Origin of the sequence: Streptomyces sp. NPDC002680 (genome assembly GCF_042889145.1) — a bacterium.
GTDB classification, from domain to species: domain Bacteria; phylum Actinomycetota; class Actinomycetes; order Streptomycetales; family Streptomycetaceae; genus Streptomyces; species Streptomyces adonidis.
Map to the genome: position 1 here is coordinate 115,344 of NZ_JBIAQP010000020.1, position 115,343 is coordinate 230,686.

The 115,343-nt window shown below is 70.4% G+C and carries 94 protein-coding genes and 3 pseudogenes (2 of these 97 cut by a window edge); 49 read left to right on the plus strand and 48 right to left on the minus strand.

Annotation, left to right across the window (positions count from 1 at the left end; translation table 11 throughout):
- On the minus strand, positions 1-933 hold the 5' portion of the coding sequence (locus tag ACFYXF_RS40555; protein WP_389357205.1) for a hypothetical protein. Its footprint begins 597 nt before the window's first position; the window shows 933 of its 1,530 coding nt (coding positions 1-933); the start codon lies at positions 931-933; the stop codon falls past the left edge of the window.
- Between the two features lie 275 nt (positions 934-1,208).
- Here ACFYXF_RS40555 and ACFYXF_RS40560 point away from each other — a divergent pair.
- Both ACFYXF_RS40560 and ACFYXF_RS40565 read left to right on the plus strand, forming a co-directional pair.
- A pseudogene (locus ACFYXF_RS40560) lies at positions 1,209-1,406 on the plus strand (multicopper oxidase domain-containing protein); the annotation flags it as partial.
- A gap of 112 nt (positions 1,407-1,518) precedes the next feature.
- Positions 1,519-2,193 carry a PDZ domain-containing protein gene (locus tag ACFYXF_RS40565; RefSeq protein WP_389357207.1) on the plus strand — a complete coding sequence of 225 codons (675 nt, stop codon included), beginning with the start codon at positions 1,519-1,521 and terminating at the stop codon, positions 2,191-2,193.
- Positions 2,194-2,219: 26 nt separating this feature from the next.
- On the opposite strand, the gene ACFYXF_RS40570 is transcribed toward ACFYXF_RS40565, so the two are convergent.
- Positions 2,220-2,975: a metallophosphoesterase gene (locus ACFYXF_RS40570; protein WP_389357209.1), complete on the minus strand. Its 756-nt coding sequence runs from the start codon at positions 2,973-2,975 to the stop codon at positions 2,220-2,222.
- 213 nt (positions 2,976-3,188) lie between these two features.
- Here ACFYXF_RS40570 and ACFYXF_RS40575 point away from each other — a divergent pair, with 213 nt between their 5' ends.
- Entirely contained in the window at positions 3,189-4,316 is a 1,128-nt protein-coding gene (locus tag ACFYXF_RS40575; RefSeq protein WP_389357211.1) for an aminopeptidase P family protein, read from the plus strand.
- Positions 4,317-4,376: 60 nt separating this feature from the next.
- Positions 4,377-5,327 carry an aminoglycoside phosphotransferase family protein gene (locus tag ACFYXF_RS40580; protein ID WP_389357213.1) on the plus strand — a complete coding sequence of 317 codons (951 nt, stop codon included), beginning with the start codon at positions 4,377-4,379 and terminating at the stop codon, positions 5,325-5,327.
- Between the two features lie 11 nt (positions 5,328-5,338).
- Here ACFYXF_RS40580 and treZ read toward each other — a convergent pair whose 3' ends face one another.
- Complete coding sequence (treZ, locus tag ACFYXF_RS40585; RefSeq protein WP_389357215.1) at positions 5,339-7,084, minus strand: malto-oligosyltrehalose trehalohydrolase; 1,746 nt, start codon at positions 7,082-7,084, stop codon at positions 5,339-5,341.
- Positions 7,085-7,268: 184 nt separating this feature from the next.
- Between treZ and ACFYXF_RS40590 the strand changes: the two genes are divergently transcribed.
- The 3 genes from ACFYXF_RS40590 (at position 7,269) to ACFYXF_RS40600 (ending at position 9,758) form a co-directional block, all read left to right on the plus strand.
- On the plus strand, positions 7,269-7,820 hold the full coding sequence (locus ACFYXF_RS40590; protein ID WP_389357217.1) for an FHA domain-containing protein: 552 nt from the start codon (positions 7,269-7,271) through the stop codon (positions 7,818-7,820).
- Between the two features lie 166 nt (positions 7,821-7,986).
- On the plus strand, positions 7,987-9,312 hold the full coding sequence (locus tag ACFYXF_RS40595; RefSeq protein ID WP_389357219.1) for a M14 family zinc carboxypeptidase: 1,326 nt from the start codon (positions 7,987-7,989) through the stop codon (positions 9,310-9,312).
- Complete coding sequence (locus tag ACFYXF_RS40600; protein WP_389357221.1) at positions 9,309-9,758, plus strand: SSI family serine proteinase inhibitor; 450 nt, start codon at positions 9,309-9,311, stop codon at positions 9,756-9,758. The genes ACFYXF_RS40595 and ACFYXF_RS40600 overlap by 4 nt, the downstream gene beginning before the upstream one ends.
- Positions 9,759-9,920: 162 nt before the next feature.
- On the opposite strand, the gene ACFYXF_RS40605 is transcribed toward ACFYXF_RS40600, so the two are convergent.
- The 3 genes from ACFYXF_RS40605 to glgX all read right to left on the minus strand — a co-directional run bounded on the left by ACFYXF_RS40605 (position 9,921) and on the right by glgX (position 16,108).
- Positions 9,921-11,180, minus strand: a complete 1,260-nt coding sequence (locus tag ACFYXF_RS40605; protein ID WP_389357223.1) for a M14 family zinc carboxypeptidase — start codon at positions 11,178-11,180, stop codon at positions 9,921-9,923.
- Positions 11,181-11,526: 346 nt separating this feature from the next.
- Positions 11,527-13,923 (minus strand): malto-oligosyltrehalose synthase, encoded by a 2,397-nt coding sequence (treY, locus tag ACFYXF_RS40610; protein ID WP_389357225.1) that lies wholly within the window; start codon positions 13,921-13,923, stop codon positions 11,527-11,529.
- Between the two features lie 46 nt (positions 13,924-13,969).
- Positions 13,970-16,108, minus strand: coding sequence for a glycogen debranching protein GlgX (glgX, locus tag ACFYXF_RS40615; RefSeq protein ID WP_389357227.1), 2,139 nt, complete (start codon positions 16,106-16,108; stop codon positions 13,970-13,972).
- Positions 16,109-16,298: 190 nt separating this feature from the next.
- Between glgX and ACFYXF_RS40620 the strand changes: the two genes are divergently transcribed.
- The 4 genes from ACFYXF_RS40620 to ACFYXF_RS40635 all read left to right on the plus strand — a co-directional run bounded on the left by ACFYXF_RS40620 (position 16,299) and on the right by ACFYXF_RS40635 (position 20,686).
- On the plus strand, positions 16,299-17,120 hold the full coding sequence (locus tag ACFYXF_RS40620; RefSeq protein ID WP_389357229.1) for a Tat pathway signal sequence domain protein: 822 nt from the start codon (positions 16,299-16,301) through the stop codon (positions 17,118-17,120).
- Between the two features lie 76 nt (positions 17,121-17,196).
- Entirely contained in the window at positions 17,197-18,492 is a 1,296-nt protein-coding gene (locus ACFYXF_RS40625; RefSeq protein ID WP_389357231.1) for a copper amine oxidase, read from the plus strand.
- Positions 18,493-18,606: 114 nt separating this feature from the next.
- On the plus strand, positions 18,607-19,845 hold the full coding sequence (locus ACFYXF_RS40630) for an SAV2148 family HEPN domain-containing protein (RefSeq protein ID WP_389357443.1): 1,239 nt from the start codon (positions 18,607-18,609) through the stop codon (positions 19,843-19,845).
- Between the two features lie 121 nt (positions 19,846-19,966).
- Complete coding sequence (locus ACFYXF_RS40635) at positions 19,967-20,686, plus strand: 3'-5' exonuclease (protein WP_389357233.1); 720 nt, start codon at positions 19,967-19,969, stop codon at positions 20,684-20,686.
- A gap of 91 nt (positions 20,687-20,777) precedes the next feature.
- On the opposite strand, the gene ACFYXF_RS40640 is transcribed toward ACFYXF_RS40635, so the two are convergent.
- Entirely contained in the window at positions 20,778-21,830 is a 1,053-nt protein-coding gene (locus ACFYXF_RS40640; RefSeq protein WP_389357235.1) for a DMT family transporter, read from the minus strand.
- 94 nt (positions 21,831-21,924) lie between these two features.
- On the opposite strand from ACFYXF_RS40640, the gene ACFYXF_RS40645 reads away from it, so the two are divergent.
- Positions 21,925-22,827 (plus strand): LysR family transcriptional regulator, encoded by a 903-nt coding sequence (locus tag ACFYXF_RS40645; protein WP_389357237.1) that lies wholly within the window; start codon positions 21,925-21,927, stop codon positions 22,825-22,827.
- 89 nt (positions 22,828-22,916) lie between these two features.
- Here the strand turns inward: ACFYXF_RS40645 and ACFYXF_RS40650 are convergent, their stop codons facing one another.
- A complete protein-coding gene (locus tag ACFYXF_RS40650; RefSeq protein ID WP_389357239.1) occupies positions 22,917-23,783 on the minus strand; it encodes a phosphotransferase enzyme family protein in 867 nt (288 codons plus the stop codon).
- Between the two features lie 196 nt (positions 23,784-23,979).
- Between ACFYXF_RS40650 and ACFYXF_RS40655 the strand changes: the two genes are divergently transcribed.
- The 4 genes and pseudogenes from ACFYXF_RS40655 to mgt all read left to right on the plus strand — a co-directional run bounded on the left by ACFYXF_RS40655 (position 23,980) and on the right by mgt (position 28,333).
- Positions 23,980-24,921, plus strand: coding sequence for a carbohydrate ABC transporter permease (locus ACFYXF_RS40655; protein ID WP_389357241.1), 942 nt, complete (start codon positions 23,980-23,982; stop codon positions 24,919-24,921).
- Complete coding sequence (locus tag ACFYXF_RS40660) at positions 24,918-25,754, plus strand: carbohydrate ABC transporter permease (RefSeq protein ID WP_389357243.1); 837 nt, start codon at positions 24,918-24,920, stop codon at positions 25,752-25,754. The genes ACFYXF_RS40655 and ACFYXF_RS40660 overlap by 4 nt, the downstream gene beginning before the upstream one ends.
- The gene (locus ACFYXF_RS40665; RefSeq protein WP_389357246.1) at positions 25,754-27,034 is read left to right on the plus strand and encodes an ABC transporter substrate-binding protein; all 1,281 of its coding nucleotides are present in this window, start codon (positions 25,754-25,756) and stop codon (positions 27,032-27,034) included. Before ACFYXF_RS40660 ends, ACFYXF_RS40665 begins: the two co-directional genes overlap by 1 nt.
- Positions 27,035-27,057: 23 nt before the next feature.
- A pseudogene (gene mgt, locus ACFYXF_RS40670) lies at positions 27,058-28,333 on the plus strand (macrolide-inactivating glycosyltransferase).
- A gap of 66 nt (positions 28,334-28,399) precedes the next feature.
- Here the strand turns inward: mgt and ACFYXF_RS40675 are convergent.
- Positions 28,400-30,658 (minus strand): MMPL family transporter, encoded by a 2,259-nt coding sequence (locus ACFYXF_RS40675; protein ID WP_389357248.1) that lies wholly within the window; start codon positions 30,656-30,658, stop codon positions 28,400-28,402.
- Between the two features lie 249 nt (positions 30,659-30,907).
- Between ACFYXF_RS40675 and ACFYXF_RS40680 the strand changes: the two genes are divergently transcribed.
- From ACFYXF_RS40680 to ACFYXF_RS40690, 3 genes are all read left to right on the plus strand, one after another.
- Positions 30,908-31,477 carry a DUF1697 domain-containing protein gene (locus ACFYXF_RS40680; RefSeq protein WP_389357250.1) on the plus strand — a complete coding sequence of 190 codons (570 nt, stop codon included), beginning with the start codon at positions 30,908-30,910 and terminating at the stop codon, positions 31,475-31,477.
- 30 nt (positions 31,478-31,507) lie between these two features.
- Positions 31,508-32,545 (plus strand): ketopantoate reductase family protein, encoded by a 1,038-nt coding sequence (locus tag ACFYXF_RS40685; RefSeq protein WP_389357252.1) that lies wholly within the window; start codon positions 31,508-31,510, stop codon positions 32,543-32,545.
- An 88-nt stretch (positions 32,546-32,633) separates the two neighbouring features.
- Positions 32,634-34,505 (plus strand): leucine-rich repeat domain-containing protein, encoded by a 1,872-nt coding sequence (locus ACFYXF_RS40690; protein ID WP_389357254.1) that lies wholly within the window; start codon positions 32,634-32,636, stop codon positions 34,503-34,505.
- An 88-nt stretch (positions 34,506-34,593) separates the two neighbouring features.
- On the opposite strand, the gene ACFYXF_RS40695 is transcribed toward ACFYXF_RS40690, so the two are convergent.
- From ACFYXF_RS40695 to ACFYXF_RS40795, 21 genes are all read right to left on the minus strand, one after another.
- Positions 34,594-35,346 carry a sirohydrochlorin chelatase gene (locus ACFYXF_RS40695; protein WP_389357256.1) on the minus strand — a complete coding sequence of 251 codons (753 nt, stop codon included), beginning with the start codon at positions 35,344-35,346 and terminating at the stop codon, positions 34,594-34,596.
- Between the two features lie 4 nt (positions 35,347-35,350).
- A complete protein-coding gene (locus ACFYXF_RS40700) occupies positions 35,351-36,271 on the minus strand; it encodes an ABC transporter permease (protein WP_389357258.1) in 921 nt (306 codons plus the stop codon).
- Complete coding sequence (locus ACFYXF_RS40705; RefSeq protein WP_389357260.1) at positions 36,258-37,043, minus strand: ABC transporter ATP-binding protein; 786 nt, start codon at positions 37,041-37,043, stop codon at positions 36,258-36,260. Before ACFYXF_RS40705 ends, ACFYXF_RS40700 begins: the two co-directional genes overlap by 14 nt.
- A gap of 35 nt (positions 37,044-37,078) precedes the next feature.
- On the minus strand, positions 37,079-38,191 hold the full coding sequence (locus tag ACFYXF_RS40710; RefSeq protein WP_389357262.1) for an ABC transporter substrate-binding protein: 1,113 nt from the start codon (positions 38,189-38,191) through the stop codon (positions 37,079-37,081).
- Positions 38,192-38,422: 231 nt separating this feature from the next.
- Positions 38,423-39,760, minus strand: a complete 1,338-nt coding sequence (locus ACFYXF_RS40715; protein WP_389357264.1) for a sulfate adenylyltransferase subunit 1 — start codon at positions 39,758-39,760, stop codon at positions 38,423-38,425.
- 2 nt (positions 39,761-39,762) lie between these two features.
- Entirely contained in the window at positions 39,763-40,701 is a 939-nt protein-coding gene (cysD, locus tag ACFYXF_RS40720) for a sulfate adenylyltransferase subunit CysD (protein ID WP_389357266.1), read from the minus strand.
- On the minus strand, positions 40,698-41,303 hold the full coding sequence (gene cysC, locus ACFYXF_RS40725; RefSeq protein WP_389357268.1) for an adenylyl-sulfate kinase: 606 nt from the start codon (positions 41,301-41,303) through the stop codon (positions 40,698-40,700). The genes cysD and cysC overlap by 4 nt, the downstream gene beginning before the upstream one ends.
- A complete protein-coding gene (locus tag ACFYXF_RS40730) occupies positions 41,303-42,013 on the minus strand; it encodes a phosphoadenylyl-sulfate reductase (protein ID WP_389357270.1) in 711 nt (236 codons plus the stop codon). The genes cysC and ACFYXF_RS40730 overlap by 1 nt, the downstream gene beginning before the upstream one ends.
- Positions 42,010-42,189, minus strand: coding sequence for a hypothetical protein (locus ACFYXF_RS40735; RefSeq protein WP_235474113.1), 180 nt, complete (start codon positions 42,187-42,189; stop codon positions 42,010-42,012). The genes ACFYXF_RS40730 and ACFYXF_RS40735 overlap by 4 nt, the downstream gene beginning before the upstream one ends.
- Positions 42,186-43,880: a nitrite/sulfite reductase gene (locus tag ACFYXF_RS40740; RefSeq protein ID WP_389357272.1), complete on the minus strand. Its 1,695-nt coding sequence runs from the start codon at positions 43,878-43,880 to the stop codon at positions 42,186-42,188. The genes ACFYXF_RS40735 and ACFYXF_RS40740 overlap by 4 nt, the downstream gene beginning before the upstream one ends.
- 126 nt (positions 43,881-44,006) lie before the next feature.
- Entirely contained in the window at positions 44,007-44,090 is an 84-nt protein-coding gene (locus tag ACFYXF_RS40745; RefSeq protein ID WP_309486338.1) for a putative leader peptide, read from the minus strand.
- Positions 44,091-44,240: 150 nt separating this feature from the next.
- On the minus strand, positions 44,241-44,813 hold the full coding sequence (locus ACFYXF_RS40750) for a GNAT family N-acetyltransferase (RefSeq protein WP_389357274.1): 573 nt from the start codon (positions 44,811-44,813) through the stop codon (positions 44,241-44,243).
- A gap of 233 nt (positions 44,814-45,046) precedes the next feature.
- Complete coding sequence (locus tag ACFYXF_RS40755) at positions 45,047-46,453, minus strand: hypothetical protein (protein WP_389357276.1); 1,407 nt, start codon at positions 46,451-46,453, stop codon at positions 45,047-45,049.
- A 208-nt stretch (positions 46,454-46,661) separates the two neighbouring features.
- On the minus strand, positions 46,662-47,936 hold the full coding sequence (locus tag ACFYXF_RS40760; protein WP_389357445.1) for a GAF domain-containing protein: 1,275 nt from the start codon (positions 47,934-47,936) through the stop codon (positions 46,662-46,664).
- A 465-nt stretch (positions 47,937-48,401) separates the two neighbouring features.
- On the minus strand, positions 48,402-50,036 hold the full coding sequence (locus ACFYXF_RS40765; RefSeq protein ID WP_389357278.1) for an acyl-CoA dehydrogenase family protein: 1,635 nt from the start codon (positions 50,034-50,036) through the stop codon (positions 48,402-48,404).
- Positions 50,037-50,120: 84 nt separating this feature from the next.
- On the minus strand, positions 50,121-51,116 hold the full coding sequence (gene sbnA / locus ACFYXF_RS40770) for a 2,3-diaminopropionate biosynthesis protein SbnA (RefSeq protein ID WP_389357280.1): 996 nt from the start codon (positions 51,114-51,116) through the stop codon (positions 50,121-50,123).
- 95 nt (positions 51,117-51,211) lie between these two features.
- The gene (gene sbnB, locus ACFYXF_RS40775; RefSeq protein WP_389357282.1) at positions 51,212-52,249 is read right to left on the minus strand and encodes a 2,3-diaminopropionate biosynthesis protein SbnB; all 1,038 of its coding nucleotides are present in this window, start codon (positions 52,247-52,249) and stop codon (positions 51,212-51,214) included.
- On the minus strand, positions 52,246-53,268 hold the full coding sequence (locus tag ACFYXF_RS40780) for a TauD/TfdA family dioxygenase (RefSeq protein WP_389357284.1): 1,023 nt from the start codon (positions 53,266-53,268) through the stop codon (positions 52,246-52,248). Before ACFYXF_RS40780 ends, sbnB begins: the two co-directional genes overlap by 4 nt.
- Positions 53,269-53,297: 29 nt before the next feature.
- Entirely contained in the window at positions 53,298-55,631 is a 2,334-nt protein-coding gene (locus ACFYXF_RS40785; RefSeq protein WP_389357286.1) for an amino acid adenylation domain-containing protein, read from the minus strand.
- Entirely contained in the window at positions 55,628-58,144 is a 2,517-nt protein-coding gene (locus ACFYXF_RS40790; protein WP_389357447.1) for a Pls/PosA family non-ribosomal peptide synthetase, read from the minus strand. The genes ACFYXF_RS40785 and ACFYXF_RS40790 overlap by 4 nt, the downstream gene beginning before the upstream one ends.
- Positions 58,145-58,239: 95 nt before the next feature.
- The gene (locus ACFYXF_RS40795; RefSeq protein ID WP_389357288.1) at positions 58,240-59,475 is read right to left on the minus strand and encodes a heparan-alpha-glucosaminide N-acetyltransferase domain-containing protein; all 1,236 of its coding nucleotides are present in this window, start codon (positions 59,473-59,475) and stop codon (positions 58,240-58,242) included.
- Positions 59,476-60,139: 664 nt separating this feature from the next.
- Between ACFYXF_RS40795 and ACFYXF_RS40800 the strand changes: the two genes are divergently transcribed.
- Both ACFYXF_RS40800 and ACFYXF_RS40805 read left to right on the plus strand, forming a co-directional pair.
- Positions 60,140-61,297, plus strand: coding sequence for a YihY/virulence factor BrkB family protein (locus tag ACFYXF_RS40800; protein ID WP_389357290.1), 1,158 nt, complete (start codon positions 60,140-60,142; stop codon positions 61,295-61,297).
- A 285-nt stretch (positions 61,298-61,582) separates the two neighbouring features.
- Entirely contained in the window at positions 61,583-62,272 is a 690-nt protein-coding gene (locus tag ACFYXF_RS40805; RefSeq protein WP_389357292.1) for a helix-turn-helix domain-containing protein, read from the plus strand.
- A gap of 104 nt (positions 62,273-62,376) precedes the next feature.
- On the opposite strand, the gene ACFYXF_RS40810 is transcribed toward ACFYXF_RS40805, so the two are convergent.
- Positions 62,377-62,778 (minus strand): VOC family protein, encoded by a 402-nt coding sequence (locus ACFYXF_RS40810; RefSeq protein ID WP_389357294.1) that lies wholly within the window; start codon positions 62,776-62,778, stop codon positions 62,377-62,379.
- Positions 62,779-62,925: 147 nt separating this feature from the next.
- On the opposite strand from ACFYXF_RS40810, the gene ACFYXF_RS40815 reads away from it, so the two are divergent.
- The 4 genes from ACFYXF_RS40815 to ACFYXF_RS40830 are packed head-to-tail and all read left to right on the plus strand — an operon-like array spanning position 62,926 to position 67,019.
- Complete coding sequence (locus ACFYXF_RS40815) at positions 62,926-63,483, plus strand: RICIN domain-containing protein (protein WP_389357296.1); 558 nt, start codon at positions 62,926-62,928, stop codon at positions 63,481-63,483.
- 2 nt (positions 63,484-63,485) lie between these two features.
- A complete protein-coding gene (locus tag ACFYXF_RS40820) occupies positions 63,486-64,124 on the plus strand; it encodes a DUF4389 domain-containing protein (protein ID WP_389357298.1) in 639 nt (212 codons plus the stop codon).
- A 52-nt stretch (positions 64,125-64,176) separates the two neighbouring features.
- Complete coding sequence (gene ligA / locus ACFYXF_RS40825; RefSeq protein WP_389357300.1) at positions 64,177-66,294, plus strand: NAD-dependent DNA ligase LigA; 2,118 nt, start codon at positions 64,177-64,179, stop codon at positions 66,292-66,294.
- A gap of 11 nt (positions 66,295-66,305) precedes the next feature.
- Positions 66,306-67,019, plus strand: a complete 714-nt coding sequence (locus tag ACFYXF_RS40830; protein WP_389357302.1) for a ThuA domain-containing protein — start codon at positions 66,306-66,308, stop codon at positions 67,017-67,019.
- Between the two features lie 63 nt (positions 67,020-67,082).
- On the opposite strand, the gene ACFYXF_RS40835 is transcribed toward ACFYXF_RS40830, so the two are convergent.
- A complete protein-coding gene (locus ACFYXF_RS40835) occupies positions 67,083-67,460 on the minus strand; it encodes a MerR family transcriptional regulator (protein WP_389357304.1) in 378 nt (125 codons plus the stop codon).
- Between the two features lie 76 nt (positions 67,461-67,536).
- Here ACFYXF_RS40835 and ACFYXF_RS40840 point away from each other — a divergent pair, with 76 nt between their 5' ends.
- Positions 67,537-68,265 (plus strand): SDR family oxidoreductase, encoded by a 729-nt coding sequence (locus tag ACFYXF_RS40840; protein ID WP_389357306.1) that lies wholly within the window; start codon positions 67,537-67,539, stop codon positions 68,263-68,265.
- 279 nt (positions 68,266-68,544) lie between these two features.
- Here the strand turns inward: ACFYXF_RS40840 and ACFYXF_RS40845 are convergent, their stop codons facing one another.
- Complete coding sequence (locus tag ACFYXF_RS40845) at positions 68,545-69,039, minus strand: hypothetical protein (protein ID WP_389357308.1); 495 nt, start codon at positions 69,037-69,039, stop codon at positions 68,545-68,547.
- Positions 69,040-69,185: 146 nt separating this feature from the next.
- Positions 69,186-69,773, minus strand: a pseudogene (locus ACFYXF_RS40850) (IS701 family transposase); the annotation flags it as partial.
- Between the two features lie 301 nt (positions 69,774-70,074).
- On the opposite strand from ACFYXF_RS40850, the gene ACFYXF_RS40855 reads away from it, so the two are divergent.
- From ACFYXF_RS40855 to ACFYXF_RS40865, 3 genes are all read left to right on the plus strand, one after another.
- Positions 70,075-70,407 carry a type II toxin-antitoxin system PemK/MazF family toxin gene (locus ACFYXF_RS40855; protein ID WP_389357310.1) on the plus strand — a complete coding sequence of 111 codons (333 nt, stop codon included), beginning with the start codon at positions 70,075-70,077 and terminating at the stop codon, positions 70,405-70,407.
- 10 nt (positions 70,408-70,417) lie between these two features.
- Positions 70,418-70,588: a hypothetical protein gene (locus ACFYXF_RS40860; RefSeq protein WP_389357312.1), complete on the plus strand. Its 171-nt coding sequence runs from the start codon at positions 70,418-70,420 to the stop codon at positions 70,586-70,588.
- Positions 70,589-70,739: 151 nt separating this feature from the next.
- A complete protein-coding gene (locus ACFYXF_RS40865) occupies positions 70,740-70,895 on the plus strand; it encodes a hypothetical protein (protein ID WP_389357314.1) in 156 nt (51 codons plus the stop codon).
- Positions 70,896-71,046: 151 nt separating this feature from the next.
- Here the strand turns inward: ACFYXF_RS40865 and ACFYXF_RS40870 are convergent, their stop codons facing one another.
- Positions 71,047-72,099, minus strand: a complete 1,053-nt coding sequence (locus ACFYXF_RS40870) for a LacI family DNA-binding transcriptional regulator (protein WP_389357316.1) — start codon at positions 72,097-72,099, stop codon at positions 71,047-71,049.
- 190 nt (positions 72,100-72,289) lie between these two features.
- Between ACFYXF_RS40870 and ACFYXF_RS40875 the strand changes: the two genes are divergently transcribed.
- The 14 genes from ACFYXF_RS40875 (at position 72,290) to ACFYXF_RS40940 (ending at position 92,202) form a co-directional block, all read left to right on the plus strand.
- Positions 72,290-73,936 carry a glycoside hydrolase family 43 protein gene (locus ACFYXF_RS40875; RefSeq protein WP_389357318.1) on the plus strand — a complete coding sequence of 549 codons (1,647 nt, stop codon included), beginning with the start codon at positions 72,290-72,292 and terminating at the stop codon, positions 73,934-73,936.
- Positions 73,937-74,107: 171 nt separating this feature from the next.
- Entirely contained in the window at positions 74,108-75,463 is a 1,356-nt protein-coding gene (locus ACFYXF_RS40880; RefSeq protein WP_389357320.1) for an extracellular solute-binding protein, read from the plus strand.
- Positions 75,460-76,374, plus strand: a complete 915-nt coding sequence (locus ACFYXF_RS40885; RefSeq protein WP_389357322.1) for a carbohydrate ABC transporter permease — start codon at positions 75,460-75,462, stop codon at positions 76,372-76,374. Before ACFYXF_RS40880 ends, ACFYXF_RS40885 begins: the two co-directional genes overlap by 4 nt.
- Positions 76,371-77,267 carry a carbohydrate ABC transporter permease gene (locus ACFYXF_RS40890; protein ID WP_389357324.1) on the plus strand — a complete coding sequence of 299 codons (897 nt, stop codon included), beginning with the start codon at positions 76,371-76,373 and terminating at the stop codon, positions 77,265-77,267. The genes ACFYXF_RS40885 and ACFYXF_RS40890 overlap by 4 nt, the downstream gene beginning before the upstream one ends.
- Positions 77,268-77,336: 69 nt before the next feature.
- Positions 77,337-78,887, plus strand: a complete 1,551-nt coding sequence (locus ACFYXF_RS40895) for a glycosyl hydrolase family 28 protein (RefSeq protein WP_389357326.1) — start codon at positions 77,337-77,339, stop codon at positions 78,885-78,887.
- Entirely contained in the window at positions 78,884-82,252 is a 3,369-nt protein-coding gene (locus ACFYXF_RS40900) for a putative Ig domain-containing protein (RefSeq protein WP_389357328.1), read from the plus strand. Before ACFYXF_RS40895 ends, ACFYXF_RS40900 begins: the two co-directional genes overlap by 4 nt.
- A 28-nt stretch (positions 82,253-82,280) precedes the next feature.
- Positions 82,281-83,528, plus strand: a complete 1,248-nt coding sequence (locus ACFYXF_RS40905) for an alginate lyase family protein (RefSeq protein WP_389357330.1) — start codon at positions 82,281-82,283, stop codon at positions 83,526-83,528.
- 105 nt (positions 83,529-83,633) lie between these two features.
- The gene (locus ACFYXF_RS40910; RefSeq protein ID WP_389357332.1) at positions 83,634-85,232 is read left to right on the plus strand and encodes a carboxylesterase/lipase family protein; all 1,599 of its coding nucleotides are present in this window, start codon (positions 83,634-83,636) and stop codon (positions 85,230-85,232) included.
- A gap of 168 nt (positions 85,233-85,400) precedes the next feature.
- Entirely contained in the window at positions 85,401-86,171 is a 771-nt protein-coding gene (locus tag ACFYXF_RS40915) for a GntR family transcriptional regulator (protein WP_389357334.1), read from the plus strand.
- 52 nt (positions 86,172-86,223) lie between these two features.
- Positions 86,224-86,451, plus strand: coding sequence for a ferredoxin family protein (locus tag ACFYXF_RS40920; protein WP_006376935.1), 228 nt, complete (start codon positions 86,224-86,226; stop codon positions 86,449-86,451).
- Between the two features lie 14 nt (positions 86,452-86,465).
- Positions 86,466-87,848: an ABC transporter substrate-binding protein gene (locus tag ACFYXF_RS40925; RefSeq protein WP_389357337.1), complete on the plus strand. Its 1,383-nt coding sequence runs from the start codon at positions 86,466-86,468 to the stop codon at positions 87,846-87,848.
- The gene (locus tag ACFYXF_RS40930) at positions 87,845-88,702 is read left to right on the plus strand and encodes an ABC transporter permease (protein ID WP_389357339.1); all 858 of its coding nucleotides are present in this window, start codon (positions 87,845-87,847) and stop codon (positions 88,700-88,702) included. The genes ACFYXF_RS40925 and ACFYXF_RS40930 overlap by 4 nt, the downstream gene beginning before the upstream one ends.
- Positions 88,699-89,466 carry an ABC transporter ATP-binding protein gene (locus ACFYXF_RS40935; protein WP_389357341.1) on the plus strand — a complete coding sequence of 256 codons (768 nt, stop codon included), beginning with the start codon at positions 88,699-88,701 and terminating at the stop codon, positions 89,464-89,466. Before ACFYXF_RS40930 ends, ACFYXF_RS40935 begins: the two co-directional genes overlap by 4 nt.
- A gap of 15 nt (positions 89,467-89,481) precedes the next feature.
- Entirely contained in the window at positions 89,482-92,202 is a 2,721-nt protein-coding gene (locus ACFYXF_RS40940) for a fumarate reductase/succinate dehydrogenase flavoprotein subunit (RefSeq protein WP_389357343.1), read from the plus strand.
- Between the two features lie 8 nt (positions 92,203-92,210).
- Here the strand turns inward: ACFYXF_RS40940 and ACFYXF_RS40945 are convergent, their stop codons facing one another.
- From ACFYXF_RS40945 to mmuM, 4 genes are all read right to left on the minus strand, one after another.
- Positions 92,211-93,275 (minus strand): LacI family DNA-binding transcriptional regulator, encoded by a 1,065-nt coding sequence (locus tag ACFYXF_RS40945; protein ID WP_389357345.1) that lies wholly within the window; start codon positions 93,273-93,275, stop codon positions 92,211-92,213.
- A gap of 150 nt (positions 93,276-93,425) precedes the next feature.
- Positions 93,426-95,021 (minus strand): amidase, encoded by a 1,596-nt coding sequence (locus ACFYXF_RS40950; RefSeq protein ID WP_389357347.1) that lies wholly within the window; start codon positions 95,019-95,021, stop codon positions 93,426-93,428.
- Positions 95,018-95,308, minus strand: coding sequence for a hypothetical protein (locus ACFYXF_RS40955; RefSeq protein WP_389357349.1), 291 nt, complete (start codon positions 95,306-95,308; stop codon positions 95,018-95,020). The genes ACFYXF_RS40950 and ACFYXF_RS40955 overlap by 4 nt, the downstream gene beginning before the upstream one ends.
- 109 nt (positions 95,309-95,417) lie before the next feature.
- Complete coding sequence (mmuM, locus tag ACFYXF_RS40960; protein ID WP_389357351.1) at positions 95,418-96,341, minus strand: homocysteine S-methyltransferase; 924 nt, start codon at positions 96,339-96,341, stop codon at positions 95,418-95,420.
- Between the two features lie 150 nt (positions 96,342-96,491).
- Here mmuM and ACFYXF_RS40965 point away from each other — a divergent pair, with 150 nt between their 5' ends.
- Positions 96,492-97,940 carry an amino acid permease gene (locus tag ACFYXF_RS40965; protein ID WP_389357353.1) on the plus strand — a complete coding sequence of 483 codons (1,449 nt, stop codon included), beginning with the start codon at positions 96,492-96,494 and terminating at the stop codon, positions 97,938-97,940.
- 24 nt (positions 97,941-97,964) lie between these two features.
- Here ACFYXF_RS40965 and ACFYXF_RS40970 read toward each other — a convergent pair whose 3' ends face one another.
- Entirely contained in the window at positions 97,965-98,576 is a 612-nt protein-coding gene (locus ACFYXF_RS40970; RefSeq protein ID WP_389357355.1) for a hypothetical protein, read from the minus strand.
- A 143-nt stretch (positions 98,577-98,719) separates the two neighbouring features.
- On the opposite strand from ACFYXF_RS40970, the gene ACFYXF_RS40975 reads away from it, so the two are divergent.
- Positions 98,720-99,850 (plus strand): aminoglycoside phosphotransferase, encoded by a 1,131-nt coding sequence (locus ACFYXF_RS40975; RefSeq protein ID WP_389357357.1) that lies wholly within the window; start codon positions 98,720-98,722, stop codon positions 99,848-99,850.
- A gap of 46 nt (positions 99,851-99,896) precedes the next feature.
- Here the strand turns inward: ACFYXF_RS40975 and ACFYXF_RS40980 are convergent, their stop codons facing one another.
- Together ACFYXF_RS40980 and ACFYXF_RS40985 are read right to left on the minus strand one after the other, a co-directional pair.
- On the minus strand, positions 99,897-100,337 hold the full coding sequence (locus tag ACFYXF_RS40980) for a hypothetical protein (protein WP_389357359.1): 441 nt from the start codon (positions 100,335-100,337) through the stop codon (positions 99,897-99,899).
- Between the two features lie 195 nt (positions 100,338-100,532).
- Positions 100,533-102,692, minus strand: a complete 2,160-nt coding sequence (locus tag ACFYXF_RS40985; protein WP_389357449.1) for an autotransporter — start codon at positions 102,690-102,692, stop codon at positions 100,533-100,535.
- A gap of 243 nt (positions 102,693-102,935) precedes the next feature.
- Between ACFYXF_RS40985 and ACFYXF_RS40990 the strand changes: the two genes are divergently transcribed.
- Positions 102,936-104,072 (plus strand): family 43 glycosylhydrolase, encoded by a 1,137-nt coding sequence (locus tag ACFYXF_RS40990; protein WP_389357361.1) that lies wholly within the window; start codon positions 102,936-102,938, stop codon positions 104,070-104,072.
- Positions 104,072-105,484 (plus strand): RICIN domain-containing protein, encoded by a 1,413-nt coding sequence (locus ACFYXF_RS40995; protein ID WP_389357363.1) that lies wholly within the window; start codon positions 104,072-104,074, stop codon positions 105,482-105,484. Before ACFYXF_RS40990 ends, ACFYXF_RS40995 begins: the two co-directional genes overlap by 1 nt.
- Before the next feature lie 88 nt (positions 105,485-105,572).
- Here the strand turns inward: ACFYXF_RS40995 and ACFYXF_RS41000 are convergent, their stop codons facing one another.
- Entirely contained in the window at positions 105,573-107,252 is a 1,680-nt protein-coding gene (locus ACFYXF_RS41000) for a rhamnogalacturonan lyase B N-terminal domain-containing protein (protein WP_389357365.1), read from the minus strand.
- Positions 107,253-107,476: 224 nt separating this feature from the next.
- On the opposite strand from ACFYXF_RS41000, the gene ACFYXF_RS41005 reads away from it, so the two are divergent.
- Positions 107,477-108,526: a rhamnogalacturonan acetylesterase gene (locus tag ACFYXF_RS41005; RefSeq protein ID WP_389357367.1), complete on the plus strand. Its 1,050-nt coding sequence runs from the start codon at positions 107,477-107,479 to the stop codon at positions 108,524-108,526.
- Between the two features lie 177 nt (positions 108,527-108,703).
- Here the strand turns inward: ACFYXF_RS41005 and ACFYXF_RS41010 are convergent, their stop codons facing one another.
- From ACFYXF_RS41010 to ACFYXF_RS41020, 3 genes are all read right to left on the minus strand, one after another.
- Complete coding sequence (locus tag ACFYXF_RS41010; protein ID WP_389357369.1) at positions 108,704-110,098, minus strand: hypothetical protein; 1,395 nt, start codon at positions 110,096-110,098, stop codon at positions 108,704-108,706.
- A gap of 273 nt (positions 110,099-110,371) precedes the next feature.
- Positions 110,372-111,214 carry an alpha/beta hydrolase gene (locus ACFYXF_RS41015; protein ID WP_389357371.1) on the minus strand — a complete coding sequence of 281 codons (843 nt, stop codon included), beginning with the start codon at positions 111,212-111,214 and terminating at the stop codon, positions 110,372-110,374.
- A gap of 211 nt (positions 111,215-111,425) precedes the next feature.
- Positions 111,426-112,400, minus strand: a complete 975-nt coding sequence (locus tag ACFYXF_RS41020) for a helix-turn-helix domain-containing protein (RefSeq protein ID WP_389357373.1) — start codon at positions 112,398-112,400, stop codon at positions 111,426-111,428.
- A 159-nt stretch (positions 112,401-112,559) separates the two neighbouring features.
- Here ACFYXF_RS41020 and ACFYXF_RS41025 point away from each other — a divergent pair, with 159 nt between their 5' ends.
- A complete protein-coding gene (locus ACFYXF_RS41025) occupies positions 112,560-113,444 on the plus strand; it encodes an isocitrate lyase/phosphoenolpyruvate mutase family protein (RefSeq protein WP_389357375.1) in 885 nt (294 codons plus the stop codon).
- Here ACFYXF_RS41025 and ACFYXF_RS41030 read toward each other — a convergent pair.
- Entirely contained in the window at positions 113,416-114,213 is a 798-nt protein-coding gene (locus ACFYXF_RS41030) for an alpha/beta fold hydrolase (protein WP_389357377.1), read from the minus strand. The two genes, ACFYXF_RS41025 and ACFYXF_RS41030, sit on opposite strands and share 29 nt — an antisense overlap.
- A 121-nt stretch (positions 114,214-114,334) precedes the next feature.
- Positions 114,335-115,343, minus strand: partial view of a jacalin-like lectin gene (locus tag ACFYXF_RS41035; RefSeq protein WP_389357379.1) — the 3' portion only. Its footprint extends 311 nt past the window's final position; 1,009 of the gene's 1,320 nt are visible here — the last part of the coding sequence; its start codon lies beyond the right edge, outside the window; the stop codon is at positions 114,335-114,337.

Genomic DNA, 115,343 nt, shown 5'->3' on the forward strand with positions numbered 1-115,343 from the left:
GCCGAACATCGAGGCGTCCATGTCCAGTGCCCACTGCCGCAGTTCGGCACCCGGGGCCCCGGACCCGGGCAGCTCGCTCAGACCGCACGCGGTGTCGAAGTCCGTGTCCCGGACCTCGTGCAGCAGCGGCAGATCCTCGGCCAGTCCGTGCAGACCCACCAGGACGGCCCCGAGGCGCAGTTCGTCCGTCATCGACGACTCCGCCTCGTACCGCACCAGATGCCGCAGCAGGTCCAGATCGCTCTCCGCGCGGTCGAACTGCGCGGCCCGCAGGGCGAGTCGGCGGCGCAGCGGGTCCCGGGCCACCGCGTCCCACGCCGCCGGGCCGTCGCCCGCCCGCAGCACGGCGAGGTCGGCCCGGCCACGGGCGAGCACCGGCTCCCACAGGGGTGGGCGCGGATGCCGGTCGAGCAGCTCGTACGCTCCGCCCTCCTCCGCGTTGAGCAGCAGGAAGTCGGGCTCGGTGCGCAGCAGCGCCTTGTGCAGCATGCCGATCAGCTCCACGGGGGAGCGCTCGGGCAGCCCCAGGGCGCCGCGCAGTGCGGCGCGTTCGGCGTCTACGTCGAAGTCCTCGCGCATCTCCTGCTCGGTCTCCGCCATCCGCGCGAGGATCTTCTCCGTACCGTCGGCGGGCGACAGGTCCAGATAGTCGCGCCAGCCGGGCAGACCGATCACGGTCTCCAGCGCCTCGTCGACACTGGAACCGATGATCCCGGCCGAGCCCTCCGAATCGGCGTACAGCACGGACCCGTCCGCGCACACGAAGAACGTGCCTCCCGTGCCGTCGCCGGCCACCGGGGTCAGCTCTCCGCCCGAGGCGAGGCCGACCTCCTCGCCGTGCTCGGCGCGGTCGAGGTCGAAGTCGAAGGGGAACGCGGCCAGTTCGGCGGCGGAACGGCTCTGTCGCAGCAGCCGCAGGGCGTGATCGGTCATGCCGCAGAAAGTAACAGCCCCCACTGACAACGGGAATATCGCCGTCCACTACCAATTTCCGAACTTTCTCGTACAGAACGTCATATTCAGGGAACTTCGGCAATTCGCGAGGAGTCATATGGGGTGAGTGGAACGGAATGACTGACCACCAGAACACGGGGGAGTTGACGCCGTACCTGGCGCCGCTGCCCGTCCTGCCGGTCCTGCGGCCCGCGTCCGAGGACGTGCTGAAGGAGACCGAGATCGCCCTGCGCCCGGCCTGGGTACGCCTGCACCTCCTCCGGGTCCCCGGGAACCAGATCCTGCGCGTCATGGGCAGGTTCGACGGCGCGTACGGCCGGTTCATGTACCACTGCCACCTCCTCGAACACGAGGACATGGGCATGATGCGGCCCTTCGTGGTGATGCCGAAGGAGGCACTCAAGTTCGACCATGGCGCGGGACACGGCGGCCACGACGGTCACACGGCCTGAGGGGACCGGGCGGACGCCTATGGCTGCCCATTTCTGACCCTGTGTCAGTCTCACTCGTTCGTGGCTCGTTGTGCGCCGGTGCGCCGGGTAGAGCACCTGCCGGAGGCTATCCATGGAACAGACCGCACTGCGTCCCAAGCCCATGCCCGGTCAGGAACCGGCCGGCGGCACCACATCCCGTCCGGCCCGGCGCCCGCATGCCGCGCCCCGGCGCGGCCGACGGCTGACGACCCTGCTGTTCGGCCTGTTCGTCGGGACCGTCCTGGTCCTCGCGGGCGTCGGGCTCGGCACGCTCGGCGCCACGGTGATCGGCATGAGCAAGCTCGCCGACCTGCAGCGGCACGCGGGGCAGGACGGGCGCACAGGGCAACAGGGGCAGGGCCCTGACTCGGTGGGCGCGCGAAGTGGTGCGCCCGCCGAGTCAGGGTCCGGGGCCAAGTCCAAGTCCGGGCCGGGATCCGGTGCGGGCCCTTCCAGCCGGCCCTCGGGCGGCGCTAGCCCGGCCTCCTCGGCGTCTGCCGTGACCGCGACGCTCGGTGTCGAGGCCGTGGACGCCGAGAAAGTGGGAGCCCTGGTCGTCGGCGTCCACATCCCGGGTCCGGGTTACACCGCGGGCCTCGTCCGAGGCGACGTACTCCTGACCTTCGGCGGGGCCCGGGTCGACTCGGCGGCCGATCTCGCCCGCGTGGTCGCCCGCGCCCGCCCCGGCGCGGAGATCACCCTCACGGTCCGTCACCGCAGCGGCGGCTACCAGCAGTTGGTGGCGATCCCGGGCGTCGTCACCTGACCGCCTCCGGCGTCTGGCGGCCTTAGTTACACGACCACCCTGAAGTGGCTGGTCAGCCGCCCGTCGTCGGCCAGCACATGGAAGGCGAGGCCGACCGGTGCGTCCCGGTCCGCGACCTCCTCGCCCTCCCAGGGCAGCCGGAGGGTCCACGTCACCCCCGGACCGACGACCAGCGGCCGGCCCGCGAAGGTCGTGGCGGCCGGGGTGTGCGCGTGACCGGTGATGAGCCCGGCGATCTGCGGCCTGCGCTCCATCAGCGCCACCAGTCGGTCGGGCCGGCCCAGCTGGTAGGAGTCCGGCAGGGGATGGTGCAGGGCGACGGGCGGATGGTGGAAGGCGAGCAGCGCCGGGACGCCCTCGTCCAGTTCGTCGAGCGTCGCGTCGATCCAGTCGTACGTCTCGTCGTCGAGGGCGCCTTCGTCGCGGCCCGGCACGCTGGAGTCGCACATCAGGACGGCGGCGTCGTCGAAGACGTGCGCGCTGTTCACCGGCCCCTCGGCGGCGGGCAGCCCGAGCAGCGCCTTGCGGTAGGGCGCGCGGCTGTCGTGGTTGCCCGGGCAGGTGAGTACGGGGAAGGGCGCGTCGCCGGTGCGCAGCCCGAGGATGTGTGCGGCCTCCTCGTACTCGGCCTCCGTGCCGTGGTCCGCGATGTCCCCGGTCACCAGCAGGGCGTCCACATGCCCCGGCAGCTCCCACAGCCGGTCGCGCACCCGTTCGGCGCGCGCCGTGGACCGCGCGGTTCCGTCGAGGTGCAGATCGCTGATGTGGGCCAGTACGAGCATGGACTTCCGCCTCCCTTAATGGTTCAGGCAGATCTAAGCATTAGATCTAATGGTTACTCAACTCCTATGCGTTAGGTGAACTGGGTCGGGGTGCAGGGAGCGGGTGGGAAATGGGCGGGAGACCAGGGATGAGAGCTGCAAACCGGCTCGCGCCGTCCCGCGCATCCGGGCAGGATGCTGCCCGTAGCCCCTCGCCCTTCCACGGAGGCCCGGATGACCGGCAGCAGGCCCGCGCCCTTCACCGCCGACGACTACCGGGCCCGGATGCGGCGCGCCGCACGAGCGGCCGAGGACGCGGGCCTCGCCGGGCTCCTGGTGGCGCCGGGACCCGACCTCGTCTGGCTCACCGGCTACGCGCCCACCGCGGTCACCGAACGCCTCACCCTGCTGGTCCTGGCCGCCGGACAGGACCCGGTCCTCGTCGTCCCCGCCCTGGAGGCCCCGGACGCGGCCCACGCGGCGGGCGCACCCGCCCTGACCCTGCGCGACTGGACCGACGGCAAGGACCCGTACGCGGCCACCGCACCCCTCCTCGACGCGGCGGGCCGCTTCGGGGTCAGCGACAACGCCTGGGCACTGCATCTGCTGGCACTCCAGAAGGCGCTGCCCGGCACCTCGTACGTCTCCCTCACCGAGGGACTGCCGATGCTGCGCGCCGTGAAGGACGAGGCGGAACTGGCACGCCTGGCAGCCGCGGGAGCGGCTGCTGACGCAACGTACGAGGAGATCCGGAAGGTTCCCTTCGGGGGCCGCCGCGAGAAGGACGTAGCGGGCGATCTCGCCGGTCTGCTGCGGCGGTTCGGGCACTCCGAGGTCGACTTCACGATCGTCGCCTCCGGCCCCAACGGCGCCAATCCGCACCACGAGGCGGGCGACCGGGTCATCGAGCGGGGCGACATGGTCGTCCTCGACTTCGGCGGCCTCATGCACGGCTACGGCTCCGACACCTCCCGCACGGTCCACGTCGGCGAACCGGACGCCGAGCGGCGCAGGGTCCACGACATCGTGCGCGAGGCCCAGGAGGCGGGCTTCCGCGCCGTACGGCCCGGCGCCGCCTGCCAGGACGTCGACCGGGCGGCCCGTGCGGTCATCACCGAGGCCGGGTACGGCGAGTACTTCATCCACCGCACCGGCCACGGCATCGGCGTCACCACGCACGAGCCGCCGTACATGATCGAGGGCGAGGAACGGCCCCTCGTCCCCGGTATGTGCTTCTCCGTGGAGCCCGGCATCTACCTGCCCGGCCGCTTCGGCGTACGCATCGAGGACATCGTCACCGTGACCGAGGACGGCGGCCGGCGCCTCAACAACACGACTCGCGAGCTGGTCACAGTGGACTGACCGTCCCCTCACCAGGAGTTCCGCCCCGCCAGCACCCCTCCGGACGACAACGGCGCGACCATGACACAGGCACCGACACCCACCGCGGACACGGTCCGCCGACTGGTCCGCTCGCTGCTCGCGGACAGCGCCCTCGGCGCGTCGTCCGCCACGGCGGGACCTGACGTCCGGCCCGTCGGCGCGGGCGGCGAGGGGTCCACCTGGTGGGTCGGCGCCCGGCACGTCCTGCGCCTGGCCCCCGACCGGGAGGCGTCCGCGCGGCTGCGCCGTGAACTGCGCCTGCGCGACCTCGTACGCCCGCACCTCGGCGTCGCCGTCCCCGTCGGCGTGGCGCACGGCGAGTGGGCCGGCGGACTGGCCTACACGCTGGACACCAGGCTGCCCGGCGGCTCGGCCGAGGAGCACGACGTCTCCGCCGTCGGCGAGGCCGACCTGGCCGGGCTGCTCACGGGCCTGCGCGAGGTGCCCGTACGGCAGGCCGAGACGCTCGGGGTGCCGCGGGTCGCGCCACGCTCCCTGGAGGCCCTGCGCCGGGCCGCCGAGCGAGCGGCCGAACGTCTCGCCACGGCCGACGAGTTCGACCCCGCACGGCTGCACCAGCTGACCCCGGCCGCCGCGACGCAGCTCGCCGCGCAGGCCGGTACGGCGGTCCTCGTCCACCACGGTCTCCGGGGCGAGCGCCTCGTGGTGAGCGCCGACGGACGGGTGCGTGGTGTCCTCGACTGGACCGACGCGGTCGTCGGTGACCCGGCCGAGGACATCGCCGGGCTCGCCCTCGCGGTCGGCTCGCCCGCCGCCGTACGCGCCGCCACCCTCGCCGGTTACGCGGCCCGCCCCTGTCTGCGCGGCCTGTGGCTCGCCCGCTGCGACACGGTCGTCCGGCTGGCCGAGAGCCTCACCGGCCGCGACGCCGGCCCGAGACCGCTGCTGCGGGTCCAGCTGCGGCGCGCGTGGGAGGCGATTCTGCTGGAACGGGTGACGGAGCTGCGGGAGCAGGACGAGGAAGAGTAAGCCCCCTGCGCTCACCCTTGCTCCAGCACCACGCAGGACTCCCCGGGGATGTGCAACAGTCCGTCCGTGCCCGGCAGTTCGACCGGTTCCCAGGCGGCAAGCACCGTTGCCCGTCGCGGGCCCAGGGGGATCGCCGCCGACGTCTTGGCGAGGTTCGCCACCACGCGTACGTCCCCGCGCCGGAACGCGAGCCAGCGGGCATCCTCGTCGTACGCGACCTTGATGTCCGACAGGTCGGGGTCCGTGAGGTCGGGCTGGGCGTGACGCAGGGCGATCAGTTCCCGGTACCAGGCCAGCACGCGCGCGTGGGGCTCGCGTCCGGGCTCGGACCAGTCGAGGCAGGAGCGGTCACGGGTCGCCGGGTCCTGCGGGTCGGGAACGTCCTCCTCGGCCCAGCCGTGCGCCGTGAACTCCCGCCGCCTGCCCCGCCGTACGGCCTCCGCGAGGTCCGCGTCCGTGTGGTCGGTGAAGAACTGCCACGGAGTGCCCGCCGCCCACTCCTCACCCATGAACAGCATCGGCGTGAACGGGCCGGTGAGCATCAGCGCGGCGGCGCAGGCGAGCAGCCCGGGGGAGAGGGAGGCCGAAAGGCGGTCCCCCTGGGCGCGGTTGCCGATCTGGTCGTGGGTCTGCGTGAAGCCGAGCAGCCGGTGTGCGGCGACCCGGGTGCGGTCGAGCGGGCGGCCGTGCAGCCGGCCCCGGAAGGTCGAGTACGTGCCGTCGTGGAAGTAGCCGCCCGTGAGCGTCTTGGCCAGCGCCGCGAACGGGGCCCGCGCGAAGTCCTCGTAGTAGCCCTGCGACTCACCGGTCAGCGCCGTGTGCAGGGCGTGGTGGAAGTCGTCGCTCCATTGGGCGTGCAGTCCGAGACCGCCGCCCGCGCGCGGGGTGACGAGTCGTGGGTCGTTGAGGTCGGACTCGGCGATCAGGGACAGCGGCCGGCCCAGCTCGGCGGCGAGGGCGTCCACGGCCCTCGACAGCTCCTCCAGGAAGTGGCACGCGCGCGTGTCCCGCAGCGCGTGCACCGCGTCCAGCCGCAGCCCGTCGATCCGGTAGTCGCGCAGCCAGGCCAGGGCGCTGCCCAGCAGATACGCGCGCACCTCGTCCGACCCGGGCGCGTCCAGGTTCACGGCGGAGCCCCACGGCGTCTGGTGCGTGTCCGTGAAGTACGGGCCGAAGGCGGGCAGATAGTTGCCGGAAGGGCCCAAGTGGTTGTGCACGACGTCCAGGACCACGCCGAGGCCGAGCGCGTGTGCCTCGTCGACAAAGCGCTTCAGCGCCTCAGGGCCGCCGTACGGCTCGTGCACCGCCCACAGCGACACCCCCTCGTACCCCCAGCCGTGCCGCCCCGGGAACGGGCACAGCGGCATCAACTCGACGTGCGTGACGCCCAGTTCCACCAGGTGGCCGAGGCGCCCGGCCGCCGCGTCCAGCGTGCCCTCGGGCGTGTACGTGCCGATGTGCAGCTCGTACAGGACCGCGCCCGGCAGCGCGCGGCCCGCCCACTCGGTGCGCCAGGTGTGGAGCCCGTGGTCGACGACGGCGCTCAGCCCGTCCGGGCCGTCCGGCTGGCGGCGCGAGCGCGGATCGGGCAGTACGGGGCCGTCGTCCACGGCGAAGCCGTAACGCGACCCGTCCCGGGCCTCCACCTCGCCGGACCACCAGCCCGTGCGCTCCGGATCGCGCTCCAACGCGCGCGTGCCCGCGTCGCACCGGAGCGTCACACGACTGGCCTGCGGTGCCCACACCTCGAAGTGCACGGACGGTTCCCCTTCGTCTGCCGGGTGGTGCCCACCGGGAGGTAGCCCGTCCCATCGTGCTTCAAACGCCGACGCTCCGCGCTTGAATCTTCACGTTTGCCCGGGGTGTCGTCAGGTCGGACCAACAGGCCGCCGTTTCCGCGTTTTCTGGACACCCCGCGCGCGCTGCCCGACAATCACGAACGTGACGTCGTCCTTCGAGTTCCACACGTATCCGGCTCGTCTCTCCGACGCGGAGCGCGACCGGGCGCTGAAGGTGCTGCGGGACGGGGTCGCCCTGGGCCGGCTCTCGCACGACACGTTCGTCCGGCGCATGGAACTCGCGCTCATCGCCCGCCGGTCCGACGAACTGGCCGTCCTCACCGCGGATCTGCCCACCGAGAGCCGTCTGTCCCGACTGGTGTTCGGGACGGTCGAGGCGGTCTCCGGCTTCACGGTACGGCTGCGCAGGGCCTGGCAGTCCGAGCGGCTTCCCAAGCTGCTGCTGCCCCACCCCGGCAGCGGCCACCCGTTGCGCATCGGGCGCGACCCCGCCAACGGTCTGCGGCTCACCCACGAGACGGTCTCGCGCGTCCACGCCGAACTCCGGCACCAGGGCGGCCTGTGGGTGCTGAGGGACCTCGGTTCGACCAATGGCACGACGGTCAACGGCCGCCGTGTGATCGGCGCGGCCGTCGTCCGCGACGGCGACCAGATCGGCTTCGGGCACATGGCGTTCAGGCTCGCCGCCGAGTGACACCGCGCCTGCGGGAACCGTCCCCGCAGGGCGATTCACTTTGCCTGCCGCGGTGTTGACGTACCCCCGGAGTCGTGACTGACTGTGCGTGCACCATGTACACCAGGTGAATCGACGGTCCCGCTTGTGGAGGTGTGTCCTGTCGCCGCTCCTCCGCTACCCGTCCGTGGACGAGCTGGCAGACCGGGCCGCCGCACTCGTCGCCCGGCACCCCGCCGACGCCCGGCTGCGCACGGTCGGCACCTCACGCGGCGGTACGCCCCTGTGGCTGCTCTCCGTGGGGCACGGCGACCGCCAGGCCCTCGTCGTCGCCGGACCGCACGCCAACGAGCCCGTGGGCGGCGCGACCGCCCTACGGCTGGCCGAGCGGGCGCTCGCCGACCCCGGACCGACCCTCCGCGCGGACGCCACCTGGAACCTGCTGCTGTGCCTCGACCCCGACGGCTCGCGCCGCAACGAGGGCTGGCTCGGCGGCCCGTACACGCTCGGGCACTACTTCCGGAACTTCTTCCGGCCCGGCTTCATGGAACAGCCCGAATGGCTGCCCGACGGCGCGGACGGCGCGGCCCTGCCGGAGACCCGCGCGCTGCTCGCCCTCCAGGACGAACTGCGGCCGTTCTTCCAGTGCTCGCTGCACGGCGTCGACGTCGGCGGCGCCTTCGTGGAACTCACCCGCGATCTGCCGGGCCTTCCGCAGCGGGTCGCCCAGACCGCGGCCCGGCTCGGCATACCGCGCGAACTCGGCTCGTTCGACACCCTGTACTGGCCCCGGCTGGGACCCGCCGTGCACCGGATACCGCCGCCGAGGCAGGGCGACCGGGCCGCCGCCATCACCGAGGCCGCCGTCGAGTCGACCTGGTTCCATCCGCACCGGCACGGCACCGTGACCGCGATCGTCGAGTCGCCCATGTGGGGCGTCGCCGCCGTGGAGGACGACAGCCGGCCCACCGACGCCGACGCGGTGCTGCGCACCGTCAGCCACACGCTGCGGCACGACACGCGGTACCTGGAGGTGGTCCTCGAACGTCTGAGACCCCACCTCGCGCGCGTGCCGGACGCGGACCGTCTCCTCGCCCCCGTGGACGACTACCTCCTGGTCGGCCCCGGCCTCGCCGACACCTGGGACCCCGACACGGACGACGGCACCGCACGCCCCCTGCCACCACTCAGCACCGCCCACCTGGCCACCCTGCGCATCGCCGGGCGGAAGCTGGCACTGCGTACGGCGGGGCTGCTGCACCAGTTGGCGTGTGGGGCCGGTCCGGGGGCCGCCGACGTCCGGTGCGCGCTCGACCGGCTGATCGACGAGTGGTGCGCCGACTACCGCGACGGCTGCGGGGCGCGCTGGATACCGGTCGCCCGTCAGGTGGAGTACCAGTCGCGGGTGGTGCTCGCGGCGTTCGAACTGGCGGGCCGTCACGCGCGCGTGGGGTCCCGTTCGAGTGACTCGGGCTGGGGCGCGGGGTCCGCGGTGCCGATGCACAGGGAATGACCCACACGATCACCACCGGCAACACCATCGAGCCCGTCCGGACCAACGCGACCGTGCGAGCGGTACGCGGTGCCCTGCTGGCCGTCGGTCTCCTCGTCGCGGGCTCCGCCCCCGCCCAGGCGGTCCCCCAGGAGAGCGCCGGCGACAACTGGCTCTACGTCACCGTCACCCGGGGCGAGTCGGGCTCCGGCGACACCCGCGGCACCCTGGTGCTGTGCGACCCGCCCCAGGGGCACGCGCAGGCGGCCAGGGCCTGTGCGGACCTCGCCGCGGCGGACGGCGACATCGGCGGCATCCCGCCGAAGAAGGTCATCTGCCCGATGCTGTACTCCCCGGTCACCGTGCACGCGCACGGGGAATGGAACGGCAGCCCGCGGGAGTACGACAGGACCTTCTCCAACGGATGCGAACTGGGCGCCCGGACCGGGGCCGTGTTCGCGCTGTAGGGGGTCCATCGGGGTGAACGGTTTCGCCTGGCTCCTCCAAGCGGACCCGGTGAAGTCGACTGCGGTCCGGCGACGCCGCCAAGGGGCGCGGGGAACCGCGCGACCAGCCGCGACGGCGCCGCAGCCGAAGGACAACCCGGCACGGCACATCCGGCGGAGCGCCTAGCTCCTCGGGGCGGTCCCCTCGCGCGCGTGCCGTGCCGTGGCCAGCACCGTGCGGGCCTGGTGCTCGACCTGATGCTCCAGGGGCACCCAGCGGGCGCGGAAACGGTCCATGAAGGCCTCGCTCCAGACCGTGACCAGGTGTTCGAGGCGCGGTGCCGCGCGGTCGTCGGTCTCCCGCAGGACCCGCAGCAGCATCGCGGCGGCCCGCAGCGGCAGCCGGCGGCCGAACGCGTCCACGCTGCCGACGTACGCCATCGTCGTGTCGGCGGGCGGTGTGTGCGTCCAGTCGGCGGCCAGCCCCGGCACCAGCTCCAGCGCCCACTGCGCGGCCCGCAGCAGCGGACCCTCGGCGCCCTTGAGTCGGGGCAGCGCGTCCGCGAGGACCCGTTCGACCTCCAGCCCGTCCCGCAGCAGCCGGCCCGCGAGCCGCCGGATCGCCGCCGCAGGCGCGGGATGCGGTGCCGGGTCGTCCACCAGGTCGCTCGCCCACATCGGCACCTCCACGACCGCGGTCAGACCGCCGTACCGGTGGGCGTGGTACCAGGTGCTGTGCCGGGCGTCGTCCGGCATGCTCGGGTACGCCGCGTCCGAGCCCGGCGCCGGCATCACATGCACACCGGGCCCCGACGCGGGCCAGCCCGCCGCGTCCGAGGCGCCCGTCTCCACCGGGATGTGCAGCTCCGCCGCCGACTTGGCGAACGGCTCGGCGAGCCCGGGGACGTCCTTCGTCAGCTGCACCCAGCTGCCGCCCACGTCGGTGCCGTGCAGGGTGACCTGGAGGTAGGGCCGCACTTCGTCGATGACCCGGAGCAGGGCGCGGGTCTCCGGCGGCAGCCGGTCGGGCGGCAGTATGGAGGGCGACCACTCCGGCTGCTCGGCCCCGGCGGGCCGGTAGAAGCCGAGGTGGTAGTCGAGCAGACTGCGCGGCGCCGGTGTGACGTGCAGGCTGGCGCCGTCCGGGTCCGCGCACAGCAGGAAGTGCCAGGAGGCCGCCGTCCGCAGCTCGTGGTCGTACAGGGCCCGTTCGGCGAGGGCGAGGAGCGTGGAGCCGCCCGTGGGTTCGTTGGCGTGGGCACCCGCGACGACGAGCACGGCGCGTCGTGCGTGGCCCACGGACAGCAGATGCAGGGGCCGTCCCGCGCGGGAGGAGCCCACCTGCCTGAGGGCGCACAGGCCGGGCCGGTGAGCCGCCAGCGCCCGGGCGGACGAGACGAGTTCGTTCACACTGGGGTAGCGCAGCTCCGGCAGGAGACTCACCCCCGTCTGGTCCACCCGGCGTCGCAATCCGCAGTACCCCATGGCGTCCAGGAACTGTCAAGGAGATGACGGGGGCGGCGCCAGGGGGCGCCAAGGGGTACTCACCGCCGGCGGTGCGGAGGGAGACGACCGGGGGAACGCCCGACGGGGACATCCGCCGCGCGGAACGGCACGTGCGGGCCCCGCCGAGGGCGCGTACACGTGCCACCGACCGGGCGCGAAGCGGGCGATCGCGTTCACCACCAAGCGCCGGTCGCCCACTTCGTGCTCCGGAAGTGCGCGCGGCCGTGAGCCGGGCGCCAGGTAGCTCAAATGGGCGCGCGCAACGAGCCCGCGCCCCCTGCTGTCACTCCTCGCCGACCCGCTCCAGCAGCGCCACCGGCAGCCGCGCGAAAAGCTCCGCCACGCGCGCGTGCCCCGTGAACTCCCGCTCCGGAGTCAGCAGATCGGCCCACCGGCCCGGCGGCAACGGCAGCCGCGTGTCCTGCCAGCCGCCCGTGTCCGCCAGCCGCAGCGACAGCCGGGTGACCGCCGTGACCACCTCCCCGGAGCGCGCGAACGCCGCACAGTGCGCCGCCGCCTGCCCCTCCGCGACGAGCGGCGTGTACGTCGCCGTGTCGCCGAACACCGCCGGCCGCCGCGCGCGCAGCCGCAACGCAGCCGCCGTCAACTCCGCCTTCTCGCCCGGCGCCTCCGGAGGAAACCGGACGGGGCGCCGGTTGTCCGGGTCCACCAGCGCCCGGTACTCGCTCTCCGTGCCCTGGTAGAGGTCCGGCACGCCCGGCATCGTCAGATGGACCAGGGCCGCGCCCAGGACGTTCGCCCGGACGTACGGCTCCAGGGCGCTCCGCAGGGCGGCCACGGCCTCGCCAGGAGCCCCGCAGGGGCCCGCCGCCACGAACGCCGCCACGGCCTCCTCGTACGCCGGTTCCTGCTCCGTCCAGGCGGTGTGCAGGCCCGCCTCCCGGACGTGCTTCAGCAGGGCGCCCTGGAGCCGCTCAGGGTCCGCCGGGCCCAGCCCGAAGGCCGTCTGCCAGGCCGCCCACGCCAGCTGGGCGTCGGGCACCCCCTCGCCGGTGCGTGTGACCTCCGCCAGGACGTCGGCCCAGCGCTGCGGGCACTCGGTGAGCACGGCCAGCGCCGCGCGGACGTCGGCGCTGCGCTTCGTGTCGTGCGTCGACAGCACCGTCCCCGTGGCCGGCCAGTCGCGCTGCACGCGCGCGCAGTAGGCGTGGAAGTCCTCCGGCGACACCGCGGGGCTGCCCGGACTACCGCCGACCTCGGTCGCCGACAGCAGCGGCACATAGCGGTAGAACGCCGTGTCCTCCACGGACTTGGCCCGCAGCGCCGACGCCGTCTGCGCGAACCGGTCCCGGAACTCGACGTGGTCGGGCCCATCGGCTTCCTTGCCGTCTGCCCGCCCCAGCAGCAGATTCCGTACGACGTCCACGGCCCCGCCCTCCTCCGGGACCGTGAACGCCCGCCGGGCCTCCTCGGCGGCCTCCTCGGTGACCAGGGAGGCCGCGTCCCCGGGGGTGTAGGGGCGGTAGACCTCCAGGCGGACCAGCAGCTCGCGCAGCGCGGTACGCAGGGCCCAGGGGGCGCGGTCGCGCAGGGCGAGATCCGGGGACGCGGCGCAGATACGGTTCGCCACGCGGGTCAGCCGGTCCACCTCGGTGGCCAGCTCGTGTGTCACCACCTTGTACGCGGCCCGCCGTACCGTCGCCTCCCAGTGCCCGCCCCGATCGGCCTGAGGGGCCGCGAACCGCCGGTACTGGCCGAGGAGTTCGCCCACGCCCGCCGGGTCCGTGAACAGGCCGTCCACGTGCCGCAGGGCGTCGTACCCGGTGGTCCCCGCGACCGGCCAGCCGGCCGGCAGACGCTCCCCGTCGGCCAGGATCTTCTCGACCACCGTCCAGCGGCCCGCGCTCGCCTCGTGCAGCCGGCGCAGATACCCGCCCGGGTCCGCGAGACCGTCCGGGTGGTCGACCCGCAGCCCCTCCACCACGCCGTCGTCGAGCAGCTCCAGCAGCTTCCCGTGGGTCGCCGCGAACACCTCGGGGTCCTCGACCCGCACCCCGATCAGCTCCGAGATGCTGAAGAAGCGCCGGTAGTTGAGTTCGGTGCGGGCCAGCCGCCACCACACCGGGCGGTACCACTGCGCGTCGACGAGCTGCGGCAGTGGCAGCTTCTCGGTGCCCTCGCGCAGGGGGAGAACATGGTCGTAGTAGCGCAGGACAGGGCCGTCGTACCCCAGGTGCGAGTCCTGCCACCGCTCGACCTTCAACTGGTCGCTCACCGCGCCGAGCGGCCCCCCGAGCACCGGCAGCAGCATCCGGCCGCCCTGCGCCTCCCAGTCGATGTCGAACCACCGCGCGTACGGCGAATCGGGGCCCTCCCGGAGCACCTCCCACAGGGGGCGGTTGTGGCGAGGGGACATGGCCATGTGGTTGGGCACGATGTCGGCGACCAGCCCGAGACCGTGCTCCCGCGCGGTGCGCGCCAGTGCGCGCAGCCCCTCCTCGCCGCCGAGTTCCCCGCGTACGCGCGCGGGGTCCACGATGTCGTAGCCGTGCGTCGACCCCGGGACGGCCTCCAGGAACGGCGACAGATGCAGATGCGAGACGCCGAGCGAGGCCAGGTAGGGCACGGCGGCCGCCGCGGCACCGAACGGGAACGCGGGCTGGAGTTGCAGCCGGTAGGTGGCCGTGGGCACGACCGGGTCAGGGCGCTCAGGTGTCATGGGAACCTACGTACCCGCCCCGGGGCCTTTCGTGTCATCGCCACGACTACGCGGGGCGTTGCAGCACCGTCAGGCTGCGGTCCGTCAGGGTGAGCCGGTCGCCCGCCTCCACCTTCGCGCCCGTGCCAGGGGGTACGCCCTCGGGGCGGGCCGTGTCGATCACGACCTGCCAGCGGCGGCCGTGGTTGACCGGCACCACGAACTCCAGCGTCTTCGGCGAGGCGTTGAACATCAGCAGGAACGAGTCGTCGGCGATGCGCTCACCGCGCGCACCCGGTTCGGAGATCGCGTTGCCGTTGAGGAACACGCTCATCGCGCCCGCCTGCGACGAGTCCCAGTCGCGCTGGACCATCTCCTCGCCCGCCGGAGTGAACCAGGCGATGTCCGACAGGTCGTCGTGGGTGCCCTCCACGGGGCGCCCGTGGAAGAAGCGGCGCCTGCGGAAGACCGGGTGGTCCTTGCGCAGCCACACCATCGCGCGCGTGAAGTCCAGCAGATCGCCGGTGCCGGGCTCGCCGTCCCCGTCGGCATCGTCCTCGGCCGGCCACGGCACCCAGGAGACCTCGTTGTCCTGGCAGTACGCGTTGTTGTTGCCGCCCTGGGTGCGGGCGAACTCGTCGCCGTGGCTGATCATGGGCACGCCCTGGGACAGCATCAGGGTCGCGATGAAGTTGCGCAGCTGGCGTCCCCGGAGAGCGAGGACGTCGGGGTCGTCGGTCTCGCCCTCCGCGCCGCAGTTCCAGGACCGGTTGTGGCTCTCGCCGTCCCGGTTGTCCTCGCCGTTGGCCAGGTTCCGCTTCTCGTTGTACGACACCAGGTCGTTGAGGGTGAAACCGTCGTGGCAGGTCACGAAGTTGATCGAGGCCAGCGGACGGCGGCCGTCGTCCTGGTAGAGGTCCGAGGAGCCCGTCAGCCGGGACGCGAACTCCGCGAGCGTGCGCGGCTCGCCCCGCCACATGTCCCGCACGGTGTCGCGGTACATGCCGTTCCACTCGGTCCACAGCGGCGGGAAGTTGCCCACCTGGTAGCCGCCCTCGCCCACGTCCCACGGCTCGGCGATCAGCTTCACCTGGGACACCACCGGGTCCTGCTGGACCAGGTCGAAGAACGACGACAGCCGGTCCACCTCGTGGAACTGCCGGGCGAGCGTGGCCGCGAGGTCGAAGCGGAAGCCGTCGACGTGCATCTCGGTGACCCAGTAGCGCAGCGAGTCCATGATCATCTGGAGTACGTGCGGGGACCGCATGAGCAGCGAGTTCCCGGTGCCCGTGGTGTCCGTGTAGTAGCGCTGGTCCTCGGCGAGCCGGTAGTACTGCGCGTTGTCGATGCCCCGGAAGGACAGCGTCGGGCCCAGGTGGTTGCCCTCCGCGGTGTGGTTGTAGACCACGTCCAGGATGACCTCGATACCGGCCTCGTGCAGCGCCCGTACCGCCGACTTGAACTCCAGGACCTGCTGGCCGCGGTCGCCCCAGGAGGCGTACGCGTTGTGCGGGGCGAAGAAGCCGATCGTGTTGTAGCCCCAGTAGTTGTTCAGGCCCATGTCCACCAGCCGGTGGTCGTTCACGAACTGGTGTACCGGCATCAGTTCCAGGGCCGTGACGCCGAGTTTGGTCAGGTGTTCGATGATCGCGGGGTGGGCGAGCGCCGCGTACGTCCCGCGCAGCTCCTCCGGCAGCGCCGGATGGCGCATCGTCAGGCCCTTCACATGGGCCTCGTAGATCACCGTGTGGTGGTACTCGGTGCGCGGGCGCCGGTCGTCGCCCCAGTCGAAGTACGGGTTGACCACGACCGACGACATCGTGTGGGGCGCCGAGTCGAGGTCGTTGCGCCGCTCGGGTGAGCCGAAGTGGTAGCCGTAGACCTCCTCGCCCCAGGTGACCGCCCCGCTGATCGCCTTCGCGTACGGGTCGAGCAGCAGCTTCGCCGAGTTGGTCCGCTGGCCGCGCTCGGGCGCGTACGGGCCGTGCATACGGAGGCCGTACCGCTGACCCGGCATCACGCCGGGCAGATACGCGTGCCGGACGAACGCGTCGCTCTCCCGGAGTTCCACCGCCGTCTCCGAGCCGTCGTCGTGCAGCAGACACAACTCGACCCGGTCGGCGGCCTCCGAGAAGACCGCGAAGTTGGTGCCGGCGCCGTCGTACGTGGCACCGAGTGGGTACGCCTCTCCTGGCCAGACCTGCATGCACCCGACTCTTTCAGTTGTGGCTCGCCGCTGGGTCGACTCCGCTCCGAGTCTCCCCGAAAGTGATGGAACCACCTACGACTTACGTCCCTCTTACCGGTCGACCAGTGCGTACCCGCACAAACGGGTATGTCAAAACTTTTCGTTCTTTACATACTCCCGGGGCTGTGAGGGGGAGTAAGGGGACTACGTGCGCAAGATCGTGCGTCGCCACCTGGGCAAGGTGGTGGCGGGTACGGGGATCGCGGTGGCCGGTACGGCCCTGATGGTCGCGGTGACACTGCCGGGATCGGCGGGGGCCGACGAGTCGGGAGGTACGGGCACCGCGGGGAGTACGACGAGTACGGGCGGGAGTGCGGGAGAGTCCGAGCAGCAGTCCGCGGTGCCGCCCGCTGTCGTGGAACAGGCGCCCGCCGAGGGCGAGAAGGGCAAGGGCCGCGATCCGCTGACCGACGGCGAGATGGCGCGGGTCGAGCAGATCGCCCTGAACCGCCAGCTGCGCGACTCCAGCGAGAACGTCGAGGGACAGCGCGGCCCGCAGCGGATCGGCATCGACCTCGCCGACCCCGAGGCCGCCGAGGTTGACGACCCGAACGCACCCCGGCGCGCGGACGTGTCGTACTACGACTACAAGGACGACACCCTGGTCACCAGGACCGTCAACCTCGACACGGGCAAGGTCGAGCGGACCGGCACCCAGCACGGCGTACAGCCGCCGCTGAGCCGCGCCGAGACCGCCGAGGCGACGCAGCTGCTGATAGCCGACGCGCTGGGCGCGGGCCTGAAGGCCGACTACCAGGACGCCACCGGCAAGGAACTCACCTCGCCGGACCAGCTGCTCGTCAGCAGCATGATCTACCGGGCCGTTCCGGGCGCCCAGCCCGCCGTCCTCGACTCCTGCGGCGACCACCGCTGTGTGCGGCTCTTCCCGAAGGTGAAGAACGGGCCGTGGATCGACGCCCGTTCGCTCGTCGTCGACCTGAGCGCCCGCAAGGTGGCCAAGCTCGGCTGACCCGGGGCTCTTCTTTCCCTCCCCTCTCCCTTCTCTCACCCTTTTCAGCTCTCTCCTCCTTGGGAGTTTCTTCGTCATGCGCGAAAAGTCGTTGCTCGTAGGCCTCTCCGTGGTCGCGCTGGCCGCCGGCCTCACCACGGCGGCGGGGCCGGCCGCCGCCCAGCCGAAGGCCGCGGCCGTGCCGCCCGCCGAGTGCAGTGCGCCGTACCGGATCGAGCAGAAGCTCGCCACCGGCACCACCTGGCGGATGTGCTGGCGCTACGAGAGCGAGGCCGGGCTCGTCCTGGAGAACGTCTCGTACCAGCCGCCGGGCGAGTCCCCGATCAAGGTCCTCAACTCGGCGAAGCTCGCCCAGATACACGTCCCCTACGACGACGGAAAGGCCGAGTACAGCGACCTCACCCAGGCGGGCTTCGGCCAGGGCCTGATGAACATGGCGCCCGGTGAGTGCCCCGGCGGCACCATCAAGACGGTCAAGGTGCCCGAGCCCTGGTTCCCGGACCAGGCGAACGTCAAGGGCCTGTGCACCACGACCCGTTCACGCGGCCACGCCTACCGGATGCAGGGCGACACCGCGAACAAGGTCTGGCAGACCCAGGGCAAGGACCTGCTCGTCTACACCGTCAACCAGGTCGGCTGGTACGAATACATCACCGAGTGGCGCTTCCAGGACGACGGCACCGTCAACATGAACGTCGGCGCCACCGGCAGCCTCGCGCCCGACGACTACGACGCGGGCGACGGACGCGGCTGGCCCATCGGCAAGGGCGCCAAGGCGTACGCCACCAGCCACAGCCACAACGTCTTCTGGCGGCTCGACTTCGGCCTCGACGGCTCCTCCAAGGGCAAGGTCGAGCAGTACGACTCCGTGGTCAGCCCGCCCGCGAACGGCCAGGAGGGACCCACGAACAAAACGACCCGCACCCAGGTCAAGAAGGAACTCGCGGGCGACGCCAAGAACATGCGCTGGTGGCGGGTCGTCAGCGCGACCGGCAAGAACAAGGACGGCCACGCGCGGTCGTACGAGATCGTCCCCGCCGCCACCACCAAGTACCCGGGCCGCAGCTTCACCCGGCACGACATCTACTTCACCGAGTACAACAAGTGCGAGCAGTTCGCCAGCGACAACCTGCCCAACTGCGGTGCCGGCGCCAAGAAGTCCGTCGACGGATGGGTCAACGGACAGACCCTCACACACCCGTTGGTCTGGGTGAACGTGGGCTTCCACCACATAGCCCGCGACGAGGACCAGCAGCCCATGCCCGTCCACTGGCAGGGCTTCTCCATCGCCCCGCGCGATGTCACGGCTATGAATCCGCTCACTCCCGCCGCCCTCGCCGACCAGAACGGGCATGTCGAAAGCGGTAGTTGAGAAACGACCTGTCCATCGGGCTGCACCGTCGACCGCTCCCGGAGTACCCTTCCTTGATCGTTGGCCCAGACCGGCCACGGGGAGAAGCTCGGGGGAGCGGAAGGCGGTGCGCGGGTGGGCTCGGGAGGGCTGGAGCTGCCCCCTGGTGACGAGGGTCACGAGGGGAACTCCACAGAGGTCCCGCCCGGCGCGGTGTCCCTGGCACGGCCGATGGAGACGGGTTCCATTGGACCGGAACTGGACTGGGACGCCGACGCCTGGCGTGAGGTGCGTACGCGCGCCCAGCGGGCCGGCCGGGCCTACATCTGGCTGAACCTGGTCGAACAGCGGCTGCGCGCCGTCGTGGCCGCCGTCCTGCGCCCCATCTACGAACCCGTCCACGGCGACGAGTGGGTGGTCGCCGCCGCCGGCCCGGCCGGCCAGGAATGGGTGCAGCGGGCGGTCGCGGTACGGGAAGTCAGCCGCCGCAAGGGCTACTTGCTGGACCCGGCCGACGACAACGTCCTGAGCTTCCTGACCCTCCCCCAGCTGCGCGAGCTGATGGTGCAGCACTGGCCGTGCTTCGAGCCGTACGTCGACGAGCGTCGCGACGTCGAACTCGCCCTGGACGAGCTGGAGGTCACCCGCAACGTCGTCTCCCGCAACCGGGCCCTGTCCGAAGCGGTCCTCAACCAGGCCGAACGGGCCTCCGGCAAGCTCCTGGAGACCCTCGGCGCGGGCGGCGACGTACCCTCCGCGCGCAGGCTGCCGGTGGACGCGGTCGAGGACCTGGTGGGCGACCGGTACGGGGACGTGGTCGCGGTGCACACCGACCGGGTACGGCTGATGCGCCAGTTCCCGGCCGAGGACATCTTCGGCGGTGCGCGCCGCCTGGACGCCATCGGGATCGGCCTCAACCTGCTCGTGCAGAACTTCTCCGGGCGGCGGCTGGTACGGCTGGCGGAGTCGGGCTGCCGCACGAGACTGCTGTTCCTGAACCCCGCGTCCAGCGCGGTGAAGCGGCGCGAGCGGGAACTCGGTCTCAAGCGGGGCGAGTTGAGCCGCGCGGTGGAGATGAACATCCTGCACATGCGCCGGGTGCGGTCGAAGCTGCGCGACCCCGGCGCCTTCGAGATCCAGGTCTTCGACGAGACACCCCGCTTCACGGCCTACCTCGTCGACGGGGACGGCTCGGACGGGGTCGGGATCGTGCAGACGTATCTGCGCCGGACGCGGGGGATGGAGGCGCCGGTGCTGGTGCTGCGGGGCGGCAGCAGGGTGGTCAAGTCGGACGAGTCGGAGGAGATCGGCATCTTCCCGACGTACCGCGAGGAGTTCGAGGTGGCCTGGGCGGATTCGCGGCCGGTGTCCTGACCTGGTCGGCCTGCCTGACCTGCGCGGCTTCCATAAACGGAATGCGGTCCTCGGATTGTCAGTGGCTCATGGGATCGTGGAGACCACTGGGGGAAAGCACCACCAAGAAGGGGGGCCAGGCATGGGCTGGCACCATGAGCTGCTGATCGGCTTCGACCTGGAGACGACCGGGACGGATCCGACCGAGGCGCGCATCGTCACCGGCGCGGTGATCGAGGTGAGGGGCGGTGAGCCGCTCGGCCGCCGTGAATGGCTGGCGGATCCGGGCATGGAGATTCCCGCGGACGCGGTGGCCGTGCACGGCATCACCAATGAGCGCGCGACCAGTGAGGGGCGGCCCGCCGACCAGGTCGCGGACGCGATCGCGGATGTGCTGACCGGGTACTGGAAGACGGGCGTACCGGTGGTCGCCTACAACGCGAACTTCGACCTCACCCTGCTCTCCGCGGAGCTGCGGCGGCACGGTCTGCCGTCCCTGCGGGAGCGGTTGGGCGGGCTGGATCCGGCTCCGGTGATCGACCCGTACACGATCGACCGTTCCGTGGACCGCTATCGGCGGGGCAAGCGGAACCTCGAAGCGGTGTGTACGGAGTACGGGGTTGCGCTTGACGCGGCCCACGACGCGTCTGCGGATGCGTTGGCGGCGGCGCGGTTGGCGTGTGCGATAGCCGAGCGGCATCCCAAGGTGGGTGGGCTGGGGGCGGTGGAGCTGCATCGGCGTCAGATCGAGTGGTATGCGGAGTGGGCGGCGGATTTTCAGGGGTTTCTGCGGCGTAAGGGGGAGGCGGACGCCGTGGTGGATGGGAGTTGGCCTGTGCGGGAGGTTGGGGCCGGGGTCTGAGGGGGTGGCGCAGGGCGTGTTTTCCTCGCCCCCGCCGCCCCTACCCGTCCCATCCTTCTGGGGGCTGCGCCCCCAGCCCCCCCCTTTGTCCTCAAACGCCGGACGGGCTGGAGATGTCGGCCGGGGTTTGATCTTTTAGCCCGTCCGGCGTTTGAGGACGAGCGCGTTCAGCGCGACAAGGGGGGTCTGGGGGCGCAGCCCCCAGGGATGGGACGGGTAGGGGCGGCGGGGGCGAGACTTTCTGGGGTGCTCGGCGGGCGCGGTGGGCCCGTTCCACCGACTGGCCCCAGTACGTGCCCGTCACCATCAGCGTCGCCCCCAACGCCGTCAGCACCGTCAGGTGTTCGCCGCCCAGCGCGATACCGATCGCCGCCGCCCAGATCGGCTCCGTACCCAGCAACAGGCTGGCCCGGCTCGCCGACGTCCGCTGCACGGCCCACGCCTGGGCCAGGAACGCGAACACACTGCAGAACAGGGCGAGATAGAGCAGTTGCGCCCAGGTCCCGGCGTCGGCGTGGGTGAGCGTCGGCAGGGAAGGGACGGCTGCCGGGAGGAACACGACCGTGCCGACGACGGTCTGGAACGTCGTCAGATGGAGGGGGCGGATCGGCCGGCCTGTCGTGAGGCGTCCGACCAACGCCACATGGACCGCCCGTACCAGCGCCGCGCCCAGCATCAGCAGATCCCCGAGCCGCGGCGCGTGAAAGCCGTTGCCGGACATGAGCAGACCGACGGCCAGGACACACACGCCGGCGGCGGCGTAGAAGGCCGGGGGCAGTCCGCCCGGGTGTCCGGCGCGGTCGAGGAGAGGGGTGAGCACAATGGTCAGGCTGATGATCAGGCCCGCGTTGGCGGCGGTGGTGTGGGCGACTCCGTACGTCTCCACGACCAGGACGGCGGCCTGCGTGAGCCCCAGCGGCAGCCCGGCCCGCACCTCCTCCCGGGTCCACAGCCGAAACCCCCGGCCCTGTTCCCGCCCCGCGGCGACCAGACCGAGACAGGCGAGCGCGGAGAGGGCGTACCGGGCGAACAGGACGACAAGAACGGGCAGGGCGGAGGTGGCCGTCTGGGCGGACAGATAGCTGGAGCCCCAGACGAGCGCGACAAGGAGGAGTACCGCATCGGTACGGCGGGAGTCGGACACGCGACTACGGTGCACTGTCAGTGACCCTGAAGCCCAGAGCCACCTTCTTCAACGATCTTTTAGCTTCCCTACACAGTCCGCCTACACTGGTCCCGTGGACGAACGACAGCTGCGGATCCTGCGCGAACTCGGTGAGCTGGGCAGCGTCACCGCGGTCGCCGACGCGCTCCTCGTCACGCCCTCGGCGATCTCCCAGCAACTGCGACTGCTCCAGCGAGCCATCCCGGTCCCGCTCACCGAGCGACAGGGACGCCGACTGGTGCTGACCGACGCCGGGCAGGCGCTGGCGGGCGCGGCGACCGAGGTGGAGTCGGCGCTGGCGCGGGCCCGGCACACCGTCGAGGAGTTCCTGGACCGGCCGGACGGGGAGGTGTCCGTGGCGGCGTTCCACAGCGCGGGCGCCGCGTTCTTCCCGCTGCTGCTGCGAGCCCTCGCGGGACCGGACGGGCCCGTGCTGTCACTGGCCGACGAGGACGTGACGCAGGACGACTTCCCGCCGCTGACCAGGGAGTACGACATCGTCCTCGCCCACCGCCTCGACCACGCCCCGCCCTGGCCGCGCACGGTCGCGGCGACCCCGCTGCTGCGCGAACCCCTCGACGTGGCCATGCCCGCCGACCACCCGCTCGCCGCCAAACGACGCTTGACCCCGACCGATGTCGCCGACCAGCCCTGGATCGCCGTACACGACGGCTTCCCGATCATGGCGACGATCGAGGCCATCGCCACAGCAGCGGGCCGCCGCCCCCACCTCGCCCACCGCATCAACGAGTTCGCGGTGGCCGCAGAGGCGGTAGCCGCCGGCGGAGGCCTGGCCCTGATGCCCCGCTGGACCTCCCGCCCCCACCCCGCCCTGATCCTCAAACCCCTCAGCGGAGTCGAGTCCAGACGCAGAATCGACGCCCTGCACCGCCCAGAACGAACGGCCAGAAAGGCCGTACGAACAGTCCTGAAGGAACTGAGCAAGGCAGCACAAACGATCAGGGCCGAGGAGTAACGCGCCCCAAAGGGGCGCGGGGAACTGCGCGACCAGCCACCAACAACCCGCACTCGCCCGACAACAACAACCCCCTACCCCCTAGGCGCTCAAAACGGATACCACCGCACAGTCGAATCCCCTTCCCTCAACGACCCCACCCGCCGCACAAACTCCCCCAACGCCCGAGGATTGACAGGCGCATGCTGCGCCACCCACGCACAACTCGCCGTCTCCCGAGCCCCCCGCAACACCCCACACCCCTCCCACTCCCGCACATCCCACCCGTACGCCTCCGTGAACGCCTCGTACGACGAGGTCGCCAGGCCGTACCGGTCGTGCGAGAGCGCCATGACCACCAGGTCGTGTTCGCGCAGATCGGCGGAGAACGTCTCCAGGTCGACCAGCACCGGCCCGTCGGGCCCGATGTGCACATTGCGAGGCAGCGCGTCGCCGTGGATCGGGCCGCGCGGAAGCCGCGGAGCCAGCGCGGCGGCGGCCGTCGCGAAACCGTCGCGCCGCTCACGCAGATACGCCGCGTCGGCCGGATCGATCGCGTCGCCCGCGAGCCGCAGCCAGCGTTCGACGCCGCCGAGGAGGTCCCGGGGCGGGAGGGTGAAGGAGGTGGGGAGCGGCAGGGCGTGCACGATCCGTAGGAGTTCGGCCAAATCCGCCGGTTCGGCGGGACGTACGGGATCGGGCAGCCGGTGCCACACCGTCACCGGGTGACCCTCGACGAGGAGGGCCTTGGGGTCGGCCGCGCGGACCGCCGGGACGTCCGCCTCGGCGAGCCAGAGCGCGATGTCCAGCTCCCGCCGGGCGCGGTCGAGGAGTTCGGCGTCGCGGCCCACCTTGACGACCAGGTCACCGGCGGCGAACACCGCGTTCTCGCCCAGCGCGAGAAGCCGTACGTCCGGTGCCGTGGCGGGCAGTACGCCTGCCGTGGCCAGTACGTCCCGGGCCTCTGCCTCGTCCATCGTCCGCCTCCCGCGCAATGTCCCGACCACGCCTGTGTACGTATGTGAACGGCGTCAGGTTCACGCCATCCGTCGGTCAGTGTCGCATTCGCACTGGTGAGGGCGTGTGCGCAGTGCCTTGACTGTGTACATCGGCTTCACGACCATGACGGAGCCCACTTCGGGGCCACCTCGGGCGACCAAAGGAGCCGACCACGTGACACTGGTGACCGGGGTGAGGCGGCCGGCCAGGCGCACGACCAGGGCCGGACCGGGCGGCGGCGGGCGGATCACCGGCCACGGTGCCTGGTTCCTCGTCCTGCCCGCGCTGATCCCGATTCTGGTGCTCAGCGTGGGACCGCTGCTGTACGGGATCCTGCTCGCGTTCACCGACGCCCAGTCCGGCCGGACCACGTCCACCCAGTGGATCGGCACGCTCAACTTCCAGGATCTGCTGCACGACACACTCTTCTGGGAGTCGTTCCGGATCGGGCTGGTCTGGGCGGTCGGGGTGACCGTGCCGCAGTTCCTGCTCGCCCTCGGCCTCGCCCTCCTCCTCAACCAGGAGTTACGGCTGCGCTGGCTGGCCCGCGCCCTCGCGATCATCCCGTGGGCGATGCCCGAGGTCGTCGTCGGCATCATGTGGCGACTTGTCTACAACCCGGACGCCGGTGTCCTCAACGAGACGCTGCGCGACCTGGGCCTGGGCGACGGCCGCGACTGGCTCAGCGGCCTCGGGACCGCCCTGCCCGCCGTCATCGTCGTCGGTGTCTGGGCGGGGATGCCACAGACGACGGTCGCCCTGCTCGCCGGGTTGCAGAACACCCCGCGCGAACTGCACGAGGCGGCGGCGATGGACGGCGCGGGCGCCTGGCGCCGCTTCCGGACGGTCACCTGGCCCGCGCTGCGACCGATCGCGCTCGCCATCACCGCCCTCAACCTCATCTGGAACTTCAACTCCTTCGCCCTGGTCTACGTCCTGACGAACGGCGGCCCCGGCGGACGCACCCGCCTCCCGATGCTCTTCGCCTACGAAGAGGCCTTCCGCTACGGCCAGTTCGGCTACGCGGCGGCCATGGGCTGTGTGATGGTCGCGCTGATCTCCGTCCTGCTGGCCGTGTTCCTCGTCGGCCGACTGCGGGGAGGCGAGGAGAGGTGAGGACGAGCAAGAGGAGCGCCCGCGCCGGCCAGTACGCGGCCCTCCTCGCGTATCTCGCCTTTCTGGCCCTCCCGTTCCTCTGGCTTCTGTCCACCGCCTTCAAGTCCCCACGAGAACTGGGCAGTCTGCACCCCCGCTGGATCCCGGAGCACCCCACCCTCGACAACTTCCGCCAGGCCTTCGACGAACAGCCCCTGCTGCACGCCGCGTTGAACTCCCTGCTCGCCGCGGCCTCGGCCGCGCTGATCGCCGTACTGATCGCGACCCCGATGGCGTACGTCATGGCCAGGCACCGCACGCTGCTCGGACGGGCGGCGACCGGGTGGGTGGTGGTCAGCCAGGCGTTCCCGTTCGTGCTGGTGATCATCCCGCTGTTCCTGGTGCTGAAGAACCTGCGGCTGATCGACTCCGTCTTCGGGCTGGTGATGGTGTACGTCGTGTGGTCGCTGCCGTTCGCGCTGTGGATGCTCGTCGGGTATGTACGGGCCGTGCCCGCCGAGTTGGAGGAGGCGGCGGCCGTCGACGGCGCCGGACGGCTGCGTACGCTCGTCTCCGTCACGGCGCCGCTGCTCGCGCCGGGGATCGTGGCCACGGCACTGTTCGCGTTCATCACGGCGTGGAACGAGTTCTTCTTCGCGCTCGTCCTCCTCAAGACCCCGGAGAAACAGACCCTGCCGGTCGTCCTCACGCACTTCATCGGAGCGGAGGGCGTCGCGGACCTCGGCCCGCTGGCCGCCGCCGCGTTCCTGGCGACGCTGCCCTCACTGGTCGTCTTCGCGATCATCCAGCGCCGGATCACGGGCGGTATGACGGCCGGGGCGGTGAAGGCCTGATGCGCGCGCGATGGCTCCTCGTCGTCCTCGGCCTGCTGCTCGCCGGTTGCACCGGCGGCGGTGGTACGGCCACCGACGGCACGATCACCCTCCGCTTCCAGTCCCTCGCCTGGCAGGACGAGTCCGTCGCCGCCAACAAGGCGCTGGTGAAGGAGTGGAACGCGACTCATCCGGACGTCAAGGTCGAGTACGTACAGGGGAGTTGGGACAGCGTCCACGACCAGCTGCTCACCTCCTTCGAGGGCGGCGAGGCCCCCGACGTCATCCACGACGCCTCGGACGACCTCGCGGACTTCGCGTACGGCGGCTACCTCGCCGATCTCCGCGAACTGCTGCCCGAGCGGCTCAAGTCCGACATCCCGCAGCGCAGTTGGGACACGACGACCTTCGGGGACGGCGTCTACGGCGTGCCGTTCCTCCAGGAGCCGCGCGTGCTGATCGCCAACGCGAAGTGGCTGAAGGAGGCGGGCGTACGGATCCCGACCCCTGAACAGCCCTGGAGCTGGCCGGAGTTCAAGCGGATCACTCGACAACTCGGCGACAGTGACGGCAAGTACGGTGTCGCCTGGCCGCTCAAGGAGCCCGTCTCCGCGACCCTCAACCTGTCACTGTCGGCGGGCGGACAGCTCTTCCACCGGGGCGCCGACGGCAAGGTGACGATCCGGTTCGAAGCGGCGGACCAGACCGTGCCGCGCACCATCCACGACCAGGCCAACACCGACCACAGCGCCTCGCCGACCACCCTCGGCAGCGGCGGCTCCGACACCCTGCCCGGGTTCTTCGGCGGCCGGTACGCGATGGTCCCGCTCGGCTTCTCCTACCGCCAGCAGATCGCGCAGCAGGCCCCGAAGGGCTTCGAGTGGCAGGTGCTGCCCGCACCGGCGGGCGCCGACGGACTCACCCAGGGCGTCAGCCCGCAGACCCTCTCCATCGCCGAGGACAGCCAACACCCGCGCGAGGCAGCCGAGTTCATCGACTTCATGCTGCGCCCCGAGAACATGGTCCGTCTTGCTTTGGGCGACTGGATGCTCCCCACCGGCACCGAGGCCCTGAAGTCCCCGTCCCTGCGGACGGAGAAGGACGGCTGGGCCACGGGGACCGCCCTCGCCGGTCACCTCCGCTCGGCTCCCGCCCAGTCCGTACGGGGTTACCCGGAGTGGAAGGACAAGGTGGCGACGCCCGCGTTCCAGGAGTACTACAGCGGGGCGATCGACCTCGCCGAACTGCGGAAACGGCTGGAGAAGGACGGGAATCTGGTGCTGGCTCGCTATCAGCGGTGAGTGGCCATCGGCGGGGACTTCCAATCAAGTTGCACGAGACGTATCGTCTTGCTTACGGTCGAGAACATGACCACCTCCCACACGGCTGCCTCCCACACGCCCACCGCCCACATCGCCATGTTCTCCATCGCCGCCCACGGCCACGTGAACCCCAGCATCGAGGTCATCCGCGAACTGGTGGCCAGAGGGCACCGCGTCACGTACGCGATTCCGCCCGCGTTCGCCGACAAGGTGGCCGAGACCGGCGCGGAGCCCGTGCTCTACACCTCGACGCTGCCGGGTCCAGACGACGACCCGGAGGCCTGGGGCACCACCCTCCTCGACAACGTCGAACCCTTCCTCGCCGACGCCGTCCAGGCGCTGCCGCAGCTCATCGAGGCGTACGAGGGAGGGGAGGGGGATACGCCTGACCTCGTGCTGCACGACATCACCTCCTACCCGGCCCGCGTCCTCGCCCACCGCTGGGGCGTGCCCGCCATCTCCCTCTCGCCGAATCTCGTCGCCTGGGACGGGTACGAGGAGGAGGTCGCCGAGCCGATGTGGGCGGAGCCGAGGCAGACCGAGCGCGGCCAGGCCTACTACGCGCGCTTCGAGGGCTGGCTGAAGGAGAACGGGATCACCCAGCACCCCGACCCCTTCGCCGGCCGCCCCGCCCGCTCCCTCGTCCTGATCCCCAAGGTGTTGCAGCCCAACGCCGACCGGGTCGACGAGCGCGTCCACACCTTCGTAGGCGCGTGTCAGGGCGACCGCTCCGCGCAGGGGGACTGGCAGCGGCCCGCCGACGCCGAGAAGGTGGTCCTCGTGTCCCTCGGGTCGGCCTTCACCAAGCAGCCGGAGTTCTACCGGGAGTGCGTGCGGGCCTTCGCCGACCTGCCGGGGTGGCACCTCGTCCTCCAGGTCGGCAGACATGTCGACGCGGGCGAGCTGGGCCCCGTACCGGCCAACGTCGAAGTGCGGTCCTGGGTACCGCAGTTGGCGGTCCTGCGGCAGGCTGATCTGTTCGTCACGCATGCCGGGGCCGGTGGCAGTCAGGAGGGGCTCGCCACCGCCACGCCGATGATCGCCGTACCGCAGGCCGTCGACCAGTTCGGCAACGCCCACATGCTGCAGGGGCTCGGGGTCGCCCAGCATCTGCCGATGGAGGAGGCGACCGCCCAGGCGCTGCGCACGGCAGCCCTCGCCCTCGTGGACGACCCCGAAGTCACCCGGCGGCTCAAGGAGGTTCAGGCCGGGATGGCGGAGGAGGGCGGCACCCGGCGGGCCGCCGACCTGATCGAGGCCGAGCTGCCCGGCGTATGACGTGAAGAGGGCCCGTTGGCTCCCCGGTGGCCAACGGGCCCTCTCTGGAAGGGAACTGGCGATGGATCAGACGCTGATCCGCTCGCCGCCCTCCACCCTCGGCGTGACCGCCTCGGGAGACTCGTCGTGCGTCAGGTCGGGCAGCCGGTTCAGCCACTTCGGGAAGTACCAGTTGCGCTCGCCGAGCAGTGCCATCACCGCGGGCAGCAGCACACCCCGGATGATCGTCGCGTCGATGAGCACCGCAGCCGCGAGGCCCACCCCCATCTGCTTCATGGACTGCATGGACAGGGTGCCGAAGATGGCGAAGACGGCGACCATGATGACGGCGGCGCTGGTGACGACACCGGCCGTGGTGACCACGCCGTGCTGGATCGCGTCCTTCGTCGTACGGCCCCGCAGCCGGGCCTCGCGGATACGGGAGACGACGAACACGTGGTAGTCCATCGACAGGCCGAACAGGATCACGAAGAGGAACAGCGGCAGCCAGGTGATGATGGCGCCCACGCCCTCCGCGCCCACCAGCGACGCGCCCCAGCCGTGCTGGAAGACGGCGACGAGGATGCCGTAAGCCGCCGCGACCGAGAGGAGGTTGAGCGCGATCGAGGTGATCGCGATCGTCACGGAGCGGAAGGAGAGGAGCATCAGCAGGAAGGCGAACACGACCACGAAGGCGAAGACCGGGACGACCGCGCCCGCCAGTTGGTCGTTGAAGTCCTTGGAACCCGCGACCTGTCCGGTGATCGGCGCCTGGACGCCGTCGACCTTGCCGAGTGTGGCCGGGCGTACCTCGTCGCGCAGCTTGTCCAGGCTCTCGCCGGCCTTGTCGAGGTCGGAGCCGCCGACCAGCGGGACGTACACGAAGGCGATGTTCTCGGCGTCGTGCAGCTTGATGTCCACCGGGCCGCGTGAGGCACCCGAACTGATCGCCTGCTCACGGAAGTCGGCGAGCGCGGACTTCACGTCGGCCGCGTTGATGTCCTTCGCCTTGACGATCACCTCGGCGGGGTCGGAGCCGCCGGGGAACGCGTCGTTGACGCGGTTGTAGGTGCCGACGATCGGCAGCGAGTCGCCGAACTCCTGGTCCAGGGTGAGGTTCTGGGTCTTCATGCCGAGCGCGGGAGCGGCGATGGCGAGCAGCGCACCGGCCGCCACCACCAGCGCGATGGCGGGCTTGGCGAGGACGACCTTCAGCACGGCCGTCCAGAACCGGCTCTCCCCGCCACCCTTGCCGTTCCCGTTCTTGCGCCGCTTGTCCGGGTGCAGGAACGGGATCCTGCCCTTCTCGACCCGCCCGCCGAGCAGCGACAGCAGCGCCGGAAGGACCGTCACCGAACCGACCATGGCGACCGCCACGACCATCAGGGAGGCCAGGCCCATCGCCTCGAACGTGGCGAGCCCGGTGAACAGCATGCCCGCCATGGCCACGCACACCGTGACACCGGAGACGATGATCGCGCGGCCACTGGTCGCCGCGGCGACCTGGAGCGCGACCTCCGGGGTACGGCCCGCCGCCCGCTCCTCGCGCTCCCGGCGCAGATAGAACAGGCAGTAGTCGACACCGACGGCGAGACCCACGAGCAGCATCACGGAGCTTGCCGTGTCGTCCATGGGCTGGAGGTGGCTGACGAGGCCCATCAGACCCATCGTCGCGACGATCGCGGTGATCGCCAGCGCCACCGGCAGCAGCGCCGCGACCACCGCGCCGAACGCGATCAGCAGAATGCCGAGGGCCACCGGCACGGCGGAGTACTCGGCCTTCTTGAAGTCGTCACCGAAGGCGTCGTCGAACGTCTTGTTCATACTGGCGCCGCCGATCTCCTCGATCCGCAGCTCCGAGTGGTCCTTCTGGACGTCCGCGACGGCGTTCAGCACCGGCTCGACCCGGTCGCCCGCCGTCTCGGCGTCGCCCCGCATGTCGAACTGGACGAGCGCGCTGCGTCCGTCCTTCGAGAGGGTGTCCGTGTCGTACGGCGACTGCACGTCCGTGACCCGGCCGGTCCCGTCGACCGCCTTCATGACGTCGGCGACGGCGGCCCGGAACGCGGGGTCCGTGGCCTTGAGGGTCCCGCCCTTCGCCTGGATGAGGACGGTCTCACTGGACGGCTCGTCGATCCCGGCATCCTCGACGATCTTGGCAGCGGTGTGGGTCTCGCCCCCCAGCTGGTCGCTCTCCTTGACCTCGACACTGCCGGCCGCCGAGCCGAGCCCCATCGCCAGGACGACGAACAGCACCCAGATCCCGACGGCCGCCCAGCGATGCTTGGCGCTCCAGCCGCCGGCCCGGGCGGCTATGCCCCGTACCCGCGTTTCTCCGTTCCCCATGACGGGCTTGCCCCCTCGTAAGCGGCGACAGCCCCCTGCCATCACCTTTAGTTCGAAGGTATGGGCCGGATAAGAGCGTCTCGTCGTGCTCCCCGGTGAGGTACGCCCGGCGAAAGTCCTCCCGTCGGATGCCGGTGTCTCCCCACTGGGTAGGACACCGGTCCCCTACATCTAAAAGACGATCTCGGGGTGGTTCGTCAGGGGCACGGTCACCGGGCGACTGTCAGTGGGCCGCCCTATGGTGAGCGAATGACGACAGGTGAGCAGACGACGAAGACCTACGCGGCGCTGCTGCGCGGCATCAACGTGGGCGGAAACAAGAAGGTCCCGATGGCCGAGCTGCGCACCCTCCTGGAGGGCCTCGGATACGACGGCGTGGGCACCTACCTCCAGAGTGGCAACGCCGTGTTCGCCGCCGGTCACGGCGACGAGGAGTCCCTCGCCGGGGAGATCTCGCGGGCCATCGAGAAGCACTTCGGATTCACCGTCGACGTGATCGTGCGCGACCACGCCCACCTGCGGTCGATCAGGGACAACTGCCCCTTCCCGGCAGCCGAGTTGGAGGCCAGGCAACTCCACGTCACCTACTTCTCCACCCCCGTCGACGGGACCCGCTTCGCGGACATCGACCAACCCGCCCACCTCCCCGAGGAGTTCCGCCTCGGCGACCGCGTGCTGTACCTGTACGCCCCCGACGGCCTCGGCCGCTCCAAGCTCGCCGAGCAGCTCGCCAAGCCCCGGTTCCTGAAGGGCCTGATCGCGACGACCCGCAACTGGAACACCGTGGTCAAGCTGGTGGAACTGACCGAGGGCGACTGACCCGGATCCACTGCTGGCAAGCTGATCGGTATGCGCTACATCATCATCGGGACAGGGGCGGTCGGCGGAGCCATCGGCGGGCGGCTGGCCGGGGCGGGGCACGAGGTGGTCCTCGTCGCCCGGGGCGCGCAGTACGAGGCGCTGCGTGCGCACGGGCTGCGGCTGGTGACCCCGGACGGGCAGCACACGTACCGCCTGCCGACCGTCGACGGACCCGCCGGACTCGGGGAGTTGCGCGCCGACGACGTACTCGTCCTCGCCGTGAAGACGCAGGACAGCGAGGGCGCCCTCGCGGCCTGGGGGCCGGCGCCCGTCGCGGGCGGCGGTACGGCGGCCGAGCGGCTGCCGCTGCTCTGCGCACAGAACGGTGTGGAGGGCCCGCGCCTCGCGCTGCGCCGCTTCCGGCACGTCTACGGGGTCTGCGTCTGGCTCCCCGCGACCTACGTGGAACCCGGCGTCGTCTCCGCCGCCGGTGCCCCGCTCACCGGCATCCTGCACCTCGGCCGGTACCCGCACGGCACGGACGACACCCTCCGCCGGATCGCCGCCGACCTGGAGAAGACGGCGTTCGAGGCGCCGGTCGTCCCGGACGTCACCCGGTGGCTGTACGCCAAGCTCCTCACCAACCTCGGCAACGCCGTCCGGGCGCTCAGCGGCGCCGCGGACAGCGAGGAGAGCGCACGGCTGCGCCAACGGGTGCATGCCGAGGGCGAGTCGGTGCTCGCGGCGGCCGGGATCCCGTACACGAGCGCCGAGGAGGAGAAGGCGCGGCGGGGCGACAGGATCACCCTGCACCCGTTGCCCGGCGTCGAGCCCGGCGGCGGGTCCACCTGGCAGTCCCTCAGCCGGGGCACCGGCACGATCGAGACCGACTATCTCAACGGCGAGATCGTGTTCCTGGGCCGGCTGCACGGCGTACCGACTCCGCTGAACGAGCTGCTGCAACGGCTGGCCGACACGTTCGCCCGGGAACGGCGGGCTGCGGGTTCGCTGCCGTCGGCGGAACTCGTACGGCTGGCGGACGAGGCCGTCGCGTCCGTGCGAGAGCCCGCAGCCGGTCGTCCCTAGCGCGAGACCGGGTGTCGGTGGCCGGGAGAGGGGCCACTCCGACCCAGCTCCAACCCCGTTGTCGTACCCCACCCCTAGGCTCCACGCCATGACATCCCAGAACCCCGTCTCCACCGCCGCGGACGGCGTCCACCCTCTGGTCGGCGAGCTGCGTGGCCTGCTCGCCACCGCCACGCCCGCACGCGCGCGCAAGGCGATACGTGAACTGCTCACCGTTCACGACGACGGGGCCGCCCTCGAACTCGCCGCCCGGTTCGCGCCCACCGCCGCCTACTCCGGCGACCTCCTGCTGCGTGAACTGCCCCGCGCCGCCGATCCGGACCGCTTCTGCGAACTCCTCCTCGCACCCGCTCTCGCCCGTGAGGGCCGCACCGAGTTACGGCTGCGCCGGATCACGTCGCTGCGCGGCCTGCGCCACCTGACCATGCTCCGCACACTCCACCTGGACCGGTGCAAGGAGGTCACCGACCTCGGCGACCTCGCCGCGCTCACCGGCCTCACCGACCTGGACCTCAACGGCTGCGCCGGGATATCCGACCTGGCCCCGCTGAGCACCCTGACCGCGCTCACCCGGCTCAACCTGCACCGTTGCCGTCAGGTCACCGACATCCGCCCGCTGCTCACCCTGAGCCGTCTGCGCGAGCTGGACCTCAGCATGACCAAGGTGCGCGACGTCACCGGACTGCCCGCGGCCCTGCCGGACCTGCGCACCCTCACCATGCGCGGCTGCCGTTCCTTCCGCGATGCCGGTCAGCTCGCCGGACTGACCCGGCTGACCACGCTGGACCTCGGCTGGACCGGGCTGCGCGACCTCCGAGGCCTCACGTCGCTGCCCGCCCTCACCGAACTCGACCTCAGCAGCTGTGCCTCGTTGACCACCCTGGAGGGCATTCGCGCGCTGACCGGCCTGACCGGGCTGCGGATCACCGACTGCCGCAAGCTGGCCACCCTCACCGACCTGGGAGCCCACCCGGGCCTGGCCGAACTGACGGTGGACGGCTGCTCCGCCCTGCGCGACCTACGCGGCCTGGGGGCGCTGACCGGCCTCACCTACGTCTGTGTCAAGGACTGCGAACAGCTCACCACCCTCGAAGGCATCCAGGGCTCGCCCATCGAGCGGTTCCGCGCGGAGGGCTGCCCGGCCCTGGCCGACTTCTCCGCCCTGGAGCACATCCCCGGGCTCCGTGAACTCGACGCGCTCGGTCTGGACGCGCTCACCGACCTCTCGCAGCTGCCCGTTATGGCCCTGGTGGACCACATGCGGTTCATCGAGTGCCGGTCCCTGCGCACCCTGGACGGAATCCGTGTCCACCCCTCGCTGCGGAAGCTGATGATCTGGCGCTGCCACGCCCTGAAGTCGGTGCACGGCATCGGACACCTGCCTGCCCTGAGCGAACTGACACTGTGGGAAGTGCCCCTGGTCACGACGCTGGGGGAGCGGGGCGGGCTGCCGGACGCCGACCGGCTGGTGCTGAACGACTTTCCGCTGCTGACCGACATCGACGCGCTCGCCGGATCGCACATCTCCCGGCTGGAGCTGATGGGCATGCCCCTCCTGCGGAGCCTGGCGGCGCTGGAGGCGAAGCCCGAGCTGACGAGGCTGAGACTGTTCGGCTGCCCCCAGGTCACGGAGCTGCCCGCCCAGGTGACCCACCTGGAGGCGACCGCGCTCCCCTGGCCGGACCTCTCCCCGCTGAAGCGGCTCACCGCCCTGACCACGCTGGACCTGCGGCACACCTATCTGACCGACATCGGCGGGATCGGCGGCTTCCCGGAACTGGAGCGGCTCGGCCTCCTGGGCTGCGACCGGGTGGAGGACTGGACGCCCCTCCTGGAGATGCCCCGACTGCGGGAACTGCAACTGACGCAGGACCACGGACGGGAGCGGCCGTTCACCCCCGTGCTCCAGCGACTGCTGGCGAACGGAGTGACCCGGGTTCCCTGGCATGTGCGCTGGTAAGACCCGGGGCGCCAGGGCGATCCAGGCCGATGCGGAGAAGCGCGTCCGGTTCGCCCGCCCGCAAGGCGATTCAGGCCGGCGCTGCCGCCTACGCGCTCACCGCGGCCCGCCCCGACAACGGCACCCGCACCGCCGCCTCCGCGTACCGGCGCAGCAGCAGCCGGGCCACCTCGGGCGCCGGTCCCAGGACGTCGGCGAGTACGTCCGCCCGCTCCGCGCCCCGTGCGATGCGGTCCGGGAGGAAGCCGGGGGCGAGGACGTAGGGCGCCACGGCGACGCGTTCGCAGCCCAGCTCCCGCAGCTCCCGTACCGCGTCCTCGGTGCGGGGGAGTGCGGCGGAGGCGAACGCAGGCCGCACGGCGCACCAACCGGTGTGCCGCCACTCCCGCGCGATTTCTGCGATCACTGCGATCGCCTCCGGGTCGGTGGACCCCGCCGAGGCCAGCACGACCCCGGTCGAGGACTTGTCGGCGGGCGTCAACCCCGCCTCGTACAGCCGCCGTTCGAGGGCGGACATCAGCAGTGGCGACGGGCCGAGCACCTGCGCCTGACGGATTCGCAACCCGCGCGGCGCGTCCCGCAGGACCGCCGGGATGTCCGCCTTCGCGTGGAAGGCGCGGGTCAGGAGGAGGGGGAGGGCGACCACGTCACGGACGCCCTCCGCCGCCAGGGACTCCAACACCCCTTGTACGGACGGGATGTTGAAGTCCAGGAAGCCCGTCTCCACGCGCAGCCCCGGCCGCAGCGACCGTACGCGCCGTACGAGGGCGTGCACGGTCGCCGCGTGCCGCGGGTCGCGGCTGCCGTGGGCGATGACGAGGAGGACGGGCTCGTGGCGCATGGGCTCAGCTCTTCACCAGGAGGCCGCGGCTGCGGAGGACCCGCCGTTCCAGCGGGCTGAAGACCAGCAGGTCGACCGCGATACCGACGAACAGGATCAGGAAGATCGCCTCGAAGATCATCGGCATGGAGCTGGCGTTGCGGCCGTTCTCCAGCAGTGCGCCGAGACCGATGCCCAGATCGGGCGAGGAGGCGATGATCTCCGCGGCCATCAGTGAGCGCCAGGAGAACGCCCAGCCCTGCTTCAGACCGGCCAGATAGCCCGGCAGCGAGGCCGGCAGGACGATGTGCCAGGCACCCTTCCACCCGGTCGCGCCCATCGTGCGGCCCGCCCGCAGGAACAGCGGCGGCACCTGGTCGATGCCGGAGACCAGGCCGTTGGCGATGGACGGGACCGCGCCGAGCAGGATCACCGCGTACATCATCGAGTTGTTCAGGCCCAGCCACAGCACGGCCGGCGGCACCCACGCCACCGACGGCAGCGACTGGAGGCCCGACAGGACCGGCCCGATCGCCGCGCGGACGAACTTCACCCGGGCCACCACCAGGCCCAGCGGGGTGCCGATCGCCAGGGCCAGCAGGAAGCCGAGCAGACCGCGCTCGACACTGGTCCAGATGTAGCCGAGAAGCTTGCCCTCCAGCCAGGCGTCCTTGAACTCGGCCGCCACATCGCCGGGGGAGGGCAGCTTGGTCGGGTCGGTCACGACGTTGAAGGTGATCAGCGCCTGCCAGACCAGCAGCACCACGCCGGTCGCGATGAGCGGCGGGAGGATCTTGGCGCGGAAGGTCACCGAGAAGGGCGTGCGCGTGGTGGCCACGTTCTCCAGGGCGTCCAGACCGGCCTCCAGGCCGGCGGTCTGGTGGTTGCCGTCGGACCGGTCCTGACGCGTGTCCGTCAGGCCCGACTTCGTGTCACTGCTGGCCATGACGGCGGATCTCCCCACGCAGTTGTTCGGTGATCTCAATGGACAGTTCCGCCACGGGGGCGTCCTCGATACGGCGCGGCTGCGGGATCTCGACCGTCCACTCGCGCGCGATCCGGCCCGGCCGGGACGACAGCAGGACGACCCGCTGTGCGAGCCGCACGGCCTCCCGCACGTTGTGCGTGACGAACAGGACGGAGACGCCCGTCTCCGCCCAGATCCGGGTCAGCTCGTCGTGCAGCACGTCACGCGTGATGGCGTCGAGCGCCGCGAACGGCTCGTCCATCAGCAGCAGCCGGCTCTCCTGGGCCAGCGCCCGGGCCAGCGCGACCCGCTGGCGCATACCGCCGGACAGCTCGTGCACCCGCTTGTCGTACGAGCCCTGCAGCCGGACGAGGGCGAGCAGCTCCTCGGCGCGGCCACGCCGGTCGTTCTTCGCGACTCCCCCCAGTTTCAGGGCGAGTTCGATGTTCTTGCCCGCGGTCAGCCACGGGAACAGGGCGTGCTCCTGGAACATCAGGGCAGGACGCCCGTCGGTCCTGATGCTGCCCGCGCTCGGGTCGTCGAGACCCGCGACGAGGTTGAGCAGCGTGGACTTTCCACAGCCCGAGGCCCCCAGGAGGGTGACGAACTCACCCGGTGCGACATCGAGCGTGATGTCGTCGAGGACGAGCTGCTGCCCGGCGGGCCCGGCGAAGGACTTCGAGACGTGCTCGATGCGGGCGGCGTACTCGACCGACTCGGCCGGTCCGGCCTTGGCGATAGCGGTGGCCATGGTCGTCACCTCCTGGGGACTTGAGGGATCGGTGCTTACTTGACGCCGAGACCGGCGTCGTCGACCGTGCTCTCACCCGCGGCCTTGAGGACCGTGTTCAGGGGCGTGAGGTCGTAGATGCCCGTCAGCAGCGGGTCCTCCAGCAGACCGGCCTTGACCGCGTGCTCCGCCTCGGTGTTGAGGGTGGAGGCCAGCGGGTCGTTGGTGAACTGGATGGACTTCCACGCCGGGTCGATGACCTCGGGCTTCAGCGCCTTGCCGGAGTCGATCGCGAGCTGCGCGTTGGCCGCCGCCTTCGCCGCGTCGGGGTTGGCGTTGATCCACTTGTTGGTCTCGACGGAGGCCTTCAGGACCGCCTCGACGGCCTTCGGGTGCTCCTTGAGGAACTTCTGCGACACGATGATGTTCGTGATCACGAACTTCTTGTCCGGCCACAGGTCCGCCTCGTCGAGCAGCACCTTCGCACCCTCGGCGACCAGCTTGGACGCGGTCGGCTCCGGCACCCAGGCGCCGTCGATGGAGCCGGACTTGTAGGCGTCCGGGGTGACCTTGTTGTCGGTGCGGACGACCGACACATCGCCCTTGCCGCTCTCCGCGTCGACCTTCCAGCCCTGGTCGGCGACCCAGTTGAGGAACGCCACGTCCTGCGTGTTGCCCAGCTGCGGGGTGGCGATCTTCTTGCCCTTGACGTCCTTCAGGGTCTTGATCTTGTCCGGGTTGACCACGAGCTTCACACCGCCGGACGCCGACCCGCCGATGATGCGCAGGTTGGTGCCCTTGGACTTGGTGTAGCCGTTGATCGACGGGGACGGGCCGATCCAGCCGATGTCGATGGAGCCTGAGTTGAGGGCCTCGATCTCGGACGGGCCGGCGTTGAAGACCTGGTACTTCGCCTCCGTGGCGCCCAGCGCCTTCTGGAAGTACCCCTTGTTGACACCGACGAGCGCGGTGCCGTGGGTCAGGTTGCCGAAGTAGCCGATCTTGACGGAGTCGAGTCCGTCGATCTTCTCGGCCCCGGCGGCGACCTTCGCCTTGGAGCTGTCGTCCTTGGAGTCCGACCCGTACCCGCAGGCGGCGAGCGTCAGCAGCGGAAGAGCGGCGATCGCGGCTACGCCGCGGCGAAGGAAGGTTGAGCGGTTGACAGGCACGGGAGGTGTTCCTCTCGGAGGCCCGGCGGTCACGGTCTCTCAGGTCGTGGCCGGGAGGTCGGCAGGTCTTCGTCGATGTCGGGACGTCCGGTGGGGGGACAGGGCGCGCAAGCGGTGCGCGTACGTCAGCACGCACATCGCGCGACTCCGCCCTGCCCGCTGCCGAGGGCGCCGCTGCCGACGCGGCCGCCCTCCTTCGCGAACGTGGAGTAGTAGTCCATGACGTTCATGTCAGAAGTCCCACCCGTCGTCCTCGGCCGCGTCCTTGACGGGCTCCGGGGAGGCGAACGACTCGCCGACCATGCCGGCGGTGAGCGTGGTGCCGTCGTTCGGGTCGATCAGGATGAACGAGCCGGTGCGCCGCGAGTCGGCGTACGAGTCGACGGGCAGCGGCTCGGCGGTACGGATCTTCACCCGGCCGATGTCGTTGGCGACGAGCTGTCCCGGATGCGGGTGCAGGGACAGGTCGTCGAGCGTGAGCCGGGACGGGATGTCCTTGACGATCGCCTTGACCGTACGGGTGCCGTGCTTGAGGAGCACCCGGTGGCCGACCGTCAGCGGCGCGTCGGCGACATGGCAGACCGTCGCCTCGACGTCCTGCGTGGTCGGCGGCGCGTCCTTGCTGGGCACGATCAGGTCGCCGCGCGAGATGTCGATGTCGTCCTCCAGGAGGACGGTCACCGACTGGGTGGTCCAGGCGATGTCGACCGGCTCGCCGAGCAGGTCGATACCGGCGATTCTCGACGCGTGGCCGGACGGCAGGACCGTCACGGACTCGCCGACGCGGAAGGAACCGGCGGCGATCTGGCCCGCGTACCCCCGGTAGTCGGGGTGTTCGGCGGTCTGCGGCCGGATCACGTACTGCACGGGGAGACGGGCGTGGCAGTGGCTCAGGTCGTGGGCGACCGGGACCGACTCCAGGTGCTCCAGGAAGGTCGGCCCGCCGTACCAGTCCATGTTCGCGGACGGGTCCACCACGTTGTCGCCGGCCAGCGCCGAGATCGGGATCGCGGTGATCTCCGGGACGCCCAGCTCCAGCGCGTACGCAGTGAACTCCTCGGCGATCGCCGCGAAGACCGTCTCCTGGTAGTCGACCAGGTCCATCTTGTTGACCGCGAGGACCACGTGCGGGACCCGCAGCAGCGCCGCGAGAGCCGCGTGCCGCCGGGTCTGCTCGACCACGCCGTTGCGGGCGTCGATCAGGATCACCGTCAGCTCGGCCGTGGAGGCACCCGTCACCATGTTGCGGGTGTACTGCACGTGGCCGGGAGTGTCGGCGAGGATGAACCGGCGCTTCGGGGTGGCGAAGTATCGGTACGCCACGTCGATCGTGATGCCCTGCTCGCGCTCGGCCCGCAGCCCGTCGGTCAACAGCGCGAGGTCGGGGGCTTCCTGCCCCCGCGAAGCCGACGCACGCTCCACGGCCTCCAGCTGGTCGGTGAGGATCGACTTGGAGTCGTGCAGCAGCCGGCCCACGAGGGTGGACTTGCCGTCGTCGACGGAACCGGCGGTGGCGAACCGCAGGAGGGTGGTCTCGGAGAGTTCCGGGAGTTCCGTGGTCGTGCTCATGGCTAGAAGTACCCCTCGCGCTTGCGGTCTTCCATCGCGGCCTCGGACATCTTGTCGTCGGCGCGGGTGGCACCCCGCTCGGTGAGCCGGGAGGCGGCGATCTCGGTGATGACGTCGGCCAGTGTCACCGCGTCGGAGTCGACGGCACCCGTGCAGGACATGTCGCCGACCGTGCGGTAGCGGACCTGCCGCTTCTCGACGGTCTCGTCGGCCTTCGGACCGCCCCACTCGCCCGCCGTCAGCCACATCCCGGCCCGCTGGAACACCTCACGCTCGTGCGCGAAGTAGATGTCCGGCAGCTCGATGCCCTCGCGGGCGATGTACTGCCAGACGTCCAGCTCGGTCCAGTTGCTGAGCGGGAACACCCGTACGTGCTCGCCGGGCGCGTGCCGCCCGTTGTAGAGGTTCCACAGCTCGGGACGCTGGCGACGCGGGTCCCACTGCGAGAACTCGTCCCGCAGCGAGAAGACGCGCTCCTTCGCCCTGGCCTTCTCCTCGTCGCGTCGCCCGCCACCGAAGACCGCGTCGAACTTCTCGGCCTGGATCTTCTCGGTCAGCGGAAGCGTCTGGAGCGGGTTGCGGGTCCCGTCCGGACGCTCCTTCAGCACACCCCGGTCGATGTACTCCTGCACGGACGCGACATGCAGCCGCAGCCCGTGGCGCTCGACCGTACGGTCCCGGTACTCAAGCACCTCGGGGAAGTTGTGCCCGGTGTCCACGTGCAGGAGTGAGAAGGGGATCGCGGCGGGGGCGAAGGCCTTCAGCGCCAGATGCAGCATGACGATCGAGTCCTTGCCGCCGGAGAAGAGAATCACCGGCCGCTCGAACTCACCCGCCACCTCACGGAAGATGTGCACCGCCTCGGACTCGAGGGCGTCCAGGTGGGAGAGGGCGTACGGGGCGCCCGTACCCTCCGCCGGCTTGGCAACGGTCGTCGTCATGCCAGTCCCCTCTCGGTGAGCAGCGCGTGGAGCACGGCCGCGGACTCCTGGACGGTCTGGTCCTGCGACTCGATCCGCAGATCGGGCGTCTCGGGCGCCTCGTACGGGTCGTCGACCCCCGTGAGCCCGGTCAGCTCGCCCGCCGCCTGCTTGGCGTACAGACCCTTCACATCGCGTACGGAGCACACCTCGACCGGGGTCGCCACATGCACCTCGATGTACGCGGCGCCGCTCTCCTGGTGCCGCTTGCGCACCGCCTCGCGGCTGTCCGCGTACGGCGCGATCACCGGGACCAGCGCCTTGACGCCGTTACGGGCGAGCAGCTCGGCGAGGAAGCCGATGCGCTGCACGTTCGTGTGCCGGTCCTCGCGGCTGAAGCCGAGGCCCGCCGAGATGAACTCACGGATCTCGTCGCCGTCGAGCACCTCGACGAGGTGGCCCTCCTCGCGCAGCCGGCCGGCCAGCTCGTACGCGATGGTGGTCTTGCCGGCGCTCGGCAGACCCGTGAGCCATACGGTGGCTCCGGTCGTCACTGGTATCTCCTGGTCCTCGGGGGTCGCGGTCTCGGTCTGGGGCTGGGTCTGGGTCTGGGTCTGGGGCATCAGCCGTGCAGCCCGCACTCGGTCTTGCCGCGGCCCGCCCAGCGGCCGGCGCGCGCGTCCTCGCCCTCCAGCACCCGGCGGGTGCAGGGCGCGCAACCGACGGACGCGTAGCCGTCCATCAGCAACGGGTTGGTGAGTACGCCGTGTTCGGCGACATACGCGTCCACGTCGTCCTGCGTCCAGCGGGCGATCGGGGAGACCTTGACCTTCTGGCGCTTCTCGTCCCAGCCGACGACCGGGGTGTTCGCCCGGGTCGGGGACTCGTCGCGGCGCAGGCCGGTCGCCCAGGCCGCGTACCCCTTGAGGCCCTGCTCCAGGGGCTCGACCTTGCGCAGCTTGCAGCACAGGTCGGGATCGCGGTCGTGCAGCTTCGGGCCGTACTCGGCATCCTGCTCGGCGACCGTCTGGACCGGGGTGAGGGTGAGGACGCGTACGTCCATCACGGCCTCGACCGCGTCACGGGTGCCGATGGTCTCGGGGAAGTGGTAGCCGGTGTCGAGGAACACGACGTCCACACCGGGCATCGCGCGGGAGGCGAGATGGGCGACCACCGCGTCCTCCATGGAGGAGGTCACGCAGAACTTCTTACCGAAGGTGGCTGTGGCCCACGTGAGAATCTCCAGTGCGGAGGCTTCCTCCAGGTCACGACCCGCCTGCTCGGCGAGTGCCTTCAAGTCGTCGGTCGTACGCTCTTTCTGAACGGTCGTCATATCTCGTCCCCTCCACCGTCATTGCGCTGAAGCCCACGGGCCAGCAGCCCGAGGAACTTCAACTGGAAGGCTCGATTGCACGCTCCGCATTCCCAGGCGCCATGGCCCTGCTCGTTGGGACGCAGATCCTCGTCGCCGCAGTAGGGGCAGTAGAAGGGGGCGGCGCGCTCGCTCATGACAGGGACTCCTCGGAGGCACGGGTCGCCCAGGTGGCGAAGCGTTCGCCGTCCTCGCGCTCCGCCTGGAAGTTCTTCAGCACGCGCTCGACGTAGTCGGGCAGCTCCTCCGAAGTCACCTTCAGGCCACGGACCTTGCGGCCGAAGCCGGCCTCCAGACCGAGGGCGCCGCCCAGGTGGACCTGGAAGCCCTCGACCTGCTCGCCCGCGTCGTTCAGGACCAACTGGCCCTTGAGACCGATGTCCGCGACCTGGATACGGGCGCAGGCGTTCGGGCAGCCGTTGATGTTGATGGTGACCGGCTCGTCGAACTCCGGGATACGGCGCTCCAGTTCGTCGATCAGGGAGGCGCCGCGCGCCTTCGTCTCGACGATCGCGAGCTTGCAGTACTCGATACCGGTGCAGGCCATCGTGCCGCGCCGGAACGGGGAGGGCTTGACGGTCAGGTCGAGCGCCTCCAGGCCCTCGACGAGGGAGTCGATCTGCGCTTCCTCGACATCGAGCACGATCATCTTCTGCTCGACGGTCGTACGCAGGCGGCCCGAGCCGTGCGCCTCGGCCAGTTCGGCGATCTTCGTGAGGATCGTGCCGTCCACGCGGCCCACGCGCGGGGCGAAACCGACGTAGAAGCGGCCGTCCTTCTGGCGGTGGACGCCGACGTGGTCGCGCCAGCGCTCGACGGGCTGGGCCGGGGCCGGGCCGTCGATCAGCTTGCGCTTGAGGTAGTCGTCCTCCAGGATCTGGCGGAACTTCTCCACGCCCCAGTCGGCGACCAGGAACTTCAGGCGGGCGCGGGTGCGCAGCCGGCGGTAGCCGTGGTCGCGGAAGATCGAGATGACGCCCTCGTAGATGTCCGGGACCTCGTCCAGCGGGACCCAGGCGCCCAGGCGCTGGCCGATCTTCGGGTTGGTGGAGAGACCGCCGCCGACCCAGACGTCGAAGCCGGGGCCGTGCTCGGGGTGCTCCACGCCGACGAACGCGATGTCGTTGATCTCGTGCGCCACGTCGAGCAGCGGCGAGCCGGAGATCGCCGACTTGAACTTGCGGGGCAGGTTCGAGAAGTCCTTGTTGCCGATGATCCGGCGGTGGATCACGTCGATGGCGGGCGTGCCGTCGATGATCTCGTCCTCGGCGATCCCGGCGACCGGCGAACCGAGGATGACGCGGGGCGTGTCACCGCAGGCCTCGGTGGTGGACAGACCGACCGCTTCGAGCCGCTCCCAGATCTCCGGGACGTCCTCGATACGGATCCAGTGGTACTGCACGTTCTGCCGGTCCGTGAGGTCGGCCGTGCCGCGTGCGAACTCCTGCGAGATCTCGCCGATCACCCGCAGCTGCTCGGTGGTGAGCCGGCCGCCGTCGATACGGACGCGCAGCATGAAGTACTCGTCGTCCAGCTCCTCCGGCTCCAGGATCGCGGTCTTGCCGCCGTCGATCCCGGGCTTGCGCTGGGTGTAGAGCCCCCACCAGCGCATACGTCCACGCAGGTCGTTGGGGTCGATCGAGTCGAAGCCGCGCTTGGAGTAGATCGTCTCAATGCGTGTCCGCACATTGAGACCGTCGTCGTCCTTCTTGAACTGCTCGTTCCCGTTGAGCGGGGTGAAGTGTCCGGCGGCCCACTGACCCTCACCACGGTGACGGCTCACCTTGCGGCGGGGCGCGGCGGCAGGGTTCTGCGGGGTGGCGGCCATGGTTCTACGTCCTCCGGGACAGGCGGGAAGCGGGCTCTACCTGCGCGTATGGGCGCATGGTCAGGCCCGCGCGGCTCTGCGCGGGCTTGAGGCATAGGGGAGCGGATCGGCGGTGCTGAGGGCTCTTCAGCTTGCCGGACAGATGGCGCTGGACATGCGGCCGAGGTCGACGTGCCGCCGACTCACCAAGGCAATCCCAGTTCCAGACATGACGGAAGCGTGTCATGGCAATCTGGACACAGTCCAGCATTGTCCGCCATGCGGACACCCTTGTCTCGTACGGTGAGACGGGGTGTTGTCGGTCACACGGCGGGGGTGCGACGGGTCGAACGGGTGGGGTGTCGGTGGTGTCCGGGCAGGTCAGACGGAGTACGCGCCCGGCCAGGGTCCGGGTGCGGTGACCTCCTTCTCCTCCTCGACCTTGGTGTCGAAGAGGGTGAAGCCGCGGCGCAGATAGTTGTCCATGGCGTGCTCGCCGTCCTTGCTGCATGTATGCAGCCAGACCCGCTTGGTCGGGGCGAGGCCCGGCCAGCGGTCTCCCAGGTCCCAGGCGCGGGCGGTGCCGTACGAGAGGAGGTGGCCGCCGATGCGGCGGCCTCGGAAGGTGGGGAGCAGGCCGAAGTAGGCGATCTCTACGACGCCGTCGTCCTGGGGCTCGACCTCCAGGTAGCCCGCGGGGGTGCCGTGGTCGTAGGCGACCCAGGTCTCTACGCCGGGGCGGGTGAGGTACTCCTGCCAGCGGGCGTATGTCCAGGTCAGGCGGTCGGTCCAGTGGATGTCTCCGCCTACCGAGGCGTAGAGGTAGCGGCTGAACTCCGGGGAGGGGACTTCGGCGCGGACGATTCTGACGTCCCCGTCGGGGGCCTGGGCGGGGAGGAGGTCGGTCGGGGCGGTCTGTTCCAGGGACCAGGTGGTCACGGCGATGTTGCTCATGGCGGTCAGGGAATCATCTGGGTGGGTTGCCTGTCGATTGTTGGCTGCGGGGCGGTGGGGGCTGGTCGCGCAGTTCCCCGCGCCCCTGAAGCGGGGCGCTGTCGCGCCCCTGCTTCATCGGCCCCGTGCGGCGGAGCCGCAGATCGGATGCAGCCCCGTGCCCAAATTCACCAGCGCCGTTCGATGCAGCCCCTGCGCCCGACTTCGCCGGCCCCGTCCCACCCGCGTGGGCGCTATTTCAGAGAGCCCGTGATCGATGACAGCGGTACCGCGTACAGGACCCGTTCCGGGATCGCCGTTCCGCTCCAGCCCGCGCGGGCGTCCGCTGCGCGTTCCGTCAGGGACCAGACCTCGCCTGTGCCCTCCCAGTAGGAGAGGGACTCGGCGTGTTCGGCCCAGCAGCGGCGGGACTGGGCGTCGGTGCCGCAGCGGGCTGCCTTCGCGCCCTCGGAGTCGAGGCGCCAGAGGGTGCCGTGGCGGTTCTTGGTGCCGGGGGCGTGGCCGATGTACCAGTCCGCCTTCTCGTCGCCCGCCGAGCGGTACGACAGCACACCCTGTATGCCGGTGGCCTTCGTCGAGTAGGCCTCCACCGCGTCCGCGCGGCCCAGGGCGTTGGTGGCGAGGAGGCCGGAGCGGTCGCCCGCGCCGCTGAACGAGTAGCGCCACAGACGGCTGCGCTGATCGGCGCCGGACGGGAACCACTCGCTCGCGACCAGGCTGTCGGGCGTGGAGCTGCGGTCCAGCGAGAGGGAGCCGAAACAAGGGGTGCCCTCGTCGGACGACGGGTCGCACGTGCCACCGGTCAGGCTGTACGAGGCGACGGCGGGCATGACATAGCCGTACCCGTGCGCCGACCAGCCGCCGGGCACCTTGCCGACCGCCGGGCTGTCGACCGAGGCACGCTGGATGCGGTTCATGTCGTACACGTACAGGGACTGGTGGTCGGAGTCCGTGGGTGAGGCGGTGACCAGGAGCTTGTCCTGGTACCAGACCATGCCGGAGATCGACGAGGACAGCTTGCGGTAGTCCGAGCCGTCCTTCGTCGGGACGACCAGAAGCACCCAGCGGTAGGTCATGCTGCTCAGGTCGTTCGCGTCCATGACGGCGACCCGTGCCAGGCCCTGGGAGACCGCGGGCTCGTCCGGTTTGGCGTCGTTGTGCGTCCAGCCGGAGAGGATCACGCGGTTGGCGCCCCAGCGGCCGTCCTCGTCCGCGTCGCCGGAGGTGGTGACGGACTGCGGCAGCCAGCGCTGACTGGCCGAGTCGGCGTCGTCCCAGCAGTACGCGCGGGTGGCCGTCGGCGCGACGGGCAGCGCCTCGGTCTCGGTGGGGACGCACTCCGCCGTGTTGCGCATCGTGCGGTTGGTGTGTTCCAGGACGGTGCTCACACCCACGGTGCCGCCCATGGCGGTGGCCAGCCGGTCGAGCGAACTCTTCGCCGTCAGATGCTCCTTGAGCTGGAAGTTCGCCAGCTCGGCGGTGGACGTCACGGACTTGAGGGGCCCCGGGTTGTCGCTGCTCACGGCCTGGGAGGCGCTGACGATGGTGGCCGCGGCGGTGAGGGCGAGCGCGGTGCCGGCGAGGACGCCGCGCAGCGCTCTGCCCCTCTTCTGCCTGCGGTGTCTGCCGCGATGTTTCATTACATCCTCCCGTGGCAGGCCAACTGCTGGTCACGGTCCGTGCGTTGAACCGGGAAAGCAGTGTGGGGGGCCGTGGGAAGGATGGTACGTCAGGGGGCGCCGGGCCTGGTCGAATACCCCGGAATCCATGCGCTTGTGTTGTACACGGGGCCCGTTCGGGCGCTTTTTCGTACGCAGACGTCACGCCCGGTCACTGTGTGTCGCCCTTTCACCCCTCGGCCGCCACGCCCCGGCCCCGGGCCACCGTCGGCGCTGTCGAGTGGGGCAGCAGATCGAGGGGGTCGTCCGGGAGGAGGACGGTCACCTCCGTCTCCTCGCTGAAGCGGTACGGGCGATGGTCGAGGAACGCCCCGAGATACCGGCGTATCCGCGACATCTCCGCACGTACGGTCACCGTGCGGGCCGGGTCGCCGAACACGTCCTCCGCCAGGCCCGCCGCACTGCGGCCGGTGCGGTGCAGGGCCAGGAGGTAGAGCAACTCGGCGTGCCGGGGGCTCAGTTCATGGGTCCAGGAGCCCGCAGGGCCCGACACCGCCACCGACCAGCGGCGCGGCCGGCCCAGGTCAAGGACGATCCGGGTGGCACCGCGCGGTTCCGGCTCGGCGGCGGCGCGGATCAGCCAGCCGCCGGTCAGCGGCTCCACCGTGCACAGCCCCACCGCCGGCAGCCAACAGCGGCCCGGGGACAGCGACTTGGGCAGGGCCACACGGTTCGTGTACGGCATACCGGTGACCGCGGCCGTCCAGCCGTCCCGGTCCACCGCCAGGGCCCGCCCGGCGAGCCGCGCCAGCACCGGCGCCGCCACCGCCCGCAGCCGCTCCAACGAGTGCTGGTGCCGCTCCCGCAGCCCCGCCTCGGCGAGCTTGGCGACCGAGTCGACCCAGGCGAGCGTCGCCGGATGCATGCTCTCCAGCGGCCCGCTGATGTCCACCACCCCGATCAGCCGGCCGTCGCGCGGATCGGTGATGGGCGCGCCCGTGCACGTCCAGGAGGCGTGCGACCGTACGAAGTGCTCGGAGGCGAAGACCTGTACGGCCCGCCGGGCGACCACCGGGGTGCCGACGCCGTTGGTGCCGACGACGTCCTCGGCCCAGTCGGCGCCGGGCTCGAAGCCGAACGAGTCGGCCTTGCGCAGCACCGGTGTACTGCCCTCGCGCCACAGCACCCGGCCCTCCTCGTCCGCGACGACCATGATGTGCTGGCTCGCGTCCGCGACCGACAACAGCCCCTGCCGCAGCACCGGGAGGACATGCCGCAGCCGGGTGGTCTCGCGCCGCCGTTGCAACTCCTCGCGGCTCAGCAGTCCGGCCCGGAAGTCGTGGTCGGGGTCGACGCCGCTGCGCAGCATGCGGTCCCAGGACTGGTCGATCACCGGGCGCGGCGCGAGGCGCGGCCGCTGTCCGGTGAGGCGGGCCGCGCGTACGTCGCTGAGCAGTCGCGCCGCCTGCGCCGCGTCGCGGGCGGCGAGTTGTGTGACGTCCATCGGCGGGTTCGCCACTGGAGCCTCCCGTACAGAGGTGCCGACAACCGGTTGCCGGAGCCCCTCGGCGACGCTGCCCGGGCCCCGTATTGACTGGTTGTCTCATGGTGCCGTCCCGCGGCCCCGGAGCGACACACTCCGCACACAGATGCCAACAAGTTGCAACCCCCTGCAACCCTGGTGAACTGCCCTGCGGTGTTTGAAACTTGGGCGACGCCGCCCGCGCGGCGTCCGCGCTCCCGATCCATGCGGGGACAGCGAGCGGGGGTGGTGCCGTGTCGGCGCAGCACCACCCCTGCGGGAGCTTGGCGGGTTGGGCGGGATTTTGGGTGCGGGTCCGGTGGGGCTTCTCTCGTCTTTGGCCGCGGGCCCGGTGGGGGCTTGTCGCGCAGTTCCCCGCGCCCCTGTCGGGTCGCGCTGGCGCGCTTCCCCGACATCGGTACAGGACTCTCGGTACAGCACTTGGGGTCAGATCAGTGGTCTTGCTCGGGTCACCACCTCTGCCAGGTTCAGGGTGTGGGGGAGGGTGCCGAAGGCGTTGCCCCAGTCGTTGCCCAGGCGGGAGGCGCAGAACGCGTCGGCGACCTCCGGGGGTGCGAAGCGGACCAGTAGGGAGCCCTGGAGGACCAGGGCGATTCGCTCGACCAGGCGGCGGGCGCGGCCCTCGATGCCGTCCAGGTCGGCGAGTTCGGCCAGCAGGTTCTTGATGGCGCCGTCCAGGCGGTGGTCCGCGCCGCGTGCCTTGCCTACCTCCAGGAGGAACGCGTTGAGAGCGGCCGGCTCGCGCTGCATGGCCCGCAGGACATCCAGCGCCTGGACGTTCCCTGCGCCCTCCCAGATCGAGTTGAGCGGTGACTCGCGCAGCAGCCGGGGCATGCCCGACTCCTCGACATAGCCGTTGCCGCCCAGGCACTCGGACGCCTCCACCACCAGCGGGGTGCAGCGCTTGGTCACCCAGTACTTGGCGGTCGGCAACGCGAGCCGCAGGAACGCCCGTTCCTGTTCGCCCCCGTCGTCGTAGGCGGCGGCCAGCCGCAGCGCGAGGGCCGTCGCCGCCTCCGACTCCAGGGCCAGATCGGCCAGTACGTTGCGCATCAGCGGCTTGTCGATCAGCTTCCCGCCGAAGGCCTCGCGGTACGTGCAGTGGTGCACGGCCTGGGCGACCGCCTGCCGCATCAGCGCCGCCGCGCCGAGCACACAGTCGAGCCGGGTCGCCGAGACCATCTCGATGATGGTGCGCACGCCGCGCCCCTCGTCCCCGACCCGGCGCACCCACGTCCCGTCGAACTCGACCTCGGCGGACGCGTTGGACCGGTTGCCCAGCTTGTCCTTGAGCCGCTGGATGCGGAACTCGTTGCGCGCGCCGTCCGGCAGGACGCGGGGGAGGAGGAAACAGGTCACTCCGCCGGGGGCCTGCGCCAGCACCAGGAAACCGTCCGACATGGGCGCCGAACAGAACCACTTGTGGCCGGTCAGCTCGTACGTCCCGTCCTCGGCGAGCGGCCTAGCGACCGTCGTGTTGGCCCGTACGTCGCTGCCGCCCTGCTTCTCCGTCATGCCCATCCCGAAGAGCACACCGCCCTTCTGACCGGCCGGCCCGAGCCCCTCCTCGTAGACGGTGGACGTCAGCCGGGGCTCCCACTCGGCGGCGAGCGCCGGATCGGTGCGCAGCGCGGGCACCGCCGCGTGGGTCATCGACAGCGGGCAGCCGTGGCCCGCCTCGGCCTGCGACCAGACCAGGAACCCGGCGGCCCGCCGCACATGCCCGCCGGGCCGGGTCCAGGCCGCCGTCAGCCCGGCGGAGACGCCCTTGCCGAGCAGCCGGTGCCAGGCCGGATGGAACTCCACCTCGTCGATCCGGTTGCCGTACCGGTCGTGTGTGCGCAGCTTCGGGGGGTTCTCGTTGGCGAGCGCCCCCCATTCCTGCACCTGCGCGGATCCGGCGGACTTCCCGAGCGTGGAGAGTTCGTCCCGGGCCTCGTCCAGAAGCCCGGGGTCCAGATGCCGCTCGACGGCCGCCACCAGGGCCTTGTCGGCGGTGAACACGTCATATCCGACCAGGGGCGGCGCCTGGTTGGTCACGGTGTGGGTGCTGGCTGCCATAAAAGGAACCTACCCCCCGGTACGGTGTTGTTCACCGGTTCCCGGCGGCGCAGCACCCCGTGCCGTTCGTGCGATTCGTGCCGGTCAGGCCGGTCGGGAGAGTGACGCCAGTTCGTCGGAGGCCAGGGAGGTCACGTCCTGGTCGGCCTGGAGGGACTCCAGCCAGCCGGGGTGGTACACGGTGTCGAGGTAGCGCTCGCCGAGGTCCGGGGCGATCGCCACCGCCGTGAGGTCACGTCCGTCGTGCCGGGCCAGCCACTGCCTGGCCCCGCTGATGACCGTGCCGGTGGACCCGCCGAACAGGAAGCCCCGGGCCGCCAGCTGCCGGCAGACCCGCACCGCGTCCGGTTCCTCGACGCGGATCACCTCGTCGATGTACGACTCGTCGAGCAGCTGCGGCCGTACGCTCGTGCCCAGGCCCGGGATCATCCGGGGTCCCGGCGGCCCCCCGAAGGTGACCGAGCCGACGGCGTCCACGGCGACGATCCGCACCCGCCGGTTCCACTGCCAGAACCAGCGCGCGCAGCCCATCAGCGTGCCGGTGGTGCCGGCGCCGACGAACAGGACGTCCAGGCCCGGGAACCGGCGGGCGATCGCCGGTGCCGTCGTACGGTAGTGCGCCCGCCAGTTCCCGTCGTTGGCGTACTGGTTGAGCCATACGTACCGCTCGTCGGAGGCGCACAGCGCGCGGACGTAGCCGATCCTGGCGCCCAGGAAACCGCCGTGCAGATCGGGCCGGTCGATGACGTGCACCCGGCTGCCCAGCGCCTCCATCAGACGGATCGCCTGTGCGTTGCAGCGTGAGTCCGTCACGCACAGGAACCCGTAGCCCCGACTGGCCGCGAGCACACTGAGCGCGACGCCCAGGTTGCCCGAGGAGGACTCCACGAGAACGGATCCCGGCCGCAGCCTGCCGTCCCGTTCGGCGGCCGCGACCATCTCGCAGGCGGCCTTCATCTTGATCGAACCGGCGAAGTTGAAGCCCTCGCACTTCAGGAAGAGGGGCAGCCCGACGGCGGCCCGCAGGTCGACGTACAGCTCGTCCTCGTTGAAGTCCGATGGTTGGGAAATGACTGGCATGTTGTCCCCCTGAGTGTGACGCGCCTGTACTCGGCGCGCCTGATCTGTGGCACGGCACCCGGCGACGGGCGCTGCGACTTGTCCCCCTGAACAGGTCAGCCGTGCCGGCGCAGTTCGTGGAAGAAGCCGTCGACGACACGGAGTTCGCCGCGGCGGGTCACCTCGTCGTGGACGAACCTGCCGACGGCGAGGTCGAGCACTCCGAGGCCGAAGGGCGAGAACACCACCGGCCGGTCCACCGGGACCTTCGTGCGGCCGTTGAGTACGTCGTCCAGCGTGCCGTCGATGAACTCCCGGCCGCCGGTGAGCTGTTCGGCCAGGTGCGGCGAGGTCTCCGCCTTCAGACAGTGCTCGACGTCGTCGACGTAGTTCGCCGAAGCGAGCAGGATCTCGGGCGCGAGGTCGCGCAACGAGACGTGCAGGACGAGCGGATGGTGGTCGAACCACGACACGTCGTGGATGTGTGGTTTCGCGGCGACGGTGGCGAAGACCAGCAAGTCGCTTGAACGGACGAGTTGTTCGGCGCTTTCGTGCACGGTGACCTTGCCGCCGCCGTCCGACCGCTCCAGATAGCCCCGGAAGCCGGCCGCGCTGTCGGCGGACAGGTCGAACACACCCGTCTCGTCGAACTCCCAACCGGTGGCGGCCAGATAGGTGTGGATGTAGCGGGCGATGAGCCCGGTGCCGATGAATCCGACCCGGGTCGGCCGGGTGCGCCCCTGGCTCAGCTTGGCGGCGGCCAGCGCGGCCGAGGCCGCCGTGCGCGAGGCGCTGATGATCGAGCTCTCCAGGCAGGCGAACGGATAGCCCGTGTCGTGGTCGTTGAGGATCAGCACGGCCGAGGCCCGCGGGATCCCGCCCGCCACGTTCTCCGGGAAGCTGGACACCCACTTCAGCCCGTCCACGCGCACGTCCCCGCCGATCGACGCGGGCAGCGCGATGATCCGCGACGACGGACGGTCCGGGAACCGCAGGAAGTACGAGGGCGGGTTCACCGAGTCCCCGGCCCCGTGCAGCCGGTACACCGCCTCCACGAGGTCGACAACGTCCGACTCCCGTCCCTGGAGGGCCTGTTGGACCTGCTCGCCGGAGACGACCGCGAACGGCGGGACCGTGACAGGGGTCGTGGTCATGATGCGTTCCCTTCGGGAGAGTCGGTGCGGCGGACCGGGTCGGCCAGGGCGGCGAGAACCTCGCGCGGCCCCTCGAACGGCTCCCGGCTGTGTGCCGTACGGATGTTGTCGACGAGCAGCAGATCGCCGCCCTGCCACGGCTCGCGCACGGTGTGCGCCGTGTACACCTCGTTGAGGATCTGGACGACGTCCTCGCCGATCGGATCGCCGTTGCCGTAGCGGGTGTTGAAGGGGAGGCCGTCGGCGCCGTACACGTCGACCAGGTACTCGTGGACCTCCGGGTCCATCGTCCACTCGTTGAGGAACGCGATCTGGTTGAACCAGCAGCGCCGGCCGGTGACCGGGTGGCGCAGTACGGCGCCGCGCCGCTGGCGGGTGCGCAGGGAGCCGTCCAGCTCCCAGGCGAACTCGATGGCGTGGGCGCGGCAGTAGCGCTCGACGGAGGCCCGGTCGGAGGTGCCGAAGGCCTCGGCGAGCGTGGCGCCTATCTCGTCGTTGAAGGTCCGGGTGAGCAACCAGCCCTCCTTCTCGAAGCGTTGGACGAGTTCGGCGGGCAGCGCGTCGAGCACGGCCGCCGAGTCGGCCACCCCGGTCGCACCGCCCTCGGCGGGCGCTTCGAGGCAGGCGAACATCAGCAGGCCGGGGAACTCCTGGGCGTAGCTCAGTTCGTGGTGCATGCACATCGGCTGGTTGGGCGGCCACTTGGAGGACGAGTACACGCCGTCGGCGTACCGTCGCCGGGGCGCGAAGGCCTCCTGGTCGCTCATCAGGCCGTCGGCCAGCCGCCGCAGCACGGCGCCGGTCGTCGCGGGCTCGTGCAGGCCGAGACCGCGCACCAGCAGCGAGCCGTGCTCGGCGACGGCCGCCCGCAGCGCGTCCCGGTGGGCGCCCGCCCACTCGGCCGGGTCGGTGACGGGCGGGGTGCGCAGGGTCGGCGGCCGGCCGGGGAGCAGTTCGATGCCCGGAAGTACGGCCGGGGGAGCGGGAGTCGATGCCGAAGGTGTGGAGGAGAGTGCCATGGTTGTCGTTCCTTTCGGTGCGGCCGTCGTCAGGCGGTGGCGGCCGGCGATTCGAGCAGCTCGGCCAGGTCCGCGAGGACCGGGTGGCGGATGACGTCCTTGAGGGTGATCGCCCGGTCCAGGGCGATCGCGAGCCGGACGGCCGACAGCGAGGTGCCGCCACGGTCGAAGAAGTGGTCCAGGCGCCCGATCCGGTCGGCCGGAACCCCGAGCACGTCGGCCCAGGCGGCGGCGAGACGCCGCTCACCGGCCGTCTCCGGCCCCCGTACGCCCTTCTCGGCGGTGTCGAGTTCCTCGGCGAGCGCGGTGAGCGTCCTGCGGTCGGTCTTGCCGTTGGGGGTGAGCGGCAGCCGCTCCCGCCAGTGCACGGCCGCCGGAACCATGTAGGCGGGCAGCGACTCGGCCAACCGCGCCTGTACGTCGACGAGTTCGGCGCCGGTGCAGAACGCCACCAGCCGCACGCCCCGTACGACCACCACGGCACCGTCCCGGACGCCGGGCACCCGCAGCAGCGCGTTCTCGATCTCGCCGATCTCGATCCGGAAGCCCCGCAGCTTCACCTGGGTGTCCCGGCGGCCGAGGAACTCCAGCCTGCCGTCGGGCAGCCAGCGCCCGTGGTCACCGCTGCGGTAGAGCCGCTCACCGGGCCGGTACGGGTCCAGCGTGAAGGCGGCGGCCGTGCGCTCGGGGTCGTTGACGTACCCGCGCCCGACACACACCCCGGAGAACACGATCTCGCCGGGCGCCCCCAGCGGCACGGGTGAGAGGTGCTCGTCGACCACGTACACGCGCACGTTGCGCACGGGCCGCCCGAGCGGAACCCGGGGTCCGTCCGGCACCCGGTCCATCACCTCGTGGTTGGTGTCGTCCGAAGTCTCCGTCAGCCCATAGGCGTTGGCGACCTTGATGCCGGGCTGGGCGGCGAACCAGCGATGCACCAGCTCCCGCTTCACCGCCTCCCCGGTCACCGACACACAGCGCAGATCGGGGAGTTCACGGGGCCGCTGCTCCAACTCGGCGAGCACGGCTTCGAGATACGACGGCACGATCTGGAGCACATTGACCCCGCCGTCCACGATCGTGTCCACGAACCGGGCCACGTCCAGGATCACCTCCTGCCCGACCAGCAGCGTCCGGCCGCCGACGAGCAGTGCGGACACCAGCTGCCACAGCGAGATGTCGAAGCACTGGGGAGCGGTCTGCGCGACCGTCTGCCCCTCGCCGACCTCCAGGTCCTCCAGCTTGGCGAGGACGTGGTTGACGAAGCCCGCGTGCTCGCACATCGCGCCCTTGGGCTCACCGGTCGACCCGGACGTGAAGTAGATGTAGGCCAGTTGGCCGGCGGTGACGGGCACGTTCAGATCGCCGTCCGCGTGCCCCTCCGCCTCGATCTCGTCGACGTACAGCCTCGGAACGTCCGTCCCGGTCGCGTCGAGCGTGGTGGTGCTGCCGTGCTCGGTCACGACGAACGCGCACTCGGCGCGGGTGAGGGTGGCGGTGATGCGCCCGGCCGGGAAGTGCGGCTCGACCGGCAGATAGACCCCGCCCGCCTTGAGCACCCCGAGCACGGCGGCCATCCAGTCGAGGTTGCGCTCGGTGACCACGGCGACGACACCCTCACGGGTCAGCCCACGGTCCAGCAGGGCCCTACCGACCTGGTTCGCCCGGGAGTTGAGCTGCCGGTAGGTCCACTCCGTCCCGCCCTGCACGGCCGCGACCGCGTCCGGGTGCTTGCGGACCCGCTCCTCGAACAGCTCGTGCACCCTGCGGTCCGGGAGTTCACGCTCCGGGCCCGCCAACCCGTCCAGCTGGAAGGCGAGTTCGGCGCCGGACAGCAGGCTCTGGCCCTCGTGGTCGGCGTCCGGGTCGGCGGTCATCAGGGAGAGCGCGGTGAGGTGGTAGCCGGCGATCCGGGCCGCCGCCTCGGTGTCGAGGACGTCGGTGCGGTGACGCAGCCGCAGGGTGCGCCCGCCGACGCTCAGGTACAACACGGCGCCGTCGTCCGCCGGTTCGCCGCCGTGCGGGTCCAGGACCGTCTCGTACGGCGGCTCGTCCGCCCCGCCCACCTCGTCCGCGAGGTCCGTCAGGGCCAGCAGCTCCCGCCAGGAGCCGGGGCCGACCAGCATCCGGCGGGCCACGGGCCGCTGCCCCTTCACCGCCACGTACCCGGTGGTGACCTCCCGCTCACCGGAGAGCGCGGCGAGCACCTTGGCGTGCGCGGCGAGCAGCGCCGACTCGAACGAGGCCGACCTCAACAGGCTCGCGTCGAGCGGGACTTCGTACTCGGCGTACACCGAGTGGGGCCCGTTCTGCGGGTCCGCGCCCGGGACCGGGCCGGATATCCAGCGTGGAATCGTGGTCATCGTTCTGCCCCCGTCGATATCTGTGCGATGTTCTGTGCGATGTGCGGGATCCGGTCGGTCCGCTCGGCCGGTGCGATCTGGTCGCTGCGCAGGGCCACCGCCGGGTTCCCGCCCCAGCGGGCCAGGCACGGCATCTCCTCGCCCTTCATCAGGAAGGAGTCCGGGGCGAGTTGGGACCCGTCGCCCATCGACACGCCGTAGTGGACGAGCGCGCCGGTGCCGAGCGTGACGCCCGCGCCGAGGACGATGTGGTCGGACTTGTAGGTGCCGTCCTCCTGCGAGTGGGCCTGGATCTTGCTGTGGGCGCCGAGTGTGCAGTCGTCGCCGATCGTGGTGAGGGTGCGCTCGGTGATGGAGACGCCGTCGTCGAAGACCCGGCGCCCGATCCGCACGCCGAGCATCCTCCAGAGCAGGTTCTTGAACGGCGTCCCGTTGAACACGACGAGGAAGTCGACCGGCACCTTCCACAGCCGTTCCTGCCACCAGAAGTGCGGGTCGTAGATGGAGACCAACCGCGGCACCAGGCTCCGGAACCGGGTGATGAGCCGCTCGACCAGCACGTAGTAACCGGAGGTGAGCACCAGCCCGAGCACCAGGGAAGCGCCGACCAGCGCGCCGGCGGCGACGCCATGGGTGCCGTACACGGCGAAGGCCGCGAAGCCGAGCACCGTCAGGAGGAAGGAGTGCAGCCAGCGCACGAACAGGAACAGGCCCATCGAGCGCAGGTTGTAGCGGTTCTTCGCGGCGAGCCGGCGGTGGAACTCGTCGCCCTCGCGCAGATGGTCGAAGCTGCTGTCCCGCTCCACCGACCGCGGGATCTCGAAGGACGGCGAGCCCAACAGGCCGACGTTCTCACGGAGTTCGCCGTCGAGCGGCACCATCACCTTGGTCGCCAGCAGAACGTTCTCGCCGGTGCGGCCCCCCGAGGGGTAGGCGATGTGGTTGCCGAGGAAGCTGTGCCCCCCGAGCGTCGCCCGTGAGACGCGGAAGGACGTACCGGAGTAGTCGGCGTTGAGGATCGACAGCCCGTCGGCGACCATCGTGCCCCGGCCGACGGAGACCAGGTACGGGGTCTCGTGCTGCATCTCCGTACCGAAGTTGGAGCCGGTCTGCTCGACGTGAGAGAGGTCGTAACCGATGGCCCGCAGATAGTGGACGATGTACGAGCTGTCGCCGCACAGCCACTTGAAGAACTTGATGTTGGTCAGCCGGGTGACGGCCCGCTGCGCCGAGTAGTGCGGGCCGTACAGCGGATACACCCGGTCCGGCCGGATCATCAGGTTCAGCAGCCGGGGGACCAGGGTCACCGTCACGGCCCCGACGACGATCATGGCGGCGAACAGCGCGAGGGAGAAGCCCAGCGCCTCCGCGTAGAAGCGGAGCGAGGTCATGTCGGCCAGGGCGGGGTCGAACAGCGCCTTGAGCCGGGGCGCCAGGTCGAGCAGCAGATAGCCGCCGCCGACCGCCAACGGCACGTACACCAGCAGGAGTTGGAGCAGGCTCGCGAGACCGTAGGCGGCCCGTCGGGCGGTGGAGCAGCGGGCCCCCGGAATCCGTACGTAATCCACGTCCGTGGGCTGGGCGGGGGAGCCGTGCCAGCGCAGCCCCGCCGGTACCGCCTGGCCCTCGAACAGCGCGGAGGAATGGCCGAGTTGGGAGCCGTCGCCCATGGAGGTGCCGATGTCGAGGACGGTCTTCTCACCCACGTACACATCACGGCCGAGGGTGACCGGGCCGGTCTGGACGCGTCCGGCGACGACCCGGTGGCAGAGGAAATAGGAGTCCTTGCGGATCAACGTGCCCGCGCCGACGCTCAGCAGGTCGGTGCAGACCGGGAGGGCGGGCGAGAGGATCGTGACGCCCTTGCCGATCCGCGCGCCGAGCGCCCGCAGATAGAGCACATAGAGCGGGTTCCCGGCGAACAGGCGCATCGGGTTGGCGTTCAGCAGTGCCCTGACCGTCCAGAAGCGCAGATAGGCGAGGCCCCAGACGGGGAACTCGGTCCGCTGCCAGCGGCCGACCAGCACCCACTTGGCGACCACCGGCAGTGCGCACATCCCGGCGAACGCGGCGCCGCCGAAGACGACCGACCGCAGATAGACGTCGACGGCCCCCGAACCGGCGTTGATCCACTCATAGCCCTCGACGGTGACCAGCCCGGCGAGGAAGCAGTACGCCGTGAAGATCAGCAACTGCGCGGCCCCGCACAGGACATACCGCGTGGTACTGCCGGGCGCCGGGGCCTCGGCGGGCGGTGCGGCGGGCGCCTCGGCCGGGGCGCCGTCGAGCGCCGCCGCCAGACTCCGGATCGTCGGATGGCCGTACACGTCCTTCATCGACACCGACGGCAGATCGTCGCGCTTCCTGACACGGGCACAGAAGTGCGCCATGACCAGGGAGTTGGCGCCCAGATCGTCGAAGAAGTGGCTGTCGAGCGGTACTTGGTCCGTCTTCACGACCCCGGCGAGCACCTCGGCGAGAATCCGCTCGGTGTCACCTCCGGCGCCGGACATCTGTATCGGATTGATCGGGTTGATCGGATCGGTCGGCGGTATGGACGCCAACTCGATCGGTTTTCCCCCCACTGTTCCCCCCACGATGAAGCTCCTTAGCGGTGCTGGTCCTGGCTTTCGGTTCGGTCGGATCGTTGGACGGGCCGTTCGGCCGGGCTCCCCTGTGCCCGTCCGCGTCCCCACCCCTGCTCCCACGCCTTGGCGCGCCGCGCCGCCCCCGCGACCAGGGCCTCCAGGGGTCCCCGGCCCCTGGTGAGCCGCCACACGACCGCGAAGAGCAGCGAGCCCGCGACCAGTACGGCGTACTGGAGGTCGGGGGAGCCGTTCAGCGCTCCGGTGGCGAGGAACAGGACATGGGCGGTGTAGAGCGTCAGCGGCATGCTTCCGGCGGCCGCCAGCGGGAGCAGCGCGCGCCGCACCACGGCGATCCGGGTCAGCAGCAGGACCGCCGCGAGCAGCGCGGTGGCCGAGCCGAGGGTGTGCAGCACGTCGAACGGCGAGGTGGAGTGCGGCGCCCGGGAGAGCATCGACCACCAGGTCTCGCCGTCCGGGGTGTCCCACAGGGCCTCGTCGCGGGCGTGCGGCCCGGTCACGTCGTAGAACTCGTTCTCCTGGAGCCGCTCGAGCCCGCCCCAGCGGAAGAGCCACAGCGAGCAGACCAGCCAGGAGGCGGCGGCGAGTGCCAGTCCGGCGGTCAGCAGCCGGGTCGCGGTGCGCCGGTCGAAGAGGTCGAGGCGCCCGATGGCGAGCCCGGCACAGAGGTACGCCGTCCACGCGAGGACCGGATAGTCGCCGTGGACGAGCAGGTCGCCGAGGAGACCGGCCGGGTCGGTGACGACGTCCTGGAGCGTCGGATCACCGTCGAAGGCGGGTTCGGGCAACGCCCCCTGCAACAGGTGGACGAGGAACGGCGCGATCACGCCCAGCGCGAGGGCGATACCGGCCAACGTCCGTGCCCGCAGGGCCAGCAGAGGCAGCGCGAGCAGGAACAGCAGGGCGTAGAAGGCGAGGATGACGTCGACTTCGAGGCCGGCCGCGTTGGCGGCGTAGCCCAGCGTCAGCCCGATCAGACCGACGGACAGCGCCCGGGCGGCGACCGAGGCGAGCGAGCCGCGGTCGACCCGGGGCGTACGGCCGCCGGTGGTGAAGGCCAAGCCGACGCCGGCGACCAGCGCGAAGGTCGCCGAGGACCGGCCGCCCGCCAGCTGCCAGGCCACCGTCGGGGAATCGTCCGGCTCGAACGCACCGAATACGTGCACCGAGAACATACCGAGTAACGCGAGGCCACGGGCCACGTCCACACCGGCGATGCGCGGTGTCGATAAAGGCATGAGCAGCTCCGTAAATTGGCAAATTGGCACGATGGATTTCGCGTCCGCCGTACACCCGCGGTGCAGCTGTGAGCGGGAGTGACAGTTGACGCGATATGAGAAATGGCGTGCGGGACGAATTGACGTGTCAGTGGAAAATGTCGATGAGCGCGGCGTGCGGCACGGCGTCGATCCGCACCCTTTCCGCGCGGATCACGGGCAACGCGGCTCGATCGGGCTTGGTCGGAGCCCGGATGCCCCCGTGTCGTGGTGCTTCGCACTCCCTTGGGTGGGTGTGCCCCGGAGAATGCAATCCGAATTGTTTCGACCCGGTTATGAACGGGTCAAGCGTCACCGGCGTAATGTCGCTTTCCTGTTACAGAGTCACGACTTTTCGTACGGAATGCGACCGCGTGTGCGGACCCCTCACCTGGGAGCTTTCCGTGGAGCAGGTGTAATTGCCGGGCGGTATTCCGTTTGGGCGCGCCGAAATATGGCCGCCGAGTGCATGACAGAAATAGTATTCGATTTACCTGCTGAATCGTTCCTTTCCGTTTCCACTGGGTTTCTCTTCGTTTTCTGCCGTGTCACGGGAAGGGAGGGGAGGGAGCGGCGTGCGGGTGCCGGGCCCTGGCCGGGGCACCGGAGGGTGAGAGGGGGACCGCCCGCCCGATACCGTTAGGGCGTGCAGGCAGCAAGTGAACTTCCCGAGAGCCCCAGCGGCCGACTCCATCGCGCGCGCGTCCTCTACCGGAACGTCTCGAAGCGCAGGACCGCATGGCTGTTGCTCAAGGACACCGTCAACTCGTGCATCGAGTACCGGATCCTGGGTCTGGCCGCGGAGGCGGCCTTCTTCACGCTGCTGTCCGTGCCGCCGCTGCTGCTGAGCCTGATCGGCCTGCTCGGCTACGTCGACGACTGGACCGGCACCGACACCATCACCAGCCTGGAGAACAACCTCCTGGAGGCGTCCCGGACCGTCCTCTCCGACAAGGGCGTCACCGAGATCGCCCAGCCGATCCTGAACGACGTGATGAAGGGCGGCCGGCCGGACGTCATCTCCATAGGGTTCCTGTTCGCCCTCTGGTCCGGCTCGCGCGCGGTGAACGTCTTCATCGACACCATCACCGTCATGTACGGCCTGGACGGAGTCCGGGGCATCGTGAAGACGCGGCTCGTCGCCTTCGTGTTGTTCGTCGTAGCCCTGCTGATCGGCTCGGTCGCGCTGCCGTTGATGGTGGCGGGCCCGGATGCCGTACTCAAGGTCCTGCCATGGTCGGAGACGCTCGTACAGGTCCTGTACTGGCCCGTCGTCATCCTCCTCTCCATCGCCTTCCTGACGACGCTGTTCCATGTGTCGGTCCCGGTGCGCTCACCGTGGATCGAGGACGTCCCGGGCGCGCTGGTGGCCCTGGGGATGTGGGTGCTCGGCAGCTTCCTGCTGCGTATCTACCTGACCAAGACGATCGAGGGCGCCACGATCTACGGATCGCTCGCCGCGGCCGTCGCCGTCCTCCTGTGGGTCGGTGTCTCGGCCTTCGCCGTGCTCGTGGGGGCCGCCGTGAACGCGGCGATCGACCGCGTCTGGCCGGCCGCCTCCACGGCCGCCGCGCGCGCCGCCAACGAACGCATCCGTGAGGAGGAGGCCGCCGAGTACGTCGCCCGGATGACCGCCGCCCGCACCTACGAGCACGACGACGACCCCGACGACCCGGCGGACATGCCCTCCGAGTTCCCGGAACGCTGGTCGCGCTTCCTGCCCCCGGAGGACGTGACGTCCCGTCTGCGGGCCCAGGTGAAGAGCACACCGAAGACGGGGGAGGGGCCGCCCTCCGCGAAGTGACGGGGGGTGGGGCGCGGCCCGGGCTTTTCTTCGCCCCCGCCGCCCCTACCCGTCCCATCCCTGGGGGCTGCCGCCCCCAGACCCCCGCTGTCGGCCTGAACGGCCTCGTCCTCAAACGCCGGACGGGCTGAAAGATCAAGCCCCGGCCGGCACCATCCAGCCCCTCCGGCGTTTGAGGAGCGGGGGTTCGGGGGCAGCGCCCCCGAGGATGGGACGGGTAGGGGCGGCGGGGGCGAATCCGACTCGGCGCGCAGACGTGGCTCGTGGCGGCGTAGCCTTTCGTACGTGTACGAGGAACGGCCCTCCCGGCTGCCGGGCGCGGTGGTGTGGACGAACACCCCGACCGGGCCCGGCGCGCGGCCCGTCCTGCCCGACGGCTGCATGGACCTGCTCTGGAGTGAGGGCCGGCTGCTGGTCGCGGGTCCCGACACCCGCCCGTACGTCCCCGAGGGCGACCCCGTCCGCTGGGCGGGCGTCCGGTTCCGCCCCGGCAGGGCGCCGGTCCTGCTGGGTGTACCCGCCTGCGAACTCCGGGACCGGCGCGTCGAGTTGGCCGACCTGTGGGGAGCGGCGGAGGTGCGGCGGCTGAGGGTGCGTGTCGACGCGGCGCCGGATCCGGCGGCGGCGCTCGAGCAGCTGGCACTGGAACGGGCGGCGGACACGCCTCCGCCGGATCCCCTGCTCGGCGGCCTGGTCGCGGCCCTGCAATCCGGCCGCCCGGTCGGCCGTACGGCAGACGAACTGGGCCTCAGCACCCGCCAGTTGCACCGCCGCTCACTGTCCGCCTTCGGCTACGGCCCCAAGACCCTGGCCCGCATCCTGCGCATGCAGCGTGCATTGGCCATGGCGAGGGAGGGCGTTCCCTTCGCGGAGACGGCGACACGGACGGGGTACGCGGATCAGGCTCATTTGGCACGGGACGTAAGGGAGTTGGCGGGAGCGTCGCTGCGGCAACTGTTGAATGAAGGGGGCTGAGCGCCCCTTTAGGGGCGCGGGGCTGTGACATTTGCGGCTCCGCCGCGTGGGCGCGACCAGCCCCCACCGGCCCGCGGGCAAATCACTGCACTTCTCGCAGAGCGTCAAGCATTCTGCGGGGCGAACAAGTCAATCCCATTGCCATCAGGATCAAGCACACACGCATACCGCTGCCCCCAAACCGCATCCCACGGCTTCAGCTCACTCCGATACCCCGCCCCCACCAACTCCTCGTACAGCGCGTCGACTTCAGCCGCCGACCCGCACAGAAATGCCAGCCCGATCCGCCCACCACCACTCGGCCGTCGCCACCCGGGATGAAAGGACCGGACGGTCTCCTCCGTGTCGAGCAACAGCCGTAGCCTACCCGGGAGTTGGACCTCGACATGCGGCTGCTCCTCCGCTCCTTCGGGGAAGTCGAGCCCGAGCCGCCGGTAGAAGGCGACGGAGGCGGCGAGGTCGGCGGTGACGATACCGATGGCGTCGAAACGTGCTTGTGTATTCATACGGCCACACTAGGCAGGTCGCCGAAGACCGGTCTTGAAGAAAACGGACGTGCCGAGACCCCCGTTTCACCCCCGGTTGCGAGCCCTCGGGAGGGCGCGAATAGTGGGAAGGGCAGCTGCACCTTGATCAAAAGGAGGAGCACTGCCATGCGCAAGCACACTCGGGCACATCGTCTTCTGACGGCATCGACGATCCTTTTCGCGGGAGGCGTCCTGCTGCTGCCGACTCCCTCAGTTGCCGACTCCAGGAACGCCCCGGCCGTGATCTCGGGAGCCGCCTTCCAGATCAAGAATCCGCAGACCGGGAAGTGCATGACGGTCGCGGGCGGCCGCTCGACGGAGAACAACATCCGGCTCGTCCAGTTCACCTGTGACACCGACCCCTCGCGCCGCTGGCGGCTCACCAACGGGGACGACAACTCGTACCAGCTCGTCAATGTGCAGACGCGTAAGTGCGCGACGCTCGCGGGCGGGCGTTCGACGGAGAACAACGTCGAACTGGTCCAGTTCGACTGCGACTCGGACGCCTCACGCCGTTGGAGCCTCGTCAACTGGGACGGCAGTTCCTACGAACTCGTCAACGACCAGACGGGCAAGTGCGCGACCGTCGCCGGTGGCCGTTCGACCGAGAACAACGTCCCCCTGGTGCAGTTCGACTGCGACAGGGACCGTTCCCGCACCTGGAACCTGAACCTGGCGGGTTGACGATGAACACCGCACTTTTCGAGTACCCCAGGAGTCCGGTGACCGTGGAAGCGGTGTACGACCCCGCCCTCTCCCGCTGGCTGTGGCTGGTCAAGTGGGTGCTGGCGATCCCGCACTACGTCGTCCTCCTCTTCCTCTGGATCGCCTTCCTCCTCGTCACCGTGATCGCCTTCTTCGCGATCCTGTTCACCGGCGCCTATCCACGTGCCCTGTTCACCTTCAACGTCGGCGTCCTGCGCTGGAGTTGGCGGGTGGCGTACTACTCGTACGGCTCCCTCGGCACCGACCGCTATCCGCCCTTCACGCTCGCGGACGTGCCCGACTACCCGGCCCACCTGGAGGTGGCCCGGCCCGAACAGCTCTCGCGCGGGCTCGTGCTCGTCAAGTGGTGGCTGCTGGTGCTGCCGCAGCTGCTGGTGGTCGCCGTCTTCGAGGGCGGCGCACGCTTCGTGGGAGGCCTCGCGGGCCTGCTGGCCTTGTATGCGGGCGTCTCCCTGCTCTTCACGGGCCGCTATCCGCGCGGCATGTACGACCTCAACGTCGGCCTGCACCGCTGGACGGCCCGCGTCGTGGCGTACGCGGCACTGATGACGGACGTCTATCCGCCGTTCCGCCTCGACCAGGGCCCGAGCGAGCCGTGATCCGTACCTGGCGCACGGGGCGTTGTCAGTGGTGGCGTGCAGGATGGCGGGCATGACCACACCAGTTGCAGTGATCGTGGATGCCGTCGCCTACGCGCAGGCGGTCGAGGACGCGGTGAAGGCGTCGGCCGCCTACTACGAGGGCGGCACCTCGGTGCTGGACGACGACGCCTACGACCGGCTCGTACGCGGCATCGCGGCCTGGGAGGCCGAGCATCCCGAGCAGGTGCTGCCCGAGTCGCCGACCGGGAAGGTCGCCGGGGGTGCCGTGGAGGGCGATGTCCCGCACACCGTCGAGATGCTGAGCCTGGACAACGTGTTCTCGGCGGAGGAGTTCACCGCCTGGACCGCGTCGCTGGCCCGCCGTATCGGCCACGAGGTGGAGCGGTTCAGCGTGGAGCCGAAGCTCGACGGACTCGCGATCGCCGCCCGCTACACCCACGGCCGCCTCACCCGGCTGATCACCCGCGGCGACGGGAGAGCCGGGGAGGACGTCTCGCACGCCATCGGCACCGTCGAGGGCCTGCCCGCCGAGCTGGCCGAACCGGTGACGGTGGAGGTGCGCGGCGAGGTCCTGATGACCAGCGCCCAGTTCGAGTACGCCAACGAGGTCCGCACGACACACGGCGGGACGCCGTTCGCCAACCCGCGCGGCGCCTCGGCGGGCACCCTGCGCGCCAAGGAGCGCGCGTACACCGTGCCGATGACGTTCTTCGGCTACGGCCTGCTCCCCGTGGCCGACACCGGGACGGCGTTCGCCGGGCGGCTGGGCGAGGCCTCGCACAGTGACCTCATGACCCTGGCCGGTGAGCTGGGCGTGAACACCACCGCGACCACCGCCGTACCCGGTGTCACCGCAGGCACGGTCGAGCAGGTGATGGCCCGGGTCACGGAGATCGGCGCACTGCGGGCGGAGCTGCCGTTCGGGATCGACGGGATCGTCATCAAGGCCGACCTGGCCGCCGACCAGCGGGCCGCCGGATCGGGGTCGCGCGCCCCGCGCTGGGCGATCGCCTACAAGCTGCCCGCCGTGGAGAAGATCACCCGGCTCCTCGATGTGGAGTGGAACGTGGGCCGCACCGGGATCATCGCCCCGCGCGCGGTCCTGGAGCCGGTCGAGATCGACGGCGCCACCATCACGTACGCGACCCTCCACAACCCGAACGACATCACCCGCCGCGACCTGCGCCTGGGCGACCACGTCATGGTCCACCGCGCAGGTGATGTCATCCCGCGCGTGGAAGCCCCCGTCGCCCACCTCCGCACGGGCGACGAGCAGCCGATCGTCTTCCCCGAGGTGTGTCCGCGCTGCGGGGCGGCCATCGACACCAGCGAGCAGCGCTGGCGCTGCGAGAACGGCCGTAACTGCCACCTGGTCGCCGCCCTTTCCTACGCGGCCGGCCGCGACCAGCTCGACATCGAGGGCCTCGGCCACACCCGCGTGGTCCAACTCGTCGACGCCGGCCTGGTGAAGGATCTCGCCGACCTGTTCGCCCTCACCCGGGAGCAGTTGCTGGCGCTGGAGCGGATGGGGGAGACGAGCACCGACAACCTCCTCGCCGCGATCGTCGCGGCGAAGGGCCAGCCCCTGTCGCGGGTGCTGTGCGCCCTGGGGGTACGTGGCACCGGTCGCTCCATGTCCCGCCGTATCGCCCGGTACTTCGCCACGATGGACAACATCCGCGCCGCGGACGCCGAAGCGATGCGGCAGGTCGAGGGCATCGGCACCGAGAAGGCCCCGTCCATCGTCGCCGAACTGGCCGAACTCGCCCCGCTCATCGACAGACTCGTCGCGGCCGGGGTGAACATGACGGAACCCGGCGCCACCCCGCCCGCCCCCACGACCGAAGCCGCCGCCGAAGGCCTCCCGGAGACCGCGGACACGACGAGCGGACCACTGGCCGGGATGACGGTGGTCGTGACCGGCGCGATGACCGGAGCGCTGGAAAAACTCAGCCGCAACCAGATGAACGAACTCATCGAACGAGCCGGAGGCCGCTCCTCCTCCAGCGTCTCCAAGAAGACCACCCTGGTAGTCGCCGGAGAAGGCGCGGGATCCAAGCGGACCAAAGCCGAAACTCTCGGCGTCCGCCTGGCCACCCCGGACGAGTTCGCGGCCCTCGTCGCCGACCACCTCGACCCCCTGGGACCGGACGCCCCCGCCGCATAAGCTGGTTGGCCATGGCCCCGCGACTCCTCGTCTACACCCGCACGACCGCCTTCCGCCACGACTCCATCCCGGCCGCCGTGGCCGCCGTAAGCACACTCGGCGACTTCGACGTGGACCACACCGAGGAGCCCGAGGCCTTCGAGCGGCCCCTGGACGGGTACGCGGCCGTCGTGTTCCTCTCCACCAGCGGCGAGGTACTGACACCGGCCGGCCGCGAGCGGCTCGCCGCGTACGTCGAGGCGGGCGGCGGATTCGTCGGCATACACGCGGCGGCCTGCACGGAGTACGACTGGCCGTACTACGGCGAACTGCTCGGCGCCCGATTCGCCCGACACCCGGCGTACCAGCCAGGCAAGGCGATGATCGAGGACCGAGCCCACCCCGCGACCGAACACCTGCCACCCGTCTGGCACTTCACCGACGAGTGGTACGACTTCCGCACCAACCCGCGCGGCACGGTACGGGTACTGATATCCGCCGACGAGTCGTCGTACGAGGGCGGAGGAATGGGCGGCGACCACCCGTTGGCGTGGTGCAGAGAGCAGGGCGCGGGCAACGGCCGAGTCTTCTACACGGCTCTCGGCCACGCCGAGGAGGCATACGAAGACCCGGACTTCCGCGCCCACCTGCTGGGCGGCATCACCTGGGCAACGGGCCTGAGTCAGAGGCACCCCTTCGGGGGCGTGGGCAGTCCCATTTCCCCAGATCGGCGGCAACCGACCTGATCGAGACCACCGTGCTGGTCTCCGCCCTGCCCGAACACCGAAAGTCGCGTGGGCCGGGCGCGCCTACGGGTGCGTGTCCGTGATCGAGATGACCTCGTCGAGGTGGTCCAGGGTGGCTTGCAGGTCGTCGATCCTGGCCTGGATGCGCTCGCGCTCGGCTCGCAGCATGGCTCGTTGCCCGGCGTCGGTGTGCCCGGCGTCCCAGCACGGCAGGAGTTCGGTGATCCTTCGGCTGGTGAGGCCGGCGGCGAACATCTGCTGGAAGAAGCGGACCCGGGGGATGGCGTCCTGCCGGTACAGGCGCTGGCCGGACGGGCTGCGCTCCGCGACGAGCAGCCCCTGCTGCTCGTAGTAGCGCACGGCGCGCACCGAGACGCCGCCACCTCGTGCCACCTCGCCGATGCGGATCAACCGCTCGGCTGCGGCCACTGCGACAGTCATGGTGATTCCCCTCACCCCTGGCCCCGACGACCAGCACTTGCCTCTGACGTTAGCGTCACGTTTTAGCGTACCGGTCATGGAAATCAACAACTCCGTCGCCCTTGTCACCGGAGCCAACCGCGGCCTGGGCCGCGCCTTCGCCCAGCGCCTGCTCGAACGGGGCGCCCGCAAGGTCTACGCGACGGCCCGCCGACCGGAGAGCGTGGACCTGCCCGGGGTCGAGGTGCTGCCCCTCGACATCGCCGATCCCGCATCCGTGAGGGCCGCCGCCGAGGCCGCCCCGGACGTCTCGCTGCTCATCAACAACGCGGGAATCCAGACGGGGACCGACCTGGTGACCGGTTCGCTGGACGCGGTGCGGCACGAACTGGAGACCAACGTGTTCGGCCACCTGGGAATGATCCGGGAGTTCGCGCCGGCGCTCGCCAGGAACGGCGGGGGCGCGATCGTCAACGTCCTCTCCGCCATGTCGTGGTTCGGGGGCCAGGGCGCCAATGCCTACCACCTGACCAAGGCCGCCGCCTGGGCCATGACCAACGGCGTCCGGCTGGAGCTCGCCGAACAGGGCACGCTCGTCACAGCGGTACACCTCGGCCTGGCCGACACCGACATGGCGGCGGGCTGGCCCGTGGACAAGCTCGCTCCGTCGGACCTGGCCGACGCGGCGCTCGACGGTGTCGAGGCGGGCTCCGCCGAGGTCCTCGCCGACCAGTGGAGCCGGGACATCAAGTCCCGTCTGCCGCTGACGCCGGAAGAGTTCAACGCAGCGATGGACCGCGCCCTGGCGGCGCTGATGGCGGCCTGAGGGACCCCTCGAGCCGCGATGGCCCATGCCGCGTTGTTGGTGGTCGTCAGCCGTACCGCCACGGCGCGAGGGCGAGGTCGAGGTCGAGGTCGAGCACGGCGAAGGCGCCTTCGTTGCGGTGCGGCCGTGGAGGAGGTCCGGGTGTTCACCATCGCCCGGCGCAGCGTGGTCAACCAGGGTTTCGACCACCTGTACGTCAGAGAGCCGTCACTCCTCAGCCGTCACCGCAAAGGCTTCAGACCCGGACACCATGATCAGCGTGCCCGGGTCGATGCGCCCTCAGCAGAGATCGAGGCGATTGAAGTCGTACGTCGCGTAGTCCGGGACGGTGTGGATCACGCCGTTCGGAGGGATGTAGACCTGGTACTGGGGCCCCCAGAAGTGGACCTGGGCTCCGCCAGTCTGGTTGTTGCGAACAGCGAGCGCGTTGATGAAGTTCGAGAGCGACCGCGTTTCGCACCTGAACAGATGGAAGACGCTGTGTGTGCCGTCGCCCTGGCCAACCGACACGCAGGCGATTCCAGATGCCAAGGAGCACGCCACCAGCGCCGCGTTCCGATCGGCACTCGACACATTCCGCTGTACCCACTCGCCCGAGAACAGCGGGGAGATCCCCGGTGTCCAGGCGGTCGGTCCGGCCGCAACGTTCGGTGCTGCCTGTGCTGCCTGTGCTGCCTGTGCTGGTGCCTGCGTCGCCAGCGGAACAAGGGCCACTGTGGCGATCACCGTCACGACCATTGCAGCCGCCCGCTTTTTGATGCTTCTCAAGGTCACTTGGTCTCCTCCGTAGTCGCAACCGACCTGACCGTTCGCTCCAGGTGTAGCGACTCGGACGTTGTTCGCGTTCGGTCCGATGGCCCGAACAAACAACTCCCGAAAACGCAGCGCTGACTAAGTACTCCAGCCGTAGATCGTGATCTTCATGTCTGATTCGCGGCTTGTCTGCGGTAATGGCTGGCCTGGGCTCGGGCATGGTGGCGGCGGCGCCAGGCGGACCAGCGGAGCCGGTGGGCTGCATCGTGCACGGGCCGGACGATCAGCGTCGTGAACAGTCGCTGGATCTCGTTGCAGGTGAGCGGGATCAGCTCGTCCGGGGCGGGATGGCGGGCGTGTTCGTCGGCGCGGACGACTGCGAGGAAGGCGTGAGCGAGCATGGTCAGGGTGACCCAGCGGGACCAGGAGGTGTAGCGGCGAACCTGGTGCTCGTCCAGTCCGGCCAGGCCCTTTCCGGCTTGGAAGGTTTCCTCCACCCGCCATCCTGACCCGGTGACGCGGACCCGCGTGGTCAGGGGCGCCGGGGCGGGCGATCAACAGCGGTAGTAGGCCAGTTCACCGGTGGTGCGGTTGCGGCGGATCAGGAGCTGGTGGCTGCCGGGCCGGGGTTCGGTCAGGTTGATGACGGCCCAGTCCTAGAAGCGGTGCCCCTTGGCGCCGGCCCCTGCCGATAGCTTCTGCCAGGCCCGCTTGGGCACCTTGGTGGCCAGGGCATCCGCTCGGAACTTCCCGGCCGCGGCAGGTCCGCCGGCAGTCCGCGCACGAAGTCCCGCGCCCGAAGGCGTGGTTCGACCCGCGCGAACCTCGCCGCTGTCCGGCCCATCAGACCCTCGAACGCCTCCTGCCACCGGGCAGGGTCTACGCTGTGAGCTACGGCCACCGCATGATCTTCGTTTGTCCACACAACTCACGATGATCATCGGTGGCCGCAGCCGTCTTATTGTCGGCCCTGACCAGCCAACATTACGATCTGTGCCTGGAGTAGGCGGCGGCGAAGGGGCAACGCAGGCGCGCCGTCCCGTATCAGGAGGACATATGCGACGTGGCGAAGTCTGGTGGGCAGATTTCAACGAGCAGCGGGCAGTCGTACTGCTGTCGGGAGAAGAGGCGTCCGGTTTCTTGGCGATGCAGGTCGTCGCTCCCGCGGGCATCGATCTCAGCGGCGTGGCCGTTGAGGTGGCAGTAGGTGCCCCCGAAGGACTGCCTCTCGAAGGCGTCCTGAGAGTCGCACTTCCACGTCCCGACCTCATCCCTTGCACTTGGCTGGTCACCCTGGCCAGGGAAGATCTGATCGGGCAGGCGGGCGTCCTGCCGTCCGCGAAGCTCAGCGAGATCGAGGATGCCCTTCGTCTCGGTGGACTCAAGTAGGCAGAGAGGGATGGACGCCGCCGATGGCGCGGCCGGTCTCGTCGAGATGGTCAATGGTGGCCGCGAGCCATATCAGTGGCGCCCCCACTCACAAGATCACGATCTACGGCTGGAGTACTGGGCAGCGCCCACGCACTACGCCAAGGCGCCCGGACGCGGCCTCTGCCGGAGACGGACCTAACGCCGCTCTCCGCGCCCTGGAACCGGCACGGCCGCCGGCCGCCACTCTCGCCTGATCAACCCGAACACCCGACCAGGACTGTCCGCCAGATTTGGCTAGTTGGGCACGGCGATCTCGCAGCCACCGTGTCCGGATTCTCGCCATCGCTGGCGTGGCTTCAGTGTTGCTCTTCGCGCTTAACGGGCTGCTGGACCAGGTTCCGGACGTGATCGACTTCGCCGGGAAGGCTCGCGACGCGTGGCACCGGTTCAAGTGTTCCGAGCTGCCGCCCGGGGCGGACGAGCAGGAGCCGCCCGCTGCCGCGTAGGCCCGTCGTGGGGTCTCTGTCGGGGAGGACCGTCCTTGGACTCAGGCGGCGATGGCCACCCGGAACCGGGTCGGAGCCAGAACGGTGCGCCCGGGAAGACACGGGGAACTGCGCGACAAGCCCCCACTGGCCCGCAGCCAAAAACGAAACCTCAGGAACCGGGAGAGCCCGGCGCAGCCGTACTACCCCGCACAACCAACCGCGTGGACAACTCCGTCCGAGTCCCTTCCGGCCGGTCCCCGGCCATCAACCGCACCAACAACCCCACCGCAGCCCCCGCCATCTCCGACAACGGCTGCCGAACAGTGGTCAACGCAGGCGACACCCACCGAGACTCCGGCAGGTCGTCGAACCCCACCACACTCACATCCTCCGGCACCCTCAACTTCCGCTCCGCCAAAGCCCGGTACACACCGAGCGCCATCTTGTCCGAGCACACGAACACCGCGGTCGGCGGCTCCGGCAGATCCAGCAGCTCCACCATCCGCCGGTACGCGACCGTCTCGTCGAAACTCCCGTAGCGCACGTACTCGTGCCGGAACCGCACGCCCGCCGAGACGAGCGCCGAGCGATACCCGGCCACCCGCGCACTGCTGCACATCTTGCGCCGGTACCCGGCGATGACCGCGATGCGTTCATGGCCCAGGCCCAGCAGATGTTCTGTCGCCGTCACTCCGCCGTGCCAGTTGGCCGCGCCCACCGACACCACCCCCGGCGGCGGTTCCAGCACCGGGTCGATCATCACGAACGGGATGTGGTGCTGGTCGAGCCAGGCGTACTGGGACGGGGTCAGTTCGGCGAGGTTGAACAGGACGCCGGAGGAGCCTCGGGTCGTGAGCTTGTCCAGCCAGCCGCGTTCAGGGCGCCCGCCCCGGGTCCGGGTCAGGCCCGCCGACACGACCACCTCCAGGCCCGCGTCGTGCGCCGCCTCCTCCACACCGTGCAGGACCGCCCCCGACCACGAGTTGTCCAGCGAGTGGACGATCAGGTCGACCAGCCCGGGCGCCTTCGACGCGTCGAAGCGGGGTCTGCGGACATAGCCGAGCCGGTCCAGCGCCTCAGTGACCCGCCGCCGGGTCTCCGGCGCCACGTCCTCCCGGCCGTTCACGACCTTCGAGGCGGTCGGTACGGAGACCCCGGCCTCCCGGGCCACGACCGCCAGCGTGGGCCCGGTCGACGTGGTGCCACCTCCGGTGCGGACCATCTGCAACCGCCTCTCCGACCTGCCCGAGGGCCATCGAAAATTTCGAATAGCGCTGCTCACACGACGGAAACATTGACCGCGTAGCAACCGCTTTCTACATTAAGCCCGCCTCAACGCGGCGTGAAGACATAGGGATTCACCTGATCGTTCCGGATCGAAAATTTCGACATACCGAACACGAAGGACCTGTATGCCCCCGGGCCACATCCACAACCCGGTACTCCCCGGATTCCACCCGGACCCCAGCATCCTGAGGGTCGGCGCCGACTACTACCTCGCGACCTCCACCTTCGAGTGGTTCCCGGGCGTCCCCGTGCACCACTCGACGGACCTCGTCCAATGGACGCCGGCCGGGCACATCCTGGACCGCGCCGACCTCCTGGACCTGCGCGGAGTCCCCGACTCGGGCGGAGTGTGGGCGCCCTCGCTGTCGTACCACGAGGGACGGTTCTGGATGGTCCACAGCATCGTCCGGACCGTCGGCTCCCCCTACAAGGACATCGACAACTACCTGGTGACCGCCGAGTCGATCGACGGTCCGTGGTCGGAACCGGTGTTCCTGAACTCCTCCGGGTTCGACCCGTCGTTCTTCCACGACGAGGACGGCCGCAGCTGGCTGCTGAACATGCAGTGGGACCCGCGCGAGGGGCACCCGTCGTTCGCCGGAATCCTGCTCCAGGAATACGACGCCCGGAAGCAGGCCCTGATCGGACTGCCGCGCACGATCCTCACCCACGACGAGCTGATCGAGGGGCCCAACGTGTACCGGCGGGACGGCTGGTACTACCTGATGCTCGCCGAGGGCGGCACCGGCTGGAACCACGGCATCCTGATGGCCCGCTCGCGCGAACTGACCGGACCCTACGAACTCGACCCCCAGGGCTCGCTTCTGACGACCCGTGACATTCCGGACTGGCCCCTGCAGAAGGCGGGGCACGGGGAGTTGGTGTGCACGGAGGCGGGGGAGTGGTACCTCGCCCACCTCGCCTCGCGTCCCGTGGCCACCCCCGACGGACCGCGCTGCGTACTCGGCCGGGAGACCTGTCTGCAACGCGTGACCTGGACGGACGACGGCTGGCTGCGACTGGCGGACGGAGGCCGCCGACCGAGCCTGACGGTGCCCGCACCCAAGACAGCGGAACCCAAGACAGCGGAACCCAGGTCGGGGGAACCTCCAACCGCCGCTTCACCCAAGGCCGTTGAGCGTGACGACTTCGACACCCCCACCCTCCCCGCCCACTGGAGCACCCTGCGCGTCCCCGCCACCCCCGACTGGCTCACCCTCACCGAGCGCCCCGGTCATCTGCGGCTGCGCGGCAGACAGAGCCCGCACTCCCGCTACGACCAGAGCCTGGTCGCGCGCCGGCTGACCTTGGTGCGCTGCGAGGTGACGACGGTGGTCGACTTCCGCCCCGCCCACTTCACCCAACTGGCGGGCCTGATCTGCTGGTACGACACCACCCAGCACTACTATCTGCGCCTCACCCACACCGAGGGCAGGGGCAGGGTGCTGGGCATCGTCCTCACCGACGACGGAGCGTACGGGGAACTCCCCGACTCCCAACTCGACGTCGACGACTGGCCGTTGGTCCACATGCGCGCCCGCTTCGACGGCGCCGAACTCCGCTTCTCCGCTTCCCCGGACGGCACGGACTGGCGGCCGGTCGGGCCCGTCCTCGACGCGTCCAGGCTCTCCGACGACTACGGCCGACGCCTGCGTTTCACCGGCGCGTTCGTCGGCGTGTGCGCCCAGGATCTGGGCGGCACCCGCACCCCCGTGGACTTCGACTGGTTCGACGTACGGGAACTCCCCGTACGAGAACTCCCTGACAGGTGAGAAACCGGTTGCTGAAATAACCCGCGCCAACCGGCTCGCCCAGTCTTTTCGAAAGTCGTCGAGACTCTTGACGTCGCCTGTTGACCGGAAGAAGCTCTGCCACGACGTATGACAACCGGTTGCTACCCCCGCCCGGTACCCGAACAACACACAGCAGGAGGTGGGACGTTCATGCACGCACAGGCCGCCGGTACACCCCCGAGCCGCCGCCGGTTTCTCGCCCTCTCGGCGGCCGGTGGGGCGGCGGTCGGCGCGACGGCGCTGAGCGGCTGCGCGCTGCGGGTGGCCGGCGCGGCCACGGGTGGCGGTGAGTCCATCACCATGATGGTCAAACTCGACGACATCTCCACGGAGTTGATCCAGCAGGCGCAGCGCGAGCTGGGTATCGGCATCACCGTGGTGCAGGACGACATCACCCGGCTGATCGCGATGCTCACCAGCGGCAACCCGCCGGACCTGGTGCGTGGCGTCGGCGCCCTCGACGCGCCGTTCTACGCGGCCCGGGGTGTCGCCGAGAACCTGGACCCGTACTTCGCCAAGTCCAGCGTCCTCAGGGTCGAGGATCTCGATCCGGCCAACGACCTGTGGCGGTTCGACGGCACCACCCAGGGCCAGGGCCCCCGCTACGGCATGGCGAAGGACTTCTCCCAGGACGGGATGTTCTGGTTCAACACCGCCCAGTTCGACCGGGCGGGCGTGGACTATCCGTCCGAGACCGAGCCGATCACGTACGAGGAGTGGTCGGAGAAGGCCGAGCGGTTGGTCGTACGGAAGAACGGCCAGACCACCGTCTACGGCGGCAGCTACAACGGCGTGAACATCGTCATCCTGCTGACGAACCTGGTCGCCGCCGCCGGAGGTAGCCTCTTCTCCTCGGACTTCACCCGCGTCGACTTCACCACCCCCGAGGCCCGCAGGGCGCTGACCTGGTACGTCGACTACGCCAAGGCCAAGGTCGGGCCGAGCCTCATCCAGCCCAACCCCGACGCCTGGGACGGGCCCACCTACGTCGCGAACCGCATGGCCATGTCCGGCAACGGCTACTGGCTGGGCGGCATGATCAACGCCGAGCCGAAGATCGCCGAGGTGTCCCGGCTCGCCCCCGCCCCCGTGTTCGAGGGCGGTCCCCGGATCAGCTCCTGCCAGGCGGGCACGGGCATGTGGATGCCGAAGAAGGCGCGGAACAAGGACGCGGCCTGGCGGGTCTTCGAGTGGTTCTTCGGCGAGGGGCCGGCCAAGGCGCGGGCGGAGGGCGGCTGGGGGATTCCGACGCTGAAGTCGCTGCGTCCGCTGATGCCGCAGAAGGAGGAGTACCAGAAGCGGGTCTTCCGGGTGCAGGAGGCCGAGTTGAGGCACTTCTCGGTCACCCCCTTCACCCCCTACGCCAAGTGGGACGCGCTCGAAGCCCTGATCAACCAGGTCATGCCGGCCGCGATGAACGGCCGGATCTCCGTCGACACCCTCGCCGGACGCCTCAACGCGTCGATCAACGAGCAGCTCAAGCGCGGTAAGGAGCAGGTGGGATGACCTCCATGACAGCCCGCAGGCACCGGGCGTTCTACCTGTTCACCGCGCCCTGGATCATTGGCTTCCTGCTGCTGACCGTCGGGCCGATGGCGTACGCGCTGTGGCTGAGCTTCACCACCTTCGACGGGATCTCCCCGAACTGGAGCTTCGTCGGGTTCGCCAACTACCGTGAGCTGCTGTCCGATTCGGTGACCTGGGACGCGCTGAGCCGGACCGGGGTGTTCGCCCTCACCTCCGTGCCGTTGTCGATCGTCGCCGGGCTCGCGCTGGCGGTGCTGGTCAACCGCCCTTTGCGGGCACGGGGGTTGTGGCGCACGCTGCTCTATCTGCCGGCCGTCGTACCGCCGGTGGGCGCCGGCCTCGTCTTCAAGGCGCTGTTCAACCGTGACTCGGGCGCCGCCAACGGTGTACTCAATGTCGTCGGCATCGACGCAGTCGCCTGGCTGGACGATCCGTACGCCCGCTACGTGATCCTGATGGCGGTGCTGTGGGCCGCCGGAAACGTCATGATCATCTCGCTGGCCGGGCTCCAGGACGTACCCCGCGAACTCCACGAGGCGGCCCGGATCGACGGCGCGAGCGCCTGGCGGACCTTCCGCAGCATCACCGTGCCGCTGCTCTCGCCGGTGCTGCTGTTCCAGGCGGTGACCGGGATGATCGCCTCGGTCCAGACGATCATGCCGTTGCTGATCGCGTCCAACCCGACTCCCGCCGGAGTCACCGCGATTCCGCAGACCAACTACATGTACATGATGCACGTGTTCGCGGAGTACTTCGCGCTCGGCCGCTACGGCTACGCCTCCGCGCTCCTGTGGGTCCTCTTCGTCCTGATCCTCATCGCGACCGGTCTGATCTTCAAGCTCACCTCCGGTGTGGTGTTCTACAACGTCGATCCGGAGGCGAAGAAGTGACCGCCACCACCGTGACTCCCACGCCCACTCCAACTCCCGCTGCCAAGAAGGCCGATGTCGGCGTCCGCGTGCGGATACGTACGTCCCGACTCGTCCTCTACACCGTCCTCGTCGTGATCACCGGCCTGATGATCGGTCCCTTCGGCTGGCTGATCATCACCGGGCTGAAGACCACGCCCGAACTCGCCGCGTCCCCCGTGCACTGGCTGCCGGACAGCATCCAGTGGCACAACTTCGCCGACGCCTTCACCCAGATCGACTTCCTCGGCTACGCCCGCAACTCCCTCGTCATCGCCCTGATCTACGCCACCCTCGTCACCCTCAGCTCCGCCTGGGTCGGCTTCGGCTTCGCCCGTCTCGACGCCCCCGGCAAGAAGGTGCTGTTCGGCATCCTGCTCGGCTCGATGATGCTGCCGCAGATGATCACGCTCTTCCCGACCTACCTCGTCTTCGCCAAGGTCGGCATGGTCGACACGTACTGGCCGTGGGTGCTGTGGGGACTGTCGGCGGCGCCCTATCTGGTCTTCCTGTTCCGGCAGTTCTTCGCCGGAATGCCGAGGGAGTTGGAGGAGGCCGCGATCATCGACGGCTGCGGCTACGCGACCGTCTTCTGGCGGATTTTTCTGCCGCAGTCCCGGCCCGTGCTCGCCGCGAGCTTCGTGATCGCCTTCACCTGGAGCTGGGGCGACTTCATCGCTCCGATGCTGTTGCTGTCCAGCGACCGCACCACGCTCTCCGTCGCGATCATGACGCAGTACGTCACCCCGGGCGGGCTCCCCGTCAACAACCTGCTGGCCGCCGGGTCCGTGATGTACGTCGTGCCGATTCTGCTGATCTTCCTGGTCGCCCAGCGCGGCTTCGTCGCCGGGATGTCGACCACTGGCCTCAAGTGACCATCCCGTCCTGCTCGTTCACCCCGTTCTCGTTCACCCCTTTCCTTTTCACTCTGCGAGGAGTTCCGGATGAACCCGTCCCTGTCCCGCCGTACCGCTCTCCAGGCGGCCGGCGCCACCGCGCTCGCGGCCGGTCTCACCAACCTGACGGCCTCGTCGGCCCAGGCGGACGAGGCCGCGGCGGTGCCGGCGCTCGTCACCTACCCGCGCCCGTCCGCCATGCCGACCAACACCAGCTTCAAGGTGCGGGTCCGTACCGCCCCCGACGGCGAATGGCAGACCCTCGACATCTGGCGGCCCCAGCTGGGGGAGATCAACCCCACCACGGGGTCGAGCAAGATCTACAACTCCTCGCTGGCGTACTTCGACTTCCAGGGCTCCGTCGAGATCGAGGTCACCTACCTCAAGGGTGGCACCACCAAGGCCCGGGTGAGACCGGACTCGTACGGCATCACGCCCGAACTCCTCGGCGACACCCTGCGGTTCACGCTCGACCGGCCGCGCAACATCGTCGTCCAGATCAACGACGACATCTTCGACTGCCTCCACCTGTTCGCCCGCGCGGTCGAGAAGAAGCGCCCCGCGCCGGACGACCCGAACGTCATCTACTACGGCCCCGGCGTCCACACCACCGCCGACGGCACCCTGCTCGTCCCCTCCGGCAAGACCGTGTACCTCGACGGCGGCGCCGTCCTCAAGGCGACCGTGATCTTCCGCGACGTGGAGCACGCCGGGATCGCCGGCCGGGGCGTCCTCGCGGGGACGGCGGGCGGCGGGGCCCTCGTGGAGAACGCGCGGAACATCGCCATCGGCGCCGTCACCGTCCTCAACCCCAACGGCTACGCCGTCCAGTTGGGCGAGGCCACGGGCGTCACGATCAAGGGTCTCGGTTCCTTCAGCTCCAAGGGCTGGGGCGACGGCATCGACGTCTTCTGCAGCAGCAACGTCGTCGTCGACGGCGTCTTCATGCGCAACTCCGACGACTGCATCGCCATTTACACCCACCGCTGGGAGTACTACGGCGACACGACGAACATCACCGTCCGCAACTCCACCCTCTGGGCGGATGTCGCCCACCCCATCAACGTCGGTACGCACGGCAACACCGACAACCCCGAGGTGCTGAAGAACCTCACCTTCAGGAACCTCGACATCCTGGACCACCGGGAGCCCCAGATGGGCTACCAGGGCTGCATCGCCCTCAACGCCGGTGACAGCAACCTGATCAAGAACGTGAAGGTCGACAACGTCCGTGTCGAGGACTTCCGTTGGGGCCAGCTCATCCACATGCGGATCATGTACAACACGAAGTACAACACCTCGGTCGGCCGTGGCATCCAGGACGTCCACGTCAAGGACCTCTCCTACACCGGCAAGCCGCTCGCCACGTGTCTGCTGCTCGGCTACGACGCCAAGCACCCCATCAAGGACGTGACCTTCGAGAACCTCGTCGTCAACGGCCTGGTGATCGCCGACTCGATGAGGAAGCCGACCTGGTACCTCACGACCGACACCATCCCGATGCACACGAACGAGCACGTCACGAACCTCCGCTTCCTCACCACAGCCGAAGCCGAAGCCGAAGCCGAAGCCGACGCCGAGGCGGCAGCGACGTCATGACGACCTCCCCACTCAGCCGCCGGGGCTTCCTGGGCGGCAGCGGTGCGGCCGCTCTGCTGCTGGCGTCGGGCGGGATCGGCCTCGCCGCCGTCCCCGGCCCGGCCTGGGCGGCGGCGCGTCAACGCACCTTCGCCCACCCGGGGTTGCTGCACAGCTCCACCGACCTCACCCGGATGAGGGAAGCGGTCGCGGCACAGCAATCCCCGGTGTACGAGGGCTACTTGGCGCTCGCCGCCCACGCCGGCTCGAAGTCGACGTACACCGTGCAGAACACCGGCCAGATCACCTCCTGGGGCCGAGGCCCGGCCAACTTCCAGAACCAGGCCGTCGCCGACTCGGCCGCCGCCTACCAGAACGCCCTGATGTGGTGCGTGACCGGCGACCGCGCCCACGCCGACAAGGCCCGCGACATCCTCAATGCCTGGTCGGCCTCCCTCACCGCCGTCACCGGCGCCGACGGGCCGCTCGGCGCGGGCCTCCAGGCCTTCAAGTTCGTCAACGCGGCCGAACTCCTGCGCCACGGAAGCGATGACGACGGCGGTTACGACGGCTGGTCGGCCGCCGACATCGCCCGCTGCGAGGCGTCCTTCCTCGACGTCTGGTATCCGGCCGTCTCCGGTTACATGCTCTACGCCAACGGCAACTGGGACCTGACGGCCCTTCAAACCGTCCTGGCCATCGGCGTGTTCTGCGAGGAACCGACCCTCTTCGAGGACGCCCTGCGGTACTTGGCGGCCGGCGCGGGCAACGGCAGCGTCCGCCACCGCATCGTCACCGACGCCGGCCAGGGCCAGGAGAGCGGCCGGGACCAGGCCCACGAACAGCTCGCCGTCGGCCTCCACGCCGACGCGGCCCAGGTCGCCTGGAACCAGGGCGTCGACCTGTACGGCCACGACGACAACCGTCTCCTCGCGAACGTCGAGTACGCGGCCCGCTACAACCTGGGCAACACCGTCCCCTTCACCCCCGACCTCGACCGCACCGGCAAGTACATCAAGACGACGGTGTCGGACAAGGTCCGCGGCACCCTGCCCCCGATCTACGAGATGGCGTACGCGCACTACGCGGGCGTACGCGGCCTCGACACCCCGTACACGAAGGCCGCCGTCTTCAGGAGGACGGGCGGCACCCGCCTCATCGAGGGCAGCAACGACGACCTGCCCAGCTGGGGCACCCTGACCTTCGCGGGCACGACGGCCCCCGCACCGGCCGCGCCCACCGCCCCGGCGGGCGTCACGGCACTCGGCGAGGACGACACGGTCACCGTCTCCTGGCTCCCGTCCGCATGGGCGACCGGCTACACGGTCCGGCGGGCCACTCGCCCCGAGGGCCCGTACGAGACGATCGCCGACGCCGTCACCACCCACACGTACACGGACCGGGACGCGCACCGGGGCCGGACCTACTACTACACCGTCTTCGCCACCAACTCCCTTGGCACGAGCGGTACGTCGGGCTGGGCCTCGGCGAGCGCCGGCCTGCCCGCGCCCTGGGCCGGCCAGGACGTGGGGGAGACGGGCGTCCCCGGCTCGGCGGTCTTCGACGGTGAACGGTTCGTCCTGGAGGCGGGCGGTACGGCGGACACCTACCGCCTGGCCCATGTGCCCCTGCGCGGCGACGGCACGGTCACGGCACGGATCGTCTGGCCGCTCAGCTCCCAGTACTCCAAGATCGGCGTCACCCTGCGCGCCTCCCTCGACGCCACCGCCCCGCACGCGTCGATGCTGATCCAGGGCCTGCCGCTGCACACCTGGAGCGGGGTGTGGACCGTACGCCCGGCATCCGGAGCGCCGATCTCCGCGACCGGCAGCACCCCGGTACCGCCCTCGCAGCAGCAGGCGATCACCACGGCCGCGTCCTTCCCGATCTCCGACCTCGGGACGCTCCCCGAGTCGGCGACCCCCCTGGAGGCGCCCTACGTCGAAGGCGCCGGCGACGGCTATCGGCTGCGGGCCCCGTACTGGGTCCGCGTCGAGCGCAAGGGCCGCCGCTGTACGGGGTCCATCTCCCCGGACGGCGAGCACTGGACCCAAGTCGGTTCCAGCGAGGTCGAGTTGGGGCGCACGGTGTACGCCGGGCTCACCCTCACCTCCTGCCTGGGCATCGACGCCGAGTACGCCGAGACCGGCACCGGTGCCTTCGACAACGTCCAGGTGACCTCGGCCACCGGGTCGGTGTGGTGCACGCCCCGCCCCCGGCGCACCGCCACCGATCTGCGGGCGGCCACCGGAGCCGACGCCGTCGAGCTGACGTGGACCGACCCCGACCTGTCGGCGCGGTACACGGTGCTGCGGGGCACGCGTCCCGAGGGCCCGTACGAGAGTGCCGCCAGTGGAGTCGGTCCGGTCGGGTTCGGCACCCGGGTGCGGTACGCGGATGCGACCGGGGTGCCCGGACGGACGTACCACTACGCCGTCGCCAAGACGAACTCCGGTGGCCGTGGGCCGCGTTCGGTGCCCGCTGCCGCCCTGATGCCGACACCGTCGGCGCCCGAGACGCTGTCGGCGGGGACGGCCTTCGCCAACGTCGGCGTCCCCTTCCGGTACCTGATCCGGGCCTCGCACGAGCCCGTACGGTTTGCCGCCGCCGGGCTGCCGAAGGGGCTGCACCTGGACCGGCGTACCGGGCTGGTCTCCGGAACGCCCGCCGAGAGCGGGGAGTTCGCCGTCACCATGGCCGCGAGCAACGCCTCCGGCACGGCGACGGCCACCCTCACGCTCACCGTCTCCGCGCCGCCGCCCGCCCCCTGGACATACGGCGATCTCGGCGATGTCGTTGTCGACGAACGGGAGTTGGGGACGTACGGCGTGGTCGCGATACGTACACCCGGCTCGACCTCGTACAAGGAGGACGACGGGGACGGGACCTTCGTCGTACGCGGCTCCGGGACCGATCTGAACGTCAACGGGCAGGGAATGACCGGGCAGTTCGTCCGGCGGCCCGTCACCGGGGACAGTGTTCTCACCGCCCGGCTGGTCTCCCGTACCGGAGCCACGACCGCCGACCGGGTCGGGCTGCTCATGGCCAAGTCCCTGTCGCCGTTCGACCAGGCGGCCGGGGCGATCGTCACCGGTGGCACCACCGCACAGCTGATGCTCCGGAAGACCGTGGCCGGAGCCTCCGCCTTCACCGGCACCGCCACCACCGCCCTCCAACTGCCCTGCCTGCTACGGCTGAAGCGCGTCGGGACCGCCTTCTCCGCAGCCTTCTCCACCGATGACGGCGTCAGCTGGACCCCCCTCGCCGAGGGAGAGATCCCCGGCTTCGGCGACGCCGCCTACTACGTGGGCCTCGTGGTCTGCTCCCGCGACCCCCTGGCCCGCTGCACCTCGTACTTCGACGAGGTGAGCATCACCCCCACCTGAATCCCCATGGGATTGGAGATGCATCGCAATGAGCCGCGAACACCCCCACAACCCAACCCAGTTGAGCCGCCGGGGACTGCTGAAGTCCGCCGGTGGTCTCACCGCCGCCCTCGCCGTGGGCGCGTCGGCCGCCGCACTCACGGCCCCCTCCGCCCAGGCCGCACCCGCGACCTTCACCCACCCCGGCATGCTGCACGCCTACGGTGAACTCAACCGCGCCAAGGTCCGGGTCGCCGCAGGAACCGACCCCTGGCTCTCCGGCTGGAACCGTCTCACCGCCAACTCCCACTCGGCGTCCACCTGGACGGCCCGGCCGCAGGCCACGATCATCCGGGGCGGCACCGGCGAGAACTACGGCATCCTCTACAACGACATCCACGCCGCCTACCAGAACGCCCTGCGCTGGAAGATCGCGGGCACAACCGCCAACGGGGACACGGCAGTTGCCATCCTCAACGCCTGGGCGTCCACCCTCACCAGCGTCACCGGCAACGCCGACCGCTTCCTGGCCGCCGGGATCTACGGCTACCAGTTCGCCAACGCCGCCGAACTCATGCGTGGCTACAGCGGGTTCGACCTCGCCGCCTTCCAGGAGATGATGCTCGACGTCTTCTACCCGCTCAACAACCAGTTCCTGACCGGCCACAACGACGCCTGCATCACCAACTACTGGGCCAACTGGGACCTCTGCAACATGAACTCGATCCTCGCGATCGGGATCCTGTGCGACGACGCGGCCAAGTACGACCAGGCGGTGAACTACTTCAAGACCGGCGCGGGCAATGGTTCCATCGCGCACGCCGTCCCGTACCTCTACACCGACTCCGACGGCTATGCGCTGGGCCAGTGGCAGGAGTCCGGGCGCGACCAGGGGCACACCGTGATGGGCATGGGACAGATGGGTGCCTTCTGCGAGATGGCCTGGTCCCAGGGCGACGACCTGTACGGCTACGACAGCAACCGGTTCATGAAGGCCGCCCAGTACGTCGCCAAGTACAACCTGGGCAACGACGTCCCGTTCACCACCTACACCTGGGGCACCGGCCAGAGCTGCGCCCAGTCGTCGCAGACCGTGATCTCCTCCGCGAGCCGGGGTCAGGTCCGCCCGGTCTGGGACATCCTCTACTACCACTACGCCAAGCGGCGCGGTCTGTCCGTCCCGTACATCCAGGCGATGGCCGAGAGCGTCCGGCCCGAGGGCGGGGGAGGTGACTACGGCACGACGAGCGGCGGCTTCGACCAGACCGGTTTCGGCACGCTGATGTACGCCAAATAGTCGCCCGATCACCCACCGAATGGCTTCTTCCGCGGGAATACCGGCAGGTCATGTGTTGCTCTGATCTGAACGGTTCACGCGCGGCGGCGAGGGGCTGGTGGGCAGATGACGGCAGAACTGACGGAGCCCGTGGTCAGGACCCCCTACGGGGACGTCCGCGGCAGATACGAGGGACACGAGGGCGACCGGATCGCCGTGTTCCGTGGCATCCCGTACGCCGCCCCGCCCTTCGGCCCCCGCCGGTTCCGGCCGCCCGTGCCGCCCACCCCCTGGGACGGGGTGCGCGACGCGGGCGGCTTCGGTCCCACCGCGCCGAAACCGCCGTACTCCGAGGCCTTCGCCCGGCTGCTGTCCGACCCGGTGGTCCCCGGCGACGACTGCCTCAACCTCAACGTCTGGACACCTGAGCTGGGCAGGGACGCGCGGCTCCCGGTCATGGTGTGGATCCACGGCGGCGCCCTGACCCGTGGCTCCTCGGCGGTTCCCGTCTACGACGGCCACGCCTTCGCCCGCGACGGCGTGGTCCTCGTCTCGGTCAACTACCGCCTGGGCGTGGAGGGTTACGGCCTCTTCCCGGACGCACCCCCGAACCCCGGACTGCGCGACCAGCTGGCCGCGCTGGAGTGGGTACGGGCGTCCGTCGCGGCCTTCGGCGGCGACCCCGACCGGGTCACCGTCTTCGGCCAGTCGGCCGGCGCGATCAGCATCGGCGCGCTGCTCGCCGCACCCCGCGCCCAGGGGCTCTTCCGGCGGGCGGTGCTGCAGAGCGGGCCGCCCGAGGTGAGCGACCGCGACAAGGTACGGCGGATGGTGCGCCGGATGGCGACCCGGCTGAAGATCCCGGCGACCGCCGAGGCCTTCGCCGCCGTCGACCGGGAGCTGCTGCTGCGCGTCCAGGGCGAGGTAGGGCGGCTGAGCAGCCCGGTCCTCGGCGGGCCCGCCTTCGGCATCGTCGTCGACGGCGACCTCGTACCCCGCGACCCCCTGGAGGCCCTCGTCGAGGGAGCCGCCGCCGATGTCGACCTGATGCTGGGCTGGACCCGGGACGAGTACCGGCTCTGGCTGGTGCCCGGCGGGCTCCTGGAACGCGTCGACCGGCTCGGCCCGGTCGCCCTCGCCGGTGCCATGGCCCGCTGCCGCTGCGGCCCCGAGGTCCCGCGCGGCTACCGCACCCTGCACCCCGACGCCAGTACGGCCGACCTGGTCGGCCAGCTGGTCACCGACCATCTGCTCCGCGTACCGCTGCACCGCCTCGCGGACGCCCGGCACGGCGGTGGGGCCCATGTGTACGAGTTCGCCTGGCCGTCGACCAAGCCCGGCCTGGGCGCCTGCCACGCCCTCGAACTGGGATTCGTGTTCGACACCCACGAGGCGCCCGAGTCGGCCAAGCTCGCGGGCGAGGGCGCCCCGCAGGATCTCGCCGAGGCCATGCACACGGCCTGGGTCCGCTTCGCCGTCGACGGCGACCCGGGCTGGCAGCCCTGGGACGCCTCGCACCCGGTGCGAGTCTTCGGCGACGGCGACCCGCACACCGTACGAGGTCCACGGGACCCCGAACTCGCCCTGTGGGCGGCCGACCGCGCCCCTGCGGCACCGGGGCCGACACTGACATCGGCCCTCCCGCTCGGTTCACGTATGCGTGCCGTGGAGTCCGGGTCGGTCGTACGGCGGCTGCGCCTCCCCGGCAGTGTTCCGAGGCGCTGACCAACGGCCGCCCCCAGGTGGCAGGTGTGCCGCCCGCGACGGCGAACCGCCAGCTCACACCCGTACCCGACGGTCGCCGGGGTGGCGCAACACTGCCGCAACACCACGTCGGGCGGCGCGCGGATATGGTCCGGGGGAAACGTACCCCCGCCGCTCTGGGAGCCCTCGATGCCCGCCGACCGCACTCGCGAACACACCGCGCCCGTCGCGGCCGCGCGGCGCCGCCGGCTGCGCGCGGACCGGGCACGGCAGCTCGCCGACCTGCTGCGCCACCAGATCCTGACCGAGGGCTTCCCCGACGGCGTACTCCCTCATGAGGACGCCATCGGCGTCGACTACGGCGCGTCCCGCAACACCGTGCGCCAGGCCCTGGACCTGCTGCGCACCGAACAGCTGGTCGAACGACTGCCCGGGGTCGGGACGGTCGTCACCTGTCAGAAGTACCCGCACGGCCTGGACCGGCTGATGGGGCTCGCGGAGACCCTGCACGAGCACGGCCACGTCACCAACGAGGTCCGCACCATGAGCCCGGTCCCCGCACCCGGCCCGGTCGCCGACCGCCTCGGACTGCCGCCGCGCGCCGAGGTGCTGTACGTGGAGCGGCTGCGCCGCCTGGGCGGGGTGCCGCTGTCCCTGGACCTCACCTACATCCCGATGGACATCGGCGTCGAACTCCTCGGCGCCGACCTGGAGAACACCGACGTCTTCCGGCTGCTGGAGCAGATCACCGGCAAGCGTCTCGGCACCGCCGAGATCACCCTGGAGGCCGTCACCGCGGACGCGCACTCCGCCGCCGTACTGGAGGCGCCGCGCGGCGCGGCCGTCCTGATGCTGGAACGGCTCACCTGTCTGTCCGACGGGCGGCCCGTGGACCTGGAGTTCATCCGCTTCCGGGGCGACCGGATCACGATGCGAGGACTGCTTCACCGGTCCAGCTGATTCCCGACTTCCTTCTTTCGTACCCCCTTTCACCCACTTCCCGGAGACAGCCATGCCTCTCGTCCCCCAGCGTGCCGACGTGCCCGTCACGATCGACGAGTCCAAGTGCATCGACGGCTGCACCCTCTGCGTCGACATGTGTCCGCTGGACTCCCTCGCCATCGACCCGGACACCAGCAAGGCGTACATGCACGTCGACGAGTGCTGGTACTGCGGCCCGTGCGCCGCCCGATGCCCCACGGGCGCGGTCACCGTCAACATGCCCTACCTCCTCCGGTGAAAGGTCCCGCCCGCATGTCCAGCCTGTCCCGCCTGCCACGTCTGTCCCGCAGAATCGTTCCGGTCGCCCTCGCCGCCGCGCTGCTCCTCCCGCTCACCGCCTGCGGCGGTTCCGCCGACGCGAGTGACAGCAAGTCGGTCACGGTGACCGTCGGCTACCAGTCCAAGACCATCAACACCGTCACCGCGGGCACCCTGCTGCGCTCCCTCGGCTACTTCGAGAGCGCGCTGAAAGCCCAGGGCGCCCGCGACGGCATCACCTACAAGGTGGAGTGGCAGGACTACGCGACCGGCGCCCCGATCACCGCCGCGATGGTCGCCGGGAAGGTCGACATCGGCTCCATGGGCGACTTCCCGCTGCTCATCAACGCCTCCCGGGGCAAGCAGCTGAACGCCCCGACCCGGCTGGTCTCCGTCACCGGCTACAACTCGCGCGGCGCCCTCAACACCGTGGTCACCGCCCCGGATTCGGACCTGAAGTCGCTGTCCGACCTGCGCGGCAAGAAGGTGTCGACGAGCGTCGGCTCGGCCGCCGACGGCACCCTCGTACGGGCCCTGGAACAGGCCGGGTTGGACCCCGACAAGGACATCAGCAAGCTCAACCAGCAGCCCGCGGTGGGTGCTTCGGCACTGGAGGCGGGCAGCGCCGACGCGCTCTCCCAATTCGTCGCGTGGCCGGGCCTGTTGGCCTTCCAGGGCAAGGCGAAGGCCCTGTACGACGGTGGCTCGCTCGGCCTGCCCACCCTGCACGGAGTCACCGTGCGCGGAGCCTTCGCCGACCAGCGCCCGGCGGTCGTCGAGGCCTTCCTGGCCGCCCAGATCAAGGCCACCACCTACCTCGACACACACCCGGTCGAAGCCGCCGAGAAGGTCGCCGAGGTCACCGGGCTCCCCGCCGAGGTCGTCTACCTCTACAACGGCAAGGGCGGCATCGCCACCTTCGACCCGACCCTCAAGCCGGAGCTGGTCGCCGCCCTTAAGAAGGACGTCCCCCTGCTGGTCTCCGCCAAGCTCGCGGGCACGGTGAACGTCTCCGACTTCGTCGACGACAGCTACCTGAAGAAGGTGTACGACACCGGATACGCCAAGGCCGCCGCCACCACGGCCCCCGCGTCCAAGCCCGAGGTCTGGCTCAAGGGCGCCTCCACGACCAGCACTTACGCCGACCCGGCCGCGCTGCTCCGCCATGTCGCCGAGCACGGTGACACCGTACGGGCCGCGTATGTCCCCGACGCCACCACCGGCACCCGCTGGTTCGCAGACAGGTCGGTCTGGGTCCAGGACGGCACCGACCTGGAGCCCTTCGTCACAGAGTCCGCCGCCGACGCCTGGGCCGCCGACCACCCCGGTTCGCGCATCGTCAGCTACGCCGACGCACTCCGGCAGGCAGCGAAATGAGCGCGCCCTCGTCCCCGTACGCCCGATACGCGTTGCGCGCGGCCTCGCTGCTCGCCGCGCTCGGCATCTGGCAGCTGCTGACCAGCCAACACGTCAACCTGTGGCTGCGGTTCGCCCAGTTCCCGACCGCCACCCAGGTCGCCGACGAGCTCGCGCACCGCCTCGGCACTGCCGTCTACTGGCAGGACCTGACGGACAGCCTGACCCGCATCCTCACCGGCTTCGCGCTGGCAGCGGTGGCCGGGATCGCGGTCGGCACGGCCATCGCGCGCTCGCGGATCGCCGCCGACCTGCTCGGCCCGCTGCTCGAAGTCCTGCGCCCCATCCCGGCGATCGCCCTGGTCCCGGTGGCGATCCTGCTCTTCCCCACCAACGAGCAGGGCATCGTCTTCATCACCTTCACCGCCGCCTTCTTCCCCGTCCTGGTCTCCACGCGGCATGCCGTGCGGGCCCTGACCCCGGTGTGGGAGGAGGCCGTCCTGACGATGGGCGGCGGCCGGCTGCGCATCCTCGCCTCCGTCGTCCTGCCGGGCGCGCTGCCCGGCATCCTGGGCGGGCTCTCGGTGGGCATCGGGGTGTCCTGGATCTGTGTGATCTCCGCCGAGATGATCTCCGGCCAGTACGGCGTCGGCTACCGCACCTGGCAGGACTACACGATCGTCAACTATCCGGGCGTCCTGGTCGGCATGGCGACCATCGGCCTGCTCGGCTGGCTCACTTCCACGGCCGTCGAGGTCGCCGGGCGCCGCGTCACGCGCTGGCTGCCCCGGCCCGCCACCGAGCGGGCGGCGCCCCTGCGGGTGGCGCGGCGCCCGGCCGCCACCGCGCACGCGTCCGGGAGGGCGGCCTCATGACGACCCAGGTCAGCACGTCCACGGTGGAGACCGAGGCCCCACGCGGTGTACGGCTGCGGCTGGCGGACGCGACCATCGGGCGCCCCGGACTTCCGGTGCTGAACGGCCTCGACCTCGACATCGCCCCCGGCGAGCTGCTGACCGTCGTAGGCCCGTCGGGTTGCGGCAAGTCGACGCTGCTGCGGACTCTGGCGGGGCTGTTGCCCGTGCTGGACGGCCAGGTGAGCCAGGACGACCGGCCCATCACGCGGCCGGAGGCGGACCGGGCGCTGGTGTTTCAGGAGGACGGTCTCCTGCCCTGGCGCAACGCCCGCCGCAACGTCGAACTCCCGCTGGCCATACGGGGGTTGCCGCGCGCCGAACGCCGAGCACAGGCCACGGAGTGGCTGACCCAGGTCGGCCTCGCCGGCCGCGAGGAGCAGCTCCCGCACCGCATGTCTGGCGGCCAGCGTCAGCGCGTACAGCTGGCCCGTGCCCTGGCCGGGCGTCCGCGCGCGGTGCTGATGGACGAACCGTTCGGGGCGCTGGACGCGCAGACCCGGGCCGGGATGCAGAACCTGCTGGTCGAAGTCCTGGCCGGGACCCGCGCGACGGTCGTCTTCGTCACCCACGACGTCGACGAGGCGGTGTTCCTCGGCGACCGCGTCGCCCTCCTCGGCACCGGCCAGGTGCTGGACGTCCCCCGACCGCGCGAGCGCACGGCCCACGGCGAGCCCGCGACGGTCGCCCTGCGCCGCGAGATCCTCGCTTCCCTCAGCAGCTGAAAGGTCTCCCTCCCGATGGACAGCACGACGGCCACGCCCATCCCCTCCCTCCACGACGCCGACGAGCTGACCTGCGACGTCCTGGTCATCGGCGGCGGTACCGCCGGCACCATGGCCGCGCTGACCGCCGCCGAACACGGCGCGAACGTCCTGCTCCTGGAGAAGGCCCACGTCCGCCACTCCGGCGCCCTCGCCATGGGCATGGACGGCGTCAACAACGCCGTCGTCCCCGGCCGCGCCGAACCCGACGACTACGTCGCCGAGATCACCCGCGCCAACGACGGCATCGTCAACCAGGCCACCGTCCGCCAGACCGCGACGCGCGGCTTCGCGATGGTGCAGCGCCTGGAGTCGTACGGCGTGAAGTTCGAGAAGGACGAGCACGGCGAGTACGCGGTCCGCCAGGTCCACCGCTCCGGCTCGTACGTGCTGCCGATGCCCGAGGGCAAGGACGTCAAGAAGGTCCTGTACCGGCAGCTGCGCCGCCGTGAGATGCGCGAGCGCATCCGTATCGAGAACCGCGTGATGCCGGTACGGGTCCTCACAGCGGGGGGAAGGGCGGTGGGCGCGGCCGGTTTCGACACCCGCACCGGACGGTTCGTCACCGTGCGGGCCGGCGCGGTGATCCTGGCGACCGGCGCCTGCGGACGCCTCGGCCTGCCCGCCTCCGGCTACCTCTACGGCACGTACGAGAACCCGACCAACGCGGGCGACGGCTACGCGATGGCGTACCACGCGGGCGCCGAACTCAGCGGTATCGAGTGCTTCCAGATCAACCCGCTGATCAAGGACTACAACGGCCCGGCCTGCGCCTATGTCGCCAACCCCTTCGGCGGCTACCAGGTCAACCGGCACGGTGAACGCTTCGTCGACTCCGACTACTGGTCGGGCCAGATGATGGCCGAGTTCGCGGCGGAGGTGGCGAGCGAGAGAGGACCGGTGTACCTGAAGCTCAGCCACCTCCCGGAGGAGTCGGTGGCCGCCCTCGAAGACATCCTGCACACCACGGAACGCCCGACGCGCGGCACCTTCCACTCGGGTCGGGGCCACGACTACCGCACCCACGACATCGAGATGCACATCTCCGAAATCGGCCTGTGCGGCGGCCACTCGGCGTCCGGAGTCTGGGTCGACGAGCACGCCCGTACGACCGTCCCGGGCCTGTACGCGGCGGGCGACCTGGCCTGCGTACCGCACAACTACATGATCGGCGCGTTCGTCTTCGGCGACCTGGCCGGAGCCGACGCGGCCACCGAACACCGCGTGTACGAGGGCGAGTTGCCGCTGGAGCAACTGCGCGAGGCGCACGAACTGATCTATCGCCCGCTGCGCAACCCGGACGGCCCTCCGCAGCCCCAGGTCGAGTACAAACTCCGCCGCTTCGTCAACGACTACGTCGCCCCGCCCAAGAGCGGCGCCCGACTCTCCCTGGCCGTCGAGGCGTTCGAGCGGATGCGCGACGAGATCGCCGGCATGGGCGGCCAGACCCCGCACGAGTTGATGCGCTGCGCCGAGGTCGACTTCATCCGCGACTGTGCCGAGTTGGCGGCCCGTTCGTCACTGGCCCGTACGGAGAGTCGCTGGGGCCTCTACCACGAGCGCACCGACCTCCCGCAGCGCGACGACACGGACTGGCTGGTGCACCTCAACGTCCGCAAGGCGGCGGACGGTTCGATGGAGTTCCTGACCCGGCAGGTGGCGCCCTACCTGGTCCCGGTCGAGGGCTTCGAGCCAACAGGCGGCGCGGCGAGGGTAATTGGCGAGGTGCATCCCGAGCAGGTGGCGACGGCGGGCCCGCGCGAGGTGGCCCCGGTCGGCTCGGGAACAGTCAAGTCCCGTACGGTCCTGCCCACTTCGACCGCACCCTCCCCGCGCATCCTCGAACTCCTCGCCCTGGCCGAGGATCAGCCGGGCCTGCCGGAACTGCGTCCGTACCTCACCGACCCCGATCCGGCCGTACGCCGGACCGCTGTCGCCACGCTCACGGAAACCGCCCCCGACGGCACAGGACCGGCCCTGGCCACCGCACTCGGCGATCCGGATGCTGGCGTACGGGAGTTGGCGGCAAGCTCGCTTCGGGAACTGGTCGAGGTACTGCCGCCAGAGGCGGCGCTGCGCGACGCGTTGGTCGCCGCGTTGGCCCTTGGTGATCCCGGCCGGGAGGGCGTACGGGCCGCCGCGCTCGACGTCCTGCGTGCACTGCGCCTGGGGTCAGCTTCCCTGTACGCCCGCACCCTCACCGACCCCGACCTCGGGGTGCGTATCCAGACCGTCAGGGCACTGGTGTCGGTGGACGCGGTGCCGGAGTTGGCCCGCGCCGCCGCCGACACCTCGCGCGAGGTGCGGGTCGCCGCCGCGCAGGGCCTGGGTACCGTCGGCACCCCGGAGGACCTGAAGCCTCTGCTCGCCGACACGGATGCCCTGGTCCGGGCCGCCGCGCTCACCGCCCTCGCGACCACGGGCTGCCCACCGCCCCTGGACACGGCGGCGGTTTCCGCGCTGGCCGACCCCGCCTGGCAGGTCCGTACGGGCGCGGCGACGGCACTGGGCTCGGCCGCACCGGAGTTGGCGGTGCCCGCCCTGGCGGAGGCACTGTCCGACGCGCTCGCCGACGTCCGCAAGGCGGCGGTCCGGTCGCTGCGCCGCCATGACGCGCAGCCGGGGGTCGCGGAGGCCCTGGCGTCGGTGGCGGGGGACGTGGACGCGGATGTGCGGGCGTACGCCCGGCTCGGGTAGTCAGGATGTCAACTGTGGAGTGGCGCCACCGAGTTCCGTACGACGACGTGCGTGCCCAGGAGCAGGTGCTCGTCCGGGTCGTCCGGGGTACGGCCGAGGGCGGTGCGGACGGCGAGGCGGCCCAACTCCTCGTAGGGGACATGGACCGTGGTGAGCGCCGGGTGCAGGTCGCGGGCGAACGGGATGTCGTCGTACCCGGCCAGTGAGACGTCGCCCGGCACGGAGAGACCGGCCTCGTGGAGGGCGGTCAGCGCACCGGCGGCGACCATGTCGGTGGCGGCCATCACCGCAGTGAACTCCAGTCCCTGGGACAGGGCTTGGCGCATCAGACGGTGGCCCGAGTCGCGGGTGAAGTCGCCGTGCAGCCGCAGCGCCGGGTCGGGTTCCAGGCCGCGGGCGCGGTGGGCGGCGGTGTAACCGCGTTCGCGGCCCTGGGCGGTGGTGTGGTCGGGGCGGCCGCCGAGGAAGAGGACGCGCTGGTGGCCCTGGGCGAGGACGTGGGCGCACAGGGCATAGGCGCCGCCCTCGTTGTCGTACTCGATGACCGTGACCGGCGTACCGGGATTCAGCGGCGGCCGGCCGCACAGCACCAGGCGGGAGCCGACGGAGGCCAGGGAGTCGGCGATGCGGGCCGTGCGGGTGCGGTACTCGGGAGTGTCGGCGGTGCCGCCGACCAGGATCACGGCGGCGGCCCGCTGGGCGCGCATCATCTCGACGAACTCCAGTTCGTGTGCCGTGTCGCCGTCCGTGCTGCACACCAGGGAGAGATGGCCGAGCCGGGTCGCCTCGCGCTCCACCCCGTGCGCCATGAGCGCGAAGGAGGGCCCGGTGATGTCGTCGAGCACGAAGGCGAGCGTGGGAGTCCCGACTCCGGCGACCGCCTTGGCGCGCGCGTCGGCGACATAGTCCAGCTCACGGACGGCCCGCATGACGCTGGTCCGGGTCGCGGCGCTCACCGGGTAGTCGCCGCCCAGCACCCGCGACACAGTGGACGCGGACACTCCGGCGCGAGCCGCGACATCCCGAATGGTGCTGCGGGTCGCACTGACTCCGGTGCTGCTCTTTCGCGTCATGGTGCGTGCCCCCTGTCCGTGGGACCTGCGGCAACACTTCGGCAACCGGTTCCCGTGCGGAGGCTAGCAGCGGATGCGGACGGGCGGGAGCGGGAGGGCGAGGGGCCGGGGGCCGAGATTCTCCCCGTGATCGCCCTCTCCGCCTCTGCTCTACGCCGAACTCGCCGCCGCCTCCTCCGCCGAGATACGCGGACGGGCGGTCGCAGCCCCGAAGCTCCTGGCCGTCGCCGGAGTCGGGTCCGCCGGTCTGCGCGTGTGCCAGTCGGTGACCGCCTGGTAGGCCGCCGTCACCTCCAACAGCCGGTCCTCCTCGTACGGTTGGCCGCCGAGGATCGTGCCCACGGGTACGCCGTTGCCGTCGAAGCCGATGGGGAAGCCGATCTCGGGCAGGCCGAGGATGTCGAAGGGGACGGGGCCGGTCTGGAGGACGACGTCGGACGTCGTCAGCACGCCGTCCAGGACCTCTCTCAGCAGGTGGTTCTTGGCGCGCTGGGCCGTGATCCACTCGTCGCCCGACAGCATCAGCCCCTGCAGCCAACTCAGCAGTGACACACCGAACTTGGTGGGATCGGTACGGAGCCAGTGGCGGAAGGGCTCGGTGCGTTCGGCGAGGCGGGCCGCGTTGAACGTGCCGGTGAGCAGCGCCCAGTCGTCCGGGTAGGCGATGTCGACGAGCGTGACACCCGGGATCGCGTCCAGGCGGGTGAGGAACGCGGTCCTCAACTCCCGCTGGGCGGACAGGAAATCGGCGGGGACGCCGATACGCGTGGCCCGGCGCAGACGTACCTTGCCGCCCCTCGCCACGACCGGGGTCGCGGCGCGGATCAGGTCGGGTACGGCGGGCAGGCCCAGGGTGCGCGGGTCCTGGGCGTCTGGTCCGGCCAGGACCTGGAGCATGATCGCCGCGTCCATCGCGTCGCGCGCGAGCGGGCCCGCGTGGTCGCGGGTGAACGAGAGCGGGATGACGCCATGGATGGACACGCGGCCCATCGTGGGCTTCAGGCCGGTCAGGTTCTGCTGGTTGGACGGCAGCACGATCGAGCCGCCGGTCTGCGTCCCGATCGACGAGGAGGCGAGCCGCCCGGCCACCGCACAGGCGGGACCGGTCGAGGAACCGCCCGGGTCGACGGACGGGTCGTCCGGCGTCCACGCGTTGACCGTCGTCACCGTGCCGTTGGGCTTCGTGGCCCGGGTGGTGGCCAGCGGCCCCATCTGGCCCTTGCCGAGCACGAACGCGCCCGCCGACTTCAGCCGGGCCACGGCCGTGGCGTCGGCGTCCGGCACGAAGTCCTCGAAGATGAGGGAGTTGCAGCGGGTGGGCACGCCTGCCGTGAAGTAGTTGTCCTTGATGCACAGGGGGATGCCGTGCAGGAGGCGGCGGCCTGCCGGCGTACGGTCCGCACGTCGGGCCGCCGCACGCGCGTTCTCGGCGATGACCTCGGCGTACGCCTGGTACGTGCCGTCGTACCGCTCGATCCGCTCCAGATAGGCCTCGGTCAGCTCCGTCGACTTCAGCTTCCCGCGCCGCATGAGCACGGCGGCCTCGGCCAGCGTCGCCTCCGAGGGGTCGGCGCGTGCGGCCTGCCGTACATCGATGTCGAGGTCGAGGGTGGGGGCGGGGGTGCGGTCGGTAACCGGGGCCGCGTGCGCGGGAGTTGCTGCCTGCACGGCGAAACCGCCGGTCAGCGCCGCCGAACTCGCCAGGAATATCCGCCGGTTGATGGATCTGTTGAGGGGACTGTTCATGTCCGGTCGCCCGCCTTTCCGGTCCACGCCTCGGTGATCGACGGGTACAGAAGCGGCGGCGAGGCCTGTTGCGCGTACACCGGGTCGGTGGCGGGCGGGGTCCAGCCGGATATCGCGCCGGGGGTCGAGGCGACGAACGCCCGCAAGGAGGCGAGGACTTGCGAGCGCGTCGGGACTCCGGTGGCGGGGTCGGCCTGCTCCGGCAGGAGCGACAGATCGAACCCGGCCAACGCCAGCCGGGTCCGTACATAGGCGTCCAACTGGTCCTGCGTGGGCGGCTCGGTCACCAGGGCCTCCGTGATCGGCGTACGGGTTCGCCCCGGACTCCATCACCGGCCCGTGAAGCCCTCATTGAGCCCATGATTCACGGGAGTTACGCCAAGGTCGGCGCGGGAGTCACGCCGGGTTCAGCGTCCGGGCGATCGACGTGATCGCCCCCGGCCCCACCCGGCAGCACCCGCCGATCAGCCGCGCCCCCGCGTCCCGCCAGCCCGTCACCTGACCGGCGGAGAAGCTCGAACTGCCGGTCCAGGCACGGGCGTCGGCGTCCCAGACCTCGCCGCTGTTCGGATAGACCACGACCGGCTTCCCGGTCACCCGGGCCGCCAGCTCAACGGCACCCTCCACATCCTCGGGCACACAGCAGTTCACACCGACGGCGACGACCTCGTCCGCCTCGGCGGCCGGCGCGAACGCCTCCGCGAGCGGCTGACCGGCCCGCGTCAGCTCCCCGGCCACGCTGTACGACAGCCACACCGGAACCCCGAGCCCGCGCACCGCGCGCAGCAGCGCCTCGGCCTCGTCGGCGTCCGGAACCGTCTCCAGGGCCAGCACATCGGGCCCGGCGGCGGCCAGCACCTCCACCCGCGGCCGGTGGAAACGCTCCAGCTCGTCGACGCTCAGCCCGTACCGCCCCCGGTACTCGGACCCGTCCGCGAGCATCGCCCCGTACGGCCCGACGGACGCCGCCACCCACAAGGGCCGCTGAGCCTCGGCCCGGCGCGCGGCCTCGCGGGCCAGCTCCACGCTCAGCGCGAGCAGCTCGGCGGCGCGCTCGTGCCCGATGCCGCGCTTGGCGAAGCCCTCGAAGGTCGCCTGGTAGCTGGAGGTGATCGCGACGTCGGCGCCCGCCCGGAAGTAGGCGAGATGCGCGTCGACGATCGCCTCGGGCTGCTCGACGAGCAGCCGTGCCGACCACAGCTCGTCACTCAGATCGTGCCCGGCGGACCCCAGCTGGTTGGACATGCCGCCGTCGAGGACGAGGGGGGAGCCCGAGGTGAGGGCGGCAGAGAAGGTGGTCTCGCTGGTGTGGCTGGTCATGCCTCGACGCTAGTCCACGGTGGGCCCGGCGACCGTATGTGTCCAGTACATGAACAGATGGCCCACATTGTGGGATGGCGAGTTACGATCACGCCCTCCCCACCTGCCTTCACCTGTCCCCGCCTGCCCTCCCCGCTGACCGGAAGTGTCATGACTGCGCCCAGTACCACCGAGGCCGACGAGCCGGAGCTGAACCCGACCGAGACGGCCGAGAGCGCCGAGACGGCGTCGACGACGCAGAAGCCGCCGCCCGGCCGCCGAACCTTCGGCCTCGCCGCCGCCACCGCGCTCGTGATGGGCAACATCATCGGCGGCGGCATCTTCGTCCTGCCGGCCACGGTCGCCCCGTACGGCTCGGTCAGCCTGCTGGCCTTCCTGATCCTGTCGATAGGCGCGGTGCTGCTCGCCCTCCTGTTCGGCAAGCTGGCCCGCCGCAGCCCGGTCACCGGCGGCCTGTACGTCTACCCGCGCGACGCGTTCGGCCCCTTCGCGGGCTTCCTGTCGGCGTGGTCGTACTGGACGATGACCTGGGTCAGCATCGCCGCGCTGGCGGTGGCGGCGGTCGGATACGTGGACGTACTGATACCTCTCGACGACAACCACGCACTGGGAGCACTGGTCGCGATACTGGCCCTCTGGCTGCCGGCCGCCGCGAACTTCGCGGGCACCCGGTGGGTGGGCGGCGTACAGATCGTGTCGACGATCCTCAAGTTCGTACCGCTGCTGGTGGTGGCAACGGTCGGCCTGTTCTTCATGGACACGGACAACTTCGGTGCGTTCAACGCGTCGGGCGAAAGCGTGCCAGGCGCCCTTGCTGCCTCCGCCGCGCTGCTCCTCTACAGCTTCCTCGGCGTCGAGTCGGCGGCGATCAGCGCGGGCGAGGTGGAGGACCCCGAGCGCAACGTGGGCCGCGCGAGCGTCCTGGGCACCCTCGGCTCGGCCCTCGTCTACATCCTCGGCACGGTCGCCGTCTTCGGCCTGGTCCCGCACGACAAGCTGGTCGACTCGGGCGCCCCCTTTGCCGACGCGGTGAACGTGATCACCGGCGGCAGCTGGGGCGGCACGGCCATCGCGCTGGTGGCGGTGGCGTCGATCGTGGGCTGCCTGAACGGCTGGATCCTGCTCGCGGCGCAGATGCCGTACGCGGCGGCCCGCGACGGCCTCTTCCCGGCACCGTTCGCGAGGGTCGGCAAGGGCGGGGTGCCGGGCTTCGGCGTCCTGGCCTGCGCGATCCTCGGCACGATCCTGATCGCCTTCAACTACACGGCGGGCCCGGACACCACGTTCCGTGTCCTGGTCCTGATCACGACGTTCACGGGCTGCGTCCCGTACCTCTTCTCGGCGGCGGCCCAGCTGTACTGGCTGGCCAAGGGCACGCGGGACCGCGTCCGCCCGGCGGGCCTGATCCGCGACCTGATCGTCGCCGCCCTGTCCTTCGCGTTCTCGTTCTGGCTGATCGCGGGGGCGGGGTACGCGGCGGTGTATCAGGGGGTGCTGTTCCTGTTCGCGGGGATTCCGGTGTACGTGTGGATGCGGGGGCGGCAGGGGACGACGGAGGCGGTCGGCGCTGAGGACACGCCGGGCATCAAGCCCGCGTGACCTCACTCGCTCGTTTCACTTGCCTCACTCGCTCCGCACGTCGGAGAAGACGACCTCGAACTCCTCCAGCCCGGTCACGGTGACATGTGCCTTGGCGGCGCCCTCATGCCGGGCCGCCGCCTGGCCCGCGCGGGACGCGGCAAGGGACTCACGGTCGGTGAACACGGCGGCGACCAGTCCGCGTCCCCGGTCCCGGTCGAGGAGCAGGGACGCCCTGGCCAGTCCCGGGAGCGTTTCGAGCTTGGGGATCACCGTCGCCCGGAACGTCTCGGCGAACAGATCCGCGTCCGAGGGGTCGAACTCCACCCTGGTGATCCGCAGTCCCGCTCCTGCCTCGGGCTGCCGGACCTGGTGGACGACCACAGCTTCGAAATTCTCGGTCGTTGTCGTCGCCGCGAACCGCTCAAGGAGCGCCGCCCGCCGCTCGCGCAAGGCCTCGTCGCTGTTCCTTCGGTCCTCCTCCGTCTCCCACCAACTGGACGCCAACAGCTTTCCGAGCTCCCGGTCCACGAAGATGCCGAAGCCGCGGAATCCTGGCTGCCGCGCGACCAGTTCCCGGCCTTCGGTGTTGAGCCCCTCAACAGCCGTGTCGATGTTGGCCGGATCACCGGTCGCATAAACCGCGCGTACGAACATGACTACTCCCTGAAGTCGCGCGCACATTCGAAATCTTCTGACATGGCCAGTCTTCTCCTGGGGGCGAACCTGGGCAAACCGGTGGCTTACGGCGTCAGGGCTGGACCACGGTGTGCCGTTCCTGTGCCGCCTAACCTGGGGCCATGTCGGAGATCCCCTTCACGGAAGCCGAAGCACGTGAGGTCCTGGGCCCGTTCACCGGGCCCATGTTCTTCGCGACGAACACGCACAACCCGAAGAACGGCGTCACGGCAGGCGTATGGACGGTAAGCGCCGGTGAGAGGCACGCGATCCTGAAGGTCCTCACCCGTCGGAAGCAGTCGGAGGCCGGTTGGGCGGCCTCCGACGACCCACGGCACTGGAACTACTGGCGCCGCGAGGCCCACGTGTACGAGTCGGGGCTGGCGCAGACATGGCGGTCGTACGGCATCCGGGCACCCCGTCTCCTGGCCTGCGCGGAACGCGCGGACGGCGATGTCGCGCTGTGGCTGGAGCGCCTCCGGGGCAGACCGGCCACGCGGTGGCGCATCCCGAGCCACGCAGCACACGCCCGCCGCCTGGGCGCGGCACAAGGGGCTGCTGAGGGATCGGTGGGCGAGACGCCGGACCAGCCGTGGCTGTCACGCGGATTCCTACGGGAGTACATCGGCAGCAAGACACTCGGCCAGGAACTCCTGGACGACGACGAGGCGTGGCAACAGCCCCTGATCCGCGACCACTTCCCGCCGGGTCTGCGTGAGGACATGGTCCGGCTGCACCACGACCGCGAGTGGTTCCTGCACGTCATGGAGATGTTGCCACGAGCCCTGAACCACCTCGACCACTGGCCGGCCAACCTCCGCACGACCGGCCGCAACAGTGCCCTGATCGACTGGTCCTTCACCGGAGACGGCGCGCTTGGCGAGGACATCGGCAACTACATCCCGGACACCTTCTTCGACCTGTTCCTGCCCGCCGCCCGCCTGCCCGAACTGGCGTCGGCGGTATATGAGGCGTATGTGGAGGGGCTGCGCGAGGGCGGTTGGCGGGGCGACGAGCGGCTCGTACGGCTGGGGGTGTGCGCGTCGGCGGTCAAGTACGACTGGATCACCGGGCTGATGCTGGCGCGTGCGGGGGAGGAGCGGCAGGTCGGCTACGGGGGCGGGGAGGAGGTGTCCCCGGAACACCTTTACCGCGAACGGGGGTTGGTGCTGGCGTTCCTGGCGGGGTGGGCTGCGGAGGCTCGGGAGCTGGCATCGGCGGTCGGGTTCTCGGGGGCGCCCAGCGGGCGTTGAGATCCTGACGGTTCGGGGGCGATCACCGATCGTGGCCCGGATGTGGCTATGAGGCGAGGTCCCGGGTGTTGGCAAGGGCTCCTCGGATCACGCCGGAGAGCCTGCGGTCCCCCTCGGCGGAAGGGAGTTCGCCCTGCCAGGCGTCGATCTCCTGCCAGCCGTGATCGGCGAGGGACGAGTCCGGTCGGCCGACTTTGAGTTTCGGGGGTGCTGTGGGAAGGCGTACCAGCAGGGTGGAGGTCCCCAGAGCGGCGGCGACCGCGATGCCCTCGTAAGACAACACCGGCACGCCGTACGCGGCATGGAGGGGCACACGCGGAGCCAACTGGGCCAACCTGTCCAGGAGATCGGGGTGCGTGTGCAACTGCCATTCGCCCAGCGCGTAGTCGTTCGGTCCGTGGGGCGGGGAGGCCTGCGCCCGCAGGAAATCCAGCAGCGCGGTGTTCTGGGGGTGCTCTGCGTTTATCGACGGCAGATCGGAGCGCATGGGCATGACCCTACGGGGACGGTGATTATGGGGCGCTCCTCTTCGTCAGTTCCTCCACGTAGTCCAGGCGATCGTGAAGCTCTCGCCCGGCAAGCGGGGTCAGGACATAGGGCAACCCGTCGACGCCGAACCGGATACTGCGTGGCCCAGTATCCGGAGCGGGGGTCGGCGCCGATAGGGCCAGCCCGTCCGGAGTCAGTCCTGCGCCGCGTGCCGTCCGCCCCGTCGCCTACCGCTCCCGCTCCCGTGCTCCCGGACCTTCCGAGCCGCCGGGATCATCAGCCCCGCCAACAGCCCCACCGCCATCGCGTACGGCCACCAGCCGAGCCCCGAACTGGCCGCCGTCGGGGCGGAGTTGGTGTTCGAGTCGGCAGACGTCACCGAATCCGAGCCCGACCCCGTCGCAGATCCCGAGCGGGCCCCCGAACTCGCCGTCGGTGACGCGCTCTTGGCGGCCGCCGTCAGGACCACGTCATTGCCGTCGCCGCCCCGGTAGCTGATCCGGTACGTCGTGGCGCCGAGCTTCAGCGCGGCGCCCTCCTTCAGCCCGCTGAAGGCACCCGTCGTCTTCGCGCGTCCAGCATGGTCAAGCACCTTGATCGTGCGGGCGGAGCCAGCGGCCGCACTCGCCCCCGCCGCCGACAAGTCCAGTGCCCCCGCCAGCCGCACCGCCCCGCCGACCTTCAACGGCCCTCCCCGCAGCACCAGTTCACCCTTCGCGGCCTGCGTGTATCCACCCGTCACCGTCAAACCGCCCGCCACCACGCCCTCGTTGGTCACCGAGCCCTTCACCGTCCCCGAACCGGTGAGTGTCTTCCGCACGCGCAGCCCCGCCGTGCCCACGTCGAGCCGTGAGCCGGCCGCCGTCAGCCGAATCGCCCTGCTGCCGGCCAGAGTTGCCCCGCCCCTCAGCGCCAGCGTTCCCTTCGTGACCGTCGTGGGCCCGCTGTACGTCACTCCGCTGCCCGTCAGTGTCGTCCTCGCCGCGCCCGACTGGGTGAACGAGCCGCTGCCGCTCACCCGCGACAGAGTCACCGCCTTGCTCGTGTTCCGTACCACCAACGAGCCGTTGTTCACGACCTTGTAGAGCGAACCCTTCGTGTACAGACCGCCGTCGCCGCCCGCCTTCCCGCTGCCCAGCCGCAGCACCGCGCCCTTCTCGACCGTCGTCGAGCCGTCGTAGTACTGCACCGCCGCGAACGTGACGTCGTTGCCGCGCGTCCCCTTGATGACGATGTCCCCGGCGCCGGGCGCGGACAGCGTGTCGTGGAAGCGGCCGCCGCCGATCGGGGCGCCCAGCGTCACCGGGCCGTTGTAGTCGAACGTCAGGAGGGAACGGGATCTCGCCGCGAGCAGGTTGATGTAGACCGTCTCGGCCGTACCCGGCATGAAGATCTTGTTCGTCGTGCCGTCGCCCCACTGGACGTTGGCGCCCTTGATGTTGGTGCCGCGCTTGTTGACGTTCTTGCGGGCCGGCGTCCAGTTGAGGGCGGGGTCGCTGAGCGACGGATCGGTGTCGCCGCCCTGGTTCGACCAGCTGTACTGGCCGGTCAGGACCACCTTCGAACCCGGGCGGGACTGGACGTTGATGTCGCTGCCGTACTCGCGCTGGTAGAAGTCCATCCCCATGGTGACCGTCTGGCCGAGCGGCGTGTCGACCGTCCACGTGCCCTGGTTCAGGACCTTGCGCACACGGGGGAGCGACGTCGCGAACTCCGGTCGTCCCGCGTTCACTTGGGTGCCGTTGTCGATCACCCCGGAGAAGGAATGGGTGCCGGACAGGTCCCAAGTGCCCCAGAGGAACCTGGGTTGGGTGACCAGCCCGCTGCCGCTGATCGTGCCCAGGTTGTACGCGCTCTTCAGGGACAGGCGCAGGGTGCCGTCGACCCTGATGTTGTCCTGGTTGAGGCGGAACGCCGGGGTGTTGTACGGGAAGTGGCCGATCAGGCCGGTCGTGCCGCCGTCGCCGTACTGGAGCGTGGCTCCCCGTTCCACCGTCACCGCCGGTGGGTCGGGGTTCGTCACCGTGACGTACGGGTGGTTGCCGCCGGGGATGCTCACCTGCTGGCCCTGCCGGGACCTGGGCAGCGTGAAGTCGCTGTCCTTCGTGAGGATCAGGGTGCCCGTGCCGCGCACGGTGAGGGTGCCCTCGCCGCGGAAGACACCGTCGTACGTCGTCGTCCCGGCGGGCACCCGCACCACCGTGTCGCCGGTGAGGGTGACGTCCCGGCCGGCGAGTACGTCGGCGGTGGCGTCACGGGGGCCGGCCGCCGAGGCGGGCGGGGCGCCGAGCAGGAGGGCGGTCAGCGCGAGGGCCGCGGCAGCGGTCGTCGGCCTTCGGGCGGGGCTGGTGATGGGGGAGTGGCTGTGCACAGCAGGGGAGACGGACCGGACTCCCCGGTAATAACAGAAAGTTGATCGGCAAGTAGGTCGGTCGTTTTGGTCTCTCCCGACCCGTTGACCTTCCCGTAACACACGCTTACCTTTTCGGCGTTCGGAATGACAGATCTTGTTCGCTATTACGAACGTTTCTCGTGTCACCCCCCACATACGCACACCCGCCAACATCTCGCGCCCCACCACCGAGAGGCAGTCCGCATGAACCGCGCCCGCCATCCGTCCGAACGTGAAGACCCGTCCCCCTCCGCCCGGAGAACCCTCCTGAAGGGCGCCCTCGCCGCCGGCGCCCTGGTGACCGTCCCTGGCGTCGCGCACGCCGCCACAGCCTCAGCCGGTGCCCCCTGCGCCCCCACCACCCCCTACGTCAACCCCCTCGTCCGCAACCGCGCCGACCCCCACATCCACCGCCACACCGACGGCCGTTACTACTTCACGGCCACCGCCCCCGAGTACGACCGCATCATCCTGCGCCGCTCCCGCACCATCCGGGGGATCGCCACCGCCGACGAGTCCGTGATCTGGCGCAAGCACGCGACCGGGGTCATGGGCGCGCACATCTGGGCGCCGGAGATCCACCACATCGACGGCAAGTGGTACGTCTACTTCGCCTCCGCGCCCGCCGAGGCCATCTGGGACATCCGGATCTGGGTGCTGGAGAACTCCAACCCCGATCCCTTCAAGGGGACTTGGGTCGAGCGCGGGCAGCTGAGGACCGCCTGGGAGACCTTCTCCCTCGACGCCACCACCTTCACCCACCGAGGCTCCCGCTACCTCGCCTGGGCGCAGCACGAGCCCGGCATGGACAACAACACCGCCGTCTGGCTGTCGAGGATGGCCGACCCGCTCACCCTGACGGGACCTCAGATCCGGCTCACCACACCCGAGTTCGACTGGGAGCGCATCGGCTACCGGGTCAACGAGGGGCCGTCGTTCATCAAGCGCAACGGCCGGATCTTCATGTCGTACTCGGCGAGCGCCACCGACTTCAACTACTGCATGGGCCTGCTGACCATCGACGCCCGCGCCGACCTCATGGACCCGGCCAACTGGACCAAGTCCCCGACACCCGTCTTCACCAGCAACGACACCACCAAGCAGTACGGCCCCGGCCACAACTGCTTCACCGTCGCCGAGGACGGCCGTACCGACGTCCTCGTCTACCACGCACGGCAGTACAAGGACATCGTCGGTGATCCGCTCAACGACCCCAACCGCCACACCCGGGTGCAGAAGCTCGGCTGGAACACCGACGGCACCCCGGATTTCGGCATTCCCGTCGCCGACACACAGACGGGCACGCAGGTCGATTCCCTGAATCCGAAGGAGAGTGTCTGATGAGACGTGTGTACGCGGTCCTCCTCGCCCTCTGTCTGGCGCTGGCCGGCGCCCTCGCCACCGCAGGACCCGCCCAGGCCGCAGCCGTGACCATCACCAACGGCACCCAGTTCACCGACACTTCGGGCAGTCCCGTGCACGCGCACGGCGGCGGGGTCATCAAGGTCGGCTCCTACTACTACTGGTTCGGCGAGCACCGCAACGCCGACAACACCTTCCAGTACGTGGACGCCTACCGCTCCACCGACCTGAAGAACTGGGAGTTCCGCAACCACGTCCTGACCCAGTCCAGCGCCTCCGAACTCGCCACCGCCAACATCGAGCGGCCGAAGGTCATGTACAACGCGTCCACCGGCAAGTACGTGATGTGGATGCACAAGGAGAACGGCGCCGACTACAGCGAGGCCCGCGCGGCCGTCGCCGTCTCCGACACCGTCGACGGCAACTACACCTGGCAGGGCAGCTTCCGCCCGCTGGACACCCACATGTCCCGTGACATCACGGTGTTCGTCGACACCGACGGCACCGGGTACATGATCTCCGCCGCCCGCGAGAACTACGACCTCCAGATCTACAGACTCACCGCCGACTACACCGGCATCGACAGCCTGGTCGCCGACCCCTGGCACGGCGGTCACCGCGAGGCCCCGGCCCTCTTCAAGCGCAACGGCGTCTACTTCATGCTGACTTCGGGCGCCACCGGCTGGAGCCCCAACCAGCAGCAGTACGCCACCGCGACCAGCATCACCGGCCCGTGGACGGCCATGGCGAACGTCGGCGACTCGACGACGTACGGCTCACAGACCGCGTACGTCCTTCCCGTGCAGGGGACTTCGGGCACTTCCTACCTCTACATGGGCGACCGCTGGGGCAACTCCTTCGGCGGGACCGTCAACGACTCCCGTTACGTCTGGCTGCCGTTGACCTTCCCGACCACGACCACGATGTCCATGTCCTGGTCCCCGGAGGTCACCCTCGACACGGCCACCGGCACGATCACCGGTACGAGCGCCACGTACAACACGCTGATCGCCCGGCACTCGTCCAAGTGCGCGGACGTGACCAGCCAGTCGCTGTGGGCGGGCGCCCAGATCAAGCAGTACACCTGCAACAGCGGCAACAACCAGAAGTACTGGTTCAAGTCGGTCGCGACCGGCTACTACCAACTCATGGTCCGCAACAGCTCGTTGTGCGTCCAGGAGAACGCCAGCACGGTCACACAGGAGAACTGCAGCTCCTCGGCCACCAACCAGCAGTGGTCGCTCACCACGACCGGCTCCTACGTCAACGTCGTCTCCCGCGCGACCGGAGAGTGCCTCGACGTGAACGGCGCGTCCACCGCCGACTCGGCCGCCATCATCACGTACACCTGCAACAGCGGAACGAACCAGCAGTGGACACGCGGCACATGACGGGCCGACCGCGCCCCTACAGGGGCGCGGGGAACTGCGCGACCAGCCCCCACCGGGCCCGCGGTGAACCCGAAAGCCCGGCCAGCGCTCAGCTCAACAGATCCAGCGCATCGATGGCCGTACCCGCACTGAGATAACTCGTCGTCCCCGACCCACTCACCACGTTGATCTTCAGCACGTTGTACTGACTGGTGTCCGTCAGCCAGGCGGACGCCGGCACGCTGTACGTGAACGTGTTGTTGTTCCCCCGATACGACCCGTTGGTCAGCGACCGGGTGCTCGGCTGGGTGGGCGGGGAGGGGATCGCCGACGTCCAGGTGTCGTTGACGACGACCTGCGGGCGACCGTTGGCGTAGGCCGTCGTCACGCCGATGCGCAGCGTGTGCGCGGCGGCGGCCTGCGCCGCGGTGAGCTTGAAGTACACCAGCAGACCGCTGTTGACGTCCTTCCAGATGTAGCAGGGGAAGGCCGAGGTCTCACTGCCGCTGCCGATCACCACGTTGCCGGTCCAGGCGGCGGCCCGGACGTCCGACGGATGCGCGTACGTCATCAGGTCGGCGTTCTTGAAGCCGCTCGGCGTGCCGTTCCAGTCGTTGATCCGCCAGATCGCGCTCGCGTTGCTCGGGTCGTTCGACGACGGGATCGCGATCGAGTTGAGCGTGGTCGTGCCGCCGGCCGTGACCGACACCGACGTGGTGTACACCGCCAGTTCGCCCTTGAAGACGGTCAGCGTGTACGTACCCGGAAGGGCGCCCGTGATCGAGAAGTAGCCGTCGGAGGCGCGGGCCGAAGCCCAGTACTGCGCCGCCGAGTTGGCGATCCCGACCGTGTACGCGTACGCCGTGTTGCGCCCGGTGATCCCGACCCCCGCGACCCGGCCCCGGCCGCCCGCCGCGACGTAACCGGAGATGCCGAGCGAGTCCGCCCACGAGGTGGTGAGCGTGCCCGGGAACAGGGACGAGGAAGGTGTGCCGCCGTCCGTGAAGGCGATGACGTACGGGCCCTGGAGGCCGAAGCGCTGGTCCTCGGTCTGGTTCTGGCCGTAGTACAGGATCTCGTACAGGCCGCCGCCGTCCGCGCTCTGGTGGCGCAGGAGGGAGCGGTAGAACGGGCCACCGGACGCCTTCTCGTGGTTGCTGCGGACCACGTACAGGCCGACGCTGCCGGTGGTCCAGCCGACGTAGTTGTAGTCGATGACCCGCAGCTTCGAGTAGTGCTTCGAGCGGGTCTGGCCGTCGGACTTGGCGAAGACGTCCGAGGCCTCGATGGTGGTCGGTGCGTAAGTGTAGGAATCCGGCTCGTCGTTGAGGAACAGGCCGGCCTTCACGCGCAGGATGAACCGGGTCGCGGAGACCGAGGTGTCGGCCTTGTTGGTCCACACGTAGACGTTGTTCTCGCCGCTGCGAGCCGCGTAGTAGTGCTTCAGCGTGCCGTACGTGACGCTGACCAGGATCGTCGAACCGGACTGCGTGATGGTCACGGTGGAGGTGCCGAGGCCGGACTCGATGTGCGAGTTCATGCCGCCGTAGCCCTGGTACTCCGTGCCCCGGTAGACCAGCGAGGACAGGTCGCCGTTGGACTTGCGGACCTTGAAGACGAGGTTGGCGCCGGTGTCGATGACGTAGTTCGTGCCGTCGTCGGTGTAGCCGAAGGTCGCCGCCTGCGCCGTGCCGGGCAGGGCGAGTCCGGCGGCGGCGGCCGTGGCGCCGAGCACGAGCGCACGGCGGCCGAGGTGGGGCCCGGCGTGTCTGTCGTTGGCTGAGGACATGTGGGGGTGCCTCCTTCGGAGGTGTGGGGGTGTGCGGGTGCGGGTCGTGGGGGGTGTGGTTTTCGGAAGAGTGACAGTTGAATCGATTTCGCGAAAGGGCTTTCGTTGTAAGGAAGTTGGCAGTTGTGTGAAATCGTGCAGGGATCTAGAAAGCGCTTGTCGGGCGATGTACGGTCCTGCCGCTGGGCCTTGTCGAGCGACGGAGGACTGCTGTGGGAACCGCGATGAGACGTTTCAACCGTGCCGTGCTGGCAGCGGTGACCCTGAGCACCGCCGCCGGTCTGTCGGTCGTGCCGGCCGCCGCCCACGAACGCCCTCCGCACGCCCTGGGCATCGCCAACTGCACAGCCACCGCCTGCCACTTCGACGTCGCGCCCGGCACCTACGACGTACGGGTGCTGCTCGGCGGTGAGGCCGCCGCCAGTACGGCCGTCAGCGGCGAGACTCGGCGCGCGCTCCTCCCGGAGACGGCCACGGCGGCAGGGGAGCGGGTCGCCCGCAGCTTCACCGTGAACGTCCGTACGCCCGAAGGCGAACCGACCGGCCCCGAGGGCACCCCCGGCCTCGACCTGGTCCTCGGCGGCTCGGCGCCGGCCCTGGCCGACATCCGGGTGACCCCGGCCGGACGCCACACCCGGCAGATCTTCCTCGTCGGCGACTCGACGGTCTGCGACCAGCCCGGCGACCCGTACACCGGCTGGGGCCAGCGGCTCCCGCAGTACCTCCGCAAGGGCCTGTCCGTCGCCAACTACGCGGATTCCGGGGAGAGTACGGTCACCTACCTCGCCAACTCCGCGCTGTTCCCGACCGTTCAGCCGCTGATCCGGCCCGGTGACCTGGTCCTCGTCCAACTCGCCCACAACGACAAGCAGACGGACGAACCGACGTACCGCGCGAACCTGGAGACACTCGTCGCGGGTATCCGTGAGCGAGGGGGGAAACCGGTACTGGTGACCCCGATCGTGCGCCGCTGGTTCAACGCCGACGGCACCCTGAACAACGGAACAGCCCTGCTGGTCAACGGACTTGGCGTCGACCACCCGGCGGTGATCCGCGCGGTCGCGGCGGCACAGGGAGTGCCGCTGATCGATCTCACGGCCAGGACGAAGGCGCTGGTGGAGTCCCTCGGGGTCGAGGGCTCCAAGGCGCTGTACCTGTACAACGAGAAGCGGGACAACACGCACACGTCCGTCCATGGGGCCACGGTGTACGCGGAGTTGGTGCGCGACGAGCTGGTGGCGCAGCGGCTGGTTCCGCGGGGCGGGGTGCGCTGAGCGTTCTGCGGGATATGTGGGTCGTTGGCTGCGGGTCCGTGGGGGCTGGTCGCGCCCCGCGGCGGATCCGCAGATCGATGAGCCCCGCGCCCCTTTGGGGCGCGGCCAAGAGCCCCTGGGGCGTCCCGACCGGAACCGGGGCGCTCCAGGTTCGACCACTTGCCGTGCCCGTCCGGTTCAGAGGGCGAGGCGGGCGATCCGCAGCGTCGCGGTGGTCGGGGACGCGCCGTTCAGCGGGGTCGCGTACGTCGGGGTCACCGGTGCGTATGCCCAGGTCAGGGAGCCGTTCTTCAGGACCGCTATGTCGCCCGTGATGCGCGCCTGCACGACCTTGTCCGGCGTCTTGTACACGCCGTTCCAGTCGATCAGCCTCAGATGCGTGCCCGTGAACGTGCCGGTGCAGGTGCCACTCGCGCACTTGGCGTTCTTCAGGGACTCCCAGGAGACCAGCAGCCGGTCCTTGCCGTACGGGGCGACCCGGACGTTGACGTGTTCCGTACCCGGTGAGTTCGTCAGGTAAATGGCCTTGCCCGCAGGCGAGTTGCGGTTCTTCAGGAACGACACCGCAGCCTGGTGCGTGCTCCACCTCGGCTTCACGGTCCAGCCCCGGCCGCTCGCGTCGTCCGGGTTCTTCGCGGCGGAGGCCGAGCCGCGCGAGCCGTACGCGGTGGCGTAGCGGCCCGTGGACGACTTCACCAGGTCACCGGTGCGGCCCGCGTACGTGCCGCCGCAGTAGCCCGCCCAGCACTGCTCGCGCTGCACGGCGGGCGCGTTGTCGGGGGCGCCGATGCCCGTCGACACGAACAGGCCCGAGCGCCAGTCGTCGAAGCAGAGGGAGGTGAAGGCGCCGGTGGTCTCGGCGTGCAGGGCGATGCCCTCGTTGTGGGAGCAGCCCCAGCCCCAACCCCCGCTGAGCTTCGCTCCCTTGGAGCTGAGGTAGGACAGCTTGTCGCCGAAGTGGCCGTCCGCGAAGCCGCCCGCGCCGTGCACCACGAAGTAGGCGCCGTACTTGGTGCCGTTCCAGGTGAGCTGGCCGTCCAGGGTCGGCGAGGTGTCGTTGGACGCGGTGCCGGTGAGCTTGGTGCGCCAGGCCTCCTTGCCCTGGGAGAAGCGGACCAGGGCCGCCGCCGTCTCCTTCCACTTGTTGGTGTCGGCGACCCGGGTGAGCAGTGCGAAGCCGTCGTTGTGCGCGATCAGCCCGCCGACCTCCTTGGCGCCCTTGACGATCGCGTCCCCGCCCGCGCGCTTGCCGGCCGAGGTCAGCGGGGTCACGTGCACACCGTCCGAGGCCGGCCAGGCGACCCGCATCGTGCCGTTGGGCGCGACCGCTGTCGCCGTGCGCGTCCACTCACGCGTGTTGTTGTAACCGGCCGACACATAGGGGAACTTGGCCGGCAGCGTCACCGAGGTGGTCGTGATGGCGAGACCGGGCGTCGCCGTGGTCGCCGCCCCGGCGGTCGCGTACCAGGCGCCGGCGAGCAGCCCGGCCGCCGCGAGGCCCCCGATCAGGGGCTTGCGGGCCGCGTGGGTGCGGCGATGGGCGGAGGTGCGGGGGAGTGGTGCTGAAGTCATGCCTGTCTGTTGCCGGGGGGCGGGGAAAGGTTGCCGCCGGATCGGACCGGGTTCCGCCGGACGCCGCGTCGACGCTCCCCGGTCCTCTGGGCGAGGCTTCCCGACCACCGCGCCTGCGCACACACTCCGGGCGGGCCCGGGCTGAGCTGCCGTGTCCCGCCGTGACGGCCGCTGCCACTGGCGACGACGTCTCACCAGCGGCTCCACCCCACCGTATGGGCGCGAACACGGCAGTTGTCGGCGCGCGGCTGATGCAGCCCGCGCAGCCCACGATCAGGCGGTGAAGCGCCGCACGAAGGCCAGGGCGGTGTCGGCGACCTCGCGCCAGCCGCTGTCGATCGTCAGTGCGTGGCCGCGACCGGGCAGTTCCGTGATCTCGGTGACGGCGGCCTCGTTGCGTGCCTGCTTCTTGTACGAGGCGTTGGCGATGGCCCAGGGAACGGTGTTGTCCTTCTCCCCGGAGAGGATCAGCAGCGGGCCGCGTTCGGCATGGAGCGTGTCGACCTTCACCTCGGTCCAGGGGTTGATGTTCGCGGCGGCCGCCTGGAAGAGCGGTTCCCCGGGGGCCGGGACCGCGAAGGTCTCGTACAGCTCCTTGGCCTCCTCCTCGCTGACCGCGTTGGCGAAGGCGTACCGGAACTGGTCGTAGGTGAGGGGGACGGCCCGGTGGAAGTTGGCCGGATTGCCGAGCACGGGCCGCGCGGCGCGCAGCGCGGAGACCGGCAGGGGAAGCACTCCGCGGAAGGGCGCCGGATCAATCGCCACAGTGGCTGCCGAGAGGCCCCGGCCCGCGAGCATCTGGGCGATGAGGCCGCCGAAGGAGTGGCCGATCACGACGGGCTTACGATCCAGTTCGCCGATCAACTCGGCGAAGTGGTCGACGACTTGGCCGACGCTCTTGCCCGCGAAGACCTCGGGGTGGGCGTTGGCCTCGGCGACGGTCTCGGGGTCGTCGGGCCAGCCGGGAGTCAGCGGCGCGAAGCCGGACTGCTCGAAGACGGCGGCCCACCTGTCCCAGCTGCTGGGCAGCAGCCACAGGCCGTGCACGAAGACCGCCGGGGTGCGGCCGGTGGCGTTGATCTGTTCCACACGTTCGAGGTCGCGCGATATGAGCATGACCAGGTCCATTCTGCGGGGAGGGAGGCTTCTTCGGCTGGGTGCCAGGCACGGACGCCACGGGCGGCGGCGATGACGCGAGCCGATCCGCCCTGATGATGTGCCGTACGGATTTCCCCTGACGTGTCCAGGACTCACAGTAGGGCCGGACGGGGCCGCAGTAGTGACTGCTCGCGCACAGACCTCTCCTCACCGTGCACACGGACGCCCTTCACCCCGGGCCGAGGGCGCGCCGGTCCGTCGACTGCCGCCACTCGCGCGGCGACACCCCGTACGCCTCCTTGAAAACCCGGCTGAAGTGGCTGGCGCTGGTGAAGCCCCAGCGATGTGCGACGGCCGCGATGGTCACCGAACGGTTCCCGGGGCGGGCGAGCTCCTTGCGGCACTGTTCAAGGCGGTTGGCGCGGAGCCAGTCGCCGAGAGTGATCCCCGAGCGGGCCAGGATCGTGTAGAGGTACCGCACCGATATGTGGTGCGCGCGGGCGATCCGGGCCGCGGTCAGATCGTGCTCGGCGAGATGGGCGCGCATGTACTCCGTGATCCGGTACTGCAGGGTGGACTCAAGCGATTCCTGAGCGAGACGGGACTCGCCGAGACGGGTGGCGAGCGCCGCTCGCAGCAGTTCGACACTGGGTCGTTCCACGGCCTCGGTCTGCTGGGGATCCATTCCCGGCCGGGTTTCGGCGAGCCGCGTGAAGTACGTCGACGCGAGATCGGCGACGGGGTGGTCCCGGCCCAGTCGCACCGCGGTGACCTTGCTGAGCACTGCCGGGGGCAGGGCCAGTTCCCGGCGGGGGATGCGGAAGTAGTGCTGGTGGATGCCGCTCTCATTGACCAGGGTGTACGGCTCGGTGGTGTCGTAGACCGCGAGATCGCCCGGACGCAGCACCGCTTCTCTACCGCCCTGCACCACCATGCTCGACCCCGAGACCTGAAGGCCGAGGAACAAGCTGGGTTCCAGGTCGTCGCGTACCAGCGACGGGGTACGCCGGACGACGGTTGCGTTGGACCTCACCGAGCAGATGTTCAAGGCCCCGACGTCACTGATCGTGCCGACCGCCGAGATCAGTTCCTGCCGCGGATGATGCCGGATGTCCACCCGGACGACCCGGCCCCAGATGACGTCGCGGATGACCTCCGCTCTGTCGGACGGCGGTATTCGGGTCGTGTCGAACGTGATGCTCAAAAGGGGCCCCCTCATTCTTCGGCGCGATCCGAGGCCTCCGTCGGCTGACGGGATCGGCCGATCTTCTCCGCGTTCAGGTCGGCGCCGCCACCGCACCGACCCACCATCCGGGTGGACGGTTCGGTCCGTGCCGAACGATCGCGCCCCTACCGTGACCGCATGTCCCCCTCACCCTCCCCCGCCACGTCCACGCCCATGTCAGCCTTCGCCGCCCTCCACCACCGCGACGCTCCCCTCCTGCTCCCCAACGCCTGGGACCACGCCTCGGCCGTGGCCCTCGCCGCCCAGGGCTTCGCGGCGATCGGCACCACGAGTCTCGGCGTCGCCGCCGCCGTCGGACTGCCCGACGGTACGGCGGCCACGCGCGACCAGACCCTCCAACTCGCCCTGAATCTCGGTACGGAGGACTTCCTGCTGTCCGTCGACGCCGAGGGCGGATTCAGCGAAGACCCGTGCCGGGCGGGGGAGTTCGCGCGGGAGCTGTCCGTCGTCGGGGCCGTCGGCATCAACCTGGAGGACGGAAACCGGGAGGGCGGCCTCGGACCGGCCGCCCGGCATGCCGCCAAGATCGCCGCCGTCAAGGCCGCTGTCCCGGGCCTCTTCGTCAACGCCCGCACGGACACGCACTGGCTCGGCGACTGCCGGTCCCCCGACCTGGCCCGGGACACCATGGCCCGCCTCGACGCCTACCAACAGGCGGGCGCCGACGGGGTGTTCGTGCCCGGACTGACCGACCCGGACCGGATCGCCGCGCTGGTCGAGCGCCTCGACGTGCCGCTCAACATCCTCTACTCGCCCACGGGACCGACAGTCGCCCAGCTCGGCGACCTCGGTGTACGCCGGGTCAGTCTCGGTTCGCTTCTCTACCGGCGGGCGCTCGGCGCGGCCGTGGAGGCGCTCGGCGACATCCGGGCCGGACGGGTGCCGAGAGGCGAGGCACCCTCGTACGGCGAAGTGGTGGCACTCGGTCTCGGTCACCGGCGCCACGGATTCGGGACACCGGGCCCGGCCCGGATCAGCCCACCGGGACCAGTGTCTCCGTGAGGCGTGCGGCGAACTCCGCCGAGTGCGTCATCACCCCGAGATGTCCGCCGGGGAACTGGCGGACGGCGTTCCCGGTGCGGCGGGCGAGGATCGTGGCGGTGCGGTACAGGAGCTGGTCGACGGAGTCGATTCCCGCGGCGAGGGTGAGACGGGGTGGCGAGGAGGAGAGGGCGGTGAGGTCGGGGTCGTAGGAGGAGAACGGCACCAGGACCCGGGTGAGCATCAGGGCCATCGGGTTGCTCAACTCATCGGCGGGGGAAAGCGGTTGGGCCTCCGCGTCCGGCGCCAGGGGAGTCGGCGGTCGTTCCTCCAGGCCCGCGGTCATCCTGGCCGCCGCGGCCTCCGGGCCGTGCTTGCGGTACGTGTCGTACACATCGGTGAACATGGCCCGCTGTCGCTCCGCGTCGGGCAGTACCCCCACGACCGGTGGCTCGTGCGCGACCACGTGCCGCAGCCGGTCCGGGTGCCGGGCCGCCAGGTCGAGGGCGGGGACGGCGCCGGCGCTGGTGCCGAACACGTACGCGGACTCGCCCTCGGGGAGTACCGCTTCGAGCACCCGGGCCGCGCCCTCGCTCCACCACTCGACGCGCTGTTCCTCGACAGGCCTGCCGAGTTGGCCGTGGGCGAGGCCGAGGGGGTCGTACGTCACGACGGTGAAGCGTTCGGAGAGGCGGGCCGTGAAGGTGTCGAGGCCCATCGGGTGTCCGGCGCCGCCGGGGATGACGAGGAGGACGGGGCCGGTGCCGCTGACGTCGTAATGATCACTCATCCTCCGGAAGTTACCCGCTGGGAGGGTGGTGGGTGCAATGAATTTCCGGACGCGGGTGCGGGCGGACGCCGTTGGGTGTCCGCCCGCACAACAGGCAAGTCGGTCAGGGTAGTTGACCGGGTCAGGCGATCGGCGCGTACACCACGCCCAGCTTGTCGATCTCGTCGCCCGAGCGGCCCGTGAAGCCGACGATCTGCCAGCCCGACGGTGCCGTGAACGTCGTCGTGTCCGACGTTGCCGTGCCGGAGGTCAGGGTGCGGGACTTGTCGGTGGTGAACGCCGCCGAGAAGATCCTTGTCCGGCCGTCCTTCTGACCCTGTGTCAGCTTCACCGAGGTGAGGTGCTCACCGGACGCCAGGGTGAGCGAGGTGGCCGTGCCGCCCGTGCCGCCGTGGGTGAGGGTCGTGCCGCCGTCGTGCGTCAGGGACACCGCGTCCAGCCGGGAGCCGCCGCGCAGGGTGAGCGTGCGGGGCGAGCGCGTCGCCGGGAGGTCGTCGGCGTCGTTGAACGCCGTACCGTGCGGGCCGCCGAAGAAATCGCTCGCGCGGAGGTTCGAGGGCAGCGTCCAGGAGAAGTCGACCGTGTGGGGGAAGTGGTCGGAGAGGTTGCCGCCCGCGGAGTCCAGGAACGACGCCCACTCGTTGTTGTAGCGGGTCGCGGAGAGGTTCACGAGCTTGCTGCCACGGTAGAAGATCTTGTCGACGACCTCGCAGTCGTTCGTCGGCGCGGTCGTCGGGCAGAGCAGCGCGTCACTGCCCTGCGTCGGCTGCACACCGCCCTTCACCAGCTGGACCCATGCGTCCGTCAGGCCGTTGTCCGCCACGAGCGTGCGGATGTTGTCGCCCGCGCGGGTGTACCGCGTGTTCGTGTCACCGGCGACGATCACCGCGTTGCCCGCGGAGTTGGCCTGGATGAAGGCGGACAGCTGCGAGATGTTGGCCCGGCGGGCGGCGTGCGCCTCGTCGGTGTCGTCCGCGTTGGGGTGGGCGTTGTACACGTCCACGTAGACGCCCTCGGCGAGCCGCAACCGGGCCAGCGAGAAGCCCTTCGGGGTAAGGCAGTTGGTGCCGGTGCAGTCGTTCCACTTCACCCGCTCGAAGTCCTGGAAGGCGTAGTCCGAGAGGGTGTTG

Coding starts and splice junctions, on each gene's coding strand:
- treY (WP_389357225.1), bottom strand. CDS start 13,923: ATGACACCTGAGCGCCCTGACCCGGTCGTGCCCACGGCCACCTACCGG.
- ligA (WP_389357300.1), top strand. CDS start 64,177: ATGACCACACCAGTTGCAGTGATCGTGGATGCCGTCGCCTACGCGCAG.
- ACFYXF_RS40600 (WP_389357221.1), top strand. CDS start 9,309: ATGACCCACACGATCACCACCGGCAACACCATCGAGCCCGTCCGGACC.
- ACFYXF_RS40835 (WP_389357304.1), bottom strand. CDS start 67,460: ATGACTGTCGCAGTGGCCGCAGCCGAGCGGTTGATCCGCATCGGCGAG.
- ACFYXF_RS40700 (WP_389357258.1), bottom strand. CDS start 36,271: ATGGCCAGCAGTGACACGAAGTCGGGCCTGACGGACACGCGTCAGGAC.
- ACFYXF_RS40745 (WP_309486338.1), bottom strand. CDS start 44,090: ATGTCTGGAACTGGGATTGCCTTGGTGAGTCGGCGGCACGTCGACCTC.
- ACFYXF_RS40625 (WP_389357231.1), top strand. CDS start 17,197: ATGCGCGAAAAGTCGTTGCTCGTAGGCCTCTCCGTGGTCGCGCTGGCC.
- ACFYXF_RS41005 (WP_389357367.1), top strand. CDS start 107,477: ATGAGACGTTTCAACCGTGCCGTGCTGGCAGCGGTGACCCTGAGCACC.
- sbnA (WP_389357280.1), bottom strand. CDS start 51,116: ATGCCAGTCATTTCCCAACCATCGGACTTCAACGAGGACGAGCTGTAC.
- ACFYXF_RS40565 (WP_389357207.1), top strand. CDS start 1,519: ATGGAACAGACCGCACTGCGTCCCAAGCCCATGCCCGGTCAGGAACCG.
- ACFYXF_RS40950 (WP_389357347.1), bottom strand. CDS start 95,021: ATGAACAGTCCCCTCAACAGATCCATCAACCGGCGGATATTCCTGGCG.
- ACFYXF_RS40875 (WP_389357318.1), top strand. CDS start 72,290: ATGCCCCCGGGCCACATCCACAACCCGGTACTCCCCGGATTCCACCCG.
- ACFYXF_RS40580 (WP_389357213.1), top strand. CDS start 4,377: ATGACACAGGCACCGACACCCACCGCGGACACGGTCCGCCGACTGGTC.
- ACFYXF_RS40990 (WP_389357361.1), top strand. CDS start 102,936: ATGAACCGCGCCCGCCATCCGTCCGAACGTGAAGACCCGTCCCCCTCC.
- ACFYXF_RS41025 (WP_389357375.1), top strand. CDS start 112,560: ATGTCCCCCTCACCCTCCCCCGCCACGTCCACGCCCATGTCAGCCTTC.
- ACFYXF_RS40675 (WP_389357248.1), bottom strand. CDS start 30,658: ATGGGGAACGGAGAAACGCGGGTACGGGGCATAGCCGCCCGGGCCGGC.
- ACFYXF_RS40895 (WP_389357326.1), top strand. CDS start 77,337: ATGAACCCGTCCCTGTCCCGCCGTACCGCTCTCCAGGCGGCCGGCGCC.
- ACFYXF_RS40760 (WP_389357445.1), bottom strand. CDS start 47,936: ATGGACGTCACACAACTCGCCGCCCGCGACGCGGCGCAGGCGGCGCGA.
- ACFYXF_RS40975 (WP_389357357.1), top strand. CDS start 98,720: ATGTCGGAGATCCCCTTCACGGAAGCCGAAGCACGTGAGGTCCTGGGC.
- ACFYXF_RS40785 (WP_389357286.1), bottom strand. CDS start 55,631: ATGACCACGATTCCACGCTGGATATCCGGCCCGGTCCCGGGCGCGGAC.
- ACFYXF_RS40910 (WP_389357332.1), top strand. CDS start 83,634: ATGACGGCAGAACTGACGGAGCCCGTGGTCAGGACCCCCTACGGGGAC.
- ACFYXF_RS41015 (WP_389357371.1), bottom strand. CDS start 111,214: ATGCTCATATCGCGCGACCTCGAACGTGTGGAACAGATCAACGCCACC.
- ACFYXF_RS40735 (WP_235474113.1), bottom strand. CDS start 42,189: ATGAGCGAGCGCGCCGCCCCCTTCTACTGCCCCTACTGCGGCGACGAG.
- ACFYXF_RS41000 (WP_389357365.1), bottom strand. CDS start 107,252: ATGTCCTCAGCCAACGACAGACACGCCGGGCCCCACCTCGGCCGCCGT.
- ACFYXF_RS40860 (WP_389357312.1), top strand. CDS start 70,418: ATGGACGCCGCCGATGGCGCGGCCGGTCTCGTCGAGATGGTCAATGGT.
- ACFYXF_RS40965 (WP_389357353.1), top strand. CDS start 96,492: ATGACTGCGCCCAGTACCACCGAGGCCGACGAGCCGGAGCTGAACCCG.
- ACFYXF_RS40790 (WP_389357447.1), bottom strand. CDS start 58,144: ATGTCCGGCGCCGGAGGTGACACCGAGCGGATTCTCGCCGAGGTGCTC.
- ACFYXF_RS40995 (WP_389357363.1), top strand. CDS start 104,072: ATGAGACGTGTGTACGCGGTCCTCCTCGCCCTCTGTCTGGCGCTGGCC.
- glgX (WP_389357227.1), bottom strand. CDS start 16,108: ATGCAGGTCTGGCCAGGAGAGGCGTACCCACTCGGTGCCACGTACGAC.
- ACFYXF_RS40970 (WP_389357355.1), bottom strand. CDS start 98,576: ATGTTCGTACGCGCGGTTTATGCGACCGGTGATCCGGCCAACATCGAC.
- ACFYXF_RS40870 (WP_389357316.1), bottom strand. CDS start 72,099: ATGGTCCGCACCGGAGGTGGCACCACGTCGACCGGGCCCACGCTGGCG.
- ACFYXF_RS40740 (WP_389357272.1), bottom strand. CDS start 43,880: ATGGCCGCCACCCCGCAGAACCCTGCCGCCGCGCCCCGCCGCAAGGTG.
- ACFYXF_RS41030 (WP_389357377.1), bottom strand. CDS start 114,213: ATGAGTGATCATTACGACGTCAGCGGCACCGGCCCCGTCCTCCTCGTC.
- ACFYXF_RS40730 (WP_389357270.1), bottom strand. CDS start 42,013: ATGACGACCGTTCAGAAAGAGCGTACGACCGACGACTTGAAGGCACTC.
- ACFYXF_RS40830 (WP_389357302.1), top strand. CDS start 66,306: ATGGCCCCGCGACTCCTCGTCTACACCCGCACGACCGCCTTCCGCCAC.
- ACFYXF_RS40570 (WP_389357209.1), bottom strand. CDS start 2,975: ATGCTCGTACTGGCCCACATCAGCGATCTGCACCTCGACGGAACCGCG.
- ACFYXF_RS40695 (WP_389357256.1), bottom strand. CDS start 35,346: ATGCGCCACGAGCCCGTCCTCCTCGTCATCGCCCACGGCAGCCGCGAC.
- ACFYXF_RS40915 (WP_389357334.1), top strand. CDS start 85,401: ATGCCCGCCGACCGCACTCGCGAACACACCGCGCCCGTCGCGGCCGCG.
- ACFYXF_RS40765 (WP_389357278.1), bottom strand. CDS start 50,036: ATGGCAGCCAGCACCCACACCGTGACCAACCAGGCGCCGCCCCTGGTC.
- ACFYXF_RS40945 (WP_389357345.1), bottom strand. CDS start 93,275: ATGACGCGAAAGAGCAGCACCGGAGTCAGTGCGACCCGCAGCACCATT.
- ACFYXF_RS40980 (WP_389357359.1), bottom strand. CDS start 100,337: ATGCGCTCCGATCTGCCGTCGATAAACGCAGAGCACCCCCAGAACACC.
- ACFYXF_RS40755 (WP_389357276.1), bottom strand. CDS start 46,453: ATGAAACATCGCGGCAGACACCGCAGGCAGAAGAGGGGCAGAGCGCTG.
- ACFYXF_RS40920 (WP_006376935.1), top strand. CDS start 86,224: ATGCCTCTCGTCCCCCAGCGTGCCGACGTGCCCGTCACGATCGACGAG.
- ACFYXF_RS40680 (WP_389357250.1), top strand. CDS start 30,908: ATGACGACAGGTGAGCAGACGACGAAGACCTACGCGGCGCTGCTGCGC.
- ACFYXF_RS40780 (WP_389357284.1), bottom strand. CDS start 53,268: ATGGCACTCTCCTCCACACCTTCGGCATCGACTCCCGCTCCCCCGGCC.
- ACFYXF_RS40705 (WP_389357260.1), bottom strand. CDS start 37,043: ATGGCCACCGCTATCGCCAAGGCCGGACCGGCCGAGTCGGTCGAGTAC.
- ACFYXF_RS40885 (WP_389357322.1), top strand. CDS start 75,460: ATGACCTCCATGACAGCCCGCAGGCACCGGGCGTTCTACCTGTTCACC.
- ACFYXF_RS40815 (WP_389357296.1), top strand. CDS start 62,926: ATGCGCAAGCACACTCGGGCACATCGTCTTCTGACGGCATCGACGATC.
- ACFYXF_RS40880 (WP_389357320.1), top strand. CDS start 74,108: ATGCACGCACAGGCCGCCGGTACACCCCCGAGCCGCCGCCGGTTTCTC.
- ACFYXF_RS40665 (WP_389357246.1), top strand. CDS start 25,754: ATGCGCGCGCGATGGCTCCTCGTCGTCCTCGGCCTGCTGCTCGCCGGT.
- ACFYXF_RS40930 (WP_389357339.1), top strand. CDS start 87,845: ATGAGCGCGCCCTCGTCCCCGTACGCCCGATACGCGTTGCGCGCGGCC.
- cysD (WP_389357266.1), bottom strand. CDS start 40,701: ATGACGACGACCGTTGCCAAGCCGGCGGAGGGTACGGGCGCCCCGTAC.
- sbnB (WP_389357282.1), bottom strand. CDS start 52,249: ATGACCACGACCCCTGTCACGGTCCCGCCGTTCGCGGTCGTCTCCGGC.
- ACFYXF_RS40905 (WP_389357330.1), top strand. CDS start 82,281: ATGAGCCGCGAACACCCCCACAACCCAACCCAGTTGAGCCGCCGGGGA.
- ACFYXF_RS40940 (WP_389357343.1), top strand. CDS start 89,482: ATGGACAGCACGACGGCCACGCCCATCCCCTCCCTCCACGACGCCGAC.
- ACFYXF_RS40925 (WP_389357337.1), top strand. CDS start 86,466: ATGTCCAGCCTGTCCCGCCTGCCACGTCTGTCCCGCAGAATCGTTCCG.
- ACFYXF_RS40820 (WP_389357298.1), top strand. CDS start 63,486: ATGAACACCGCACTTTTCGAGTACCCCAGGAGTCCGGTGACCGTGGAA.
- mmuM (WP_389357351.1), bottom strand. CDS start 96,341: ATGACCAGCCACACCAGCGAGACCACCTTCTCTGCCGCCCTCACCTCG.
- ACFYXF_RS40575 (WP_389357211.1), top strand. CDS start 3,189: ATGACCGGCAGCAGGCCCGCGCCCTTCACCGCCGACGACTACCGGGCC.
- ACFYXF_RS40750 (WP_389357274.1), bottom strand. CDS start 44,813: ATGAGCAACATCGCCGTGACCACCTGGTCCCTGGAACAGACCGCCCCG.
- ACFYXF_RS40855 (WP_389357310.1), top strand. CDS start 70,075: ATGCGACGTGGCGAAGTCTGGTGGGCAGATTTCAACGAGCAGCGGGCA.
- ACFYXF_RS40810 (WP_389357294.1), bottom strand. CDS start 62,778: ATGAATACACAAGCACGTTTCGACGCCATCGGTATCGTCACCGCCGAC.
- ACFYXF_RS40900 (WP_389357328.1), top strand. CDS start 78,884: ATGACGACCTCCCCACTCAGCCGCCGGGGCTTCCTGGGCGGCAGCGGT.
- ACFYXF_RS40935 (WP_389357341.1), top strand. CDS start 88,699: ATGACGACCCAGGTCAGCACGTCCACGGTGGAGACCGAGGCCCCACGC.
- ACFYXF_RS41010 (WP_389357369.1), bottom strand. CDS start 110,098: ATGACTTCAGCACCACTCCCCCGCACCTCCGCCCATCGCCGCACCCAC.
- ACFYXF_RS40635 (WP_389357233.1), top strand. CDS start 19,967: ATGGGCTGGCACCATGAGCTGCTGATCGGCTTCGACCTGGAGACGACC.
- ACFYXF_RS40650 (WP_389357239.1), bottom strand. CDS start 23,783: ATGGACGAGGCAGAGGCCCGGGACGTACTGGCCACGGCAGGCGTACTG.
- ACFYXF_RS40685 (WP_389357252.1), top strand. CDS start 31,508: ATGCGCTACATCATCATCGGGACAGGGGCGGTCGGCGGAGCCATCGGC.
- ACFYXF_RS40715 (WP_389357264.1), bottom strand. CDS start 39,760: ATGAGCACGACCACGGAACTCCCGGAACTCTCCGAGACCACCCTCCTG.
- cysC (WP_389357268.1), bottom strand. CDS start 41,303: ATGCCCCAGACCCAGACCCAGACCCAGCCCCAGACCGAGACCGCGACC.
- ACFYXF_RS40840 (WP_389357306.1), top strand. CDS start 67,537: ATGGAAATCAACAACTCCGTCGCCCTTGTCACCGGAGCCAACCGCGGC.
- ACFYXF_RS40795 (WP_389357288.1), bottom strand. CDS start 59,475: ATGCCTTTATCGACACCGCGCATCGCCGGTGTGGACGTGGCCCGTGGC.
- ACFYXF_RS40690 (WP_389357254.1), top strand. CDS start 32,634: ATGACATCCCAGAACCCCGTCTCCACCGCCGCGGACGGCGTCCACCCT.